At 68.0% G+C, this 107,512-nt stretch carries 91 protein-coding genes, 1 pseudogene and 1 riboswitch; of the genes and pseudogenes, 44 read left to right on the forward strand and 48 right to left on the reverse strand.

Features of this window, described 5'->3' with window-relative positions:
* Positions 1 to 89: 89 nt before the first annotated feature.
* The 3 genes from AC1RM6_RS11935 to AC1RM6_RS11945 form a co-directional block, all read right to left on the reverse strand.
* A complete protein-coding gene (locus tag AC1RM6_RS11935) occupies positions 90 to 905 on the reverse strand; it encodes a coniferyl-alcohol dehydrogenase (RefSeq protein ID WP_493101382.1) in 816 nt (271 codons plus the stop codon).
* 225 nt (positions 906 to 1,130) lie between these two features.
* Entirely contained in the window at positions 1,131 to 2,399 is a 1,269-nt protein-coding gene (locus AC1RM6_RS11940) for an acetyl-CoA C-acetyltransferase (protein WP_493101384.1), read from the reverse strand.
* A gap of 38 nt (positions 2,400 to 2,437) precedes the next feature.
* The gene (locus tag AC1RM6_RS11945; RefSeq protein ID WP_493101386.1) at positions 2,438 to 3,664 is read right to left on the reverse strand and encodes a CaiB/BaiF CoA transferase family protein; all 1,227 of its coding nucleotides are present in this window, start codon (positions 3,662 to 3,664) and stop codon (positions 2,438 to 2,440) included.
* Between the two features lie 325 nt (positions 3,665 to 3,989).
* Here AC1RM6_RS11945 and AC1RM6_RS11950 point away from each other — a divergent pair, with 325 nt between their 5' ends.
* The 3 genes from AC1RM6_RS11950 (at position 3,990) to AC1RM6_RS11960 (ending at position 6,883) form a co-directional block, all read left to right on the forward strand.
* On the forward strand, positions 3,990 to 4,724 hold the full coding sequence (locus AC1RM6_RS11950) for an SDR family oxidoreductase (RefSeq protein WP_493101388.1): 735 nt from the start codon (positions 3,990 to 3,992) through the stop codon (positions 4,722 to 4,724).
* A gap of 215 nt (positions 4,725 to 4,939) precedes the next feature.
* Positions 4,940 to 5,878 (forward strand): helix-turn-helix domain-containing protein, encoded by a 939-nt coding sequence (locus AC1RM6_RS11955; protein ID WP_493101390.1) that lies wholly within the window; start codon positions 4,940 to 4,942, stop codon positions 5,876 to 5,878.
* Between the two features lie 222 nt (positions 5,879 to 6,100).
* Complete coding sequence (locus AC1RM6_RS11960) at positions 6,101 to 6,883, forward strand: SDR family oxidoreductase (RefSeq protein WP_493101392.1); 783 nt, start codon at positions 6,101 to 6,103, stop codon at positions 6,881 to 6,883.
* A 54-nt stretch (positions 6,884 to 6,937) separates the two neighbouring features.
* Here the strand turns inward: AC1RM6_RS11960 and AC1RM6_RS11965 are convergent, their stop codons facing one another.
* A complete protein-coding gene (locus AC1RM6_RS11965) occupies positions 6,938 to 8,320 on the reverse strand; it encodes a voltage-gated chloride channel family protein (protein ID WP_493101394.1) in 1,383 nt (460 codons plus the stop codon).
* A 24-nt stretch (positions 8,321 to 8,344) separates the two neighbouring features.
* Positions 8,345 to 8,422, reverse strand: a riboswitch (Fluoride riboswitch).
* Between the two features lie 148 nt (positions 8,423 to 8,570).
* Between AC1RM6_RS11965 and AC1RM6_RS11970 the strand changes: the two genes are divergently transcribed.
* The 6 genes from AC1RM6_RS11970 to AC1RM6_RS11995 all read left to right on the forward strand — a co-directional run bounded on the left by AC1RM6_RS11970 (position 8,571) and on the right by AC1RM6_RS11995 (position 12,237).
* Entirely contained in the window at positions 8,571 to 9,056 is a 486-nt protein-coding gene (locus AC1RM6_RS11970; RefSeq protein WP_493101396.1) for a (R)-mandelonitrile lyase, read from the forward strand.
* A gap of 62 nt (positions 9,057 to 9,118) precedes the next feature.
* Complete coding sequence (locus AC1RM6_RS11975) at positions 9,119 to 10,027, forward strand: LysR family transcriptional regulator (protein WP_493101398.1); 909 nt, start codon at positions 9,119 to 9,121, stop codon at positions 10,025 to 10,027.
* A gap of 173 nt (positions 10,028 to 10,200) precedes the next feature.
* On the forward strand, positions 10,201 to 10,968 hold the full coding sequence (locus AC1RM6_RS11980) for a glucose 1-dehydrogenase (RefSeq protein ID WP_493101400.1): 768 nt from the start codon (positions 10,201 to 10,203) through the stop codon (positions 10,966 to 10,968).
* Positions 10,969 to 11,057: 89 nt separating this feature from the next.
* Positions 11,058 to 11,384, forward strand: coding sequence for a carboxymuconolactone decarboxylase family protein (locus AC1RM6_RS11985; RefSeq protein ID WP_493101402.1), 327 nt, complete (start codon positions 11,058 to 11,060; stop codon positions 11,382 to 11,384).
* A gap of 3 nt (positions 11,385 to 11,387) precedes the next feature.
* Entirely contained in the window at positions 11,388 to 11,810 is a 423-nt protein-coding gene (locus AC1RM6_RS11990; RefSeq protein WP_493101404.1) for a putative quinol monooxygenase, read from the forward strand.
* A gap of 22 nt (positions 11,811 to 11,832) precedes the next feature.
* Positions 11,833 to 12,237, forward strand: coding sequence for a (R)-mandelonitrile lyase (locus AC1RM6_RS11995; protein ID WP_493101406.1), 405 nt, complete (start codon positions 11,833 to 11,835; stop codon positions 12,235 to 12,237).
* Between the two features lie 127 nt (positions 12,238 to 12,364).
* On the opposite strand, the gene AC1RM6_RS12000 is transcribed toward AC1RM6_RS11995, so the two are convergent.
* The 4 genes from AC1RM6_RS12000 to leuC all read right to left on the reverse strand — a co-directional run bounded on the left by AC1RM6_RS12000 (position 12,365) and on the right by leuC (position 16,348).
* The gene (locus tag AC1RM6_RS12000; protein WP_493101408.1) at positions 12,365 to 13,282 is read right to left on the reverse strand and encodes a hypothetical protein; all 918 of its coding nucleotides are present in this window, start codon (positions 13,280 to 13,282) and stop codon (positions 12,365 to 12,367) included.
* Between the two features lie 122 nt (positions 13,283 to 13,404).
* Positions 13,405 to 14,298 (reverse strand): alpha/beta fold hydrolase, encoded by an 894-nt coding sequence (locus AC1RM6_RS12005; protein ID WP_493101410.1) that lies wholly within the window; start codon positions 14,296 to 14,298, stop codon positions 13,405 to 13,407.
* On the reverse strand, positions 14,295 to 14,912 hold the full coding sequence (leuD, locus tag AC1RM6_RS12010; protein ID WP_493101412.1) for a 3-isopropylmalate dehydratase small subunit: 618 nt from the start codon (positions 14,910 to 14,912) through the stop codon (positions 14,295 to 14,297). The genes AC1RM6_RS12005 and leuD overlap by 4 nt, the downstream gene beginning before the upstream one ends.
* On the reverse strand, positions 14,912 to 16,348 hold the full coding sequence (leuC, locus tag AC1RM6_RS12015; protein ID WP_493101414.1) for a 3-isopropylmalate dehydratase large subunit: 1,437 nt from the start codon (positions 16,346 to 16,348) through the stop codon (positions 14,912 to 14,914). The genes leuD and leuC overlap by 1 nt, the downstream gene beginning before the upstream one ends.
* Before the next feature lie 101 nt (positions 16,349 to 16,449).
* Between leuC and AC1RM6_RS12020 the strand changes: the two genes are divergently transcribed.
* From AC1RM6_RS12020 to AC1RM6_RS12050, 7 genes are all read left to right on the forward strand, one after another.
* Positions 16,450 to 17,373, forward strand: coding sequence for a LysR family transcriptional regulator (locus AC1RM6_RS12020; RefSeq protein WP_493101416.1), 924 nt, complete (start codon positions 16,450 to 16,452; stop codon positions 17,371 to 17,373).
* Between the two features lie 294 nt (positions 17,374 to 17,667).
* Positions 17,668 to 20,664, forward strand: coding sequence for a TonB-dependent receptor plug domain-containing protein (locus AC1RM6_RS12025; protein WP_493101573.1), 2,997 nt, complete (start codon positions 17,668 to 17,670; stop codon positions 20,662 to 20,664).
* A gap of 3 nt (positions 20,665 to 20,667) precedes the next feature.
* The gene (locus AC1RM6_RS12030) at positions 20,668 to 21,966 is read left to right on the forward strand and encodes an MFS transporter (protein ID WP_493101418.1); all 1,299 of its coding nucleotides are present in this window, start codon (positions 20,668 to 20,670) and stop codon (positions 21,964 to 21,966) included.
* Positions 21,963 to 23,165 carry a M20 aminoacylase family protein gene (locus tag AC1RM6_RS12035; protein WP_493101420.1) on the forward strand — a complete coding sequence of 401 codons (1,203 nt, stop codon included), beginning with the start codon at positions 21,963 to 21,965 and terminating at the stop codon, positions 23,163 to 23,165. Before AC1RM6_RS12030 ends, AC1RM6_RS12035 begins: the two co-directional genes overlap by 4 nt.
* Before the next feature lie 50 nt (positions 23,166 to 23,215).
* Positions 23,216 to 25,645 carry a penicillin acylase family protein gene (locus tag AC1RM6_RS12040; RefSeq protein ID WP_493101422.1) on the forward strand — a complete coding sequence of 810 codons (2,430 nt, stop codon included), beginning with the start codon at positions 23,216 to 23,218 and terminating at the stop codon, positions 25,643 to 25,645.
* Positions 25,646 to 25,725: 80 nt separating this feature from the next.
* Entirely contained in the window at positions 25,726 to 26,814 is a 1,089-nt protein-coding gene (locus tag AC1RM6_RS12045; protein ID WP_493101424.1) for a branched-chain amino acid aminotransferase, read from the forward strand.
* A 3-nt stretch (positions 26,815 to 26,817) separates the two neighbouring features.
* Positions 26,818 to 27,456 carry a YitT family protein gene (locus tag AC1RM6_RS12050; RefSeq protein ID WP_493101575.1) on the forward strand — a complete coding sequence of 213 codons (639 nt, stop codon included), beginning with the start codon at positions 26,818 to 26,820 and terminating at the stop codon, positions 27,454 to 27,456.
* A 60-nt stretch (positions 27,457 to 27,516) separates the two neighbouring features.
* Here the strand turns inward: AC1RM6_RS12050 and AC1RM6_RS12055 are convergent, their stop codons facing one another.
* Complete coding sequence (locus tag AC1RM6_RS12055; RefSeq protein ID WP_493101426.1) at positions 27,517 to 28,749, reverse strand: dipeptidase; 1,233 nt, start codon at positions 28,747 to 28,749, stop codon at positions 27,517 to 27,519.
* The gene (locus AC1RM6_RS12060) at positions 28,746 to 29,429 is read right to left on the reverse strand and encodes a helix-turn-helix domain-containing protein (protein WP_493101428.1); all 684 of its coding nucleotides are present in this window, start codon (positions 29,427 to 29,429) and stop codon (positions 28,746 to 28,748) included. Before AC1RM6_RS12060 ends, AC1RM6_RS12055 begins: the two co-directional genes overlap by 4 nt.
* A 114-nt stretch (positions 29,430 to 29,543) precedes the next feature.
* Here AC1RM6_RS12060 and AC1RM6_RS12065 point away from each other — a divergent pair, with 114 nt between their 5' ends.
* The 8 genes from AC1RM6_RS12065 (at position 29,544) to AC1RM6_RS12100 (ending at position 41,884) form a co-directional block, all read left to right on the forward strand.
* Positions 29,544 to 31,553, forward strand: a complete 2,010-nt coding sequence (locus tag AC1RM6_RS12065; RefSeq protein WP_493101430.1) for a serine hydrolase domain-containing protein — start codon at positions 29,544 to 29,546, stop codon at positions 31,551 to 31,553.
* Positions 31,553 to 32,566, forward strand: a complete 1,014-nt coding sequence (locus AC1RM6_RS12070) for a dipeptide epimerase (RefSeq protein WP_493101432.1) — start codon at positions 31,553 to 31,555, stop codon at positions 32,564 to 32,566. The genes AC1RM6_RS12065 and AC1RM6_RS12070 overlap by 1 nt, the downstream gene beginning before the upstream one ends.
* Complete coding sequence (locus AC1RM6_RS12075; protein WP_493101434.1) at positions 32,563 to 33,822, forward strand: peptide MFS transporter; 1,260 nt, start codon at positions 32,563 to 32,565, stop codon at positions 33,820 to 33,822. Before AC1RM6_RS12070 ends, AC1RM6_RS12075 begins: the two co-directional genes overlap by 4 nt.
* A 72-nt stretch (positions 33,823 to 33,894) precedes the next feature.
* Positions 33,895 to 36,147, forward strand: coding sequence for a TonB-dependent receptor (locus tag AC1RM6_RS12080; protein ID WP_493101435.1), 2,253 nt, complete (start codon positions 33,895 to 33,897; stop codon positions 36,145 to 36,147).
* Between the two features lie 4 nt (positions 36,148 to 36,151).
* Positions 36,152 to 37,207: an N-acetyltransferase DgcN family protein gene (locus AC1RM6_RS12085; protein WP_493101437.1), complete on the forward strand. Its 1,056-nt coding sequence runs from the start codon at positions 36,152 to 36,154 to the stop codon at positions 37,205 to 37,207.
* A complete protein-coding gene (locus AC1RM6_RS12090) occupies positions 37,204 to 38,304 on the forward strand; it encodes a YkvI family membrane protein (RefSeq protein WP_493101439.1) in 1,101 nt (366 codons plus the stop codon). Before AC1RM6_RS12085 ends, AC1RM6_RS12090 begins: the two co-directional genes overlap by 4 nt.
* Entirely contained in the window at positions 38,301 to 39,875 is a 1,575-nt protein-coding gene (locus AC1RM6_RS12095; RefSeq protein ID WP_493101441.1) for a serine hydrolase, read from the forward strand. The genes AC1RM6_RS12090 and AC1RM6_RS12095 overlap by 4 nt, the downstream gene beginning before the upstream one ends.
* An 11-nt stretch (positions 39,876 to 39,886) precedes the next feature.
* Complete coding sequence (locus AC1RM6_RS12100) at positions 39,887 to 41,884, forward strand: serine hydrolase domain-containing protein (protein ID WP_493101443.1); 1,998 nt, start codon at positions 39,887 to 39,889, stop codon at positions 41,882 to 41,884.
* A 189-nt stretch (positions 41,885 to 42,073) separates the two neighbouring features.
* On the opposite strand, the gene AC1RM6_RS12105 is transcribed toward AC1RM6_RS12100, so the two are convergent.
* On the reverse strand, positions 42,074 to 42,985 hold the full coding sequence (locus AC1RM6_RS12105; protein WP_493101445.1) for an EamA family transporter: 912 nt from the start codon (positions 42,983 to 42,985) through the stop codon (positions 42,074 to 42,076).
* Positions 42,986 to 43,088: 103 nt separating this feature from the next.
* Here AC1RM6_RS12105 and AC1RM6_RS12110 point away from each other — a divergent pair, with 103 nt between their 5' ends.
* Positions 43,089 to 43,571, forward strand: coding sequence for an Lrp/AsnC family transcriptional regulator (locus AC1RM6_RS12110; protein ID WP_493101447.1), 483 nt, complete (start codon positions 43,089 to 43,091; stop codon positions 43,569 to 43,571).
* A gap of 42 nt (positions 43,572 to 43,613) precedes the next feature.
* Here AC1RM6_RS12110 and AC1RM6_RS12115 read toward each other — a convergent pair whose 3' ends face one another.
* Positions 43,614 to 44,420: an alpha/beta fold hydrolase gene (locus AC1RM6_RS12115; protein ID WP_493101449.1), complete on the reverse strand. Its 807-nt coding sequence runs from the start codon at positions 44,418 to 44,420 to the stop codon at positions 43,614 to 43,616.
* Between the two features lie 88 nt (positions 44,421 to 44,508).
* Between AC1RM6_RS12115 and AC1RM6_RS12120 the strand changes: the two genes are divergently transcribed.
* Complete coding sequence (locus AC1RM6_RS12120; protein WP_493101451.1) at positions 44,509 to 45,387, forward strand: LysR family transcriptional regulator; 879 nt, start codon at positions 44,509 to 44,511, stop codon at positions 45,385 to 45,387.
* A gap of 205 nt (positions 45,388 to 45,592) precedes the next feature.
* On the opposite strand, the gene AC1RM6_RS12125 is transcribed toward AC1RM6_RS12120, so the two are convergent.
* Genes AC1RM6_RS12125 through AC1RM6_RS12175 form a run of 11 tightly spaced genes read right to left on the reverse strand, consistent with a single transcriptional unit; the run spans position 45,593 to position 58,455 of the window.
* Positions 45,593 to 46,369 (reverse strand): enoyl-CoA hydratase-related protein, encoded by a 777-nt coding sequence (locus AC1RM6_RS12125; RefSeq protein ID WP_493101452.1) that lies wholly within the window; start codon positions 46,367 to 46,369, stop codon positions 45,593 to 45,595.
* Positions 46,370 to 46,385: 16 nt separating this feature from the next.
* On the reverse strand, positions 46,386 to 47,546 hold the full coding sequence (locus AC1RM6_RS12130) for an acetyl-CoA C-acetyltransferase (protein WP_493101454.1): 1,161 nt from the start codon (positions 47,544 to 47,546) through the stop codon (positions 46,386 to 46,388).
* Positions 47,547 to 47,549: 3 nt separating this feature from the next.
* Entirely contained in the window at positions 47,550 to 48,335 is a 786-nt protein-coding gene (locus tag AC1RM6_RS12135) for an enoyl-CoA hydratase/isomerase family protein (protein ID WP_493101456.1), read from the reverse strand.
* Entirely contained in the window at positions 48,332 to 49,402 is a 1,071-nt protein-coding gene (locus tag AC1RM6_RS12140) for a phosphotransferase (RefSeq protein WP_493101458.1), read from the reverse strand. The genes AC1RM6_RS12135 and AC1RM6_RS12140 overlap by 4 nt, the downstream gene beginning before the upstream one ends.
* On the reverse strand, positions 49,399 to 50,640 hold the full coding sequence (locus AC1RM6_RS12145; RefSeq protein WP_493101460.1) for an acyl-CoA dehydrogenase family protein: 1,242 nt from the start codon (positions 50,638 to 50,640) through the stop codon (positions 49,399 to 49,401). The genes AC1RM6_RS12140 and AC1RM6_RS12145 overlap by 4 nt, the downstream gene beginning before the upstream one ends.
* On the reverse strand, positions 50,637 to 51,398 hold the full coding sequence (locus AC1RM6_RS12150) for an SDR family NAD(P)-dependent oxidoreductase (protein WP_493101462.1): 762 nt from the start codon (positions 51,396 to 51,398) through the stop codon (positions 50,637 to 50,639). The genes AC1RM6_RS12145 and AC1RM6_RS12150 overlap by 4 nt, the downstream gene beginning before the upstream one ends.
* A 33-nt stretch (positions 51,399 to 51,431) precedes the next feature.
* Complete coding sequence (locus AC1RM6_RS12155) at positions 51,432 to 52,535, reverse strand: NAD(P)-dependent alcohol dehydrogenase (RefSeq protein WP_493101463.1); 1,104 nt, start codon at positions 52,533 to 52,535, stop codon at positions 51,432 to 51,434.
* A gap of 47 nt (positions 52,536 to 52,582) precedes the next feature.
* Positions 52,583 to 54,052, reverse strand: a complete 1,470-nt coding sequence (locus tag AC1RM6_RS12160; RefSeq protein WP_493101465.1) for an aldehyde dehydrogenase family protein — start codon at positions 54,050 to 54,052, stop codon at positions 52,583 to 52,585.
* Positions 54,049 to 54,930, reverse strand: a complete 882-nt coding sequence (locus AC1RM6_RS12165; RefSeq protein ID WP_493101467.1) for a helix-turn-helix domain-containing protein — start codon at positions 54,928 to 54,930, stop codon at positions 54,049 to 54,051. Before AC1RM6_RS12165 ends, AC1RM6_RS12160 begins: the two co-directional genes overlap by 4 nt.
* Positions 54,931 to 54,943: 13 nt before the next feature.
* Positions 54,944 to 56,176 carry a cytochrome P450 gene (locus tag AC1RM6_RS12170; RefSeq protein ID WP_493101469.1) on the reverse strand — a complete coding sequence of 411 codons (1,233 nt, stop codon included), beginning with the start codon at positions 56,174 to 56,176 and terminating at the stop codon, positions 54,944 to 54,946.
* Between the two features lie 11 nt (positions 56,177 to 56,187).
* Positions 56,188 to 58,455 carry a TonB-dependent receptor gene (locus AC1RM6_RS12175; protein ID WP_493101472.1) on the reverse strand — a complete coding sequence of 756 codons (2,268 nt, stop codon included), beginning with the start codon at positions 58,453 to 58,455 and terminating at the stop codon, positions 56,188 to 56,190.
* 212 nt (positions 58,456 to 58,667) lie between these two features.
* On the opposite strand from AC1RM6_RS12175, the gene AC1RM6_RS12180 reads away from it, so the two are divergent.
* Together AC1RM6_RS12180 and AC1RM6_RS12185 are read left to right on the forward strand one after the other, a co-directional pair.
* Positions 58,668 to 60,206 carry an acyl-CoA synthetase gene (locus AC1RM6_RS12180; protein ID WP_493101474.1) on the forward strand — a complete coding sequence of 513 codons (1,539 nt, stop codon included), beginning with the start codon at positions 58,668 to 58,670 and terminating at the stop codon, positions 60,204 to 60,206.
* 122 nt (positions 60,207 to 60,328) lie between these two features.
* Positions 60,329 to 61,441, forward strand: coding sequence for an alkene reductase (locus AC1RM6_RS12185; protein WP_493101476.1), 1,113 nt, complete (start codon positions 60,329 to 60,331; stop codon positions 61,439 to 61,441).
* Between the two features lie 52 nt (positions 61,442 to 61,493).
* On the opposite strand, the gene AC1RM6_RS12190 is transcribed toward AC1RM6_RS12185, so the two are convergent.
* On the reverse strand, positions 61,494 to 62,387 hold the full coding sequence (locus AC1RM6_RS12190; protein WP_493101478.1) for a LysR family transcriptional regulator: 894 nt from the start codon (positions 62,385 to 62,387) through the stop codon (positions 61,494 to 61,496).
* 147 nt (positions 62,388 to 62,534) lie between these two features.
* On the opposite strand from AC1RM6_RS12190, the gene AC1RM6_RS12195 reads away from it, so the two are divergent.
* Entirely contained in the window at positions 62,535 to 63,653 is a 1,119-nt protein-coding gene (locus AC1RM6_RS12195) for a Gfo/Idh/MocA family protein (protein WP_493101480.1), read from the forward strand.
* A 39-nt stretch (positions 63,654 to 63,692) separates the two neighbouring features.
* Positions 63,693 to 64,091: an EF-hand domain-containing protein gene (locus tag AC1RM6_RS12200; RefSeq protein ID WP_493101482.1), complete on the forward strand. Its 399-nt coding sequence runs from the start codon at positions 63,693 to 63,695 to the stop codon at positions 64,089 to 64,091.
* A gap of 103 nt (positions 64,092 to 64,194) precedes the next feature.
* Here AC1RM6_RS12200 and AC1RM6_RS12205 read toward each other — a convergent pair whose 3' ends face one another.
* The gene (locus tag AC1RM6_RS12205) at positions 64,195 to 64,485 is read right to left on the reverse strand and encodes a helix-turn-helix domain-containing protein (RefSeq protein WP_493101484.1); all 291 of its coding nucleotides are present in this window, start codon (positions 64,483 to 64,485) and stop codon (positions 64,195 to 64,197) included.
* A 359-nt stretch (positions 64,486 to 64,844) separates the two neighbouring features.
* Between AC1RM6_RS12205 and AC1RM6_RS12210 the strand changes: the two genes are divergently transcribed.
* From AC1RM6_RS12210 to AC1RM6_RS12225, 4 genes are all read left to right on the forward strand, one after another.
* Positions 64,845 to 65,504 (forward strand): FABP family protein, encoded by a 660-nt coding sequence (locus AC1RM6_RS12210; RefSeq protein ID WP_493101486.1) that lies wholly within the window; start codon positions 64,845 to 64,847, stop codon positions 65,502 to 65,504.
* Positions 65,505 to 65,672: 168 nt separating this feature from the next.
* Positions 65,673 to 66,527, forward strand: coding sequence for an isocitrate lyase/PEP mutase family protein (locus AC1RM6_RS12215; RefSeq protein WP_493101488.1), 855 nt, complete (start codon positions 65,673 to 65,675; stop codon positions 66,525 to 66,527).
* Positions 66,528 to 66,587: 60 nt separating this feature from the next.
* Entirely contained in the window at positions 66,588 to 67,745 is a 1,158-nt protein-coding gene (locus AC1RM6_RS12220) for a deoxyguanosinetriphosphate triphosphohydrolase (protein ID WP_493101489.1), read from the forward strand.
* A gap of 314 nt (positions 67,746 to 68,059) precedes the next feature.
* Entirely contained in the window at positions 68,060 to 69,247 is a 1,188-nt protein-coding gene (locus AC1RM6_RS12225; protein ID WP_493101491.1) for an MFS transporter, read from the forward strand.
* A gap of 478 nt (positions 69,248 to 69,725) precedes the next feature.
* On the opposite strand, the gene AC1RM6_RS12230 is transcribed toward AC1RM6_RS12225, so the two are convergent.
* From AC1RM6_RS12230 to AC1RM6_RS12290, 13 genes and pseudogenes are all read right to left on the reverse strand, one after another.
* Entirely contained in the window at positions 69,726 to 70,157 is a 432-nt protein-coding gene (locus tag AC1RM6_RS12230) for a hypothetical protein (protein WP_493101493.1), read from the reverse strand.
* Positions 70,144 to 71,397, reverse strand: coding sequence for a response regulator (locus tag AC1RM6_RS12235; protein WP_493101495.1), 1,254 nt, complete (start codon positions 71,395 to 71,397; stop codon positions 70,144 to 70,146). Before AC1RM6_RS12235 ends, AC1RM6_RS12230 begins: the two co-directional genes overlap by 14 nt.
* A 14-nt stretch (positions 71,398 to 71,411) precedes the next feature.
* Complete coding sequence (locus AC1RM6_RS12240; protein ID WP_493101500.1) at positions 71,412 to 73,055, reverse strand: sensor histidine kinase; 1,644 nt, start codon at positions 73,053 to 73,055, stop codon at positions 71,412 to 71,414.
* A 197-nt stretch (positions 73,056 to 73,252) separates the two neighbouring features.
* Positions 73,253 to 73,570 (reverse strand): annotated as a pseudogene (locus AC1RM6_RS12245) (transposase); the annotation flags it as partial.
* Between the two features lie 686 nt (positions 73,571 to 74,256).
* Positions 74,257 to 76,764, reverse strand: coding sequence for a TonB-dependent receptor (locus tag AC1RM6_RS12250; protein ID WP_493101502.1), 2,508 nt, complete (start codon positions 76,762 to 76,764; stop codon positions 74,257 to 74,259).
* 292 nt (positions 76,765 to 77,056) lie between these two features.
* Positions 77,057 to 79,219: a malate synthase G gene (locus AC1RM6_RS12255; RefSeq protein ID WP_493101504.1), complete on the reverse strand. Its 2,163-nt coding sequence runs from the start codon at positions 79,217 to 79,219 to the stop codon at positions 77,057 to 77,059.
* Positions 79,220 to 79,486: 267 nt separating this feature from the next.
* Positions 79,487 to 80,821: an NtaA/DmoA family FMN-dependent monooxygenase gene (locus tag AC1RM6_RS12260; RefSeq protein ID WP_493101506.1), complete on the reverse strand. Its 1,335-nt coding sequence runs from the start codon at positions 80,819 to 80,821 to the stop codon at positions 79,487 to 79,489.
* 7 nt (positions 80,822 to 80,828) lie between these two features.
* Positions 80,829 to 81,731: a fumarylacetoacetate hydrolase family protein gene (locus tag AC1RM6_RS12265; protein WP_493101508.1), complete on the reverse strand. Its 903-nt coding sequence runs from the start codon at positions 81,729 to 81,731 to the stop codon at positions 80,829 to 80,831.
* 53 nt (positions 81,732 to 81,784) lie between these two features.
* On the reverse strand, positions 81,785 to 82,789 hold the full coding sequence (locus AC1RM6_RS12270; protein ID WP_493101510.1) for a phytanoyl-CoA dioxygenase family protein: 1,005 nt from the start codon (positions 82,787 to 82,789) through the stop codon (positions 81,785 to 81,787).
* A 58-nt stretch (positions 82,790 to 82,847) separates the two neighbouring features.
* Positions 82,848 to 84,032, reverse strand: coding sequence for an amidohydrolase family protein (locus AC1RM6_RS12275; protein ID WP_493101512.1), 1,185 nt, complete (start codon positions 84,030 to 84,032; stop codon positions 82,848 to 82,850).
* The gene (locus tag AC1RM6_RS12280) at positions 84,029 to 84,490 is read right to left on the reverse strand and encodes a Zn-ribbon domain-containing OB-fold protein (RefSeq protein WP_493101514.1); all 462 of its coding nucleotides are present in this window, start codon (positions 84,488 to 84,490) and stop codon (positions 84,029 to 84,031) included. Before AC1RM6_RS12280 ends, AC1RM6_RS12275 begins: the two co-directional genes overlap by 4 nt.
* Position 84,491: 1 nt before the next feature.
* Positions 84,492 to 85,697 (reverse strand): thiolase family protein, encoded by a 1,206-nt coding sequence (locus AC1RM6_RS12285; protein WP_493101515.1) that lies wholly within the window; start codon positions 85,695 to 85,697, stop codon positions 84,492 to 84,494.
* Between the two features lie 23 nt (positions 85,698 to 85,720).
* Entirely contained in the window at positions 85,721 to 86,935 is a 1,215-nt protein-coding gene (locus AC1RM6_RS12290) for a CaiB/BaiF CoA transferase family protein (protein WP_493101517.1), read from the reverse strand.
* 217 nt (positions 86,936 to 87,152) lie between these two features.
* On the opposite strand from AC1RM6_RS12290, the gene AC1RM6_RS12295 reads away from it, so the two are divergent.
* The 6 genes from AC1RM6_RS12295 (at position 87,153) to AC1RM6_RS12320 (ending at position 91,166) form a co-directional block, all read left to right on the forward strand.
* Positions 87,153 to 87,860 (forward strand): TetR/AcrR family transcriptional regulator, encoded by a 708-nt coding sequence (locus AC1RM6_RS12295; protein ID WP_493101519.1) that lies wholly within the window; start codon positions 87,153 to 87,155, stop codon positions 87,858 to 87,860.
* Positions 87,861 to 87,928: 68 nt separating this feature from the next.
* Complete coding sequence (locus tag AC1RM6_RS12300) at positions 87,929 to 88,519, forward strand: outer membrane protein (protein WP_493101521.1); 591 nt, start codon at positions 87,929 to 87,931, stop codon at positions 88,517 to 88,519.
* 71 nt (positions 88,520 to 88,590) lie between these two features.
* Positions 88,591 to 88,896: a GIY-YIG nuclease family protein gene (locus AC1RM6_RS12305; protein WP_493101523.1), complete on the forward strand. Its 306-nt coding sequence runs from the start codon at positions 88,591 to 88,593 to the stop codon at positions 88,894 to 88,896.
* A gap of 139 nt (positions 88,897 to 89,035) precedes the next feature.
* Positions 89,036 to 89,422 carry a YciI family protein gene (locus AC1RM6_RS12310; protein WP_493101525.1) on the forward strand — a complete coding sequence of 129 codons (387 nt, stop codon included), beginning with the start codon at positions 89,036 to 89,038 and terminating at the stop codon, positions 89,420 to 89,422.
* The gene (locus AC1RM6_RS12315) at positions 89,419 to 90,705 is read left to right on the forward strand and encodes an RNA polymerase sigma factor (RefSeq protein ID WP_493101527.1); all 1,287 of its coding nucleotides are present in this window, start codon (positions 89,419 to 89,421) and stop codon (positions 90,703 to 90,705) included. The genes AC1RM6_RS12310 and AC1RM6_RS12315 overlap by 4 nt, the downstream gene beginning before the upstream one ends.
* Complete coding sequence (locus tag AC1RM6_RS12320; RefSeq protein WP_493101529.1) at positions 90,705 to 91,166, forward strand: SRPBCC family protein; 462 nt, start codon at positions 90,705 to 90,707, stop codon at positions 91,164 to 91,166. The genes AC1RM6_RS12315 and AC1RM6_RS12320 overlap by 1 nt, the downstream gene beginning before the upstream one ends.
* Positions 91,167 to 91,322: 156 nt before the next feature.
* Here AC1RM6_RS12320 and AC1RM6_RS12325 read toward each other — a convergent pair whose 3' ends face one another.
* The 4 genes from AC1RM6_RS12325 to AC1RM6_RS12340 form a co-directional block, all read right to left on the reverse strand.
* A complete protein-coding gene (locus AC1RM6_RS12325; RefSeq protein WP_493101531.1) occupies positions 91,323 to 92,762 on the reverse strand; it encodes an efflux transporter outer membrane subunit in 1,440 nt (479 codons plus the stop codon).
* A gap of 13 nt (positions 92,763 to 92,775) precedes the next feature.
* On the reverse strand, positions 92,776 to 95,952 hold the full coding sequence (locus AC1RM6_RS12330; RefSeq protein ID WP_493101533.1) for an efflux RND transporter permease subunit: 3,177 nt from the start codon (positions 95,950 to 95,952) through the stop codon (positions 92,776 to 92,778).
* A 199-nt stretch (positions 95,953 to 96,151) separates the two neighbouring features.
* On the reverse strand, positions 96,152 to 97,423 hold the full coding sequence (locus AC1RM6_RS12335) for an efflux RND transporter periplasmic adaptor subunit (RefSeq protein ID WP_493101535.1): 1,272 nt from the start codon (positions 97,421 to 97,423) through the stop codon (positions 96,152 to 96,154).
* Between the two features lie 19 nt (positions 97,424 to 97,442).
* Complete coding sequence (locus tag AC1RM6_RS12340) at positions 97,443 to 97,778, reverse strand: hypothetical protein (RefSeq protein ID WP_493101536.1); 336 nt, start codon at positions 97,776 to 97,778, stop codon at positions 97,443 to 97,445.
* Between the two features lie 224 nt (positions 97,779 to 98,002).
* On the opposite strand from AC1RM6_RS12340, the gene AC1RM6_RS12345 reads away from it, so the two are divergent.
* Both AC1RM6_RS12345 and AC1RM6_RS12350 read left to right on the forward strand, forming a co-directional pair.
* Positions 98,003 to 98,626: a TetR/AcrR family transcriptional regulator gene (locus tag AC1RM6_RS12345; RefSeq protein ID WP_493101537.1), complete on the forward strand. Its 624-nt coding sequence runs from the start codon at positions 98,003 to 98,005 to the stop codon at positions 98,624 to 98,626.
* 218 nt (positions 98,627 to 98,844) lie between these two features.
* Positions 98,845 to 99,747 carry an AraC family transcriptional regulator gene (locus AC1RM6_RS12350; protein ID WP_493101539.1) on the forward strand — a complete coding sequence of 301 codons (903 nt, stop codon included), beginning with the start codon at positions 98,845 to 98,847 and terminating at the stop codon, positions 99,745 to 99,747.
* A 49-nt stretch (positions 99,748 to 99,796) separates the two neighbouring features.
* Here the strand turns inward: AC1RM6_RS12350 and AC1RM6_RS12355 are convergent, their stop codons facing one another.
* From AC1RM6_RS12355 to AC1RM6_RS12375, 5 genes are all read right to left on the reverse strand, one after another.
* Entirely contained in the window at positions 99,797 to 100,114 is a 318-nt protein-coding gene (locus AC1RM6_RS12355) for a type II toxin-antitoxin system RelE/ParE family toxin (RefSeq protein ID WP_493101577.1), read from the reverse strand.
* Positions 100,087 to 100,374: a ribbon-helix-helix domain-containing protein gene (locus tag AC1RM6_RS12360; protein WP_493101541.1), complete on the reverse strand. Its 288-nt coding sequence runs from the start codon at positions 100,372 to 100,374 to the stop codon at positions 100,087 to 100,089. Before AC1RM6_RS12360 ends, AC1RM6_RS12355 begins: the two co-directional genes overlap by 28 nt.
* A 102-nt stretch (positions 100,375 to 100,476) precedes the next feature.
* Positions 100,477 to 101,139 carry a UPF0149 family protein gene (locus AC1RM6_RS12365; protein ID WP_493101543.1) on the reverse strand — a complete coding sequence of 221 codons (663 nt, stop codon included), beginning with the start codon at positions 101,137 to 101,139 and terminating at the stop codon, positions 100,477 to 100,479.
* Between the two features lie 85 nt (positions 101,140 to 101,224).
* Entirely contained in the window at positions 101,225 to 101,539 is a 315-nt protein-coding gene (locus AC1RM6_RS12370; RefSeq protein ID WP_493101545.1) for a type II toxin-antitoxin system RelE/ParE family toxin, read from the reverse strand.
* A gap of 1 nt (position 101,540) precedes the next feature.
* Positions 101,541 to 101,798 (reverse strand): ribbon-helix-helix domain-containing protein, encoded by a 258-nt coding sequence (locus AC1RM6_RS12375; RefSeq protein WP_493101547.1) that lies wholly within the window; start codon positions 101,796 to 101,798, stop codon positions 101,541 to 101,543.
* Between the two features lie 180 nt (positions 101,799 to 101,978).
* Here AC1RM6_RS12375 and AC1RM6_RS12380 point away from each other — a divergent pair, with 180 nt between their 5' ends.
* Positions 101,979 to 102,878 (forward strand): HNH endonuclease, encoded by a 900-nt coding sequence (locus AC1RM6_RS12380; protein ID WP_493101549.1) that lies wholly within the window; start codon positions 101,979 to 101,981, stop codon positions 102,876 to 102,878.
* A 140-nt stretch (positions 102,879 to 103,018) separates the two neighbouring features.
* On the opposite strand, the gene AC1RM6_RS12385 is transcribed toward AC1RM6_RS12380, so the two are convergent.
* Positions 103,019 to 103,897: a TIGR03620 family F420-dependent LLM class oxidoreductase gene (locus AC1RM6_RS12385; RefSeq protein WP_493101551.1), complete on the reverse strand. Its 879-nt coding sequence runs from the start codon at positions 103,895 to 103,897 to the stop codon at positions 103,019 to 103,021.
* 179 nt (positions 103,898 to 104,076) lie between these two features.
* Between AC1RM6_RS12385 and AC1RM6_RS12390 the strand changes: the two genes are divergently transcribed.
* Positions 104,077 to 107,283, forward strand: a complete 3,207-nt coding sequence (locus AC1RM6_RS12390; protein ID WP_493101553.1) for a hypothetical protein — start codon at positions 104,077 to 104,079, stop codon at positions 107,281 to 107,283.
* Positions 107,284 to 107,512: the final 229 nt, after the last annotated feature.

Consider the following 107,512-nt stretch of genomic DNA (forward strand, 5'->3'; position numbering starts at 1 on the left):
CGGATTAAGGTTCAGGATCCTTGGTATAATTCGTAGCGCCGTGACGCGGCATGGGCGCACCGGCGCCCATGCCGCGACCTGTTACCCGATCACCCGCGCTTCATCATCCGGCTGATGTCGATCTGGCCGGTCGCGAGCCCGCCCATGAAGCCGCCGTCGACCGGCAGGACCACGCCGTTGACGATGCCGGCAAGCGCGCTGTTGACGAGGACCACCGGTCCGGCCTGCTCCTCGGGGGTGGTGTAGCGGCCGAGCGGCTCGGCGGCGGCCTGGATCACCTCCTTGCCCGATGCGGCCTCGAACTCCGCCATCATCGGCGTCTGGGTCGGGGACGGCAGGGTGCAGTTGATCCGGATGCCGCGCTTGATCAGCCGCGGTGCCATATATTGGGTCCAGACGATCACATTCTCCTTGGAGAAGGAATAGCCCTCGCGGATGACGTCGGGGTTCGCTTCGCACCATGCCAGCGCGGCGGCGAAATCGGGGGTGTCGATCAGTTCGATATTGGTCGGGATGCGGCGGCTCCAGCCGAGGCCGCCGGTGGATGCGATGCTGCAGATCGCCCCGCCCGGCGACATGCGCTCGACGACGCCGTTGGTCAGCTCGCGCAGGCCGATGAAGTTCACCTTCATCACGTCGAGCGGCGGGAACGACTGCGGCAGGCCGGCGCAGTTGAACAGCGCGTCGATGCCGCCGTCGATTCCGTCGAGACCGGCGGCGATCGACGCGGGGTCGCGCAGGTCGACATTGGTGAACGAGGCGAGCGACAGCGTCGACGGCTTATAGTCGAAGCCGTGCACCTCGGCGCCGAGATCGACCAGCAGGCGGGCGACGGCCGCCCCCATGCCGGAAAAGCAGCCCGTGACGATCACGCGCTTGCCGTTGTAACCGAGGACGTCGTTCATGCTGGACTCCGATCTTGAAGGAATATGGGGTAGGATTAGAGCATCGCGCCGAAAAATGGGCGCCGGTTTTCGGCAAAAGGCGATGCGGCGACAAATATCGCGAGCGCGTGATCCGCGTCGGATATATGTCGCGCGCTCCCGGCCGGGTTGCGATCGGGGGGAAGCCGCCCGGTCATGCGCCCGGCGCTTGCCTGCCGGTGTCGGGGATCGTCGCCGCGACAGGCGTCATGGCAGATAGTCGGACACCCGCTCGATGATGATCGCCGGGGCCATGCCGCCGGCCGCGCACATCGTGACCAGCGCATAGCGTCCCTCGGTGCGCTCGAGCTCGTCGAGCGCGGTGCCGACCAGGATTGCCCCGGTCGCGCCGATCGGGTGGCCGAGCGCGATCGCGCCGCCATTCGGATTGACCTTGGCGCGGTCGAGAGCGAGGTCGCGGATGAACTTCTCGACCACCACCGCGAACGCCTCGTTGATCTCGAAGATGTCGATGTCGGCGGTGGTGAGGCCGGCCTTGGCGAGCACCTTCTTGGCGGCCGGCACCGGACCGTTGAGCATCAGCGTCGGATCGTCGCCGACATTGACCGCGGCGACGATCCGCGCGCGCGGCTTCAGGCCATGCGCTTCGCCATAGTCCTTCGAGGCGAGCAGCAGCGCGGCGGCGCCGTCGACCACGCCCGACGCGATCCCGACATGGTGGAGCGGGGCGAATTCGAGATCGGGATATTTGCGGTGGATCAGTTCGGCATAGGTCGGGCCATCGGGCACCGACGGCATGTCGTAGAACATCGCGAAGGCGGGCTTGAGCTGGGCGAGCCCTTCGGCGGTGGTGTCGGGGCGCGGATATTCCTCATGGTCGAGGATGACATTGCCGTCGTCGTCGGTCACCGCGACCGTCGACTTCGCGAAGCGGCCCTCGGCGAGCGCGATCCCGGCGCGCCGCTGGCTTTCGACGCCGAACGCCTCGAGCTCGGCGCGGGTGATCCCTTCCATCGCCGCGATCGCATCGGCGGCGATGCCCTGGTTGGTCTGCGGGTGCTTGGCCTGGAGGCGCGGATTGCCGACCCCCATGCCGCCGCCGCCGAGCCCGGCCTCGTGCATCTTCATGCCGTAATGGTTGGCGTAGGACAGCTGTTCCGAACCGCCGGCGATCACCAGATCCTCGAACCCCGCCTTGATCTGCCCCGCGGCGAGCGCGGTCGCGGTGAGGCCGCTGCCGCAATAGCGGTTGAGGTTGACCCCGCTCGTCTTCATGTCGAACCCGGCGTCGAGCGCGCCCATCCGGCTGGTCGCGCCGCCCTGCAGGCCGAGCGTCGCCGAGGTGCCCCAGATGATGTCGTCGACATCGGCGGTGTCGAGGCCGTTGCGGTCCTTGAGCGCGCCGAGCACGCTGGCGACCAGATGCTCGGGATGCATCTGCGACAGGGCGCCCTTGCCCATCTTGCCGATGCCGCGCGGGGTGCGGACCGCGTCGATGATATAAGCTTCCGACATGCTGGTTCCTCGAACTGTCGTTGGGATGGAAGGATGGTTCAGGCGATCGCGCCGGCGGCCTTGAGCGCCTCGATCTTGTCCCATTCGATGCCGAGTTCGAGCAGGAAGGTCTCGGTATGCTCGGAGGCTTCGGGCGCGCGGGTGGTCTCGACCGGCTGATGGTTGAACTGGACCGGACCGCGGACCAGCTTGAGCGGCTTGCCGCCGTCGCCGGTCTCGACCTCGAAGATCATGTCGTTGGCGAGCGCCTGCTCGTCGCTGGCGAGATCGACCAGGCTCTGGATAGGTGCCCATTGCCCCTTCATCGTCTTGAGATGCTCGCGCCAATAAGCGAACGGCTTGCCGCCGATCGCCGCGACGATCAGCCCGCTCGCCGCCGCCCAATTCTCCATCAGCGCGCGCGGCTCGGAGAAGCGCGGGTCGTCGGCGACCTCGGGAATGCCGAGATGCGCGAAGGTGTCGCGGATATAGGGCCCGGGGGTCAGCACGCACAGGTTGATCGTGCCGCCGTCGGAGGTGCGGAAATTGCCCATGAACGGATTGCCGGGGTTGGCGCCCGAAAAGGGCATGGCGTTGCGGCTGGCGATGCCGGTCTCGATCCCCATGTCGATCGCGGTGCCCGCCGCCCACCAGGCCGAACTCAGCAGCGAGACGTCGACCTCGCTGGCCTCGCCGGTCTCGCGGCGATGGTAGAGCGCGGCGGCGATGCCGCCGGCGATGTTCATGCCGCCGATCGAATCGCCGAACGCCGGGATGCCCTGCATCAGCGGGCCGTCGAGTTCGGCGGGCGACATCGCATAGCCGACGCCGCTGCGCGACCAGAAGGCGGTGCCGTCGAAGCCGCCGACGTCGCGCTCGGGGCCCTTGTCGCCATAGGCGCTGCCGCGCGCATAGATGATGTTGGGATTGGCGGCGCGGATATGCTCGAGGTCGATGTTGAGCTTCTGCCGTGCCGCGGGCAGATAATTGGTCAGGAACACATCGGCGGTCTTCGCGATCTCGTAGATCAGCGCCTGGCCCTCGGCGGTCGAGACGTCGACCCCGACGCTGCGCTTGCCGCGATTGGGATGCTCCATCAGCGTGTTGCGCTTCGGGTCGATCTTCATTCCGCCCAGGTTGATGAAACCGCGCATCGTGTCGCCGCGCACCGGATGCTCGATCTTGATCACATCGGCGCCCCAGTCGGCGAGGATCGCGCCTGCGGCCGGAACGAATGTGTGCTGCGCGACTTCCAGGACGCGAACACCCTTCATCACCTTGGTCATGCGAATATCATCTCCTGGCCGGCCGTCGTCGCGGCCGATCGTTCCCGGGGCACGGCGCCCCTGCCGCGGGCACGGCCCGTAACGCGATCTAGATGGCGACAGCGGCGGCGCCGGGCAATCGCGCGCTCTTTCGCGGGAGTGTCGCTCTTGTTCGAACGCGCCACAAAAGCGATCGCGGACGAGATGCCGGGACGGGGCTGCCATTGACGCCCGCGCCGGGCGGGGACCATCAGGCGTCCCGGGAGAGCGTGTTTCCCATCGATCCGACGCATGCGACCGGCGGGGCCGCTGCGCCGATCGTCATATTCCAGGGGGCGGTCAGGCCATGAAGACGATCGTGATCACCGGTGCCGGGGTCGGCCTGGGGCGGGCGCTCGCGCGGCGCTTCGCATCCGAAGGCGAACAGGTCGTCCTGCTCGGACGGACCGCCGCCAAGGTCGAGGCGGTGGCGGCCGAGATCGGCGACGCGGCGATGGCGATCGGCTGCGACGTCGCCGCGCCGGACTCGGTCCGCGCCGCCTTCGCGGCGATCGCCGCGCGCCACCCGGCGATCGACGTGCTGATCAACAATGCCGCGGTCTATGAGCCCTTCCTCGTCGAGGAGGCGACCGACGAGCAGATCGCGTCGGGCCTCGGCACCAACCTTGCCGGGCCGATATATTGCGCGCGCGCGGCGGTCCCGCTGATGCGGCGCGGCGGGCATATCATCAACGTCAGCAGCGAGGGCGTCGAACTGCCGTTCCCGCACATGACGGTCTATCAGGCGGCCAAGGCCGGGCTCGAGCGCTTCTCGACCGGCCTCTATCGCGAGCTCGACCCGGCGGGGATCCGGGTGTCGTTCGTGCGGGCCGGGGCGATGATGGAGGAAGGCAAGGCCTGGAATGTCGAGCCGGCGATCGCCCGCCGGTTCATGGAGGCGTCGGTCGCCGCCGGGCTCAACCCGCGCGAACGGCCGATCAGCCAGTTCGCGTCTGTCACCCATGTCTTCCGCGCGCTGATCGACATGCCGCCCGATGTCCATGCGCTGGGCGTCTCGCTGTTCGGGCGGTCGCCCGACTAGCCCGGCGTCCTGCCCTCTCTTCTCCGTTCGTGTCGAGCGTAGTCGAGACATGTTCCACCACCGCGAGGTGTCTCGACGACGCTCGACACGAACGGGTTGGTATTTAAGCCCCCCAGGCCTTCACGCGGGTAACTTCCCGCGGTGGCGATGGATGCGCGGCATGAAAGGATGGCGCGGCCGTCGCGATCCGCATATGTTCCCGGCAGGAATGGATCATGGCCAATCCGCAACGGCGGACGGCCGGCTGGCTGGTGAATGCGATGTGGGCAGACATAACCGATAGCCTTGGCGGCGGTCACGTCCCACGGGCCGACCGGGCCGCCCATATCGCCACCCAATCGCACTTCGCCTCCTCGCATGTCTCGGCAAGCCTGATCACCCAGGACCAGCAGGGCGCGACCGCCGGCCAGTGGTATTCGGACAAGGTCTTCCTGTTCAACCTGAGCCTGACCGGCCGGCCAGCCAGCGCGCAGGGCCGGTTCGAGGCGATGGACGGCTATCGTCCGGTCGGCGAACTGTTCTTCGTGCCCGCGCGCCAGCGCTACCTCGCGCGGGGCGGCCCGGGGCGCCAGCGGACGATGTTCGTCGAGATGCAGGCCGACGAGCGGTTCGGCGAGGATCTCGACATCGGCATGGATGCGCCGATCCTGCGGACCTGCCTGAACCTGCGCTTCGATCGCCTGCGCGACCTGCTGCTGCGGATGGCGCAGGAGGTCAGCGAACCGGGTTTCGCCGCCGAACTGCTGATCGAGGGGCTCGGCGTGACCCTGCTGGCCGAGACGTTGCGCGTCCTTCGCCAGGTCGAGGCGGGCAGCGCCTCCAAGGGCGGGCTCTCGCCGTGGCGGCTTCGCGCGATCGAGGCGCGCATCCGCGATGGTGCCAATGTGCCCACGCTGGCGGAACTCGCCGAACTGTGCGGGCTCAGCCGGCGCCAGCTGATGCGGGCGTTCCGCGAGGAAACGGGGCGGACCGTGGGCAATTTCGTCCAGGAACAGATGCTCGAGCGCGCCAAGGGGCTGCTGCACGGCTCCGACATGCCGATCGCCGAGGTCGCCACCCGCGCCGGCTTCAGCTCGGGCCCGTCCTTTTCGACCGCCTTCCGCCGCGCGATCGGCGAAAGCCCGCGGGCGTTCCGCACCTCGCGCCAGCATTGACGCCGATCTTCGCGCCACGGCCATAAGTTCGCTTATGTGCCAAATGTCGCGTGGAGGTCGTACCGCCGCGGCGCGCGAGGCCACCGACGGCCATAAAAATGCGGGAGAATCCGGGCGTTCGGCCTGCCGGTCGTTCGAGGTCGGAATCCGCCCCCGGCCTTGCGTGCGGGGCCTGCGCGCGCCATCGCTGATACCATAGCAGACAGGCATCGGGAGCGGATCATGCGGATCGAAGACAATATCGCGGCGGTCGTCACCGGAGGCGCATCGGGGCTCGGCAAGGCCAGCGCGATCGCGCTCGCGGCGGCGGGCATCAAGGTCGCGATCTTCGACTGGCACGAGGAGAATGGCCGCAAGGCCGCCGACGAGATCGGCGGCGTCTTCTGCAAGGTCGACGTGACCAGCGAGGAGAGCGTCCTCGCCGGCTTCGAACAGGCGCGGGCCGCGAACGGGCAGGAGCGGATCCTCGTCCACTGCGCCCAGGTCACCCGCGGCGCCAAGACCGTGTTCCGCAACCGCGAGACCGGCCAGTTCGACCGGATGACGTCGGAGGATTTCGCGTTCACCGCGCACGGCATCCTGATCTCGAGCTACCGGGTCGCCTCGATCGCCGCGCTCGGCATGGCGAGCCTCGATCCGCTCGAGGATGGCGAGCGCGGGGTGCTGACGCTGACCTCGAGCGCCGCCGCCCAGGACGGCCAGGTCGGGCAGGTGTCCTACGGCTCGATGAAGGCGGGCGTGAACGGCATGGTGCTGCCGATGGCGCGCGACCTGATGGACCTCGGCATCCGCGTCAATGCGATCATGCCCGGCATCTTCGCGACCCCGCCGATGCTCGGCGTCCCGCCAAAGATCCTCGAATCGCTCGCCGCCTCGGTGCCGTTCCCCAAGCGGCTCGGCAAGCCCGAGGAATTCGCCTCGCTGGTGATGGAACTGGTCCGCAACAGCTATTTCAACGGCCAGACCCTGCGCATCGACGGCGCGATCCGGATGGCGCCGCGCTGAGCTGAACTGAGCGGCGCCCGATCCGGCCGCGGGCGACCCTGTCCGCGCTCGACATCAGCGTGGGCGTCCATCGGCATCGGGCCGCGTCGGCCTGGTGCGGGCGTCGCGCAATGTCGTGCCCGCCGCCGCCATCCGGTTGCCGGGCTTGGGCAGGGCGATGCGCTGCGACAGATAGATGCCGCTATGGCCCGAGCAGGCATAAGCGGTGAAGCAGGCGACCGCGATCGGCACCGCATGCTGGCCGCCGAACAGCTCGATCCCCATCAGCGTGCAGGCGAACGGGGTGTTCGCCGCCCCGGCGAAGACGGCGACGAAGCCCAGCCCGGCGAACAGGTCGACCGGCGCGCCGAGCAGGCCGGCGAGCGCGTTGCCGAGCGCTGCGCCGATGAAGAACAGCGGGGTGACCTCGCCGCCCTTGAAGCCGGCGCCGAGGGTGACGACGGTGAAGAGCATCTTGAGCGCCCAGCTGGCATGGTCGATCGGCGGGGCGAAGAAGCCGGCGATGGTCGGGTCGGCCGGATCGGGGCTCTCGACGCCGAGCCCGAGATAGGCGCGGGTGCCGCACAGCCCGACAAGGGCGATGATCGCGATCCCGCCGGTCATCGCGCGCAGCGGCGGATTGGGGACCAGCCGCCGCCAGCCGCCGCCCAGCCTGTGGCTGGCCTCGGCGAACGCGAGCGCGGCGAGGCCGAAGCCGATGCCGGCCAGTGCCGCCTGGCCGACGATCAGCGGCTCGATCGCGAGCGCGGCGGGCGGTCCCGGCAGCGGGGCGATATGATAGCCGATATGGCGGATGCCCCACGCCCGGCAGGTCCAGTCGCCGACCAGCGCCGCGGCGAGGCAGGGGAGCAGCCCCCGATATTCGATGCGGCCGATCGCCAGCACCTCGAGCGCGAAGACGGCGCCGGCGAGCGGGGTGCCGAACACCGCGCCGAAACCGGCGGCGATGCCGGCCATCAGCACGATCCGCAGCCCCGCCGCATCGAGGCGGAACAGCGTCGCGGTCGCGCTGGCGAGGCTGCCGCCCAGTTGCACCGCGGTGCCCTCGCGGCCCGCCGATCCGCCGAGCAGATGGGTGACCACCGTCCCCAGGAAGATCAGCGGCGCCATGCGCAGCGGCACGCCGCCGCCGGGTTCGTGGATCTGGTCGACGATCAGGTTGTTGCCGGCTTCGACCGATCGGCCGGTGGCCTGGTAGAGCAGCGCGATCACCGCACCGCCGACCGGCAGCAGGAACAACAGCCAGGGATGGTCGAAGCGCGCCCGGGTCGCCGCGTCGAGGCTCCACAGGAACGCCGCGCATAGGGTGCCGACCGCCGCCGCCATCGGCGTGACGATCAGCATCCAGCGGATCACCGCCGCGGCATGATCACGCCGGGTGCGGACGAAGCCTGCGATATCGAGGCGGGTGACGAGACTGCGAAGAACGGCGCGCATGATTCCTCCTTGCTGCCATGACGGCGACAGGTAGGAATCATCAGCCCCGCAAAGGGGCGGTTCGGCCCGAAGGCCCGGCGGAAATCCATCGCCGCGGCCCCGATGCCGCGAAAGCGCGGGCTTGTCAAAGATTCGCCCGATCCACCGCAGGCTGAGCATCGGATCATGGCGCGTTGAGCATCGGTCATGACGCGCCGGACGGCGGGTGCCGTTATACCGGTTCCGCCTGAGATGACCGAGGAGCCGTTGCATGACCGACCCCCGTCCGATCGTCGCGCTGGCGGCGATCGTCATGATCGCCGGTACGGCCATGGCCCAGCCGGCCGTTCCCACGCCCGACGGTGTCGTGCCGGCGCATTCGCGGCCGGCGGTGCCGGGGCCGGCGTCGAACTTCACCGGCCGGGTCAGCGTGCGTCCGATGGTCGATGCGGGGCAGATGGGCAGCGCGAGCATCGGCGAGGTCCGGTTCGAACCCGGCGCGCGCAGCAATTGGCATAGCCATCCGGCAGGGCAGGCGCTGTACGTCGTCGATGGTTGCGGCTGGACCCAGCGCGAAGGCGGGCCAGTCGTGCGCATCTGTCGGGGCGATACCGCCTTCGTGCCCGCGGGTGTCCGGCACTGGCATGGTGCGACCCGGACGACCGCGATGACCCATGTCGCGATCACCGAAAACCGGGACGGGCGCAATGTCGACTGGATGGAGCCGGTCGCCGACGCCCAATATCGCGGCGAGTGACCGCATCGGCGCATCCGCCCGGACGATTGCCATCGGCGGCCTTGCCGCGCCATACCCGCCCGATGAAACCGGGCCGGTCCGACCTTGCCGATCTTCCCTATTTCCTCGCGATCGCGAAGCATCGCAGCTTCCGTCGCGCGGGGCTGGAACTCGGCATCAGCGCATCGGCGCTCAGCCATGCGCTCAAGGGGCTCGAAACCCGGCTCGGCGTCCGCCTGCTCAACCGGACCAACCGCAGCGTCACCCTCACCGCGGCGGGCGAGGCGCTGCAGGCGACGATCGGCACGCCGTTCGACGTGATCGGCGAGGCGTTCGAGCAGCTCAACCGCTTCCGCGACGCCCCGGCCGGCCGCATCCGGCTCAACGTGCCGAGCGACGCGGCGAGCCTGTTGCTCGGGCCGGTGCTGCCGGCCTTCGTCGACCGCTATCCCGACGTCGAGATCGACATCTCGGTCAGCAACCGCATGGTCGACATCGTCGATGGCGGCTTCGACGCCGGCATCCGCTATGGCGGCACCGTACCCGAGGACATGGTCGCGCAGCGTCTGTCGGCCGACATCGCCTGGGTGGTCGCGGGATCGCCCGATTATCTCGACCGTTTCGGCGTGCCGCGGCATCCCGACGATCTGCGCGGGCATCGCGGGCTGCGCTTCCGGCTGGGCGACGAGCGCGTCTATCGCTGGGAGTTCGAGCGCGACGGCGAGGACTTGCTGGTCGACGTGCCGGGTTCGCTCACCCTCGACGACAGCCGGATCATCCTGAGCCTGCTGGTCGGTGGGGCGGGGTTGATGTACGCGCCCGAACCGTTGCTGGCGCCGCTGCTCGCCGCCGGCACCGTGCGGCGGGTGCTCGACGACTGGACCTCGCCGGGGCCGGGTTTTCACATCTATTATTCGAGCCGGCGGCAGGTGCCGGCGGGCCTGCGGCTGCTGATCGACCTGATCCGCGAGATGCGGCCGCTCGGTCTGTGAAACCGGCGGCGGCCATGCCCGTCGGTCCGCACATCGACGATGAGCATCCTGCATCGCTCCATGGAGCGACTGACGGCTAATCCCGGGAGCCCAACCGGCCTATCTACGGGCTGTTCGAGGCCGCCGACGCCCTCCGTCAGGGCAGCGCCCGTCCAGCGAAAAGGATAGCCATGATGAATCCCATGTTCGATTTCCGCGGGCAGGTCGCGCTGGTGACCGGGGCCGGCAAGGGGATGGGGCTGGCGACCGCGCGCGCCTTCGCCGCCAGCGGTGCGGCGGTCGTCCTGGCCGATATCGATGGTGCGCTCGCCGAAGCCGAGGCGGCGCGGATCGTCGCCGAAGGTGGCCGGGCGATCGGCATTGCCTGCGACGTCGCCGACGAGACGCAGGTCGCCGCGATGGTCGATCGTGCGGTCGGCGAATATGGCCGGCTCGACATGGCGTTCAACAATGCCGAGATCCAGGTGCCGCCGTCCGACGCCGCCGACGAACCGATCGCGCAGTTCGAGCGGGTGACCGCGATCAACCAGCGCGGGGTCTGGGCGTGCATGAAGCATGAGCTGCGGGTGATGCGCGACCGGGGCTCGGGCGCGATCGTCAACTGCTCGTCGCTCGGCGGGCTGGTCGGCCTGCCCGGGCGCGCCGCCTATCATGGCACCAAACATGCCGTGCTCGGGATGACCAAGAGCGCCGGTGTCGAATATGCCCCGCGCGGCATCCGCATCAACGCGGTATGTCCGGGCACGATCGACACGCCGATGGTGCGCGACATGCTCGACGGCCAGGCCGACGCGATGGCCGGGATATTGGAACAGCAGCCGATCGGACGGCTCGGCGAGGCCGATGAGGTCGCCGCCGCGGTGCTCTGGCTGTGCAGCCCCGGCGCCAGCTTCGTCGTCGGCGTCGGCCTGCCCGTGGACGGCGGCTTCACCGCCCATTGACGGCGATGGAACCGCTGAGCCGCCGCACCGCTCTCACCCTGACCATGGCCGCGGCGCTGCCCTGGCCCGTCCTTGCCGGAGAAGATCCCATGTCCACTGAACCGACCAATGCCCGCAAATCCTTCGGCGACATCGCGCCGCACCTCGCCGAGATCACCGACAAGGTGCTGTTCGGCGATGTCTGGGAAAATCCGATGCTGTCGCCGCGCGACCGCAGCCTGGTGACGATCACCAGCCTGATCTCGCTCTACCGGATCAACGAACTGCCGTTCCACCTCAAGAAGGCGCTCGAAAACGGCGTCAGCCGCGACGAGATCGTCGAGACGATCACCCAGCTCGCTTTCTATGCCGGCTGGCCGCCGGCGATGACCGCGCTGCCGATCGCGAAGAAGGTCTTCGAAGAGGCGGGAGTCTGACCGGTGAACGGGCGATCGATGCGGTTCGCGCTGGCGGCGTTCGCCGCGCTGTCGGGAGGAGGTGGGGCGATGGCCGATGATGCCGGCAAGCCGCTGGTCAGGATCGCCGAGCTCGAGATCGATCCGGCGCAGCTCGACCGCTATCGGGCGCTGCTGTCCGCGGAGATCGCCGCATCGGTGGCGCGCGAGTCCGGGGTGCTGATGCTCAATGCGGTCGCGGTGAAGGGGCAGCCGACCCAGATCCGGATCATGGAGGTCTATGCCGACCAGGCCGCTTATGAGGCGCATCTGCGGTCGCCGCATTTCCTCGCCTACAAGAACGGCACCGCCACGATGGTCCGGTCGCTGACCCTGATCGAGACCGAGCCGATCATGCTGCGCGCCAAGGCCGGCGCGTTGCCCGCGGGCCCGGCGCCGATCAGATGAAGATTTCCCAGGAGACCAGATCATGAAGCTCATTCGCGCCGGATCGCAGCCCTCGCAAAAGGGCCCCGCCGATTATTTCACCGGCACCGTCCGTATCGACCCGTTATACGCGCCGCCGGCGCCCGCGCGCGTGTCCTGCGCGGCGGTGACCTTCGAGCCCGGCGCGCGATCGGCCTGGCACACGCATCCGCTCGGCCAGACGCTGATCGTGACCGCCGGCTGCGGCTGGACGCAATGCGAGGGCGAGCCGATCGTCGAGATCCGCGCCGGCGACGTGATCTGGTGCCCGCCCGGCCACCGGCACTGGCACGGCGCCACCGCGACCACCGCGATGACCCATATCGCCGTGCAGGAAGCGCTCGACGGCGTGAACGTCGTCTGGATGGAGAAGGTCAGCGACGCCGACTATCTCGCGGGCGTGGGTTAACCCTCGATCCGTTCGTGTCGAGCGCAGTCGAGACACGTTGCGCTGGTGGCACGTGTCTCGACTGCGCTCGACACGAACGGGGGATGAGTTGCGATTTCCGGCCGTTGATGTTCGAACAGGCACGCGTTTAGCCGGGCAGCTTGTTAGCCTCTCCGCCATCGTCGACCGGCGATCGCCCCGCCAGCCACATGGCGAGATTGCGGACATAGCGCCGGATCGAGCGCTGGGCGTCGGGGTTCCGGGCGATGCCGTCGCCCGGCGCCTCGCTGACGAAGCTGGGGCAGCCGTTCGACGGATCCCAATTATAGTCGGCGAAATGGTGGAAGGTCGATTGCGCCACCGCCGGGCCGCCCTGGGCGCCGGGCTCGAAGGCGACCGCGATGTTGAAGCGCCGGCCGCTCGCCTGGCTGGTGCCGGTCGCGATCACCCGCGCCGAGCCATCGCCCGCCGGGGCGCCGACCGCGCCCTCATGGGGATGCGATGGAAGATGGTGGATCAGCCCGTCGGGGCTGTCCGGATCGTGCAGCACCGGGTGGGGCGGGCTGGCGACCGCGATCCGCTGATAGTCGCCGTTCGCCCCCGAATGATAATTGGGCCAGGAGATCGCCGTCGTCACCCGGTCGTCGGCGATGTGGCGCGTCGGGTCGGGATCGGGATGTTTGCTGTGGAAATAATGCGCGTCGCCGACCCCGCCGAGCGTGCACAGCGAACTGCCCAGGTCCATATGGTCGCGCGTCACCAGCAGCCCGCGCCCCATCCGCCGGAAGCGGCCGATCGCGGCGCAGTCTTCGGGCGCCAGCCCGTCGCCGACATCGACCGCAAACAGCCAGAGCTGGTCATAGTCGGACCGGTCGATCGTCGACAGCACCGGATCGGGGGCGCCCGGCGCGGTGCGGTCGCGCGCGGTCACCGCGCACAGCGGGGCGCCATCGGCATCGACGAGCCCCGCCAGATGGTCGCGCAGCATCGAGAAGCGCCCGATATGCCAGTCGTCCTCGACCGGCGGGATCGTGGTCTGCAGCAGGATCTTGATCGGCGAACCCATGATATTGTCCCATCGCGCATCGTTGGTCCCGGCCGGCACCGGAACAAGGCGGTCATCTTCGCGACCGGGCGGCGGTCGCGCCATCTGAACCTTGGTATGGTCGGGCGAAACCTATGGACGGGTCACAGAAAGGCGTCGAGCGCCGCGAGCAGCGCCGCGGGCGCCTCCTCCTGCGGGCTGTGGCCGCAGTCGATCGCATGGCCGCGGACGTCGTCGGCCTTGTCGCACCAGCAGGCGAGCACATCGTAAAGCGCGCCGACCGTGCCGCGGCCGCCCCACAGCGCCAGCAGCGGCGCCGCGATCCGGGCGTCGCCATCGGCGGCGTCATGGTCGAGGTCGATCCCGGCGGCGGCGCGATAATCCTCGCAGATCGCGTGACGGGTCGCCGGATCGCGGTAGCAGCGGCGATATTCGGCGAGCACCCGCTCGTCGACCGATCCGGCTACCTTGATCTGCCCGGCGATATGCTTGTCGAGGAAGAAGTCGGGATCGGCGCCGATCATCCGTTCGGGCAGGTCGAACGGCTGGATCAGGAAGAACCACCAGAAATAGCGGGTCGCGAAGTCCTTGTCGGTGCGCGCGTACATCGTCGCGGTCGGGGCGATGTCGAGCAGCGCGAGCCGGGTCACCGCGTCGGGATGGTCGAGCGCGAGCCGGTGCGCGACCCGGGCGCCGCGGTCATGGCCGATGATCGCGAACCGGTCGAAGCCGAAATGGCGCATCACCGCGACCTGGTCCGCCGCCATCGCCCGCTTAGAATAGGCTTCGTGATCGGCGCCGCCCGCCGGCTTGGCGCTGTCGCCATAGCCGCGCAGATCGGTGGCGACGACGGTGAAGCGCCGGGCCAGCACCGGCGCCACCTTGTGCCAGGTCAGATGGGTCTGGGGATGGCCGTGGAGCAGCAGCAGCGGCGGCCCGCTGCCGCCGATCGCCGCGCGGATGCGGACGCCGCCGGCGTCGACGTCGCGCCAGCGGAAGCCCGGCATCAGGTCGGGATAGCCGGCGACCGCGCTCACCCGTCGCTCTCTTCCGCCAGCCAGGGATGTTCGGCCAGATAGAGCCGCTCGAAGGCGCGGATGCGATCGGCCTGCGCCAGCGTCTCGCCGATCCGGTCGAGCCCGAGCATCATCGCCCGCCGGACCGCGGGATCGACCGCGAAGTCCACCACCCTGTCTGCCGCATTTATGCGCTGGGCCTCCAGATCGATCGTCATGATCCCCGTATCGTCGGTCAGCGACTCCGCCAGCGACGCGACGATATCGGCGTCGAGCGCGATCAGGAGCAAGCCGTTATTCGCGCAATTGTCGGCGAAGATGCCGGCGAAGCTGGTGCCGATGATCGCGGTGATGCCATATTGGAGCAGCCCCCAGACCGCATGTTCGCGCGACGATCCGCAGCCGAAATTGGGTCCGACGATCAGGAAGCGGCTGTCCGCCATGTCCGGGCGGTTGAGCAGGAAATCGGGGCGCGGCCGGCCCTGCGCGTCGAACCGCAGGTCGTGGAACAGGCCAAGAGCGAGGCCCTGCCGGTCGATCCCCTTGAGGAACGCCTTGGGCATGATCATGTCGGTGTCGACATTGGCGGCCGGCATCGACGCGACCCGGCCGGTCGATCGGATGAAGCGCTCCATCACAGCGCCTCGAGGTCGGGCAGCGACCGCACGTCGGTCAGCCGGCCGGTCACCGCGGCGGCGGCGACCATCGCCGGGCTCATCAGATGGGTGCGGCCGCCGCTGCCCTGGCGCCCTTCGAAATTGCGGTTGGTGCTCGATGCGCAGCGCTCGCCGGGCGCCAGCACATCGTCGTTCATCGCCAGGCACATCGAACAGCCCGACTGGCGCCATTCGAACCCCGCGGCGATGAAGATGCGGTCGATCCCCTCGGCCTCGGCCTCGCGCCGCACCGTGCTGCTGCCCGGCGACACCAGCGCGCGCACCCCCGGCGCCACCCGCCGCCCGCGCAGCACCCGCGCCGCGTCGCGCAGGTCGGTGATCCGGGCATTGGTGCACGATCCGATGAAGGCGCGGTCGATCGGCACCGCGTCGAGCCGCATGTGCGGCGCCAGCCCCATATAGGCGATCGCGCGGGCGACGTCGGGACGGCGATCGGGGGGCAGCGTCGCGGGGTCGGGCACATGGCCGTCGATCGCGACGGCCTGGTCGGGGCTGGTGCCCCAGCTCACCATCGGCGGAATCTCGCCGGCGCGCAGCGTCAGTTCCCTGTCGAAGCGCGCATCGGCATCGCTGAACAGACCCGCCCATGTCGCGCGCGCCTGCGCCATCGCCGCCGGCGAGGGCGTCCGCGGGCGCCCCGAAATATAGGCGATCACCTTGTCGTCGGGCGCCATCAGCGCGACCCGCGCGCCGCACTCGACCGCCATGTTGCAGATCGTCATCCGGGCCTCGACCCCCATCGCCGCGATCGCCTCGCCGGCGAATTCGAGCGCATGGCCGGCCGCGCCGTCGGCGCCGATCCGCCGGATCAGCGCCATCACCACATCCTTGGCGGTCACCCCAATGCCGAGCTGGCCGTCGACCGTCACCCGCATCGTCTTCAGCCGACGATAGACGAGCGTCTGGGTGGCGAGGAGATGCTCGATATCCGAGGTGCCGATGCCGAAGCCGACCGTCCCGAACGCGCCATAGGTGGTGGTGTGGCTGTCGCCCGCGGCGATCACCAGCCCCGGCAGCACCCAGCCGAGATCGGGCAGCACGACATGCTCGATGCCCTGGCGCGGATGGAGCACGTCATAGATCTCGATCCCGAAATCGCGGCCATTCTCGGACAGATAGGCGATCTGGCGGCGCGCCCCCGGATCGGCGCTGCCGCCGCCGCGCCCCGGCGCGGTCGAGTTGACATGGTCGACGACGCCCAGCGCCGCCTGCGGACGCCAGGCCGCGCGCCCGGCCTCGCGCAGCCCGCTGAACGCCTGCGGGCTGGTATATTCGTTGAGGACGGTGCGATCGACATAGAGCAGCAGCGTCTCGCCGGGGCCGCGCACATCGTTGAGGGATGTCACCCTGTGCCGATCGACGATCTTGTCGTACAAGGTCCGTGCGGACGTCATGCTCTTCGCTCTCCTGCTTCTCGGAGCGCGGACTTACCGTGGGGCTTGCGGGCAGGGCCAATGCCGGGTTCCTATCAAATCATGCGGAATGCGGGGGACCGATGGACACAGTCTGGCTCGAAGATTTCATCAAGCTGGCCGAGGAGGCGAATTTCTCGCGCGCGGCCGAAGCGCGCAACATGAGCCAGCCCGCGTTCAGCCGCCGGATCCGCGCGCTCGAGGAATGGGTCGGCGCGACCCTGGTCGACCGCGACACCCACCGCATCGCGCTGACCGAAGCCGGCATGGCCTTCCGGGTGGTCGCCGAGGAGATATTGCGCCGGCTGCTGCTCGGCCGCGACCAGGTGCGCGAGATCGGCGGATCGCTGGTCAGCGAACTGCGCTTCGCCTCGACCCATGCGCTGTCGACGACCTTCTTCCCGCCCTGGCTGCGCGGGCTCGAGGATGGGCGCGACATGGGCACGATCACCCTGATCGCCGACCATATGGCCGCCTGCGAGCGGCTGATGCTCGAGGGCAAGGCCGATTTCCTGCTGTGCCACCATCATCCGGCGGCGTCGCACCGGCTCGATCCCGCGGGCTTCGTCTCGCTGCCGCTCGGCGACGACCTGCTGTTGCCGGTCTCGGCGGTCGCCCCCGACGGCGCGCCGATCCACCGCCTGCCCGGCGCCGAGGGGCAGCCGGTGCCCTATCTCGAGCTCGAGGAGAAATCGGGGATGGGCCGGATCCTGCTCGCGGCGAAGGTCGCCGCCAATGGCATCGCCGCGCTCCGGCCGGTGTTCCGATCGCATATGGCGAGCGTGCTGCTGACGATGGCGCGCGACGGCCGCGGGGTGAGTTGGGCACCGCTCAGCCTCGCCGAGGAGGATCTGAAGAGCGGCCGCCTCGCCCCGGCGGGCGACGAGCAATGGAACGTCCCGATCGAGATCCGCATCTTCCGCCCCCGCGCGCGCCGCAGCCAGCGGGTCGAGGCCTTCTGGTCGATGCTGAAGGCGCGTGCGGCGGGGGAGGCTGAGGTGGTGTAGCGCCGCGGTCACCCAACTTCGTCATTCCGGGCTTGACCCGGAATCTCTTTGCCTTTGGCGAGCGGAAGAAGAAGTGAGATCCCGGATCAAGTCCGGGATGACGATGGGTTGGCGGCCATGGGAAGGCGCCCGGATCACGATGGCCTCGCCCAACGCTCCCCCCAACACCCCCACGAATATATCTATGCCGAATGGGCATTGGGATCGCATTTCGCGATTTCCTACCAATTCCCCATCCTGACGAGCGGTCCACCGAACCGGTGAGACGGCCGCAGGGCGACGGGGGTGAAGACAATGATCAAGGGGTCGACCGCGCGGATCGGACGCAAGACGGGGTTTCGGGTTTCGGCATCGCTCGTGCCGATCATCATGCTGATCGGGGCAAGCCCGGCGCTGGCGCAGGGGACGGCCGCTCCGGCCGCGGACGACAAGTCCGACGCCGACATCGTCGTGACCGGATCGCGCATCGCCCGCCCGGCCGCCGATCTGCCCACCCCGGTCGGGCTGGTCACCGCCGAGACGCTCGAAAACAACAACACCCAGTTCGACATCGGCCGCGCGCTCGCGCAGCAGCCGGCGATCGGCTTTTCGGGCAGCATGCAGCAGAACCAGCAGAGCGGCGCCGCCGGCACCCGCGGCGAGACCGCCGGCGGCCTGGCGGTCGTCGACCTGCGCAGCCTGGGATCGAACCGGACGCTGGTGCTGGTCAACGGCAAGCGCCGGGTCGCGGGCAGCACCGACAGCGCCGCGGTCGACCTCAATTCGATCAACCCCAACCTGATCGAGCGGGTCGAGATCATCACCGGCGGCGCCTCGGCGATCTATGGTTCGGACGCGGTGTCGGGCGTCGTCAACATCATCACCAAGGACAGCTATCAGGGCCTGAAGCTGTCGGCGAGCGGATCGCAGCCGATCGAAAGCTCCGAAGGCCGCACCTATGGCGGCAGCCTGCTCGCGGGCAGGAATTTCGGCGAGGACCGCGGCAACGTCACTTTGTCGGCCGACTATACCAAGATCAAAATGATCACCCCGCGCCATGCCGACATGCACAACAATATCGTCGTCAACAATCCGGCCAACACCGGCACCGCCGACGGCATTCCCGACCAGCTGATCGTCCCGAACGGCGAATCCTACCGCTTCGCCGGGTTCGGATCGGTCGGCGCGCGCGGCGACACGAGGACGCTCGGCGCGTTCGTGTTCAACGAGGACGGCACCGCGCGCGCGGCGCCCACCGCACTGTTCACCGACGGCAATCTGTTCGGCATCTACGCCAATTGCGGCGCGACCTGCTTCCGTTACGACGACACCATCTCGATCGTCCCCGACATCACCCGCTACAATCTCAGCGCCAACGCCCATTATGAGTTCAGCAGCGCGGCGCGGGCCTATCTCAACGTCGATTACAACAACACGTCGAGCTTCGGGCTCGGCCAGCCGGTCCAGCAGTCGGCGATCGCGATCAACATCGCCCAGAACGCCTATCTCGATCCGGCCTTCCGCCAGCGGCTGCTCGCCGCCGGCGCGACCACGCTGCAGCTCGATCGCTCCTTCTACGATGTCGGTCTGCGCACCAGCAAGGTCGACCGCCACAGCACCACCGCGACCGGCGGGCTGAAGGGCAAGCTCGAAAATGCGGTGTCGGACCTGAGCTACGACGTCTACGGCACCTATGGCCGCACCGAGGCGAAGTTCACCGGCTATAACCGGCTGATCACCGCCAATTACCGCGCCGCCTTCGACGCGGTCGTCGATCCGGCGACCGGCCAGGTCAAATGCCGGATGGACGTGCCCGCGCTGCAGCCGGCCGGCTATGTCCGCCCGGCGATCGTCGGTTCGGGCGGCTGCGTGCCGTTCAACCCGTTCGGATCGGCGCAGAGTTCGGAGGCCGCGCGCGCCTTCGTCCGCGCGACGACGGTCTCCAGCGCCTTCATCGAACAGATCACCTCGGGGGTCTCGATCTCGGGGGATTCGAGCAAGTTCCTGACCCTGCCCGGCGGCGGCGCGATCGGCATCGCGATCGGCGGCGAATATCGCAAGGAAAGCAACGGCCGCACCAACGATCCGCTGATCAAGGCCGGGCTGACCACCCAGGCCTCGTCGCAGGATTATCGCGGCGGCTATCATGTCTCCGAACTGTTCGGCGAACTCAGCATCCCGCTGCTCACCGATCTGCCCTTCGCCAAGCTGCTGTCGATCGACGGGGCGGTGCGCCGCGCCGATTACAGCCATGCCGGCAACGTCACCTCGTGGAAGAGCGGGGCGATGTGGGAGCCGTTCGACGGGCTGCGCCTGCGCGGCACGCTCAGCCATGCGATCCGTGCGCCGAACATCTTCGAGGCGTTCCGCCCGACCGAGGGCCAGACCACCAACATCACCGACCCCTGCGCGCAGGCCCAGCTCGCGCTCAACCCCAACCGCGCCGCCAATTGCGCGGCGCTGGGGCGGCCGGCCGGGTTTACCCCGATCAACGGCGGCCTCGGCGTGCCGTTCACCGTGTCGGGCAATCAGAATCTGAAACCCGAAGTGTCGAACAGCTGGACCGCCGGCGTCATCGTCGAGCCGCGCTTCCTGCCCGGGCTGCAGATCACCGCCGACTGGTTCAACATCCGGATCAAGGATGCGATCAGCTTCCTGAGCGGCCAGGACATCGCCAACAACTGCGTCGATCGTGCGGGCGGCCCCGACCAGGCGCTATGTTCGCTGATCACTCGCGACGCCACCACCGGCGCCAACCGCTTCGCGATCATCGGCGGCACCAGCACCTATGTGAACACCTCGAAGCTCGAGACCGCGGGTCTCGACACCCAGGTCTATTATGCGAGCACGCTCGGCGCCGGCCGGATCAGCGCCAACCTGTCGCTGACCTGGCTCCACCGCTACCGCTCCTATACCTTCCAGGCGCGGCCCGACCTCTACAAGGTCCTCGACGGCTTTCTCGGCTATCCGAAATATAAGGGCACGCTGGCGCTGAACTATGCGATCGACGGCATCAAGCTCGGCTGGCAGGGCCGCTATCAGTCGAGCCAGAGCCTGACCGACATATCTCCGGGCATCAGCCGCGAGCTGCTGTCGCCCGACAAGACCGGTTCGCGCTTCTATAACGATCTGTCGGCGTCGTACCGCTTCACCGTCAACCGGTCGCAGGAGGTGACGATGTCGCTGGGGGTGACCAACGTCCTCAACGTCCACCTGCCGACGATGACCTCGGTCCAGGCGATCTCGGCCACCGGCGGCGGCTTCGACCAGTTCGGCCCGGTGGTGCGCGCCGGCATCGATGTGAGCTTCTGATCCGTGCAACGAACCACATCCTCCGGCGCGCCCGGGACGAGCCTGCGCGCGTCGCATCTGGCCGGGCTGGTGGCGGGCAACACCCTCGAATTCTACGATTTCACCATCTTCCTGTTCTTCGCGCCGCAGATCGGCGCCAGCTTGTTCGCGCAGGGCGGCGGCCGATCGGATGGGCTGCTGATGGCGCTCGCCGCCTTCGCGGTCGGCTTTCTCGGGCGGCCGCTCGGGGCGGGGGTCATCGGCCGCTATGGCGACAAGGTCGGCCGCAAGCCGGCGATGCTGCTCAGCTTCTCGCTGATGGGCGGCGCGCTGCTCGTCATCGGGCTGACCCCGCCGGCCTCGGTGCTCGGCATCTGGAGCGCGATCATCGTCGTGTTCGCCCGGCTGGTGCAGGGCTTCGCGCTCGGCGGCGAGGTCGGGCCGACCACCGCGCTGCTGATCGAGGCGGCGCCGCCGCATCGCCGCGGCACCTACGGCGCCTGGCAGATCGCGAGCCAGGGGATCGCGGTGCTCGCCGCCGGGCTGGTCGGGCTGGCGATCTCGGCTTGCCTGCCCGCTGACGCGGTGACGTCCTGGGGCTGGCGCATCGCCGTGCTGCTCGGCGCGCTGCTGCTGCCGGTCGGCTTCTATCTGCGGCGGATCATCCCCGAGACGCTCCACAGCCCGTCCGCGCCAGGGGCGCCGGCCGCCGAGCTGCCGTTCAGGCGGGTGGTGATCGCCGGGCTGGTGCTGATCCTGTCGGGCACCGTCACCAACTATACGCTGGCCTATTTCAACACCTACACCGTCAAGACGCTCAGGCTCGACACCTCGACCGCCTTCGTCACCACCGCGATCACCGGCTGCTGCCTGTTCCTGTTCGGGCTGGTCGGCGGCTGGGCGTCGGACCGGGTCGGCCGGCGGCCGATGATCGTCTGGCCGCGCATCGCGCTGCTGCTGCTGATCTATCCGATATTCGTCCGGATCACCCTGCAGCCGACCCTGGCGAGTCTTGCGATCGGCGTGTTCGTGCTGACGACGCTCTATGCGCTGAGCACCGCGCCGGCCAATGTCGCGCTCGCCGAGGGCTTCCGCCGCGACCAGCGCAGCCTCGGCTATGCACTCACCTACACCTTCGCGGTGTCGATTTTCGGCGGCGGCGCGCAGTTCCTGATCGCCTGGATGATCAAGTGGACCGGCGATCCGCTGGTGCCCGCATGGTGGTTCATGGTAGCCACGCTGGCGGGGGTCGTGTCGGGGCTCGCCATGCCGATGGCGGCCCGGCGTCGCGCCGCCGCGCAGCTTATGGAGGCGGCGGCATGACGATCGATCTTTCGGCGATGGCGCCCGAACTGGCCGAATGGCGCCGGCATCTCCACCAGCATCCCGAACTCGGCTTCCACGAACATGGCACCGCCGATTTCATCCTCGGCAAGCTGCGCGCCTTCGGGGTCGACGAGATCGCGACCGGGATCGGCGGCACCGGCATCGTCGCGACGCTGCGCGCGGGCACGTCGGACCGCGCGATCGGCATCCGCGCCGATATCGACGCGCTGCCGATGACCGAACTGCACGTCTCGGATCATATCTCGGCCAACCCCGGAGTCATGCATGCCTGCGGCCATGACGGCCACACCGTGATGCTGCTCGGCGCCGCCCAATATCTCGCCGCGACCCGGCGCTTCGACGGCGCGGTCCACCTGATCTTCCAGCCGGCCGAAGAAGCGCTGGGCTATGCCGGCGACAATGGCGATCCCGCCGGCGGCGCCAGCGCGATGATCCGCGACGGCCTGTTCGAACGTTTCCCGATGCAGGCGATCTTCGGGGTCCATAACCGCCCGGGGCTGGCCGCGGGCAAGATCGCCGGGCGGGCAGGGGCCTTCTACGCGGCCGCCGACAAGTTCGAGATCGTCGTCACCGGCAAGGGCGGCCATGCCGCGCGCCCGCATCTCGCGGTCGATCCGGTGCTGGTCGCGTCGCATATCGTGATCGCGCTGCAGAGCGTGGTGTCGCGCGCGGTCGATCCGCTCGACAGCGCGGTGCTGTCGATCTGCAAGGTCGAGGCCGGCACCGCCTTCAACATCATCGCCGACACCGCGACCCTGTCGGGCACGGTGCGGACGCTGTCGCGCGCGACCCAGGATCTGGTCGAGGCGCAGATCGCCCGGACCGCCGCCGGCGTCGCCGCCGGTTTCGGCGCGCAGGCCGAACTGGTCTATGATCGCGGCTATCCGTCGCTCCACAATGATCCGGCGATGTTCGCGCGGGTTCGCGCGGTCGCGGTCGGGCTCGTCGGCGAGGCGGGCTTCGTCGACATGGACGAACCGACGATGGGCGGTGAGGATTTCGCCCGCTATCTCGACGCGGTCCCCGGCTGCTTCCTGCTGATCGGCAATGGCGATACGGGCCCCGGTGCGGTGATGCTGCACAATGCGCATTACAGCTTCAACGACGCTGTCGCGCCGGTCGGCGCGGCCTTGTGGGCGACGCTCGCCGAGCATTTCCTGGCGCCGGCGGCATGATCCGCGACCGGACCGGACGGCACGGCATATCCATTCGATCGGGGGGCAGCATGCGAACGACGCGTTTCTTCATCAGGGCGGGGGCCGCGACCGCTTTGCTCGCGGTCCTGGCCACCGCCGGCCAAGCCGAGAAGGTCACCCTCTATCGCGACGCGATGGGCCTGCCACACGTGTTCGGCGACAGCTCGGCGGCGGTGATGTTCGGCGCGGGCTATGCGCTCGCCCAGGACCGGCTCGCGGCGATGGAGCTGCAGCGCCGCGCCGCCACCGGCCGGCGCGCCGAACTGCTCGGCACATCGGCGGTCGACACCGACGCGACCGCGCGCGACCGCCAGCTGCCCGATGCCGAGCTGATGCGCATGTACCGCGCGATCCCGCCCGAGCATCAGGCGATGATGCAGGCCTATGTCGACGGCATCAACCGCGCGGTGGCCGAGGCGAATGCCGATCCGCAGCACAAGATCCCGCTCGAATTCATCCGCTGGGGGATCAGGCCGACGCCATGGTCGGTGATCGACTATCTCGGCTATGTCGCGTCGGTGCCGGTCGGCCGCGAGAGCTATGAGATCCAGAATCTCCAGTTCCTCAACGCGATGGTCAAGCGCTATGGCGAGACGGTCGGCCGCCGGATCTTCGACGATGTCGTGCCGCTGTCCGACCCCGATTCTCCGACGGTGATCCCGGCCGGCGAGGATCTCGCCCCGGCCCGGCCGATGCCGGTCCCGACCCATTTTTCGCTCCACGCCGGCGGCGTCGACCTGACGGGGGCGGCGGGCGTGAACACCCGCCCCGCCGAGCTGCCCAAGGAGGCGAGCCGCTGCCTGGTGATCGGCCCGAAGAAGTCGGCGAGCGGCCGGGTGCTGATGATGCAGGCGACCGCCGACGGCCCCGAGATCCACCTCCATGGCGGCGGATTCGACGAGACCGGGTTCAACTTCAACGCTTATGGCCCGCCGGCGATGGGCCGCGGCGTCCAGCATGGCTGGCTGCTGACCTCGGGGGTCGCCCAGGTCAATTCGATCTTCGCCGAACGGCTGAACCCGAAGAACCGCTATCAATATTGGTTCAAGGGCGCCTGGAAGGACATGGAACACCGCGCCGAAACCATCCTGGTCAAGGGCGCCGATCCGGTGGTGCATCAGGTCGCGCGGACCGTCCACGGCCCGATCGTCGACTGGGACGTCGCGGGCGGCGTCGCCTACGCCCACAGCTTCGGCATGCGCGGCAAGGAGATCGACAATTGGGTCGGTATCGTCGAGATGGGCCGCGCGAAGAGCATCGCCGATTTCGAGACCAGGGGCGTCGACCGGATGGGCTGGAATCTCGGGGTCTGCTATGGCGGCGAGGACGGCCAGATCGCCTTCTGGGAGGCCGGCAACCTGCCGATCCTCGCCCCCGGGGTCGATCCGCGGCTGCCGATCCCCGGCACCGGCGAATATGAATGGCGCGGTTTCCTGAAGCCCGCCGAGCATCCGCACATGCGCAACCCGAAGCAGGGCTATTTCCACGCCTGGAACAGCAAGGCGACCGGCTGGAGCGCCGAGGGCAACGACGCCCGGATCGGCGCCGCCTTCCGCACCTGGGCGGGCAACCAGCTCGCCGCGTCGAATGACGCGATCACCCTGCTCGACATGCGCGGCTTCAACCAGAAGATCTTCAACGCGATGGGCGCGCGCGACCGCACCCAGACGACGCCGGCCTTCTTCGCGCCCTATATCGGCGCGGCGATCGCCGCCAGCGACGACCCGGAAGTGAAGCAGGCCGGCGCGCTGATGCTGGCCTATGACGGCCTTTATGCCGATCATGACGGCGATGGCCGCTACGACGATGCCGGGCTGACCCTGTTCCGCCGCTGGCTGACGGTGGCGCCCGCTATCGTCTTCGGCGACAGCATCGGCGACTGGTGGAGCAAGGTCGACGAGGGCCGCTACCTCAAATATCAGACCAGCCTGCTGCTGCGCGCCTTCCAGGGCGACAAGGCCGGCGCGCCGCTGCGCTTCGACTATTTCAAGGGGCGCGACCGCAACGCCGTGCTCGCCGAGACGATCAAGGCGACCGTCAAGCAGCTGAAGCCCGACTATCCGGGCAAGGCGATGGCCGACTGGAAGATGCCGGTGTTCTGGAAATATTATGACCCGGCCGCGAAGACCGCCGACCGGCCGCCGCTGCCCGGCGGCGGCGACCCCGCGCGGCTGTCGGCGGTGCTCAAGATCGGCCCGGTGATGGCGCCGCACAATGGCGGCGAGGGCTGGGTCGGGCTGATGGAGCTCGGCCGCGATCATCCGGCGCTCTATTCGGTGATCGACGCCGGCGGGCAGAGCCAGTTCATCGATCCGCAGGGCCAGGGCAACCCGCACCTGACCGACCAGACGATGATGCACGAGACCAACGAGCTCAAGAAGACGGTGATGGCGCCCGACGAGGTGCGCGCGACCGCGGAATCCACGCAGGTGATCGACTATGCGCCCGGACGCCGTTAACGGGGGGAGACGGCCGGATATGCGCTTGCCAGGGCATGATGCGGCCGCCATCAGACGCGCTTCCTCGCAGGATTTGATCGATGACCGACAGTTTCACCTTCGCGATCGCTGACCACCCTTCGCCGCTGGACGCCGCCGCGCGCGCCGCCGCGCTCGAGGATCCCGGTTTCGGCCGGATCTTCACCGATCATATGGTGACGATCCGCTGGACCGCCGATCGCGGCTGGCATGATGCCGAGGTCGGGCCGCGCAAGCCCTTCTCGCTCGATCCGGCCTGCGCGGTGCTCCATTATGCCCAGGAGATCTTCGAGGGGCTCAAGGCCTATCGCGCGCCCGACGGCACGCCCTTGCTGTTCCGTCCGGTCGAAAATGCGCGGCGCTTCGCGCGCTCGGCCGAACGGCTGGCGATGCCCGAACTGCCCGAGGAGCTGTTCGTGAGCGCGGTCGAGGCGCTGGTCCGGGTCGACCAGGCCTGGATCCCCGACGGCGAGCGCAGCCTCTATCTGCGCCCGTTCATGTTCGCCAGCGAGGCGTTCCTCGGGGTGCGGCCGTCGGCCGAATATATATTCTGCGTGATCGCCTGCCCGGTCGGCCCCTACTTCAAGGGACGCGGCGCGCCGGTGAAGGTCTGGGTCACCGACGAGCTCGCCCGCGCTGCCGAGGGCGGCACCGGCGCCGCCAAATGCGGCGGCAACTATGCCGCCAGCCTGCTCGCGCAGGCCGAGGCGACCCGCAACGGCTGCGACCAGGTCGTCTTCCTCGACGCCGCCGGCCACCGCCGGGTCGAGGAACTCGGCGGCATGAACATCTTCTTCGTCATGGACGACGGCACGGTGATCACCCCGCCGCTGGGCGGCACCATCCTGCCCGGCATCACCCGCGCCTCGATCATCGCGCTCGCCGCCGACGCGGGGATCGCGGTCGAGGAACGTGCCTATGACTTCGACCAGTGGATCGCCGATGCGGCCAGCGGCCGCCTGCGCGAGGTGTTCGCCTGCGGCACCGCCGCGGTGATCGTCGCGATCGGCGAAGTCCGCAGCGCCGCCGGCGCCTTCGCGATCGCCGACGGCGGCGAAGGATCGCTGACCCAGAGCCTGCGCGCGCAGCTCACCGGCATCCAGCGCGGCGAGCGCGAGGATCCGCATGGCTGGCAGCACCGGGTCGTCTGACGGCTGGAACAGGATCGAACACGCTCCGCACCGCCTTCGACCCCCGCGCCGCGTCCGCATAGCGTCGCCGAGGACGGCTATGCGCTCGCGCTCGGCTGCGGCCTGATCGCGGTCGGATTGCTGCTGCTGCGCCAGGCCGGCCTGGTGACCGGCGGCATGGCGGGGATCGCGCTGCTGCTGTCCTATCTGATCCCGGTTCCGCCGACCCTGCTGTTCTTCGCGATCAACCTGCCCTTCTTCGTCGCCGGATGGCGGGCGATGGGGTCGCGGTTCGGGGTGAAGTCGCTGCTGGCGAGCGTCGCGATCATGGCGATGGGGCTGGTCCTGCCGCTGCTGATCGAGGTCGCCCGGGTGAACCCGATCTTCGCGGCGCTGTTCGGCGGATCGGCGATCGGCCTGGGCACGCTGGCGATCGCCCGCCACGGCGCGGGCGTCGGCGGGCTGGGGATGGTCGCGCTGATGCTGCAACGGTCGCGCGGCTGGAGCGCCGGGCGCACCCAGATGATCGGCGACATCGTCATTCTGCTCGCCTCGGCGCCGATATTGGGGTTCGGCCGCTTCGGCCTGTCGGTGCTGTCGGCGATCGCGATCAACGCGGTGCTGATCGTCAACCACCGCCCCGGGCGCTACATGGCGCATTGAAGCCTGAGATCCTCCCCAAAACTGCGCTTCAGGGAGGATCTGCCGGGTTCAGCCCGACCCCTATTCTCCCGCGCGCTCCTTCACCCGCTCGGCCGCGCGCATCACCCGCAGCATGTTCCCGCCCGCCAGCTTGGCGATATCGGCATCGCTCCAGCCGCGGCGCATCAGTTCGGCGAGCAGTGCCGGATAGGTCGCGACATCCTCGAGCCCGGCCGGCAGCATGTCGCCGACCCCGTCATAATCGGATCCGAGCCCGACATGATCGACCCCGGCGATGCGGGCGATATGCTCGATATGGTCGGCGACCTCGGCCAGCGCGACCTTCGGCACCGGATGCGCGGCGAGCCAGGCGGCATAGTCGCGATCGGCCTGTTTGGGATCGCCGATGTCGAGCCCGTCATAGGGCGGCGAATTGAGCCGGCTCTTCTCGGCGCGCGAATCCGCCGACCAGCGGCGATAGGCGTCGGAGATATAGGGCGAGGCATAGTTGACCATGACGACGCCGCCATTGGCGCGCAGCAGCTGCAGCACCGCGTCGGACACGTTGCGCGGGTGCGGGTCGATCGCCCGCGCGCTCGAATGCGAGAAGATCACCGGCGCCTTCGACACCGCCAGCGCGTCGCGCATCGTCGCCTCGCTGACATGGCTCAGGTCGACCAGCATGCCGAGCCGGTTGAGTTCGGCCACCACCTGCCGGCCGAAGTCGGTGAGCCCGTCATGTTTCGGATTGTCGGTCGCCGAGTCTGCCCATTCGATCGTGCGGGTGTGGGTCAGCGTCAGATAGCCGGCGCCCAGCGCGGCATAGCTGCGCAGCACCGACAGATTGCCGTCGATCTGGCCGCCGCCCTCGACCCCGATCAGGCAGGCGATCCGGCCCGAGGCTCTGGCGCGCAGCACATCGTCGGCGGTGCGCGCCATCGCGAAGGCCTGCGGATATCGGCCGCAGATCGATTTCACCAGGTCGATCTGCTCGAGCGTCTGTTCGACCTGCTCCTTGCCGGACAGCTCGGGGGAGACCCACACCGACCAGAACTGCGCGCCGACCATCCCCGTGCGCAGCCGCGCGATGTCGGTGTTGTAGCGGGCCGGACGGTGCGACAGATCGGTGAGATCGATCGTCCAGCGCGCGTCGCCCTCATTTTCGCGCAGCGCCTCGGGCCAGTCATTATGCCCGTCGATCAGCGGCGTCGTCCGCAGGATGCGCGCGACCCGGGCGGCATGGTCGGGCGCCGGGCCCTCCGCGTGCGCTGCGAACGATAAGGCCGCGCAGGCCAGCAGCGCCGCAGCCCTCATTTGCGCTTCGCCGTGCGGCGCCCGCGCACCGGCCCGTCGTCATTGGCGCCGGCCTGGCGCTGCTCTTCGTGCATCGTCAGCAGCGACTGCATCAGTTCCTCTTCGGCGCTCGACATCACCGCCAGCACCAGTGCCTCGTCGCAGCCTTCGGCGGCGAGATAGGCATGGCCCATGCTCGAATCGATATAGAGCGCCTGACCCGGCCCGAGCGTGACCGCGTCGTAGAATTCGGTCTGCACGACGATGCTGCCGCTCAGCACGTAGAGGAATTCCTCGCCGCTATGGTGGACGAGTTCGCCGAACTGCTCGGCCGATCGTGCGCGGATCTTGGTGATCACCGGCACCATCCGTTTGCGGCGCAGCTCGGTGCACAGATAATAATAGTCGTAATTGGGGGTCTCGACCCGCACCGAACTGGCGAGGTCGCCCAGGCTGCGGCGCGCGGTCACCGGCTGCGCCGGCTCGTCGCTGTCCTCGGCGAACAGCTCGGACATGCGCAGGCCGAGCCGCTGCCCGAGCGACTGGAGCTTGTCATAGGTCAATGTCAGCCGGTCATGCTCGATCTTCGACAATGTCGACACCGGAATGCCGCTCTTCGCGCTCATCTCCTTGAGCGTCCAGTTCTCGCGCGCACGCAGCCCCTTCAGCAGGGCGCCCAAAGTCGGAGGAGATGAAGACACGACGCAATTTTCCTGACCGTTGACAATTTTCTGATCAGGATCATCATGTCCTGATTAGAGCGTTCTGAGTCTAGCTATGCGCCGACTTGGGAGCAACGGAAAAAGGGGATCGCAATGCGGATGAAAATGATGATGGCGCTGCTGGCGCCCTTCGCCGCGGCGGCCGCGCTCGCGCAGGGGCCGTCGCTGAAGAATCCGCCGCTGGCGCCGCCCGTCATCGCCGCCCCGGCGGCGGCGGCCTTGCCGGCCGCGACCCCGCGCGCCGCGCATGAGCTGACCGCGGCCGACGTCGATGCCTGGCTCGACGGCTATCTCCCTTATGCGCTCCACAATGGCGACATCGCCGGCGCGGTGGTGACCGTCGTCAAGGACGGCCAGGTCATCGCTGCGAAGGGCTATGGCTATGCCGATGTCGCCAGCCGGCGCCCGGTCGATCCCGCGCGCACCCTGTTCCGGCCGGGGTCGACCTCGAAGCTCGTCACCTGGACCGCGGTGATGCAGCAGGTCGAGGCCGGCAAGATCGACCTCGACCGCGACGTCAACGCCTATCTCGATTTCCGAATTCCGCCGCGCGGCGGCCGGCCGGTGACGATGCGCCAGATCATGACCCACACCGCCGGCTTCGAGGAGGCCCAGAAGAACATCATCTTCTCCGATCCGGCGATCGCGCCGCCGCTCGAGGCCTATCTGAAACATTGGGTGCCCACCCGGATCTTCGATCCCGGCACCACCCCGGCCTATTCGAACTGGGCGACCGCGCTCGCCGGCTATATCGTCGCGCGGGTCTCGGGGATGAGCTTCGACGATTATGTCGAACGCCGCATCTTCGCGCCGCTCGACATGCGCACCGCCAGCTTCCGCCAGCCGCTCCCCAGGGCTCTCCAGCCGCTGATGGCGAGCGGCTATGAGCGCGCCTCCGAGCCGCCCAAGCCCTATGAGATCGTCGGCCCCGCACCCGCCGGGTCGCTCGCGGCGTCGGGGCTCGACATGGCGCGCTTCATGATCGCGCATCTCGACCAGGGGCGCGGCCTGCTGAAGCCCGAAACCGCGGCGATGATGCACCGCAGCCCGCTCGACCGGGTCGACCCGGCGTCGCTGATCCCACCGCTCAACCGGATGGAGCTCGGCTTCTTCGACACCGACATCAACGGACGCCATGTCATCGCCCATCTCGGCGACACCAATGTCTTCCACACCTCGCTCCACCTGTTCCTCGACGATCATGTCGGCTTCTACGTCTCGTTCAACAGCGCCGGACGCGACGGCGCCGCCCATGTCGTGCGCGGCCAGCTGTTCCAGGATTTCGCCGACCGCTATTTCCCCTCGACCGAACGCGACGGCCGCGTCGATGCGAAGACATCGGCCGAACATGCCCGGATGCTGGCGGGCCATTGGGAGGTGAGCCGCCGCTCGGTGTCGAACTTCATCAACTTTCTCAACCTCGTCGGCGAGACCGAGATCTCGGTCGACGACAAGGGCAAGCTGGTGCTGCCGGCGTTCAAGGGCGCCAATGGCGCGCCGCGCATCTGGGACGAGATCGCGCCGTTCGTGTGGCGCGACCGCGGCGGGCATGACCGGCTCGCGGCGAAGGTCGTCGACGGCAAGGTGGTGCGCTGGAGCTTCGACCTGATCTCGCCGTTCATGGTGTTCGACCGGGTGCCGGCGTGGCGTTCGGCGGCCTGGCTGCTGCCCGCGCTCTATGCGAGCCTCGCGGTGCTGCTGCTCACCATCCTCTACTGGCCGGCGGGCTGGCTGATCCGGCGCCGCTATGCCGCGCCGCTGTCGGTGTCGGGCCCGGCGCTGCTCGCCTATCGCGCGACCCGGGGGGCGGCGCTGCTGGTCTTCGTCGTGTTCGCGGGCTGGATGGCGATGATCTCGGCGCTGTCGGGCGACACCGGCGCGCTGACCGCGAAGAATGACATCTGGCTGTGGCTGCTCCAGATCGGCGGCGCGGTCGCCTTTGTCGGCCTGGTCGCGGTCGCGGGGTGGAATGCCTGGCTGACCTGGCACGACGGCCGCGGCTGGGGGCGCAAGGTCTGGAGCCTGCTCGTGCTGCTGGCGGCGATCGTCATCCTGTTCGCCGCCTGGGCCTATAGCCTGCTGGCGATGACGGTGAACTATTGATGCCCCGCCTCGCCCTGACCGTCGCCGCCGAGACGCTGCGGCTGGCGCAGCCCTTTCGTATCGCCGGCTATGTGTTCGAAACCGCCGAGATCCTGGTCGTCACCCTCGACGACGGCCGCCATCGCGGCCGCGGCGAGGGGGCAGGGGCCTATTATCTCGGCGACGATCTCGCCCATATGCAGGCCGAGGTCGAACGGGTGCGCCCGCTGATCGAGGTCGGGCCGACCCGCGAAGACTTGCGGTCGATCCTGCCGCCGGGCGGCGCGCGCAACGCGATCGACGCGGCGTTGTGGGAGCTCGAGGCGGCACGGACCGGTCGCCCGGTGTGGTCGCTCGCCGGCCTCGCGCAGGCGCCGCGGCCGATCCGCACCACCTTCACCATCGGCGCCGATGCGCCCGAGGCGATGGCGGCGACCGCGCGCGCTTATGCCCATGCCCGTTCGATCAAGGTCAAGCTGACCGGCGACGTCGCGCTCGATCTCGCCCGGGTCGCCGCGATCCGCGCCGCGCGGCCCGATGCGTGGCTCGGGGTCGACGGCAACCAGGGCTTCGGCCGCGCCGATCTCGATGCGCTGGTCGCGGGGCTGGTGCGCGAACGGGTCGAACTGCTCGAACAGCCGCTCGCGCGCGGCCGCGAGGCCGATCTCGAGGGCTATCGCTCGCCGATCCCGATCGCCGGCGACGAAAGTCTGTTGGCGCTCGCCGACCTCGCCGGCGCCAAAGGGCGGTTCGACGTCGTCAACATCAAGCTCGACAAATGCGGCGGGCTGACCGAGGGGCTGCTGATGGTCGCCGAGGCGCGCCGGCTCGGCCTCGGGGTGATGGTCGGGACGATGGTCGGCACCAGCCTGGCGACCGCGCCGGGCTTCGTGCTCGGCCAGATCGCCGATCTCGTCGACCTCGACGGGCCGACCTTCCTCGCGCAGGACCGCATCCCGTCGGTGACCTATACCGATGGCGAGCTTTATGCGGGGCCCGAAATCTGGGGCAGCGGCCTGGCGGCGGCGGCATGACCGCACCGCCGGCCTGGTTCGGGCAGCCGCGCGGGCTGACGATCCTGTTCCTCACCAATATGTGGGAGCAATTCTCCTACTACGGCATGCGCGCGCTGCTGGTCTATTATATGACCAAGCAGCTGATGATGGCGCAGGGCAGCGCGTCGATCGTCTATGGCGTCTACACCGCCTGCGCCTATTTCACCCCGATCGTCGGCGGCGTCGTCGCCGACCGCCTGCTCGGCAAGCGCCGCGCGATCATCATCGGCGGATCGGTGATGGCGGCGGGCCACTTCATGATGACGTTCGAGCCGCTCTTTTATCTCGCGCTCGCGACGATCGCGATCGGCAACGGGCTGTTCCTGCCGAGCCTGCCCAGCCAGATCGACGACCTCTACGAACCCGGCGATCCGCGCGTCGGCTGGGCGTACAACGTCTATTATGTCGGGGTGAACATCGGCGGCTTCCTCGCGCCCCTGATCTGCGGGACGCTCGGCGAGCTCTATGGCTGGCACTGGGGCTTCGGCGCCGCCGGCATCGGCATGGTCGCGGGCCTCGCCATCTATATTCGCGGCCAGCGCCTTCTGCCCGAACAGGCACGCCGCCCCGCGGTCGCGCGTCGCGCCGCGCCCCGCGCGCATTTCGGGCGCTCGACGCTGATCCTGCTCGGCGCGATCTTCGTCGCGGTGACGATCTTCCGCGGCGCCTATGAACAGGTCGGCAACACCGTCGCGCTGTGGGCCGATGCCGGGGTCGATCGCCGCGCCGGCGCCGCGACGATCCCGCTGACCTGGTTCCAGGCGCTCAATCCGCTGCTGGTGATGATCATGACGCCGCCGCTGCTGGCACGGTGGCGGCGTCGCGCGCAGGCCGGGGGCGACGACCGGCCTGCGCGCCGGATGGCGGTCGGCGCGGCGATCGTCGCCGGCGCCTATCTGCTGCTCGCCGGGCTCGCATGGACGGGCGGGGCATCGCACTGGCTGTGGCTCGGCCTGTTCTTCGTCATCCTGACATTGGGCGAGCTTCATATCCTGCCGACCGGGCTCGGCCTGTTCGCCCGGCTCGCGCCCGAGGGCCTCGGCGCGACCACCGTCGCCGCCTGGTATCTCGCGACCTTCGCCGGGAGTCTCGCCGCCGGGCTCGTCGGCACGCTGTGGAGCCATGGCAGCCACGGCCTCTTCTTCCTCGGGCTCGCGCTGCTCGCCGGAGTCGCGAGCCTGGTGCTGGCGACGATCGATCCGCTCGAGCGCAGGATTCGGCTTTCCAGAGAATGAATCGACAAATCAGGTTGACAATTTTCTGATCAGGACAATAGTTCTCATATTGGCAAATCATCGGGGGCTACCATGGACTCTCAACGACTGGCGCTTCGCCTGTCCGGCGTGATCGCACTCATCCTCGCCGCCGCACCGCTCGCCGCGCAGGCGGCCGAAACGTCCGGCCCCGTCCCGGAGACCGACGGCGCGGCGTCGGACGCGCATCCCGGCGAGATCATCGTCACCGCGCAGAAGCGCAGCCAGGTGCTGGTCGACGTGCCGCAGTCGGTGTCGGTGGTCAGCGGCGCCGCGCTCGAACGCCAGCAGGCGTTCGGCTTCCAGGATTATGTCAAGCTGATCCCCGGCCTCCAGCTCGCCCAGAGCAATCCCGGCGAGGCGCGGCTGGTGCTGCGCGGGATCAACACCGGCGGCGTCGCCGCGACGGTCGCGACCTATCTCGACGAGACCCCGTTCGGGTCGTCGAGCGGGCAGGTCAACGCCGCGATCCTCGCCGGCGAATTCGACACGTTCGACGTCGCCCGGGTCGAGGTGCTGCGCGGGCCGCAGGGCACGCTCTACGGCGCCAGTTCGCTCGGCGGCGTGCTCAAATTCGTCACCAACGCCCCGCAGCTCGACGCTTTCGAGGCGCGCGGCCGCGGCAGCATCGAAAGCGTCGAGGGCGGCAAGCTCTCCTATCTCGGATCGGCGCTGATCAATGTTCCGGTGTCGGAGAAGATCGCGCTGCGCGCCTCGGGCTTCTACCGCGACTATGCCGGGTTCATCGACTCGATCGGTACCGGCGGATCCGATCGCGCGAAGAACATCAACGATTCCAAAAGCTATGGCGGGCGCATCTCGGCGCTGCTCCAGCCGAGCGAGGCGGTGACGCTCCGTCTGACCACGGTGCTGCAGAATCTCGCCAGCGACGCGTCGAGTTCGGTCGCCAGCGACCCGCTGACGCTGCACAGCCTCTATGGCGGGCTGACCCAGTCGCAATATGTCCCCGAATATACCAATATCCGCTACCGGCTCTACAATGCGACTGGCGATGTCGACCTCGGCTTCGCGACGTTGACCTCGGCGACCAGCTACAGCAAGTCGAACCAGTCGCTGCGCGACGACCTCACCGTCCTCTACGGCTCGCAGCTCGGCCTCTACGACGACGCCACCGGCCCCGCCGCCGATATCGGCCTGGTCCAGCAGACCAATGTCGAGCGCTTCACCCAGGAGGTGCGGCTCGCCTCGCCCGAGGACGAGCGCTTCGAATGGCTGGTCGGCGGCTATTACGATCATGAAAAGGGCGCGATCATCCAGCGCCTCGACGTCTATAACCAGAACAGCCTGACGATCTTCACCGGGGTGCCGCAGCTGTTCGACGGCGCGACCACCTCGCGCTACGAGGAGTTCGCCGGCTTCGCCAACGGCACCCTCCATTTCGGCCCGCGCTTCGACCTGACCTTCGGTGGCCGCTACAGCCATAACGACCAGGATGCCGATCAGGGCGGCACCGGCCTGCTCGCGCCGCCGCAGCTCGACTCGGCGTCGAAGGAGAATGTCTTCACCTGGTCGGTCGCGCCCAAGTTCAAATTCAGCTCGACCGGCGCGGTCTATGCGCGCGTCGCCAAGGGTTTCCGACCCGGTGGCCCCAATATCGTTCCCCCCGGCGCCCCCACCGACGTCAAGACCTATCGGTCGGACTCGCTGATCAGCTATGAGGTGGGGGTCAAGGCCGAGACCGGCGACCGCAGCTTCGGCATCGACATCTCGGCCTATCATATCGACTGGAAGGACATCCAGCTGTTCGCCCAGATCAACGATTATGGCGTCAACGCCAATGGCGGCAAGGCGAAGAGCGACGGCATCGAGCTCACCGCGACGCTGCGGCCGACCGCCGGTTTCGAGGTGTCGGTCAACGGCGCCTATACCGACGCCAAGCTGCTCGAGGATACCGATCTCAACATCGTCGGCGGCCGCGATGGCGATCAGCTGCCCTATACGCCCAAGCTCAGCGCCGCGGTCAACGCCGACTATCAATGGGAGGCGGGCGACCTGAAACCCTATGTCGGCGCGTCGCTGCGCTATGTCGGCGCGCAGTCGGGTCCCTACAGCCCGGGCTTCGTCGCCACCACCGGCCGCCAGTACCGCATTCCCTCCTATGCCGTCGCCGATCTGCGCGCGGGCGCCGCCTTCGGCCGCTTCTCGGTCGAGGTCTATGCCAAGAACCTCACCGATGCCCATGGCCGCACCAGCGTCGGCAATGAGGGCAATCTGCCGTTCGGCGCGGTCGGCACCGGGGTGATCCGGCCGCGGACGATCGGGCTCACCGTCGGCGCGGGGTTCTGAGGCGATGGCGATCACCGCCCTGACGGCCGCGCGCAGCGATCCGGGCACCGTCCATATCCTGCCCGCGCCCTATCTGCTGTTCCTCGGCGACACCGTCGAGGCCGGCTATGCCAAGACCGCCTTCGGCCTGCGCGACTGGGCGGGCGATCGCTGCCTCGCCGAATATGCGCTGCCGGCCGCCACGGTGACCACCGGCCTGCCGCGGATGACCCCCGCCGAGGCCGCGGCCCGCGGCGCGCGAGTCATGGTGGTCGGGGTCGCCAATCCCGGCGGGGTGATCCCGCCGTCGTGGATGCCGGCGCTGCTCGCGGCGATCGCGGCGGGGCTCGATCTTGCCGCCGGCATGCATGCCCGGCTTTCCACCATCGCGCCGCTGCGCGAGGCGGCGGCGCGCGCCGGCACCAGGCTGATCGATCTCCGGGTCCCGCCCGACGATCTCGGGGTGGCGAGCGGGCGCAGGCGCACCGGCCGCCGGCTGCTGACGGTCGGCACCGATTGCGCGCTCGGCAAGAAATACACCGCGCTCGCCATCGCCCGCGGGCTGGCGGCGCGCGGCGTCGACGCGAGCTTCCGCGCCAGCGGCCAGACCGGGATCATGATCGCCGGGGAGGGCATCGCGATCGACGCGGTGATCGCCGACTTCGCCGCGGGCGCCGCCGAGCGGCTCAGCCCCGATGCCGCCGCCGATCATCTCGACGTGATCGAGGGCCAGGGATCGCTGTTCCATCCGTCCTATGCCGCGGTGTCGCTGGCGCTGCTCCATGGCAGCCAGCCCGATCTGTTCGTCGTCTGCCACCAGCCGGGGCGCGACACGATCCTCGGCCATCCCGACTTCGCGCTGCCGCCGATCGAGGCGGTGATCGCCTATACGGTCGGTGCGGGGCGCCTCACCAACCCGGCGATCCGTTGCGCGGGGGTCAGCCTCAACACCGGCGGTATGGACGCCGACGCGGCCGATCGGGCGATCGCCGAGACCGCCGATCGCCTCGGCCTGCCCACCGCCGATCCGCTGCGCGGCGGCGCCGCCTTCGACCGCCTGCTCGACGCCTGCTGGCCATGAGCATCGCCGCCGACCGCTTTCGACGCTTCCTGCTGCCCGGGCTGGCGTTCAAGGCGGTCGTCATCGGCGGCGGCTATGCGACCGGGCGCGAGATCGCCGAATTCTTCCTGCCCGCCGGGCCGTGGGGCGGGCTCGCGGCGATGCTGCTGGCGACGATGATCTGGGCGCTGGTCGCCGCCGCGACCTTCCTGTTCGCCTATCGCCACGGCGCCCGCGACTATCGCCATTTCTTCCAGGCGGTGCTCGGCCGCTTCTGGTGGCTGTTCGAAATCGCCTATGCCGCCTTCATCATCCTGATCCTCGCGGTGTTCGGCGCGGCGGCGGGGGCGATCGCCGCGGCGACGCTGGGGGTGCCGCCGATCGTCGGCACGCTCGCGCTGATGGCCGGGATCGTCGCCTGCGTCGCCTTCGGCAATGCCGGGGTCGAACGGGTCTTCGTCGGCGTGTCGGTGTTGCTCTATCTGACCTATGCGGTGTTCCTCGCCCTCGCGCTCGCCGGGGTCGGCGACCGGATCGCGACCGCCTTCGCGACGCTGCCGTCGGGCGCCTGGGCGATCGGCGGCATCACCTATGCCGGCTATAATGTCGTCGGCGCGGTGGTGGTGCTGCCGGTCACCCGCCATTTCCGCAGCGGCCGCGACGCCGTCGTCGCCGGGCTGATCGCCGGGCCGCTGGCGATGCTGCCGGCGCTGCTGTTCTTCGTCAGCATGACCGCCTTCCTGCCCGACATCGCCGGCGCGGTGCTGCCGTCGGACCATATGCTCGTCCGGCTCGCGCACCCCGCCTTCCACTTCGTCTTCCAGCTCATGATCTTCGCCGCGTTGCTCGAAAGCGGCACCGGCGCGGTCCACGCGATCAACGAACGTATCGCCCGCACCGGAAGGTTGACCCTCGGCCCGCTGGCCCGCGCCGGCGCCGCGCTCGCGCTGCTGGTGCCGTGCATGCTGATCGCCGACCGGATCGGGCTCGTGACCCTGATCGCCTCGGGCTATCGCGCGCTCGCCTGGGTGCTGATCCTGCTCTACGTCCTGCCGGTGCTGCTCGTCGTCGCCCTCCGACGCATGCCGCGGCCGGCGCCCCTCACGGAGACGCCATGATGAAGCTGCTCGCCGCGATGCCGTTGCTGCTGCTGCTCGCCACCCCCTGCGTCGCCGCGCCGCCGCCCGGTTTCGACGCCCGGGTCGAGGCGCTGCGCAAGGCGACCGACACCCCCGGCATCGCGATCGCGATCGTCGAGGACGGCAAGATCACCCTCGCCAAAGGCTATGGCGTGCGCACCCAGGGCGCGCCGCAGAAGGTCGATGCCGACACCATCTTCATGATCGGGTCGACCGCCAAGGCGATGACGGTCGCAGCACTCGCCACCCTCGTCGACGACGGCAAGCTCGGCTGGGACGACAAGGTCGTCGACCATCTGCCCGGCTTCCAGATGTACGATGCCTGGGTGACCCGCGAGATGACGGTCCGCGACCTGCTCGTCCACCGCAGCGGCCTCGGCCTCGGCGCCGGCGACCTCCTCTATATTCCGCGCGGCAGCTATGCGCGCGCCGAGATCGTCCGCCGGCTGCGCTACATCAAGCCGGCGACGAGCTTTCGCAGCGCCTATGCCTATGACAATGTCCTCTACATCGTCGCCGGCCAGCTGATCGAGGCGGTGAGCGGCCGGAGCTGGGAAGATTATGTGCGCGAGCATGTCTTCAAACCGGCGGGCATGGCCGACGCCGCCGACGACTTCGCGCGGATCTTCGCCAATCCCAACCGCGCCCGGCCGCACGCCCGGTTCGGTGGGGCGGTGCGCGGCACCGGGCCGCAGCGCCTGATCGACGAGCGCGACCATCTGCCGCAGGCGTCGGCCCCCGCGGGCCTCGTCGCCGCCAGCGCCAACGACATGGCGCACTGGCTGCAGGTCCAGCTCGGTGCGGGCGCGGCGCCGGGGGGCGGGCGGGTCTATAGCGAGCGCCAGGCGCGCGAGATGTGGGCGCCGGTCACCCCGATCCCGATCACAGCGCTGCCGCCGCCGGTCGACGGCACGACCCCGGCCTTCCAGGCCTATGCGCTCGGCTGGGAGGTGCGCGACTATCATGGCGCGAAGATCGTCTGGCATGCCGGCGGGCTGTACGGATCGACCTCGGTGGTCGTGCTGATCCCCGAGAAGAAGGTCGGCTTCGCGATCGAACTCAACAGCGAGGAGGCCGAGCCGCGCCACGGGCTGATGTACGAGCTGATCGACCATTATCTCGGACTTCTCAACCAGGACTGGCCGGCGCGCTTCGGCGCCTATCGCCGGACGCGGGTCGCCGCGGCGCAGGCCGCGGTCGCCGCCAAGGCCGCGGCGCCCGCCGCGATCGGCCCGTCGCTGCCGCTCGCACGCTATGCCGGCCGCTATACCGATCCCTGGTATGGCGACCTGACCGTCGCCGCCGGTACTGGCGGGCTCACCGTCGACTTCACCCCGACGCCCGGGATGACCGGCCGGCTCGACCATTATCAATATGACAGTTTCGTCGCCCGCTTCGACGATCCCGCGATCGAACCCGCTTATCTGACCTTCGCGCTCGATGCCGAGGGCAAGGTCGCGCGGATCACCGCCCGGCCGGTGTCGCCGATCGCCGACTTCAGCTTCGACTATCGCGATCTCGCCTTCGAACCCCGGGAGTCCGCCCAGTGAAAGCCCGACCCATGATCTTTGCCAGGATGGCGCGCCATGCGCTCGCCGCGCTGCTTGTCTGCACGCTCGCGACGGCGACTGCCGACGCCGAAAAGAAGCTGCCGATCCCGCCCCAGCCCAAGGCGCCCGCGACCGCGACGGCCGAGCCGCCCGCGAAACCGTCCGCGCCGGCCGGCAGGCCGGTGCTCGATGCCGCCGATGTCGGCGCATGGATGGACGGCTATTTTCCGGCGGCGCTCAAACAGGGCAAGATCGCCGGTGCCCAGGTCGTCGTCGTCAAGGACGGGCAGGTCCTGTTCGAGAAGGGCTATGGCTATGCCGACATCGCCGCCAAGGCGCCGATGGACGTCGACCGCACGATGATGCGGATCGGTTCGACCTCGAAGCTGTTCACCTGGACCGCGGTGATGCAGCTGGTCGAGGCCGGCAAGATCGATCTCGACGCCGACATCAACCGCTATCTCGACTTCCGGATCGACGCGCCGGCCGGCCACCCGGTCACGATGAACGATCTGATGACCCACCGCGGCGGGTTCGAGGAAGGGCTGAAGGACCTGCTCGCGAGCGATCCCGCAAAACTGAAGACCACCGAGCGCATCCTCAAGGAGAATAAGCGCCCGCTGCTGTTCACCCCGGGCAGCGTCCCGGCCTATTCCAACTATGGCGCCACGCTCGCCGGCTATATCGTCGGGCGGGTGTCGGGCGAGGGCTTCGACCCCTATGTCGAGCGCCACATCCTCGCGCCGCTGCAGATGCGCCGCACCACCTTCCGCCAGCCGCTGCCCCCGGCGTTCGCGGGGGCGGTCGCCAGGGGCTATCGCCAGAGCGACCAGCCGCCGAGCACATTCGAACTGGTCGGAACCGCCCCGGCCGGCAGCGTCAGCACCACCGGTGCCGACATGGCCCATTTCATGATCGCCCAGCTCCAGGACGGGCGCTTCGGCGACGTGCATATCCTGCGTCCCGAAACCGCACGGCGGATGTTCCAGCCCGAGACAAGGCCGCGCGACGGCTTCGACACGATGGCGCACGGCTTCTTCTACGCCCATCGCAACGGCCATCTGGTGACCGGCCATGGCGGCGACACCATGGTCTTCCACACCGACCTCAACCTGCTGCCCGACGACGGAGTCGGCATCTTCGTCAGCTTCAACAGCCGTGGCGAGAATGACGCGGTCTATGGCGCGCGCGAGCGGCTGTTCGACCTGTTCATGGACCGCTATTTCCCGGCGCCGCCGCCGAAGACCCCGCCGGCGATCGCCACCGCCGTTGCCGATGCGCGGGCGATCGCCGGCCATTATGAAGGGAGCCGCCGGGTCGAAACCGGCTTCATCAGCCTGTTCTACCTGCTCCAGCAGGACAAGCTGGTCGCCCATGACGACGGATCGATCACCCTGTCGTCGATCCCCGACAAGCGCTTCCGCGAGGTCGCCCCGAATCTCTGGCGCGAGATCGACGGCACCCGGCAATTGCTGGTGACCGAGGTCGGCGGGCGCCGTGCGATCGTCGACAGCAGCAATCCGATCTCGATCCTCCAGGCGACGCCGCTCGCACGCAACAGCGCGTTCAACCTGACCGTCGCGGCCTTCTCGGTGCTGGTCCTGCTTGCGACCCTGCTCGTCTGGCCGGTCGCCGGCTGGCTGCGCCGCGCCTATAAGCTGCCGGTCGACCTCACCGGACGCCCCGCGCTCGCCCGCCGCGCCACCCGGATCGCCGCCGCCGCCGACTTCGTCTATCTCGCCGGCTGGTACGCGATCGTCGCGCCGATCCTGTCGACCGAACTCGACGTCTACAATGACGGGCTCGACGGCTGGGTGCGGCTGATGCAGATCGCCGCGATCGTCCCGCTGGTCGGCGCCGGCATCGGCCTGTGGAACGCCGCCCTGAGCTTCGCGCCCGGCCGCAGCTGGGGCGCCAGGGCGCGCGCGGTCATCGTCGCGCTGGCGCTGCTCGGGATCGTCTGGGTGGCATGGATGGGCGGCCTGATCGGTTTCGACCTCAATTATTGAGGCGAGAGAACGGGAGCGCTTTTCGCTATGAGATCGTCACCCCTGGGCAGGTGCGCAGGCGTCGACGCAGCGTTCTTCTGAAGCCTTCTCCCGCTTGCGGGAGAAGGTTTGGATGAGGGTCTTCTTATTCTTCTTCTCCTTCTTTCCGCGGCAAGAAGGGCGACCTCACGTCCGTCGAGACCTGCCCCCTCACTCGGGCAGCGGCTCCGCCACCAGCGCCGGCGCCCGCGCCCCCCGTGCGGCGGTCGCCGTCGCACCCGCGGCCGCCACCACGATCAGCGCGATCGCGCAGACCTGGGTCGGGCTCAGCGCCTCGTGGAGCAGCACCAGCCCCGCCAGCGACCCGACCGCCGGTTCGCAGCTCGTCAGCGTGCCGTAGGTCTGGACCTTGAGGTGGCGCAGCGCGACCATCTCGAGCGAATAGGGCAGCGCGCTCGACAGGAAGGCGACGACCACGCCTGCGAGCAGGATGTCGGGCCGCAGCAGCGTCATGCCCGCATGGGCGACGCCGATCAGGACGATCGCGAGCGCGCCGATGCTCATGCCGAGCGCGGCCGCGCCGACGCCATGGGTCGCGCCCGCCTTCTTGCCGGCGACGATGTAGAGCGCCCAGCAGATCCCGGCACCGAGCGCCATCACCGCCCCGACCGGGTCGATGCCGTGGATGCCGCCGGCGAGCGGAAGCAGCAGCAGCAGGCCCGCACAGGCGAGTGCGATCCACAGCAGGTCGGCGCGCGCCCGCGACGATGCGATCGTCACCGCCAGCGGCCCGGTGAATTCGAGCGCGACCGCGATGCCGAGCGGGATCCGAGCGAGCGCCAGATAGAAGAGCAGGTTCATGAACCCCATCGCCAGCCCGTAGAGGATCACCGGCCGCAACGGGGTGGCGCGGCTCAGCGACCGCCACGGCCGCATCAGGATCATCAGCATCAGCGCGCCTCCGACCAGCCGCAGCGTCGTCGCCCCCTCCGGGCCGACCGCCGGGAACAGCCGCTTGGCGAACGAGGCGCCCGAGGTGAACGACGCCATCGACACGAGCAGCGCGAGCACCGGCAGGATCGGCGATCCCGCCGCCGCCATCTCGTTTCGCGCTTCGCCCATCCGCCATTCCTCCGCTCGTTGCCGCGCTTTTCTATCGAACCATGTCGCCACAGGTGGTCGATTTGGCCTAAAAGGCGATAAAATTTATCGCTCGGGGGACGCCATGCGACGATCGGTCAAGATCGACATATTCGACCGCCGTATCCTGGCGGAGCTGCAGCGCGATGCGCGGATCGCGATGCCCGCTCTGGCCGAACGCACCGGGCTGTCGGCGCCCGCCTGCTACCGGCGCGTCCGCCGGCTGCGCGAGACCGGGGTGATCGAACGCGAGGTCGCGATCGTGTCGCCGCGCACCCTCGGCTGGCCGCTGTCGATGATCGTGCTGGTCGTGCTCGACCGCGAGGATGCGCGCACCGCCGAGACGATCCGCCGCCGGCTCGAAGGCGAGGGGCAGGTGGTCGAGGCGTGGCAGATCACCGGCGAATATGATTTCGCGGTGCGGATCATCGCCCGCGACATGGAGGATTATGACGAGCTGACCCACCGCATCTTCGTCCAGGACGAAAAGGTCCGCAGCTTCAAGACGCTGGTCGTGTTCCGCCACACCAAGGCCGCGGGGGTGATCCCGTCGGCGGAGGAGGGGTAGGGGACACGCCCGCTCGCCGCCCGACCGATCGACAGCCCCCGGTCAGTGGATGCTGCTGTCGCCGCCATGCTCCGCGATCAGCCATTGCCGCAGCAGCGCGGTGGTCTCGTCGGGGGATTCGAGCGCGGGAAGATGGCCGCAGCCCTGGAAGCGGTGGAGGCGCGACCGGCGGATGCGGGCGTGCATCTCCTCGGCATGGTCGACCGGGGTGACCCGATCGCCGTCGCCGACCGCGATCAGCGTGTCGACCGCGATCGCGTCGAGCGACGGCGTCGAATCCGGCCGGTTCATGATCGCGGTCTGCTGGCGCAGGAACGCCTCGCCGCCGACCCGGCGCGCCATGTGCCGCAGTTCGTCGGCGACCGGCCCGTCGACATGCCGCGGATGGATCAAATCGGACAGGATCCGCTGGGTGATGCCGACGAAGGTCCCGCGCCGCAGCGATTCGATGCCCGCCCGCCGCGCCGCGGTCCGCGCCGGGCTGTCGATGCGCGCGCTGGTATCGATCAGCGCCAGCCGCCGCACCCGCTCGGGCGCCTGCCGCATGATCTCGAGCGCGACATAGCCGCCCATCGACAGCCCGACGAGCGAGAAGCGCGCGGGCGCCGCCGCCAGCGTCCGCCGCGCCATCGCCGGGATCGAATCGTCGAGGGTGAGGTCGGCGACCATCGGCGCCGCGAGGTCGGCGAGTCCCGCCACCTGGGTGCGCCACAGCCGGCTGTCGCACAACAGCCCGGGCAGGAAGACCACCGGCTCGAGCCCGGTTCCCGCCGCCAGCGCCTCCGCCGCGGCCAACCGCGCGCCATCGGCCTCGCCGTTCATATCCTGTGCTGCCGTCATAACGCTCATCATCGACCTCCGGCGATGGTAATGCGTCCGCCGGGTGCTATATGTCCAATACATCGCGAGGCCATTTGCGATAGCTTTTGGAGATACCGTGGAACTGCGCCACATCCGCTATTTCCTGGCCTTGGCCGAGGAGTGCAACTTCACCCGCGCCGCACGGCGCCTGGGGATCGGCCAGCCGCCGCTCAGCCAGCAGATCCGCGATCTCGAGGCCGAGGTCGGATGCGCGCTGTTCCGCCGGCTGCCGCATGGTGCCGAGCTGACCGCGGCGGGCGAGGCCTTTCTCGTCCATGTCCGCGACATGCCGCAGCAGGCGGCCAGGGCGACCGCCGCGGCGCTGCGCTCGGCGCGCGGCGAGACCGGATCGATCCGCGTCGGCTTCACCGGATCGGCGGCGTTCAACCCGCGGGTGCCGATGACGATCCGCGCCTATCGGCGCCGCTATCCCGACGTGTCGCTGTCGCTGCGCGAGGGAAATTCGAACGAGCTGGTGGCCGCCTTGATCGAGGGCACGCTCGACGCCGCCTTCCTGAGGCCCGAATCGGTCAGCGAGGAGGGGCTGCGCTTCCAGGAGATCGAACGCGAGCCGATGATCGCCGCGATCGCCTCGGGGCGGATGGCCGACGACCGGCCGGTGGCGCTGATCGAGCTGAAGGACGATCCGTTCATCGTCACCCCGCGCCCGCTCGGTCCGACCCTCTACGACGCGATCCTGGCGGCCTGCCGCCGCGCCGGCTTCGAACCGGTGATGGGGCAGTCGGCGCCGCAGATCGCCTCGGTGCTGTCGCTGGTCGCCGCCGAACTCGGGGTGGCGCTGGTGCCGGCGTCGATGCGCGACGTCGTCGTCAAGGGAGTGAGCTACCACGACCTGACCGGCGACATCCCCTTCGCGACCCTCGCGATCGCCAGCCGCCGCGACGAAAGATCCCCGACGGTGGCGGCGTTCGTCGCCGAGGCGCGCTTCGTTTGAAGCCCGGCTTCGACAGGCGCTGATCTCCTTCTTCTAAGCCTTCTCCCGCTCTTCGCGGGAGAAGGTTGGATGAGGGTCTTCTTCTTCTTTTGTGTGCTAGATCAAGAAAACAGAAGAAGACCCTCACCCAGCCTCTCCCGCGAAGAGCGGGAGAGGGGCCAGAAGAAGCAGCCGCGCGATTATAGGGCCTAAAGGCGCGGGCCCATCACCGCCCCTTCCACACCGGCGCGCGCCGCGCGGCAAACGCCGCCGGCCCCTCGACCGCATCTTCCGACGCCAGCATCGCCGTCATCGCCGGCCTGTCCCAGCCGTCGAACAGACCGTCCTCGACCGAGGTCGACAGGCTGCGCAGCACCGCGTCCTTGGTCGCGCGCACCGCCATCGGGCTGCAGGCGAGGATGTCTTGCGCCCAGCGCTTCGCCGCGGGAAGCGGGTCGCCGTCGACGACCTCGTTGACGATCCCGAGCGCGAGCGCCTCCTGCGCCGACACCCGGCGGCCGGTGAGCAATATCCCCATCGCCCGCTTGAGCCCCAGTTCGTGCGGCAGCCGCTGGATGCCGCCGCCCAGCGCCGCCAGCCCGACCCGGGGTTCGGGGAGCGCGAACACCGCATGGGCGGAGGCGACCGCGAGGTCGCAGGCGAGCACGAGTTCGAACCCGCCGCCCATCGCGCTGCCGTTGACCGCGGCGATCACCGGCTTGGTCAGGTCGAACCGCGACGCGAGGCCACCGAAGCCCGGCGGCTGCGCCATCGCCGCCGAGATCACCGGTTCGAGTTTCAGGTCATGGCCCGCGCAGAATGCCTTCGATCCCGCGCCGGTGATGATCGCGACCCATTGCGTATCGTCGGCGGCGAAATCGTCGAAGATCGCTGCCAGTTCCTGCTGCGCGGCACTGTGCAGCGCGTTGTGCGCGTTCGGCCGGTTGATCGTGACGATGGTGAGCGCGCCTTCGCGGGCGACCTCGGCAAATTCGTAGCTCATGCGGCGTGCCCCTTCGTCACAGCGCCTCGACGATGGTGACGTTGGCGATGCCGCCGCCCTCGCACATCGTCTGCAGGCCATAGCGCTGGCCGCGGGCGCGGAGCGCGTGGATGAGCGTCGCCATCAGCCTGGTCCCGCTCGCGCCGAGCGGATGGCCGAGCGCGATCGCCCCGCCATGGACGTTGAGCCGGTCGGGATCGGCGCCGATCGCCTGCAGCCAGGCGAGCGGGACGGGGGCGAACGCCTCGTTGACCTCGTAGAGGTCGATGTCGCCGATCGTCATGCCGGCGCGCGCGAGCGCCTTGCGCGTCGCCGGGATCGGCTCCTCGAGCATGATCACCGGGTCGCCCGCGCTCACCGTCATCGCGACGATGCGGGCGATCGGGGTCAGGCCATAATGTTTGAGCGCGCGCTCCGACACGACCAGCGCACCCGACGCGCCGTCGCAGATCTGGCTGGCATTGGCGGCCGAGATGACCCCGCCCTCGGTCAGCAGCCTGACCGAGGCGATGCCGTCGAGCGTCGCTGCGGCCCGGATCCCCTCGTCGGTCCGGCGCAGGACCCCGTCGACCGCGAGCGGGACGATCTCGCGGTCGAACGCGCCCGCTGCGGTCGCGGCCGCCGCCCGGCGATGGCTTTCGAGCGCGAAGCGGTCGAGCGCCTCGCGGTCGAAGCCATATTTGCGGGCGATCGCCTCGGCGCCCGCGAACTGGCTGAACTCCTCGACGCCGTAGCGCGCCTTGATCCGGTCGCTGAGCGGGCCGGTGCCGATGCCATGCTCGGCATGGAACGACATGTTGGTGAACATCGGCACCCGGGTCATGCTCTCGGCGCCCGCGGCGATGACGACGTCCTGCGTGCCCGACATCACCGCCTGCGCCGCGAACTGCACCGCCTGCTGCGAACTGCCGCACTGGCGGTCGATCGTCACCGCGGGCACGCTTTCGGGAAGCCCCGAGGCCAGCACCGCGTTGCGCGCGAAGGCGAAGGCCTGCTCGCCCGCCTGGGTGACGCAGCCGAGGATCACATCCTCGATCGCGGCGGGGTCGATCCCCGAATTCGCGACGAGCGCGTCGAGGATCTCGGCGGCCATGTCGGCGGGATGCCAGCCGGCGAACTGCCCCTTGCGCTTGCCGCCGGGGGTGCGCAGCGCCTCGACGATATAGGCCTCGGCCATCGATCAGACTCCTTGGAAATCGGGTGTGCGTTTGGCGCGATAGGCGGCGATGCCCTCGCGGCATTCGGCGGACGCGCCCGCCGCGACGATCGCGCGCGCCTCGCGTTCGAGCTGGGTCTCGAACCCGCTCGCGAAGCTCTCCTGCAGCAGCGCGCGCGCCGCCCCCAGCGCGGCGACCGGGGCCGCGGCCAGCCGCGCCGCGGTCGCGCGGCCCTCGGCGATCAGGTCGCCATCGTCGACCGATCGCGTCACCATGCCGATCGCCTCGGCCTCCTCGGCGCCGATCCGCCGGTTGGTCAGGATGATCTCCTGCGCCCGGCGCAGCCCGACGAGGCGCGGCAGCGTCCAGCTCATCCCCCCGTCGGGGGTCAGTCCCAGCGAACCATAAGCCGCGGTGAAATGCGCCGATCGCGCCGCCAGCACGACGTCGCCGGATATGGCGAGGCTCAGGCCCGCCCCCGCCGCCGGGCCGTTGACCAGCACGAGCAGTGGCTTGGCCATGCGCGCGAACCGCGCCAGCGCCATGTGGAGCGTCCCGGCCAGCTCGCTCAGATAGGCCGGCACCTGGTCGCCGGCCGCGGCGAAAAGCCCGACATCGCCGCCCGCGCAGAACAGCCGTCCGGCGCCGGTCAGCACCACGCAGCGTATCGCATCGTCGGTCTGGCAGCGGATCGCCGCCGCCGCCAGCGCCCGGACCATCGGCAGGTCGACGGCATTGCCGGCCTCCGGACGGTTTAGCGTCAGCCAGGCGATCCCGCCGGCGAGCTCGACGATCAGCGGCGCGCTCACAGGCACGCTTCCATGCTGTCGCGGGCGAGGCCGATGATCTTGGGCAGGCTCGCCGCCCGTTCGCGGGCATGCGCCGACGCCGCGGTGCCGCGCACGACCCGGCCCTTGATGCCGTGGAAGATCGCCGCGAGCCGGAAGAAATTGAACGCGACGTAGAAGGCATAGTCCGCTTCGGAGACCAGCGGGCGACCGGTCCGCCGGCAATAAGCGGCGAGATAATCGGCCTCCGACGGGATGCCGAGCGCCGCCAGGTCGGCGCCGCCGAGCCCGGCGACGATGTCGGGCGGCATCCGGAACATCATCGCATGATAGGCGAAATCGGCGAGCGGATGGCCGAGCGTCGACAGCTCCCAGTCGAGCACCGCCAGCACCCGCGCTTCGGTCGGGTGGAAGATCATGTTGTCGCAACGGAAATCGCCATGGACGATCCGGGTCTCGTCGCCGGGCGGGATATGCGCCGGCAGCCACGCGACCAGCCGGTCCATGTCCGGGTCGCGTCCCGCGTCGCCATCATCGAGATATTGCTTCGACCAGCGCGCGATCTGGCGCTCGAAATAATTGCCCGGCCGGCCATAGTCGCCAAGGCCGATGGCGACCGGATCGACCTCGTGCAGCGCCGCGATCGTCCGGTTCATCGCGTCGAAATAGGCCGCGCGATCGCGCGTCTCGACATCGGGGAAGGTCGCGTCCCAGAAGATCCGTCCCTCGACCATCTCCATGACGAAGAACCAGCTGCCGATCACATCGTCGTCGGTGCACAGGCCATGGACATGCGCGACCGGAAAGCCGGTCGGCCCGAGCGCGGCGAGCACCCGCGCCTCGCGCTCGACCGCATGCGCGCCCTTGAGCAATGGCCCCGGCGGCTTGCGGCGCAACACATAGGCGCGCGACGGCGTTACCAGTTTGTAGGTCGGGTTGGACTGCCCGCCCTTGAACTGCTCGACCGTGAGCGGTCCCCGGAAGCCTTCGACATGCTCCTCCATCCAGCGGGCGAGCCGCGCCTCGTCGAAACGGTGCGCCTCGCGGACGGCGGTGGTGCCGGCATTGGCCGCGGCATCGACGCTCATGGCCGGCGCTCCGTCCAGCCGCGCTTGATCGTCTTGGCGAGGCTCCATTTGTGGACCTCGGTCGGGCCGTCATAGATGCGGAAGGCGCGGATCTCGCGGAACACCTGTTCGACGATCGTGTCGCTGGTGACCCCGCTGCCGCCCATCACCTGGACGCAGCGATCGGCGACCCGCATCAGCCCCTCCGAGACCGCGACCTTGGTCATCGAGCTTTCGGTGCCGCCGGCGCCGCCCGCATCGAGCACCCCGGCGCACCAGTCGATCATCAGTTCGGCCTGGCGCAGGTCGATCATATTCTCGGCGAGCATGAAGCCGACGCCCTCATGATCGATCAGCGTCTTGCCGAACGCCTGCCGCCGGCAGGCATAGTCGGTCGCGATCTCGTTGGCGCGGATGCAGGCGCCGAGCCAGCGCATGCAGTGCGACAGCCGTGCGGGCGCGAGCCGGACCTGGGCATAGCGGAAGCCCTCGCCCGGCTGGCCGAGCATCTGGTCGGCGGGGATGCGCAGATCCTCAATGCCGACCACCGCATGGCCGCCGGGCATCGAGCTGTCGATCGTGTTGGGGACATGCTCGATCCGGATCGCCGGATCGGGCAGGTCGACGAGGAACATGCACGCGCCTCCGGTGCCGTCGCCCCCGGTTCCGTCAGTGGCCTCGGATTTCGCCATGACGATGCCGATCCGGGCGCCGTCGGCGCCGGTGATGAACGCCTTGCGCCCGTTGACCACCCAGTGATTGCCGTCGAGCCGGCAGGTCGTCCGCATCATCGACGGATCGGATCCGGCGCCGCCCTCGGCCGCGGGCTCGGTCATGAAGAAGGCCGATCGCGTGCGCCCCTCGACCAGCGGGCGCAGGAAGCGCGCCTTGATCTCGGGACTGCCCACCTTGCCGAGCAGATACATATTGCCTTCGTCGGGGGCGGCGGTGTTGAGCGCCAGCGGCCCGAGCGGCGACAGCCCCGACGCGCGCAGCACGATCGCGGTCTCGCGCTGCGACAGATGCCGGCCGTCGTCGAGGATGTGCGGGGTCAGCACCCCGGCGGCGCGCGCCTTCGCCTTCAGCTCGGCGACCAGTTCCTCGGTCGGGCAGTCATGATGGTCGCGGCGCGGATCCTGCTCATAGGGGACGACGACGTCGCGGACGAACGCCTCGACCTTCGCCGCGATCGCAGCGGTGCGCTCGGCGCCGACGCCGGGGGCAGGGCCGGGAGTAGGGGCAGGGGTGGCGGCGCTCATTTCGGCGCCATCCGGATCGCGCCGTCGAGGCGGATCGTCTCGCCGTTGAGCATCGGGTTGGTGACGATGCTTTCGACCAGCTGGGCATATTCGTCGGGCTGGCCGAGGCGGCTCGGAAACGGCACCTGCCGCCCGAGCGAGACCTGCGCCTCCTGCGGCAGCGTCGCCAGCAGCGGCGTCCAGAAGATGCCGGGGGCGATCGTCATCACGCGGATGCCGTAGCGGGCGAATTCGCGCGCGACCGGCAGGGTCAGGCCGACGATGCCGCCCTTCGACGCGGCATAGGCGGCCTGGCCGATCTGGCCGTCATAGGCGGCGACCGACGCGGTGTTGACGATGACGCCGCGTTCCTCGCCGATCGGATCGGCATCGTGGAGGCGGGCCGCGAATTTCGACAGCATGTTGAAGCTGCCGATCAGGTTGATCGTGACGATCTTCGTGAAGTCGGCGAGCGGGATCGCCGTGCCGTCGCGCCCGATCACCTTGGCGGGCGGCCCGATCCCCGCGCAGTTCACCAGGATGCGCGCCGTGCCGTGCAGCGCCTCGGCCGCGCCGATCGCATGCTCGACCGCGCCCTCGTCGGTGACGTCGACCGCGGCGAAGTGGCCGCCGATGTCGGCGGCGGTCGCCCGGCCCAGATCGGCGTTGAGATCGAAGATCGTCACCCGCGCGCCGACCCGCGCCAGCCGCCGCGCGGTGCCGGCCCCCAGGCCGGACGCGCCGCCGGTCACGATCGCTGCCACGCCGTCAATGTTCATCTGATCGTCCTCTCATATCGGTCATGGGGCGCCTCATGGGATCAGCACCGCCTTGATGCAGTCGCCGCGCAGCTGGGCGGCGATCGCGTCGTTGATGCGGTCGAGCGGAAAGCGCTGGACCAGGGTGTCGAACGGAAAGCGCCCGTTGCGGTGGAGCTCGACCAGCTCGGGGATGACGCTGTCGAGATCGCTGTCGCCTTCGACGATGCCGTGGATGCGGTGGCCGAAGGTGATCAGCGAGGCCAGGTTGATGGCGACGCTGCTCTCGGGCCGCGGCGGTACCCCGACCAGGCCGAGCAGGCCGTGGCTGGCGAGCGACCCCAGCGCGGTTTCGACCACCGCCTCGCGGCCGCTGGTCTCGAACGCATAGTCGACCCCGTCGGGCAGGATCGCGCGGATCGCCGCGCCGACATCGCCGTCGCCGGGGTCGACGACATGGGTCGCGCCGAGGGTAAGGCCGGTTGCGCGCCGGCTCGCGAACGGCTCGACGAGGATGATCGTCGTACAGCCCTGGATCACCGCGCCCATCACCGCCGCCAGCCCGACCGGGCCGCCGCCGAAGATCGCGATCGTCGATCCGGCCGGGCAGGCCAGCGAGCGCATCACCCCGCCGGCGCCGGTCTGGAAACCGCAGCCCAGCGGCCCGAGGATGTCGAGCGGGATATCGTCGCGGTCGATCCGGACGAGGTTGCGCTCGCGGGTGAGCGCGTGCGCGGCGAACGACGACTGGCCGAAGAAATTCGCCGAGACCTGCGCGCCGTCGATCGCGATGCCGGTGGTGCCGTCGCCGCGCGCGCCGGCATAGTTGAGCACCGGGAATTCGCGGCAATAGGAGGGGAGGTCGCCCGCGCAGCGCGGGCAATGGCCGCAGCTCGAAAAGCCGATCACGACACGGTCGCCGACCGCGACCTTGGTCACCCCGTCGCCCACCGCCTCGACGATCCCGGCGCCCTCATGGCCGAGGATCGCGGGGAGCGGGATCGGGATGAACTGGTCCCGCGCGATCAGATCGGTGTGGCACAGGCCGACCCCGGCGATCCTGACGCGGACCTCGCCGGGCCCGGGCGCGGCGATGTCGACCGTCTCGATCGTGAAATCCTCATGCGGCGCGCGCGCGACCGCGGCGATCGTCTTCATCGTCATGTCTCCCTGGGTTGCGATGGCCTGTCCGATCCGGCGCCCCGTCACGCCAGCGCCATCACCACCGATTTGGGTTCGAGATAGGCCTCGAGCACCTCGCTGCCATTTTCGCGGCCGATGCCCGACATCTTCATCCCGCCGAACGGGAAGGCGGGGTCGGCGAGCAGGATGCAGTTGACGAACACCGTCCCCGCCTCGATCGCCGCGGACGCCCGGTGCGCCAGCGCAAGGTCGCGGGTGAAGAGATGGGCGGCAAGCCCATAGACGCTGTCGTTGGCGCGCGCGATCGCCTCGTCGATATCGTCGAAGGCCGACGCCGCCAGCACCGGGCCGAACACCTCCTCGCGCGCGACCTCGGCATCGGCGGGCACGTCGCGCAGCACCGTCGGCGGATAATAATATCCGCGTTCGGGACGCGGCGCCGGCGAGGTCAGCGCCTGGATACCGGCCGCCTTCGCCCGGTCGACGAAGCCCGAAACCCGTTCATATTGGCGCGCGCTGATTAGCGGCCCGAGCTGGCTGGTCCGGTCGGCGCTGGGGCCGAGCTTCTGGGCGGCGGCCACCGCGGCGATGCCGTCGAGCACCTGCTCGTAGATCGAGCGGTGCACATAGAGGCGGGTGCCGGCATAGCAGACCTGCCCCGAATTGAAGAAGCAGCCCATCGCCGCCTGCGGGATCGCGCTCGCCAGGTCGGCGTCGGCGCAGATGATCGACGGCGATTTGCCGCCGAGTTCGAGGGTGATCCGCTTGAGGTCGGGGATCGACGCCTTGAGGATCGCCTGGCCGGTCGCGGTCGATCCGGTGAAGGCGACCTTGGCGACGCGTGGATGGGCGGCGAGCGCGGCGCCGGTCGCGCCGTCGCCGGTGACGACCTGGAGCACGCCTGCGGGCAGGCCGGCCTGCCGCGCGAGTTCAACCAGCCGCAGCGCGCTCAGCGGGGTTTCGGGGGCGGGCTTGAGGACGACGGTGCAGCCCGCCGCGAGCGCTGGCGCGATCTTCCACATCGCCAGCACCAGCGGGAAATTCCACGGCGTGATCGCGGCGACGACGCCGATCGGTTCGCGGCGCGAGTAGACATGATAGTCGCCCGGCGTCGCCGTCAGCGTTCCCGCGCGGCCGGCGAGCTTCGACGGCCAGCCGGCATAGGCGCGCAGCCAGTTGACCACCGCCGGGATGTCGACCGCCTCGACGATCGCGACCGGCTTGCCGGTGTCGAGCGCCTCGAGCGCGGCGAGGCGCGGCAGGTCGGCCTCGATCGCGTCGGCGAAGCGGTGGAGCAGCCGCTCGCGCGCCAGCGGATGCAGGTCGCGCCAGCCCGGCGCCCTGAAGGCGTGCCACGCGGCCTCGACGATCTGGTCGACGTCGCCCGCCGAGGCGACCGGCACGTCGCCGAACGCCTCGGCGGTGCAGGGATCGATGTCGGGCGCGGTCGCGGTCGCGCGCAGCCGGTCGCCGCCGGCGCTCAGCGCGAGATCGGGGAGCACCAGATCGTCGAACCCGTGAAGCTGTGTCACTGCATCGTCTCCCGTCCGCGTCTGCGGAAATCGCTCGGGGTTTCGCCGGCGAACTGCCGGAAGGCGCGGGTGAAATGACTCTGGCTGGTGAAGCCGAGCGCCTCGGCGATCGTCGCCATCGACGCCTCGGACTGTTCGAGCATGTGCTGGGCGCGGTTGAGCCGCGCCTTCATCACATATTGGTGCGGCGAGACCCCGGTGGCCTTCTTGAAGATCCGGCAGAAATGGGTCGGGGTGACCCCGGTCTGTGCCGCCAGTTCCTCGATGCTGTGTTCGGCCTCGGGGCGCTCGAGGATCGCGTTCATGATGTGGTGGATGCGATAGGAGGAAAAGGCCGAGGTCGGGATCTCGGCGGTGCCGGCGTTGACCGGGCCGCGCAGCATATGCGCCTTGAGCGCGTCGACGAGCGCGCCGACATAGACGTCGCGCTCGCCGCTGCGCGGCGCATAGAGCTCGCCGAGGATCTGGCGGGTCAGCGCGACGCCGAGCGGGTCGGAAAAGGCGAAGCGCATCCGCTTGAACTGGTCGAGCGCCGGCGCGCGCTGCAGGTCGGCCGAGGCCACGCTCAACGTGACGACGTCGAGTTCGCCGTCGACCAGCCAGCCGGTCGGCTGGTTCGACGGGACGATCGTCGCGCAGCCGGGCAGCGAGGTCGCCTCGCTCCAGCCGTCGCGGTCCCAGGTCCGCACGCTCGGCTTGCCGGCGATGTGGACGACGAACATCGGGTCGGGCAGCGCCGGCAGCGTGTAGGTGCCGACGAACTGGCGCCAGCGGCACAGCCGCCACCGGCCATGGTCGCCGCCCAGCGCGACGTCGGGCGCGCGGCCGAGCGCGTCGGCAATGATGTCTTCGTCGTTCCAGTCGATCTTTTCGGCCATGGCGCGCTCTCCTTCAGGCCGGAACCAGATTTATATCGAGGTTCTTCAGCCCATTGATGAAGTTCGACCGGAAGCGCCGCGGCGCCCGCTCGACTTCGAAGCGCCGAACATGACGAGCGAGCAGGCGGAACGCCACCCTGAGCTGCATTTCAGCCAGCCGTGATCCGACGCAGACATGCTGGCCGGCGCCGAAACCGACATGCTGGACCGCCCGGCGGCGGACGTCGAACCGATCGGGATCGGCGAACACCGCTTCGTCGCGATTGCCCGAAATATACCACATCACGACCTTGTCGCCCCTGGCGATCGCCCGGCCGCCGATCTCGACATCGGCCATCGCGGTGCGGCGCATGTGCAGCACCGGGCTGGCATAACGAACGAATTCGGCGGCGGCGCTCTTGAGCAGATCGGGATCGGCGCGCACCGCGTCCCACTGATCGGGATATTCCGAAAAGGCGACCAGCGTGTGGCTGAGCGAGTTGCGGGTGGTCTCGTTGCCGCCGACCAGCACCAGGATGAGATTGCCGACGAAATCGTTGAACGGCACCGGCACGCCGTCGATCTCGGCATTGGCGAGCAGGCTGGCGATGTCGGGGCCGGGTTCGGCGCGGCGGGCGTCGAACAGCGCCTGCGAGAAGGCGAAGAATTCGGCCATGGTCTCGGCCATCGACGCCGCCGACTGGCGGAATTCGGGGTCGTCCTCGCCGACGAACGCATTGGTCCAGTGATAGAGCTTGAGCCACATGTCCGACGGCAGCCCCAGCAGTTCGGCGAGGGTGAGCAGCGGCAGCGGCGCCGACAGCAGCGGGACGATGTCGACGACCTCGCCGAGCGGCACCTTGTCGAGCAGCGCGACGATCCGCTCCTCGACCCGCTGCTCGATGTCGCCGAGCCGCCCCGGCGCCAGCGCCGGCATCACCAGCTTGCGATAGCGGGTGTGGATCGGCGGATCGCGCGAGATGAACGGGATGCCGACCGCGCTGTCGCCGGCGCCGGTCAGGCCGACCTCGTTCTCGTTGAAGATCCGGTGGCCGCCATTGTCATAGGCCGACGAGAACAGGTCGGCGCGCCGCGAGACCTCGACGATGTCGGCATGGCGGGTGAGCGCCCAGAAACCGGCGCCGTCGGCCTCGGGATTCCAGTAGACCGGATCCTCGCGACGGAGCCGGGCGAAGACGTCGTGGGGGGCTCGATCCTGATAGAGATCGGGATCCTTGAGGTCGGGGCCGCTGAATAGGGTCGACATCCGGCAATTCCTCAGAAGGCGATGCGGACCGATCCGCCATAGGTGCGCGGGTCGGTGGGGACGAGGAAGTTGTACGGAAAGCCTGCGCCGCGCAGGTCGAGCCCGTAGCCCAGCGTCTTGCGGTTGGTGAGGTTGTTGACCCAGGCGCGCACGGTGAGGTTGTCGCGGGTCCAGGCCAGCGTCGCGTTGACCTTGGCGTAGCTGCCCTGCGCCAGTTCGGCATTGAGCTGGCCGGTGCCGGCGGCATTGGCGGCGTTGAACGGCGAGAACCACTGGCGGGCGAAATAGCTGACCGTCGGCGACAGCGTCAGCTCGCCCTCGGCGATCCGGAACATCGTCCAGTCGAACCCGCCCTGCGCGGTCCAGCGCGGCGCGAACGGCAGATCCTTGCCGCTCAGGTCGGTGCCTTGGAGCGTCAGTTCCTTGTAGGTCGCATGGAGATAGCCGAGCGAGCCGTTCAGCGTCAGCCCGGGGACGACCCGCAGCGACGCCTCGGCCTCCGCGCCATAGACTTCGGACTTCGGCGCGTTGACCAGGAACGACACCGGCCCCGGCCGGGTGTCCTGCACCTGCTGGTTCTTGTAATCATAATAGAAGCCCGCCGCCGACAGCGTCAGCCGGTTGTCGAGGAACCGGCCCTTGACCCCGGCCTCATAGGCGTTGACCTGCTCGGGCTTGATATAGGTGATGCCGACCGACGAGGTGTAGCCGCCGCCGTTGAACGCGCCCGACCGATAGCCGCGGCTGTAGCTGACATAGGCGAGCACCCCGTCGTCGAACGTGTAGCTCAGCGCCGCGCGGCCGGTCAGCGCATTGTTGCGGCCGCGCAGCGCGAAGCGGGCGGCGGGGTTGTAGGCGCAGGTGCCCGGCACGCCGTTGCACGGCACCGTCGTCGCCAGCGGCGTCTGCGTGCCGCCGACATTGCCGGCGAACAGATAGGCATAGCCGTCATCGTAGCGCGCCCGATCCCAGGTGTAGCGCAGCCCGACCGTCGCGACGAGCTTGCTGCTGAGATCGTAATCGGCCTGCGCGAACGCGGCAGAGGAGCGGCGGACCTGCTTGTAATGCTGGAAGAAGCCGCCATTGACCCCGGGCGCCAGCGCGCTGCCGATGTTGAACAGATTGCCGGTGATCGTCCGGTCCCAGCCGTAGAACAGCCCGCCGACCGCCTTGAGCCGGTCGCTGTCGTAATTGAGGCGGGCTTCCTCGCTGAACTGCCGGAACGCCGAGCGCCAGTTGATGTCGAGCACGTCGAGCGGCGAACCGTCGGCGGCCTGGGTGAGGTTCTGCTTGCCGCCGCCATAGTTGGTGATCGACGTCAGCTTGAACGCGTCCGACAGTTCGTAGGCGATATTGGCGGTGCCGCCATAGGCCGAGGTCTTGTTGAAGCCGATTCGGTTCTCGTTGACCTGGTAGAAGCCGATCCCCTGGCGGAACGGCAGCAGGCCATAGACCGGCGCCTGGGTGCCGCGGTCGCGGCCGCCATAGATCTGGAGCTTGACGTCGAGCGGCCCGCCGCCCGGCCGGATCCGCAGCGAGGCGCGGCCCTGGAGCCGGTCGACCGAGTTGGGATCGCGCCCGCCGGCCGCGACATTGTCGAACTTGCCGTCGCCCTTCTCGTAATTGCCGGCGACCCGCAGGCCGACCTGGTCCTCGACGACGGTCGTCTCGATCGCGCCCTGCGCGGTCCAGGTGTCGAAATTGCCGTAACCGCCCTGCGCATAGCCGTTGGTGCCCGATAGCTTGGGCTGTTTGGTGATGAAGTTGATTGCGCCGCCGGTGGTGTTGCGGCCGAACAAGGTGCCCTGCGGCCCGCGCAGCACCTCGACGCGATCGAGGTCGTAGAGCCCCATGCCGTGCGAGGTGCGGTTGGCGAGGTAGACGTCGTCCATATAGACGCCGATCGGCGAGGCCTGGTTCGAATTATACTCGTTGGCGACGCTGATCCCGCGCAGCGAGAAGTTCGGCTGGGTGTTGCCATAGGCGCTGTTGACCTGGAGGTTCGGCACCGCGGTGGCGAGCTGGGCCGAATTGACGATGCCCTTGGTGGTCAGCCCCTGTCCGGACACCGCCGAGATCGCCAGCGGTACCTTCAGCAGCGACTGCTCGCGCCGCTGGGCGGTCACGACGATGTCGGCGGCGTCGACCGTGTCGGTGGTGGGGGCGGCGGCCGGCACGGCCTGCGCTTCCGCCACGGCGGTCTGCGCGAGCGCCGGCGACGAGACCGACACCAGCAGCGCCAAAGCGGCCCGGTGCGGATTTGCGGACTTGTTCTTCATAACCTCTCCCATTGTCGATGCTCCGTCGCTTGCGGAGCTCTCACGCTCATCTTGTGGATCATCGTCTAGCGGGAAGCGCGGGGCGTGGCTTTGCACAGGCTTAGCGCGAGATTTGACAAAAATTGCGCACCGCTTGCGCCCGGATCGCTTTTGCGGATTCCCCGTCTCTCGCGTGCCGAACACGCACAGAAACACAACAGAGAGGATTCGCCATGCATCCGTCGGTGCACGCCGCCGCGACCCCCGCCAAGCCCGCCATCGTCATGGCGGCGACGGGCGCGTCGATCGACTATGCGACGCTCGAAACCCTGTCGAACCAGTCCGCGCACGCCCTGCGCAGCCTCGGGCTGAGCCGCGGCGACGTCGTCGCGACCCTGTTCGACAATGGCCCCGAGGTTTTCGTCTTCGGCGGCGCGGCGCAGCGCGCCGGGCTGTATCTCACGTCGATCTCGAACAAGCTCAGCGCCGCCGACATCGCCTATGTCGTCGAGGATTGCGGCGCCCGGCTGGTGGTCGTCAGCGACAAATATCTGGGGCTGGCCGAACAGGCGCTGGCGCACCGCCCCGAGCTCGCGATCTTCGGCTGGTCGGCGGAAACGCCCGGCGCGCGCGGCTGGCAGGCGCTGGCGCAGACCCGGCCGACCGCGCCGATCGCCGACCAGAGCCCGGGGACCGACATGCTCTATTCGTCGGGCACGACCGGACGCCCCAAGGGGGTGAAATTCCCGCTGCCCGAGGGGCCGATCGACCACCCGACGCCGTTGATGGCGATGGGCCGCGACCTGTACGGCATGGACGGCGACAGCGTCTATCTTTCGACGTCGCCGCTCTATCATGCGGCGCCGCTGCGCTGGGCGATGACGGTCCACCGGCTCGGCGGCACGGTGGTGGTGATGGAGCGCTTCGACGCCGAACAGGCGCTGGCGTTCATCGCGCGCCATCGCATCACCCACGCCACCTTCGTCCCCACCCATTTCGTGCGCATGCTCAAGCTGCCGGCGGCGGTGCGCGAACGCTACGACCTGTCGTCGCTGCGCGCGGTCGTCCACGCGGCGGCGCCGTGCCCGGTGCCGGTCAAGCAGGCGATGATCGACTGGTGGGGGCCGATCCTCCACGAATATTATTCGGGCACCGAGACCTGCGGGATCACCGCGCTTTCGGCATCCGAATGGCTGGCCAGGCCAGGTTCGGTCGGCCGCGCCGTCCTCGGTCGGCTCAAGATCACCGACGACGACGGCGCCGAGCTGCCGGTCGGCGCGGAGGGCAATGTCTGCTTCGCCGACGGCCCCGCCTTCCACTATCACAACGACCCCGAAAAGACCGCGCAGGCCTATGACCGCAACGGCTGGGCGACGCTCGGCGACATCGGCCGGGTCGACGCCGACGGCTATCTGTTCCTGACCGACCGCAAGAGCTTCATGATCATCTCCGGCGGGGTGAACATCTATCCCCAGGAGATCGAGAACTGCCTCGTCACCCATCCCGGGGTCGCCGACGCCGCGGTGATCGGGGTGCCGGACGAGGAGATGGGGGAGCGGGTGCTCGCGATCGTCCAGCCCGTGCCCGGGACCGCTGCGGGGCCGGCGCTCGCCGACGAACTGTCCGCCTATGTCCGCGGCGCGCTCGGCGGGGTCAAGACGCCGCGCGCGATCATCTTCAGGGACGAGCTGCCGCGCGAGCCGACCGGCAAGCTGATGAAGCGCCGGCTCGTTGACGAGTTTCGCGCGACGGCGCCGACCGCCGGCGCATAGCGGACGATCCTGTCCGCAATGACCGGACCGGCGCCCCGATTATCGCGCACCCCCGCGCCGCCTATCTGGGCCTCCATCAGCGGCACCTGCCGCACCCTTTCGATTTCGTGATGGAGACTGTCATGTCCAAGCTTTTCTCTTCGGTCCAGGTCGGTGCCGTGCCGCTCAAGCATCGGGTGGTGATGGCGCCGCTCACCCGCTCGCGCGCGGACCAGCCGGGCGGCGTCCCCGGCGACCTGATGGTCGAATATTATCGGCAGCGCGCCTCCGACGGCGGGCTGATCATCAGCGAGGGCACGCCCGTGTCGCCGTCGGCGCGCGGCTGGTTCGGCGCCCCCGGCATCTATGCGGACGCGCAGGTCGCCGGCTGGAAGCGGGTCACCGCCGCGGTCCACGCCAAAGGCGGTCGCATCTTCGCCCAGCTCTGGCACACCGGCCGCTCGTCGAACATCCTGGTGACCGAAGGATCGGATCCGGTGTCGGCCTCGGTCGACCCGAGCTACTGGGAAAATCCCGCGAACCTGACCTCGACCCCCGAGGGCTGGCTGCAGCCTTCGCCGCACCGCGCGCTCGAAACCGGCGAGATCGCCGGCATCGTCGAGGATTTCCGCAAGGCGGCGATCAACGCGAAGGCGGCGGGGTTTGACGGGGTCGAGCTGCACGGCGCCAATGGCTATCTGATCGACCAGTTCCTCCAGGATGGCAGCAACAAGCGGACCGACATTTATGGCGGATCGATCGAGAACCGCGCGCGGCTGCTGCTCGACGCGGTCGAGGCGGTGGCGTCGATATTCGGCGGCGACCGGGTCGGGGTGCGGGTCGGCCCGAACGGCCAGTGGAACGGCATGTCCGACAGCGATCCGCAGGCGCTGTTCGGCTATGTCGCCGCCCAGCTCAACCGCTACGGCCTCGCCTATCTCCACATCATCGAGCCGCGGGTGAAGGGCAATGTCGTGATCGCCGAAGGCCAGGCACCGGTCGCCGCCGAGCATCTGCGCGCGATCTTCACCGGCCCGATCATCGCCGCCGGCGGTTTCGAACCCGCGAGCGCCGAGGCGATCGTCGCGGCGGGCAGCGCCGACCTGGTGGCGTTCGGCCGCCACTTCGTCGCCAACCCCGACCTGCCCCGGCGGATCGAAGCGGGCATCCCGCTCGCGCCCCACGACCGCGACAGCTTCTACACCTTCGACGCGCGCGGCTACACCGACTATCCGGCCGCCGAGCTGGCCGCCTGAGCGCTGCGATTGAGGTCCTCCCCAGCTTTGCTGGGGAGGACCGAGGTTTCCCTCACCGTTCGCCGGCGAACAGGTGCTCCGCCATATAGTCGACCAGCGCCTTGACCTTGGGCGCGCGCTGGCGGCCCGAGGGCCACAGGATCTGGAAGACCCCGACCTGGCGGGTGAAGCGGTCGAGGCTGGTCGCGAGCAGGCCCTGGTCGATCTTGCGGCGGACGGTGAACAGCGGGGTGTAGATGAGCCCGAGGCCGCGCTCGGCGAGGTCGATCAGCGGCTCCATCGTGTTGGCGGTCGCGGTCACCGGCAGATCTATGTCGAGCTCGACCCCGTCGCGGCTGAGCGGCCAGCGTTCGAGCTTGCCCGACATCGTCCAGCGATGGTGGATGCAGGCATGGTCGCGCAGGTCCTCGGGCTGCTGCGGATGGCCGCGGCGCGCGAAATAGGACGGCGCCCCGACGATCACATAGGAGAAAGTGCCGAGCGTCCGCATCATCAGCTGCGAGTCCGTCGCGGCGCCGGTGCGCAGCACCGCGTCGAAGCCTTCCTCGATCACGTCGACCAGCCGGTCGGAGAAATCGAGGTCGAGCTCGATCTCGGGATAGGCCTCGGCGAAGCCGCCGATCGCCGGCATCAGCAGCATCCCGATCAGCGGCATGCTGATCCGCAGCCGCCCGCGCGGGGCGCCGGCGCTTTCGGCGAGTTCGATCTCGGCGGCCTCGAGTTCGCCGAGGATTCGCTGGCAGCGGGCGAGGAACTGCTCGCCCTCGGGGGTCAGCGCGACGCTGCGGGTGCTGCGGTGGAACAGCCGCACCCCGAGGCGGTCCTCGAGCCGGGCGATCGCCTTGCCGACCGCCGACGAGGAGATGCCGAGCTGGCGGCCGGCGACGGTGAAATTGCGCGCCTCGGCCGCCTCGACGAAGGTGTTGAGCGCCGTCAGTCTGTCCATGCGATCGTCCGCCTCGTGGTTGCCCGGGCGATGCTAGCGCAGATTGCGGATGGCGGCGTCCGCAATGTTCGGACGACCGGCCCGATTATCCGCCCCGCCGGCCCGGCCCACATCCCCGATCGGAACAACCGGCAAGGACGGACGATCATGGGCATCATAAGCGTAGGCATCATCGGCGCGGGCAACTGGGCCAATCATGGGCATTTGCGGGTGCTCGACCTGCTGCCCGACTATCGGGTGGTCGCGGTCCAGGCGCGGCGCCGCGACGCCGCCGAGGCGGCGGCCGCGCGCTTCGGCATCGCGACGGTGGTCGACACCGAGGCCGAACTGGTCGCGCTGCCCGAGGTCGACCTGGTGCTGGTGCTCAACACCGCGCCCCAGCATGCCGACACCGTCCGTGCGGCGATCGCCGCGGGCAAGCATGTCTATTGCGAATGGCCCCTGACCGTCGACAGCGCGACCGCCGAGGATCTCGCCGCGCGCGCCAAGGCCGCGGGCGTGCGCCATGTCGTCGGGCTCCAGCGCCGGCTCGCCCCGCACAATCTCTATCTGCGCGACCTGATCGCCGACGGCTATGTCGGCAAGCTGCGCTCGGTGCGGATGCATGTCAGCATGAACTATTTCCAGGCGCTGCGCAGCCCGGCGCTGCGCTGGACCGCGGACCCGGCCCATTTCTCGAGCGTGATCGCGATCTATGCCGGCCATTTCCTCGACATGATCTTCGCCGCGATCGGCCGGCCGACCGAGCTGTCGGCGCTGCTGGTCAACCAGTTTCCCGAGGTCATGATCGCCGGCACCGGCGAGGTGATCCCAACGAGCAATCCCGACCAGCTGGTGCTCTCGGCGCGGCTGGCGGGCGATGCGGTGCTGTCGGTCCATATCGAGGGCGGCAAGCGCAACGGGTCGGGGGTGCAGATCGACATCAGCGGCGATGCCGGCGATCTGCGGATCACCAACAGCTCGGCGTTCGGCGATGTCGGCGACGATTATCGGATCGAGGGCGCGCATGGCGACGACCTGCCACTGGCCCCGCTCGCCATCCCCGCCGCCTATGATGGGCTGCCGCCGTCCGGGCTGCCGTCGGCGGTGCTCGAACTCGCGCACCTCTACGCCGCCTTCGCCCGCGACGTCGCGGGGGACGGGCATGAGGCGCCCGATTTCGACGATGCGGTGTGGCTCCACCATCTGTTCGACCGGATCGAACGCTCGTCGCACGAGGGCGTGCGTGTTGCAGCGCCGAAATATCCTGCAACATCGGCCGGTTAGAGGCGGGGTGCGAAATTCGGCATATTTGGAGAGTTTGCGATGGCGAAGTTGATGTTCGGGGCGGCGGCGCTGGCCGCGGCGATACTGGCCGGCGCGCCGGCGATGGCGCAGCGCGGGCCGCAGGGCCCGCTGACCCGCGACGCCTATCTGGCGATGCAGAAGGAGCGGTTCGCGGCGATGGACGCCAACCATGACGGCGTCGTCACCAAGGAGGAACTGACCGCGCAGATCGCCCAGCGGATGGGCGAGACCCCGCCGGCCGACCGGGTCGACGCGATGTTCAAGCTGATCGACAGCGACGGCGACGGCAAGGCGACCGCCGCCGAGGCCGATGCCGCCGAGGCGGCGCGCTTCACCGCGCTCGACACCGACCATGACGGCACGCTGACCCCCGAGGAGCGCCGCGCCGGCATGGGCGGAATGGGCCGCCGCCCGTAATGGCGATCCGGGCCGGCATCGGCGGTGCTGGCCTTATCCCGTCCACCGCTTGGTCGCCCATCCTTTGCGCCGATGTGGAGCCACCGAGAATGGTCCCGAACGGTCAGGCCGCGCGCAGCACGTCGCGCGCGGCGTCGGGCAAACAGGCAATGACCGAGAGATAAGCGCTGGCGGTGGCGTCGGGCTGGCGGCGGCCCTGTTCCCACCCCTTCAGGGTGGCGAGGGGGATGTGGTAGGCGCTGGAAAACGCCTGCTGCGACAGGCCCAGTCCTTCGCGGATCGCACGCACGTCGGGCACCGCGATGCTGTGGGTGCGCGCCACCGTGCCCTTGCCCTGGGCATGTGCTGCGGCCTCTTCCATGGCCGCGATCAGGTCCTTGCCAAAGTCCGACATCACCATGCTCCTCATGCTTGATCCACCGTCGCCTTGATCATGGCCGCGAAGGCGGTCACCGCCTTCTTCTCGTCCGCGCTCAGGCCCGCTGCCTGCATCTTGGCGTAAGCCAGCACCAGGTAGAGCCAGTCTTCACCATCAGTATGGGCGTCAATGACGTATAAAGCGAGAGGCGCGCACCGCTCATCCGCCGGGGCATCGAGAGCTTGGTATCATCGGGTTTCGCAGAACAGCCTCGGTAATTCGGATCGTGAAAAGCGGTAGCAGCGAGACCGATCGCAAGGCCCGGCCCTCGCCGCTGGCCTTATGCCGACGATCTCTTATGGTCGCACGTCCCGCGCGCCGAGGTGGAGCCACCGATGAACCCCTTTCCCGACGATATCTTCACCGAGCCGAGCGACGTCGATCCCGACACGCTCGCCAATCTCGGCCCGCTGACGCGGCTGGCCGGGCGGTGGGAGGCGCATAAGGGCGTCGATCTCAACCCCAAGGCGGGCGGGCCCGAGCGGCGCGAGTTCATCGAGCGGATCGCGTTCGACGCGATCGATCCGCAGGCGAACGGGCCGCAGCTGCTCTATGGGCTGCGCTACCATGTCCATATCACCACGCGGGAAGAGGACATAACCTTCCACGACCAGGTCGGTTACTGGCTGTGGGAGCCGGCGACGGGCATGATCCTGCAGACGCTGGCGATCCCGCGCGGGCAGGTGGCGCTGGCGTCGGGGCAGGGCAAGCCCGGCGACGACCGGCTGTCGGTGACCGCGACGCGCGGCGACACCGCTTACGGCATCTGCTCGACAGCCTTCCTCGAATATGGCTTTCGTACAGATAGTTATCGGATGGACATCGTCTTCGACGGCGACGATGCGTGGACCTACGACATCCGGACGATGCTGACGGTGCACGGCCAGGACGCGCCGTTCGAGCATCATGACCAGAACCGGTTGAAGCGGGTCGGCGCGGCGAAACCCAACCCGCTCAAGCAGATATTGGACCGGCGGGCGAAGGCGGCGCGCTGAGCGGTCGCCGCCCTTCCGCTCGGAACCCCGGCGCGCCGTCGGCGGCGATCGCCACGTTCTTGTCGCTGCCCGCAATCGGGCATGGCGCGGGGGCGATGACAATCGCGCGAGGCTGGACTTCGCCGCGGCGATACCGCCATGATCCGCGCCAAAGCGAGGGAGAGACTGATGTCCGAGATGGCCGGCAAGCTGCGTGCACTGATCGACAAGGGCGAGCATTTCGTCGCGGCGGAGGCCTATAGCGCGCTCACCGGGCGGATCGTCGAGCGGGTCGGGTTCAAGGCGGCCTATCTGGGCGGCCATGCCTGCAGCGCCTTCCATTATGCGGTGCCCGACAATGGCGTCTTCTCGCAGGTCGAGCAGATCGAGCAGGCCGGGCGGATCGCCGCCGCGATGGACATCCCGCTGATCGCCGACGCCGACACGCTCGGCGAGACCGTCGCCGACGCCTTTCATTTCACCCGCCGCTATGTCCGCGCCGGGATCGCCGGCATCCATGTCGAGGACGAGCTCAATCCGAAACATTCGAGCTTCGCCCAGGGGCTGTGTTCGATCGCCGACATGCAGGCGCGGCTCGACGCCTGCGTCCGCGCGCGCGGCGAGTCGGGCTTCGTGGTGATCGCGCGCTGCGACGAGATGTATGCGCAGGAACGCGGCGGCGGCGGGTCGGCCTCGGTCGAGGGGGCGATCGCGCGCGGCAAGGCCTATGCCGAGGCGGGTGCCGACGCGCTGGTGTTCCCGCTCGCCTCGCCCGAGGCGACCGCGGCGATCGTCGCGGCGGTGCCGATCCCGGTCTGCACGCTCGGCTACGACCTGCCCGACACCGGCTTCACGCTGAGCACCGGTTGGGGCTGGATGGGCGCCGCCCAGCTCCACCTCGCCCGCGCCAAGGAACTGATGGAAACCGGCACGGTGAAGATGGATTTCGTGCTCGAGGGCAAGGACCAGCTGATCGAGCAGGATCTCTATGACGGGCTGATCCGCGAGTGGGCGGAGAAGACCGGGCGACCCACCCGGGGATAAAGGCGAAAAAGGCGGGCGAAACGCTCGACTTATTGCCGCCGCTCGGCCATCAGTCGCGCCATGCTCGCACCTTTTGCCTCCCATGCCGACCAGAGCCGCGGGCGGCTCCATGGCGGCGCCCCGCGCGAGACGCGGGGGCCGCGCGACGAGTTCCAGCGCGACCGCGACCGGATCATCCATTCGATCAGCTTTCGCCGGCTGCGCCACAAGACCCAGGTGTTCGTCGCGCCCGACGGCGACCATTATCGGGTGCGGCTGACCCACAGCATCGAGGTCGCCCAGATCGGCCGGACGATCGCGCGCGCGCTCGCCCTCAACGAGGATCTGACCGAGGCGCTGTGCCTGGGCCACGACATCGGCCATCCGCCGTTCGGCCATGCCGGCGAGGAGGCGCTGGAGCGCGCGACCGCGCATGTCGGCGGCTTCGACCACAACGCCCAGACGCTGCGCAACCTGACCCGGATCGACTCGCCCTATCCGCAGCATGAGGGGCTGAACCTCACCTGGGAGACGCTCGAGGGGCTCGCCAAGCATAATGGGCCTGTGAAGAAGCGGACCTGGGCGATGGCCGAGCTCGACGCCGCCTGGCCGCTCGAACTCGACAGCTGGCCGAGCCTCGAGGCGCAGATCGCAGCGCTCGCCGACGACATCGCCTATGACAATCACGACATCGACGACGGGGTGCGCGCGGGGCTGCTGAGCCTCGACCAGGTGCTCGCCGATCCGCTGGTCGCGGCGAGCTGGGACAATGTGAAGCGTAACTTCCCCGACACCCCCGACAAGAGGCTGGTCGGCGAGCTGGTGCGCGAGCAGATCGGGCGGATGGTCAACGACCTGCTCGCCGAGAGCCGCGCCCGCATCGCCGAGGCCGCGCCGCGATCGGTCGACGACGTCCGCGCCGCCGGCCGCGCGCTGATCGGCTTCTCGGAGGAGATGGCGGCGCGCGAGAAGGCGCTGACCCGCTTCATGTACGCCAATCTCTACCACCACCCCGAGCAGCTCGCGATCGCCGACAGGGCGGGGCAGGTGGTCGAGGCGCTGGCGGCGACCTATATCGCCGACCCGTCGAAGCTGCCCGATCACTGGCGCGAGACATTGCCCGCCGAGGATCCGGCGCGGACCCGGCACATCGCCGACTTCATCGCCGGGATGACCGACCGCTACGCGCTGTCGCGCTACCGCGAGCTGATCGGCCCGCCGCCGATCGAGGGATTCTAGGGACCGGCCATTTGCGCCAGGTCGTAGGCTTGGCGCTCCCTCCCAAAGCCGTCATGCTGAACTTGTTTCAGCATCCACTCCTCCTCTCGGGAACGACCCCTTGTCGCACGGTGGATGCTGAAACAAGTTCAGCATGACGGCTTTGGAGAAAGGCCGACCGCCATGCACGCTCGCGAACCGCGCGCGATGATCGCGACACCCTCGATCGCGGATTTCACCCTCGGGCAACCAATCTAACGATTGTTAGATATCTCCATGACTGATAGCCTCTCCCCATGAGCCGTCATTCGACAAGACGGCCTGGGAGGATTGCCATGGCCGCATCGGACATATCGTTGGAAAAGGCGGCTGCGCTCGACCTGGGCGCGAAGGTCGTGATCCTGTGCGGCGGGCTGATCGCCTCGCTGGCGCTGATGGCGATCGCATCGGTGCTGCCGCAGATCGACCATGCGCTGGCGGTCACCGCGGGCGACCATATGCTGGTCAAGCAACTCGTCGGCGCGGTCGCGCTGGCGATGGTCGTCGGCGCCTCGACGGTCGGCTTCCTGATCGACCGGTTGGGGATCAGGCGGGTGCTGATCGGCGCCGCGATCGTCTATGCGCTGGCCGGAACCGCTGGCCTCTATCTCGGCGATCTGCGGTCGCTGCTGGTGTCGCGGCTGTTCGTCGGGCTGAGCGCCGCGGCGATCCAGGTGGCGTGCATCACCCTGATCAACACCAGGCTCGAAGGCGTCGCGCGCGCCAAGTGGATGGGCCTGCACATATCGATCGCGATGATCACCGCGATCTTCGCGCATCCGGTCGCCGGCGCGCTCGGCGAGCTGAGCTGGCGCCTGCCGTTCGCGCTCTATGCGCTGGGCCTGATCCTGATCCCCGCCGCGATCGTGCAGCGCGACATCGTGCCGGGCGCGCGCAACGCCACCGCGGCGGCTCCAGAGAAGGGCGGGCTGCTGCGCTGGTTTCCGTTCCGCTATATCCTGCTGGCCTTCGCGATCGGATCGCTGGCGCTGATGCCGAGCGTACAGGTGCCGTTCCTGCTGCGCGAAAAGGGCCTGATCCGCCCGTCGACGATCGCGCTGGTGCTGACCGCGGACTCGCTTGCCGGCGCGCTGATGGCGATGCTCTATGGCCGCGCGCGCGCTTATATTTCGGCGCATGCCGCCTTCGCGATCGCCTTTGCCGCGGCGGCGATCGGCCTGCTGGTCGCTGCGCTCGCCGGCAGTGTCGCGGTCGTGGTGGCGGGCCTGCTGATCTATGGGCTGGGGATCGGCTGGTTCGTCCCGAACCTGATGACCGCGCTGTCGGCCCGGGTCACCCCGGCACATCAGGGCCGCGCCGCCGGCATCGTCAAGGCGGCGCATTTCCTGTCGGCGCCGGTGGCGGTCGCGCTGGTCGAGCCGCTGGCGCGCAGCCATGGCCCGGCCGGGACCTTGCTGGCGGCATCGGGGCTGGCGTTTGTTTGTCTGGTTTTGACCGGCGCGCGCTATTTCCAGCGTCGCTGAAGGTTAGATCGTGAGCCCACAAATCGTGAATGTTCGAGATGTGGGGCAGCTCCCGATCGTGCGCTCATAAAGCGGTCATTCCGTCTGCGCCCGTATTCATTGTGGCCAAAGCTTGCCGCGCATGCCCTGAAGGGGCGTTCGTTCATCTGAAAGCGGCTGGATCAGAATGGCCGGCATGGGGACTTTGCTGCCGTTCGCACGCGACATGTCGGACGGCAGCTCCTGCCGGGAACGGACGTCCGGCGTTTGTCCGACCGGCGTCGCAGAACGACGCGAGCTGGGCCGGTTGCTGACTGGCAGTTTTCAGTCGTGCGAATGCGAATAGCCGCCGTTCGTGCATCTCCGATCGACCGGCAGCTAGCGGCCCAGTTCCAATCGCCCAGCCGCGCCTGAACCAACGACCGGCTTCGGAGAAGGCTCGAGCGGTCGTGGACGACGCCGTGGCAGAAGCTCTTGGCGCACGATCTCTCGAAGGTAGTCAACGCTGTGCTTCTTTCGGCATGCTGACGGCTTGTGAGAGGGCACGCTTGAGCTGTTGCCAAACCGGGACAGCCTCAATCGTCGTGTCGTCGACGATTGGGTTTTCCCCGTTGCTCCCCAACGCTCCTATCATACTCATCTTCCGGATTTTCTGCTGCATATCGGCGGCTGTAGAAGGGAAAGTGAAGCCGAAAACCAGGCCATGAAGCCAATTGGCGCCGGTTGAGACGGCGACGAGCGAACAGATTCCCGCGATTAGAATGCCATAGACGATTAGGCCGAAGAACACTGCCCAGATGTGATTGTTGTCGAAATAGGACTTCCAGTAACTCTGATACCCCCTGGAAAGCTCGTAGCCGACAAACCCGAGAAGCGATGCCGCGAAGACGCCATCAACGAAGACCGCTCGCAGCGCGTCATGGAACGTCATGTTTGCGCACCTTCACATCGCCGGTGACGCCGTTCAACTCGATAGAGATCTGGCCTTCGGTTAGGGCATTCCTTCCAATGAGGCCACATCGGTTGACGCAAAGCCGCCCTTTTAGACGCATCTCCCCAGCCGCGCAGTCCGGTGGGCATGTTCGGGTCCAGGGAGAGTTCCACCAATCCCGCACCGCTATGACGCGGAGAACCACGCCCACGGGCCTCGAGGTATTCGACGCCGTATCCTCTTCCAACAAGAGCGGGATCCGCTCGCGCGAGCCGAAGAAGGGCTGCTTTGTCTCCGTGCGCTGCATGTTGCTGCGTCGACGGTTGGGTTTCAATAAGCCGTATTCGGTGAGCATCTCATAATCGAGCAGGGTCGCGGACGAACCCGTGTCGAAGTGCACACGGCGTCGATCCACGGTCGCGGCTTCGAGCGCGTCTTCATCGGCGTTTCCCGAGACGTCTTCGAGAACCAGGGTCAGCGTGGGATAATCGCTCAGCTCGTTTGACGAGCACGAACCCGCCCAGGCCAAGCTTTCCGCACCGTAATTCCGTTCAAACTCGAAGTATGCATAGCGGAGGCCGTTCGTGATCTCACGAAATTCGCGTTCGTTGGGGATCTCGTCGACGTCGGAACGCGTGGCGACGGGCTTGGCCTTCGATCCGGACATGAGAACCCAGACGGCACCTTCGTCGAACGCGGCGTTAATGGCGTCGGCAGCTTCCTTGCGGACGCGGACGCTGAGTTGATCCTGCTGGTACTCGGGCAGTTCGTCGTACCTAGCACGGCTGAGGCGAAAGGGATCGATCTGGACCGCTTCCATCTTCCAATCGTAATAGTCAGCAGGCCGATACTTAGGTTCTCTCTTCGCCCATTTCTTGATCTGAGAGGCGAGGGTGTCGGCCACAGCAGCGACGTCTCCCGCAAAATCCTTTTCAAGAATTCCGGCTGGCTTATCGATAGCATCAAGCCGCTTGCGCCAATACTCCTGCTGGAGATACGCCGAAAGGAAGACGAGCGAGGACTCTGGCTGGCGGGTTTGGGCGATCTCGGCGAAGTCCACGCCGTCGCTATCCTCAGCCAGCTTTATGTCGAGAAGGAGGACATCGAAGCGCTCGTCGAGCTTCGACGTCGCCTCGGCGGTCGACCGCGCAAGAGTTATGATGAGACCTCTCTCTTGGAGAGCTTCCAGGATGAAGTTGTATTTGTCGATGTTGTCATCGAGCCAAAGAACCTTCGTCATTGTACCCCCCAACCTCAGTCCGCCGAAGGCAGATCTATGCGTATGTGAGCCCCTGTAGCCCGCTCGATGGCGCGGATAGCACCGTTGTGAGATTCCACGATCAGTTTCGAGATGCTGAGGCCGAGCCCGGTCCCCCTCGAGCCCTTTGAGGTGTAATAATAATCAAACACCCTTTCCAGATCGTCCTTTCGGATTCCAGGTCCGTTGTCGACGATGTCGATCCGTACGTAAGAAGCGTGTTTGTAGATGCCGATATCTAGGTTAGGAGTCCAGTCCTCTGCATCGATCACATTCCGCTGCTCGGCCAGAAAATACAAAGCATTCGAAATTATATTAGAGAACACCTGCTCCAATGACGCCCTGTCGCCGACGATTTGAAATACATCCTCGTCGCCAAATCGCAACTTGCAGCCGATGTCCTTTCGGCGTCTTCCGTGGACACTGAGTGCCGCCGCGATTGAGTTCACGACATTGATCTTCTTTTTGTCGAACGAGCGCCCCGTGCTCATCCGGGAAATGGTCTGAACGGTGCTGATGCACTCGTTCACCTGCTCGGCTATCCCCTTGAGATCGGCATGTGTCGCGTCTCCAACGAACTGTTTTGAGACCTTCTGCAGGCCAAAGCTGACGTTGCCGAGAAGCGCATTAAGGTCGTGAATGAGAAGGTTTGCCGACAGTCCTGTGGACACCATGGGCGCTAGCCTGACGAACTGTTCTTCGATCGTGGTTTTGGGCACGATGTGGAAGCGATCGCGGAATCGTGTTCGGCATTCGAACTGGGCGAGTTGGATCCTGTCCTTGAACTCCGACACGGTTATGAGATCGGCAACGTAGGCTGCCGCAATCAGCCCAATGAGGCCCTCGGTGGCGAAAATCGGCACGATAACGGTCTGGGTCCTTGAGGTCCGGCCGAGCTGCTGAAGGAAGCTCTGGGGAAAGCCCATATTTCCGCGGGGCCCAAGTTCGAGGCCGAATGGGGCTGCCTCCAGGCGCGAGATGACCTGATCCGCCAGAACGAAGTCGGAGGGAAGTCCGCTTCGTGGAGATATGCCTTGGAAGAGGTTCGCGTTCAGCGTTTTCTTCCAGGTCTTGAGATTGCTCGTCAGCATAAGCCGGTTGAGCGATCTTGCCATGCCAGCAGTCGATCGATCGTCCTTGTCGTGATGTTCGGCGTATTCGTGGAACACGTCATGCGCGTTCGCTGTCATGTATGTGGCGATATGGCGAAGCGTATCGCGCTTATCCGCAAGAGAAACGCGGTCCTTCGTAAGGAGGGCCACGTATTGAAACCTGACGAATACCCCGGAAAGAGCGCGCAACAATAGAAGATGGCAATTAGAATTTGTTGGCTTTGACGCGATTGCGATCTTGGTTTGCGAGATCTCCAAGCCGATCGCGCGATCCCAGTCCGTCGGCTGGGTGCCGTAGTATGCTTCTTGTATTCGCGAGCGCACCTGGGCAACTGAAAGCCGGTTGCTTCCGAGCGCCACCGTGTTTTCGGGATCGGAGGCCATAGAGAACGCCAGGGACGGTTGATCGTCAACGTCGACCAGTCGAACCATTGCCATGATCCTGTTTGAGCTGAGGGCCGAAGCGAGCTGAAGCAGACTGCGCTCGGCGATCCGTCGATCTCCCTTGAAGACCGATATGTCGTTCATGCGAGTGAGGCGCCCTGAGGGCATGTGCGATCTGACGAAAGGCGGATATTGACCCGCTCAAGGGTCTGGAGTTCGGCCGACCGGCCGCTTTGAGGACCGCAAATTATCATGTGCCTCACAAACCTTCCCCTAAGCTGCGATCATCCTACTAGAGGGAGACTATCCCACCCGGCCGAACATGTAACTAGGCCTTAGACTCATAACGTGTTGCACCAGATGCGAGCGCAGACGAATTTGACGGCAGCGAGATAATTGGCGGCGTTCTTGTCGTATCGAGTAGCGATGCCGCGAAAATGCTTGATGCGGCTGAAGAAACGCTCGACGAGATTGCGTTGTCGGTAGAGCCAGGGCGAGAAGGCAAAGCGCTGTTTTCGGTTGACCTTGTTAGGAATGTTGGCCCAGATGTTCCTTTCCGCTGCCTTGGCGCGGATCGCATTGCTGTCGTAGCCTTTGTCCCCGAGCAGCGTGGCATTGTCAGGAGTTGCTTCAATCAGCGCTTCGGCTTCGCAGGTGTCCTGCTCGTCGGGCCGAGCAATTCCGGCATGGTCGGTCTACTGACGCTCGCCGCCGTAAGCGTCGCGGAATCCACAACCTATCTGTTGCTGACCAAGCCGAATTTCGACCGGTTCGCCCTGATCAACGCCGTCTGGCTGATGGCGAAGCGAATCAACAAGCTGGCGAGCGGTATCGAAAAACGGACGATCGGGGCTGCGCGCAAGCGAGAGGCGCGGTTGGCTGAGAAGGCCTCGGCGGGGGAGTCCGGTCAGGCCGTCGGAAGACGGCCTGACCGCTTGGCAGCAGCGGGCGACGTTGCGAGCGCATCCCTCAGTGAGCTGTCGGCAAGCTGACTGTTACCTCAATTTCGGTCGTCTTGGTTGCCTCGTCGAGCGGCATGAGCGAATGGCAGGTTTCGGGATAGCTCTGAACGAGACGGAACGACCGATGTTGGCAGGCGGTAGCTGCCACACCGCTTTGCGCTGAGCGAATGACTGGTTCTGGCGGAAGCTGCCGTTCTAAGCCCGATCGCCGAACGACGCATTCTGGTCGAACCCGGCCGATTGGTTCGACGCTCCGCAAACGGACAATCGCTTCACGAGCCGACAGCCGAGATCGGACACCATCCCGACGGTCAAAAACAGGCCCGCCGAAGCGAGCCCATCCTGTCCGCCAGCGATGATGGTCGTCGCATCGCCGGCGCCGCTCAGCTCCCAAAGCGATACTTCAGCCGCATGCCGATCATCCGCGGCTCGCCCACCGCGCCGGCTTCGAGCCCGAAGCTCGGATAGCCGCCGAAGGTCGCGTTGTAATATTTCTTCCTGGTGAGGTTGGTCACGAACAGCGCGAGGTCGACCGGCAGCTTGGCGACCGAGCTCCAGTTGAGGTTGAGGTTGACGAGGTTGAGCGCCGGCAGCTTGCCATAATCATAGGGGATCGTGCCCGCCAGGAAGGCCGGGGTGTCCTGGTAGCTGGCATATTGGCTGTCGATATGGGTGTAGGTCATCCCGACCGAGAGCCGGCCGACATGGTCGGGCAGCGGCAGCGTGTAGGTGCCGGTGATCGTCAGCTTGTTCTTGGGCGAATAGGTCAGCGGATAGCCGACCCGCGCGCCGCTGAGCGTGATCGCCGAGAAGACGATGTCGGGCGGCGGCACGGTCAGCGATTTCACCTCGGTGTCGAGATAGGCATAGGCGGCATCGAGGGTGAAGCCGTGGAACGGCGTGACCGAGGCGTCGATCTCGACGCCCTTGATCGTCGACTTGCCGGCGTTGACGATGAGCTGGGCCGGGGTGGTGCCCGGGGTGCGCAGCGTGCCGGCGGCGGTGAGCTGCTGGTCGCTGAAATCATTGTAGAAGCCGGCGATGTTGAGCGTGCCGCGGATCGGGCCGCGCCAGCTCGTCTTGATGCCGACTTCATAGTCGTCGATCTTCTCGGGCCGGAACGCCTCCTGGCCATAGCCTTCGGCCTTGAGCTGGCCCTGGCGGTAGCCGCGGGCATATTTGGCGTAGAGCAGCACGTCGTCGACCGGCTTGTAATCGAGATCGATCAGCCAGGTCGGCGCCTGCGAATGGCCGGTCAGATGGGTCTGGCACTGCGCAAGGGTGAGGGTGCCGGGGTTGGTGGCGGTGTTGCGCGCGCCGAAGCGGAAGCCGTCGACGCAATAGCCGACCGGCGGGTTGGCGGTCGGCGGCACCGGCGCATAGTTGATCTGCCGGCTGGTGAGCTGATAGCGATCCCAGGTGTAGCGGATGCCGCCGGTGGCACTGAGCTTGTCGGTCAGCTTGTAGGTCGCCTGCGCATAGAGCGCATAATCCTGCAGCCGATATTGGTTGGTCCGCGCGGTCAGCGTCGTGGTCGCGAGCGGCGCGCCGGCGGCCGGGGTGAACGGGCCGCAGCCGAGGAACGGATCGTCGGTCGCGCACGATCCGGTGTTGGTCGAAACGACGCCCGCATAGCCGAGCGGCGTGTTGCGTTCCATATAGGCGCCGGCCTGCCAGGTCAGGCGGCTGTCGAGGGCGTTGCCCTGGAGCTGCAGCTCCTCGGTCAGCGTGGCGCCGGAGGCAGTGTTGAGGCCCGGAAACGGATTGGAGAACACCCGCACCGCATTGCGGCCGGCGTTGGGACCGGTGACGATCCGCAGATTTTCGCCATAGACGGTGCCGCGGGTCGCCTCCCGGAATTCGGAATAAGCGAAGATGTTCTTGACGGTCAGGGTGTCGGCCGCGGTCCATGACGTGGTGTTGACGATCTGCCATTGCTCGACATTCTGGTAGGGCGACAACAGGCCGGCCTCGCCGGTGTAGAAGCCGCGGCCGGCGGCGCGATCGACCTGGGCGCATTGCAGCGCGACGAGCGCCGAGGTCGCCGCCTGGGTGCGGTTGCAGGCGAAGACGCGCGGCAGCGATCCGTTGGTGTCCGACTTGCTGTAGGTGCCGACGGTGTAGTTTTCGAGGTTCGGGGTGATGTCGGCGATGATGCTGAGGCGGCCGGCCCAATAGTCGATATCGTTGAAATGGCCCGGGCCGATCCCCGACACATTGCGGATATAGCCCTCGCGGGTCTGGCGATCGAGGCCCGCGCGGATCCGCAGCGTATCGCTGACGGGCACGTTGAGCACCGTCTGGAGGCGGCGCAGATCATGGTTGCCGAGCGAACCCTCGACATAGCCTTCGAGCCGGCTCGTCGGGCGTTGCGGCACGATCAGGACCGCGCCGCCGCTGGTGTTGCGGCCGAACAGCGTGCCCTGCGGCCCTTTCAGCACCTGGAGATTCTGGAGATCGAAGAAGGCGCCCGGGCCCGCGCCGTTGCCGGCGGCAGTGCTCGACACGACGCGCGGCGCCGGGGCGTCGGCGAAATAGACCCCGACCGACGGCGCCGCGCCGGTGTCCTGGTTGAAACCGCGGATCGCGAACGAGGTCTTCTCCGCGCCGAACCGGCTGTTGGTCGACAGCGACGGCGTATAGATGGCGATGTCGCCGGCGGAGACGATGTTGCGGTTGGTAAGCTGCTGCTGGCTGAACGCGGTGATCGAGATCGGCACGTCCTGGAGCCGCTCCTCGACGCGTCGCGCGGTCACGACGATATCCGCCGCGTCATTCTCGACGACCGGGTTCGGCGCTGTGCTCTGCGTGGCGGACTGCGCATGCGCGGAATATGGCGCCACGCTCAATGCCAGCAGCGCGGTACCGCAGAAGAATCTGCCGATGTTCATATAACCTCCCCTTGTGTTTTTTGGTGATGGTTCTTGCCGCGCCCCGGGGGCGCGGGATGGTTGACGCTGTCATTCCGACCCGGGGCCTGCCGCCCGGTCCTTCCTCTCCAAAATTGCCGCCTGTCGCGCGCGACCGAATGGCCTTCGGTTCGTCTTTGCGGGGCTGAGATTGCGTGGCCGTAGCGGGCGAGTCAATAACAAACAAATGTTTGGAAAGTTCGAAGCGCCGATTTTTCCGCTGTCATGCCCCGACCCGAAGCGCAGCGGTGCGGCGGGATCGCCGCCTAGCGCTTCACCCGCGATCCTCCCGGCGCTTGGCCAGGCTCCGAAATCTGTGCAGTAGCGGTTCGGCGTACCCATTTGGTTGGGTGGTCGCTTCGAGCACCAGCGCCCGCGCCGCGGCGAAGGCGAGGCTGTGCGGGTCGGCGAGCGGTCGATAGGAAGGATCGGCTGCATTCTGCCGATCGACCTTGCGCGCCATGTTCAGCAGGGCGCGCTCGACCTCCGCCAGCGAGGCGACGCCGTGCAGCAGCCAGTTGGCGATATGCTGCGACGATATGCGGAGCGTCGCGCGATCCTCCATCAGCCCGACGTCGTGGATGTCGGGAACCTTCGAACAGCCGACCCCCTGGTCGATCCAGCGGACGACATAGCCCAACAATCCCTGGGCGTTGTTGTCGAGCTCGTCGGCGATCTCCTGCGGCGTCGAGTCTTGGCCGTGCGCCAACGGCAAGGTGAGCAGTTCGGCCAGCGGCGCCACCGGTTCGCTCGTGCGCTCGGCCTGGCGGGCGACGATGTCGACGTCGTGATAATGGGTGGCGTGGAGCGTGGCCGCGGTCGGGCTGGGCACCCATGCGGTGCTGGCGCCCGCGCGGGGGTGGGCGATTTTCTGGTCGAGCATGTCGGCCATGCGATCGGGCGCGGCCCACATGCCCTTGCCGATCTGCGCCCTGCCGGCGAGGCCGCAGGCGAGGCCGATCTGGACATTGCGATCCTCATAGGCGGCGAGCCAGCGCGCATTCTTCATCTCACTTTTGCGGATCATCGGCCCGGCCCGCATCGACGTGTGGATCTCGTCCCCCGTGCGATCGAGAAATCCGGTGTTGATGAAGACGATCCGATCTTTCACGGCGTGGATGCAGGCGGTGAGGTTGGCGGAGGTCCGCCGCTCCTCGTCCATGATCCCGATCTTGATGCTGTGGCGCGCCAGGCCGAGCAGATCCTCGACCGCATCGAACAGCCGGTTGCTGAAGGCGACCTCGTCGGGGCCGTGCATCTTGGGTTTGACGATATAGATCGAACCGGTGCGGCTGTTGCCGGCGCGGTTGGCCCCGCGCAGATCGTGCAGCGCGATCAGGCTGGTGACGATCGCATCGAGAACGCCCTCGGGCGCCTGATCCCCGTTCGGCAGCAGGATCGCCGGCGTCGTCATCAGATGGCCGACATTGCGCACGAACATGAGACTCCGTCCCGGCAGCTCGAGCGGGCGGCCGTCGGTCGCGACATAAGGACGGTTTTCGGCCAGGCGGCGGGTCAGCGTGCGGCCGTCCTTGTCGAAGGTGGCGCTGAGATCGCCCTTCATCAGCCCGAGCCAGTTGGCATAAGCGGCGACCTTGTCGTCGGCGTCCACCGCGGCGATCGAATCCTCCAGATCGGCGATCGTCGTCAGCGCCGATTCGAGCAGGATGTCGGCGAGGCCGGCAGGATCGTTCCGCCCGACCGGATGCGCGCGGTCGATCACCAGCTCGATGTGCAGGCCGTGGTGGCGCAACAGATAGCCGTCACCGCGCCGCCCGACGAGCTGGGCCGGGTCGGCGAGTTGGGGCGCGTCGCCCCTCCAGGCCGACCAGGGGCCATGGGCGAGCGGCACCGCGCGGTCGAGGAACGCCTTGGCCCATCGGATCACGTCGCGGCCGCGCGCGGGATCATAGTCCGGTCCGGCGGGACGGCCGGCGATGGCGTCGGTCCCGTACAGCGCGTCGTAGAGGCTGCCCCAGCGCGCATTGGCGGCGTTGAGGAGGAAGCGGGCGTTGAGCATCGGCACGACGAGCTGCGGCCCCGCGAGCGTCGCGATCTCGGGATCGACATTGCGCGTCGCTATGGCGAACCGTTCGGGTTCGTCAACGAGATAGGAGATCGTGCGGAGAAAGGCGTGATAGGCGGTGCTGTCGACCGGCTGACCGGCGCGGGCGACATGCCAGGCGTCGATTTTCGCCTGGAGATCGGCGCGCACCGCCAGCAGCGCGGCGTTGTCCGGTGCGAAGCGGGCGAAGATTTCGGCCACGCCCGGCCAGAAGCGGTCGGCGACGATGCCGGTGCCCGGCAGAACCTGCCGCTCGATGAAGTCGGCGAGCACCCGGGCGACCTTCAAGCCGGCGCGATCGCGATGATCATGGGTTGCCGCCGCAGGATCGGGCGCGGATATGTCGACATTCTCCAAAACGGTCGTCCTCATTTCGACAGAGCAAGATGCACGCATCTTCCTTGAACTACTCTTCTGAAGCCTTCTCCCGCCTGCGGGAGAAGGTTTGGATGAGGGTCTTCTTCTGCTTTTTCTTCCCCGCCGCGCAGGAGGCAGAAGAAGAAGACCCTCACCCGGCCTCTCCCGCGAAGAGCGGGAGAGGGGCAGAAGAAGCGCCGTCACGGCTAAGTTCGCGCCCATCGGATCACGTCCGGGATGACGAGATGAAGAAGGCCCGCGCCATCGACATGTGCGAATCGCCTAGCATGTCGACAGAGGAAGCGGCGCCGCGGGGATGCCGAGATTCTCGCGCAGGGTGCGGCCTTCATATTCGGTCCGGAACAGCCCGCGCCGGCGCAGTTCGGGCACCACCTTGTCGATCACCGCGTCGAGCGAGATCGTGTTGACCGCCGGCATGAAGTTGAAGCCGTCGCAGGCGCCGTCTTCGAACCAGTGCTGGAGCTGGTCGGCGACGTCGGTGACGGTGCCGATGATCGACGAATGCGCGTTCGACGCCGACGAGCGGATCAGCACCTGGCGCAAGGTCAGCCCTTCCTTCTTCGCGGCTTCGACATGATGGCGTCCGCGGCTGATCACCGATTCCGGCGGCACGTCGGGGAAGGGCGCGTCGAGATCATGGCCGCTCAGATCATAGGATTTCAGCGCGAGCTGCAGCGACGCCATCGCGGCGCGCAGATCGATCAGCCCCTCGAGTTCGGCCCATTTGTCCTGGGCCTCCTGCCGGCTTTCGCCGACGACGATCAGCGCGCCGGGCATGACCTTGACATGGTCGGGGTCGCGTCCCCAGGCGGCGGCGCGGGCGCGGATATCGTCGCGAAATTCCTTCGCCTGCGCGAAGGTCGATTGCGCGGTGAAGACGGCCTCGGCGACGCGCGACGCCATCGTCCGCCCCTCGGGGGACTGGCCGGCCTGGATCAGCAGCGGCCGCTGCTGCGGCGAGGCGACGCCCTTCAGCGGCCCACGCACGCGGTAATATTGGCCGACATGGTCGATCATCCGGATCCTGTCGATGTCCTTGTAGACCCCGCCCTGCTTGTCGCGCGGATAGGCGCCGGGTTCGAGCGCGGCCCACAGCTTCAACACCACATCGACGAATTCCTCGCCGCGGGCATAGCGTTGCTCCTGGGGCACGAAGCTCTGATCGGCATATTGGGCGGCATCGTCGGGCGAGATGCCGGTGACGATGTTCCACCCGACCCGTCCGCCGCTGATCACGTCGAGCGACAATATCTCGCGCGCCACGTCATAGGGCGGGCGATAGGATGTCGCGATCGTGCCGGCGAGGCCGAGATGGGTGGTGTGCTGCGAGATCGCCGCGAGCAGGGTCATCGGCTCGAGATTGTCGCCGGCGCTGAGATAGCGGAAGACGTCGGGGTTGGCGGCATTGCTCGGCGATGCGGTGTCGGCGACGAAGATCATGTCGAACTTGGCCGCCTCGAGCTTGCGCGCGAGCTCGACCCAGCGCGCGATGCTCGGCGCGAAATCGGTATCGGCGTCGGGGTGCCGCCACCCGGCCTGATGGTAGCTGCCGCCGCAAAAGCCGCCGAGCTTCATCTGTCGCTTGGTGCTGCTCATTTCGCCTTCATCCTTCAGATCGCGTGATGATCGACCCGGCATCGCGCGGGTAGCTGGGTTGCGCCCCCGGTGCGCCGGCGTGGACCGCGACGGTCATCGCGCCGATCGCGTCGAAGCGGGCGACCATGACGTCGCCCGGGGTCACCGGCCCGACGCTGGCGGGCGGGGTGCCCGAAAAGATCACGTCGCCCGGATGCAGGGTCATGATCGACGACACATGCTCGATCAGTTCGCGGACGCCGAGCACGAAGCTGGCGACGTTGTCCTGCGTGCGCAGCGCGCCGTTGACGTGAAGGTCGAAGCCGAGGTCGGTCGGGTCGGGGATCTCGTCGGCGGTGACCAGCCAGGGGCCGATCACGCCATAGCTGTCGAACGACTTGCCGAAGCTCGGAAATTCCTTGCCCTGCATCGTCATGTCGAGGCCGATCGCATAGCCGGCGACATGGTCGAGCGCCGCGTCGGCCGAAATCAGGGTGCCCTGCCGGCCGATGACGATCGCCAGTTCGATCTCGTGGAAGGTGACGCGGTCGGGCCAGCGCAGCGTCACCCCGTCCGACGGGCCGGCGGCGGCGCTCGTCATCTTGAACAGCAGGCCGAGGTCGCGCGGATGGCCGCCCTTTTCGAGGACGATCCGGTGGTTGCCGGCGCCGCACAGGAACTTGCCCGGATTGGCGACCGGCGACTTCAGCCCGACCCGGTCGATCGGCACCGGATCGGCGCTGCGGGCGAGGTCGGCCATGATCGGCCGCAGCGCGTCGAGATGGGTGAAGAACAGGTCGCCGGGCGGGTAGGGCCAGCGCTGCACCGGCAGATGATCGGCCGCCGCGCTGACGTCGTAGACCATGTCGCCCTCGACCAAGCCGAGTTTGATCGGGCCGCCGGCCGAGTCTTCATATCGACAGATTTTCATGGGGATCGGCCTTTTTCGGCAAGAGGAGTCCAGGCGTCATCGCCGTGCCATCGTCAGCTCACCCAGTTGGCGGGCAGCGTCTCGTACCAGGCGGCGGGCAGGTCGACATATTGGCGGGAGACCGACCGGATCAGTTGGGCATGGCCGTCGGCGTCGGGCATGACGATGATGTCGGCGCCGGCAAACAGGATGCGGTCGCGATCCGGGCCGGTGACAGGATGGCCCTTCGGCCCGCGGACGATGGTGCGGTCGTCGATGACGAAGGCGACCGGTTCGCCGGACGACGTCGTCAGCGTGACCTGGGTCTCATCCGCGGCGGCCACCTGCCCGACGACCGGCGCCGCCGAAGCGGGCAGGAAGCGTATGTCCATCGACAGCCGCAAGCGGTCCGAGCGGTTGGGCAAGCCGGCATGCGCGGTCATGCTGTGGAACATCAGCAGATCGCCCGCCTTGTAATCGGGGCGGCGCCACGCGCTGTCGGGGATCGCGCCTTCGGGAATGCCGACCCGCCGGTTCGGATCCTTGAAGACATCGGGGGGATAGAGGCTGGCCTTGTGCGACCCCGGCGCCACCGCGAGCCCGCCGACCATGTCGTCGATGTCCATCAGCGGGATCCAGCAGGTGATGAAGTCGATCCCGTAATTGTAGATGCCGTCCTGGTGGCGCGCGGCGAAGGGCTGCGGGTCGGTGCCGGCGGCCGCCGGCGGCGCGGTGCGGTGGACGACGATCGGCAGCCAGATCGGCGCCTCGCCCAGAAAGATGCGGACCAGCCGGTCGAGCGACGGGTCGGCGACCAGCGTCCGCCAGACATCGTCGCCGATCGGCCGGGCAAGGCCGCCGTCGAGCCGGTCATGGCCGTTCCAGACCGGATCGGCCGCGTCGCGATCGACGACGCCCAGTTCCTTGAGCCGCGCGAGATATTCGTCGCGGACCGCGGCGACCGCCGACGGGCCGACCGCGTTGCGGAAGAACAGGACGCCGTCGTCGCGCCACCGCGCGCGCAATAGGTCGGGGTCGGCGAGCAGGGGGCTCGAGTCCGGAAGTTCGTCGATGCTCATTGTCATTCTACCCTCGTTGGGCGTGTCCGATGGCTGCCCGGTCGCGCCGGGCGCGGCGTCAGATCCCGAAAAACTGCTCGGCGCAGCCGGCGATGATCCAGTCGCGCTCGGCGGTCGGCACGCCCTGGAAATTGTCGGCGATCACCTGATGGCTGTGCGGGAAGGTCGTCTCGGCATGCGGATAATCGGACGACCACATGATGTTGCGGCCGCCCGGCTTGTGGCGCAGCTCGACGCCGATCCGGTCCGAAATGAACGACGCATAGACATTCTGGTCGAAATAATGGCTCGGCGGATGCTTGATCGCGCATTCGGTCCAGTGGCGCTGCATCTCCCAGGTGCGGTCCATATATTCGCAGGCCCAGGGGATCCAGCCGACGCCGCTTTCGATCAGGCCGATGCGCAGCTTCGGGAAGCGATCGAACACCCCGCCATAGAGCATGATGCTCACCACCTCGAGCATCGCGGTCTTGCCCATCGGGATGTCGGGGAGGAAGTTGGTCTTGTCCTTGTAGCGCGAGATGCGCGCGCCGAGATGGAAGGTGATCGCCAGGTCGAGATCCTGCGCGGTCGCCCAGATCGGATCGAATTCGGGGTCGCGATACTGGCGATCGCCGCCGGCATCGCCGGTCATCGCCTGCCAGATCGAGCTCATCCGGTCGAAGTTGCGGATCGACTGGGGGAAGGCCGGGATGTTCACCGCGACGTCGCCGCGCGCCTTGGCCTCGTGCATCATCCGCACCGTCGTCGGGACGTCGACCGTCGGCAGGAACGCCGCCGAGAAGAGCCGTTTGCGATCATGGCTGCAAAAGTCCGACTGCCAGCGGTTGAACGCGTCGAAGCTGTCGAAGAACAGGTCGAGATTGCCGGTCTGCAGCGGGCCGCCGCCGAACAGCACCGCCTTGTCCATGCCGTCGCGGTCCATGTCCTCGAGGCGCTTTTCGGCCTGCCAGCCGCCGAGCCGCATCTCGGAGAATTTGCCGACATTCTTATATTGGTCGGTCTTGCGGCCGGCCTGGCTCTGCATCAGGTGGACCTGTTTTCGCTGCCCTTCGAAGACGATATAGTCGACGTCGCCGACGGTCTCGACGGTCGGCGCCTGGTCGCGAAATTGCGGCGACAGATAGTCCTTCCACATTGTCGGCGGCGGGGTGACGTGGACGTCGGCGTCCACGACATAATCGGCGACGCGCGGCGCCGCCTCGATCGCGCGATTGGCATCGACCTTGTCCATCACGGTCATGATATCGGCTCCTTGGGGTGGGGTTCGGATAAGGGGGCGGTGGCATCGAGGTCGGCCTCGAACACCGGCAGCCTGAAGGCGCCGGCCCCGTCCTCGCAGTCGAGAAAGGCGACCCGCACCGGCAGCCCGATGCGCAGGTCGGCCGATGTCATGCCGCTGGGATTGCTGAGGAACAGCGGACCCTCGGCGAGCTCGACGAGGATCGTCTCCCACGGGATCGGCAACAGGCCCTGAAAATAATCGCGCTCGAAGCTGCACCAGCTGAAGATCGTCCCCTGGCCGGACAGCGTCTCCCAGATGAAGTCTTCGTTGCCGCAGGTCGCGCAGGCGGCGGCGATTGGCCACATCAGGGTCGCGCAGGCGGTGCAGCGCGGCAGTCGCAGCAGCGCGCGGTTACAGCCCTCCCAGAAGATGTCGTGGCCGGGGCCGAGCGTGCGATCGGGACGTCGTTCGGCCATGTCAGCTGCCCCGCGTCAGGATCAGGGGGTGGGCCTGGTCGGTCTGCGCCACCGAGACCATCGAGGCGCGAAGGCCCGCGACCTGCCGGTCGCCGGCCTCGTGGCGCAGCTGGCGCACCGCCTCGGTGACGAGGTTCCAGCCGTGCATATAGCTGCCCGACATCATGCCGCCGCCGACATTGACCGGCAGGCGGCCGCCGACCGCCAGTTCGCCGTCGCCGAACGCGCGCAGCCCGGCGCCGGGTTCGACGAAGCCATAGCCCTCGATCTGGTTGACGAGATGGATCGAGGCGGGGTCATAGCCCTCGAAATGGCCGATCGCCGACAGGTCGAGCTCGGCCATGGCGAGCGCCTGCGCGCCGGCGTCGCGCAACGGCTGCGCCAGCCGCTCGCGCACCAGGCTGTGGAAGGTGCCGCCGGTCGCCTTGGCCTCGCCCCAGCCGGCGATATCGACCGGCGTCCGGGCGCCGCCGCGCGCCTTGTCGGCGCGGCTGACGATCAGGCAGACCGCGCCGTCATTGACCAGGCACATGTCGAACAGGTGCAGCGGCCGGACGATATGGCGCGACGCGCGATAATCCTCGACCGACATCGGCGTCGTCATGATCGCGTGCGGACTGGCGATCGCGTTGCGGCGCAGCTGGATCGCCACCGCGCCGAGATCGGCCTCGTCATAGCCGTAGAGGTCGAGATAGCGCCGCGCGACCAGCGCCCAGTGCGCCGCCTGGCTGCTCCACCCCCAGGGATGATGATAATAATAGGAGGCCGGCGTCCCCGCGCCGGCCTGGTCGCCCGCATAGGTGGCGCCGCCATATTGGCGGCCGATGCTGCGCGAGGCGGCGGCATAGACCATCGCCACCGTCTCGGCCTTGCCTTCGGCGATCGCGGCGCAGACGATCGGCAGCGGGCCGGCCATCAGCCCCGATGCGGTCACCCGATAATGCGGGTCGATGCCGAGTTCGGCGCACAGCGCGTCGGGCGACGGGCCGCCATAGATCAGCGAGACCGAGATGCCGTCGATGTCGCGCCGCGCGAGTCCGCCATCGGCCAGCGCACGCTCGAACGCGGTCGCGGCGAGGCTCTCGGGGGTCGCGGGTTCGAAGCCGGGCGCCTTGTCGCGCGCGGCGCGGTAGAGCGCCGGGTGATCGGTTTCGCCGATCCCGACGATCGCCGCCGTGCGGGCGAGCGTCGCGTCCGCCCCAGGCATCGCAGCGGAGCGCGATCGCGCCATCAGCGGACCACGGCGCTCTGCCGGAGCCCGGCGATCTCGTCGGTCGAAAAGCCGGCGTCGGCGAGCAATGGGCCGGTATGTTCGCCGAGCAGCGGCGCCCGCACCGGCGACGCCGGCGCGTAGCGGCCGTCGAAGCCGACCGGGCCCGCGGCGAGCTTCACCCGGGTGCCGTCCTGGACCGCGACCTCGAACAGCAGCCCATTGGCCTCGACCTGCGGATCGACCGCGACGTCGTGGATCGTGCGCACCAGCTCCCATGGCGCGTCCCATGCGTCGAAGACGGGCTGCCATTCGCTCCAGTCGCGCGCGCCGATCGTCGCCTGGATCTCGGCGATCAGCGCGGCGCCCTCGTCGGCGCGGCCGCGATCGGTGACGAAGCGCGCATCCTGCAACAGGTCGGTGCGGCCGATATGGTGGCAGAGCGCCGGCCAGTAGCGGTCGGGATCGAGGAACATCAGCTGGATGAAGCGATCGTCGGCGGTGCGGTAGGGATAGCGCAGCGGCGCGCGCAGCGGATTGCCGACATGGGCGTGCTGGTCGGGGGTCTGGGTCTGGCTGACGACGACATCGGCCGAGAGCGCCCAGACCGCGGTCGACAGCAGCGACACGTCGACGATCGCGGCCTCGCCGGTCATCGCCCGCTTGAACAGCGCGCCGGCGATCCCGTAAGCGACCGAGATGCCGCTGATATGGTCGCCGAGCGCGGGACGTGGCTTGAGCGGTTCGATCATGCCCACCGGCCGCAGCGCATGGGCGAAGCCGCCGCGCGCCCAGAAGGCGGTCGCGTCATAGCCGGCCTTGTCGGTCTCGCTGCCCCTGAAGCCATAGCCGTTGCCGCGGACATAGATGAGCCTGGGGTTGCGCGCCTGAAGATCCTCGGGGGTCAGCCGCAGGCCGCGGATCGCCTTGGGGCGCAGGCTGGTCAGGAAGACGTCGGCGGTGTCGACCAGGCGGAGCAGCACCTCGCGGCCCGCCTCGGTCTTCAGATCGATCGCGATCGACTTCTTGCCGCGGTTATTCTGTTCGAGCGAGAGATTGGCCGAGCCGGTCTCGCGGCCGTCGCCGATTTTCAGCGCGCGATAGGGATCGCCGCTGTCGACCGTCTCGACATGGATGACCTCGGCGCCATGATCGGCGAGCAGCGCGCCCGCGGCGGGCACGAACACATATTGCGCCAGTTCGATGATTCGAACCCCGGAAAATACCTCTTTCATCCTGCTCCTGCCCCTTTTCGAGGATGTCGACGTCTGTCGTTCGACTTATCTAACAAGCGTTAGATTTTTATGGCAAGCGGTTTCTCGGGCGGTGCCGATTTCGGCGACACAATCGGTTGGCGCAGGCGGCCTGCGGCGATAGAAGTCGGGCGATGACCAGGCCCCACAACCTTCGTTCGACCGGCAGCCGCGACCCGTCACGCCGCAGGGCCGGCCGATGACCGCCAAGCCCAAGCGCGGACCCCAGCCGGCCGCGCCGACCGAAAAGGGCAGCGACCGGCGGCAGCGCATCCTCCACGCCGCGCGGCGGCGCTTCGCCGCGTCGGGTTTCGAGTCGACGACGGTGCGCCAGATCGCCGACGATGTCGGGCTGCTCGCGGGCAGCCTCTATTATCATTTCGCCAACAAGGAGGAGATGCTCCACGAGACGGTGCGCGACGTGGTCTATCGGCTCCGCGATGGCGCCGAGGAGATCCAGCAGCGCGATGCCGATCCCGAGACCAAGCTGGTGGCGCTGATCTTCTTCGACGTCGAGGAACGGACGACCGACCAGGAGGTCCATGCCATCCTGCATCAGGAGCGCGGCTATTTCCGCCGCAATCCCGATCTCGATTATATCGTGACCGCACGCCGCCGCCATTATCTGGTCTGGCGCGCGCTGCTCGAGCAGGGCATCGCCGACGGCTCTTTCAGCGCCGACATCAATGTCTTCCTGACGCTGTCGACGATCATCCGGATGCTCAACACCGCCGCCGACTGGTTTCTGCACGACGACCGGGCGACGATCGACGCCGCGGGAATCATCTCGCGCGACGAGCTCAGCGCCTTCTACGTCAACTTCGTGCTGCGCGCGGTGCGGACGCCGGCGCGGATCGAAGCGCCGGTCCCGTGGCCGGAAAGCTATAAGGGGCCGGCGCGCGGCTGAGGGGTTTGGGACGGGTCAAGGTTCGGCGCCCGCGAGTCCGTCCTTCCTCAAGACAAGAGGAGGACGATATGGTCGAGAAGATCCTGCTGTTCGCGATCGTTATTGCCGCACCGGTGGCGGCCGTCGAGGCTGCGCCCTTTTCCGGGCCATTTATCGGAATCCAGATCGGCGCGGCCGGCCGATCGACGTCAGCCGATATCGCCGGCGTGTCGCTGGACAAGGACAAGACCGACTTCGCCTATGGGGCTTTCGCGGGCTTCGACGTGGCGATCGACAGGGTGGTGCTCGGCATGCAGGCCGAGATCGCAGGCGGCGCTGGCCGGATCATCGCGAATGACGGCAAGGGCACCAGCAACGGCGTCGATCCGCGCTGGGGCTATGCGGTTTCGGCGCGGGCCGGCATCCTCGCGACGCCGAAGACGCTGGTCTATGGCCGGGCCGGCTATGCGGCGGAGCGCAGCGAGGAGGTCTATGGCGGTCCGACGATCCTGGTGTTCGCGCCGGTGAAGCCGCAATGGCATGGCGGCCTGCAACTCGGCGGCGGCGCCGAATATGCCGCGACCGACCATATTTCGGTGCGCGCCGAATATCGGCACGACGACTATTCGCGCCGGTACGCGGCGGACCAGTTGCTGGTTGGGATGGGGTTGCGGTTTTGAGGTAACTGGACGTCGCTTATACTTGCCGTCATGCTGAACTTGATTCAGCATCCAGACACGCAACGGTGCTCATGGAACGCCAACCCTGCGTCTATATCCTCGCCAGCGGTCGCTACGGCACGATCTACACCGGGGTGACCAGCGACCTGATCGGGCGAATCTACCAGCACAGGGAAGGCGTCGTCGAAGGCTTCACCAAAAGATATGGCGTGCACCGCCTCGTCCATTTCGAGATGTTCGAGGACATGCCGACGGCGATCGCCCGCGAGAAACAGATCAAGGCATGGCGGCGGGACTGGAAGGCCAGCCTGATCGAGGAAACCAATCCATTCTGGGAAGACCTGGCGATCAGCCTGGGATTCGATCCGAAACCGTAGCGCGTCTGGATGCTGAATCAAGTTCAGCATGACGGAGGAGGGCGCGTGGCACTTTTCGCGTCCCGTCGCTTTTGCGATGTAGGATGCGCCGTCCCCGCCACGTCCTCGGGGCAGCGCCATGCCCCAAGGGAGACCGAACATGCTCTACGCGATCCTCTGCTACGACAATGAGGAGGTCGTCGGTGCCTGGAGCGAGGCCAAGGAGACCGAGGTGATGGCGCGGCTGGGGGCGGTGCAGGCGGGGCTGGCGGCGCAGGGGCGGCTGGGGCCGGTGGCGCGGCTGATGCCGACGAGTGCGGCGACGACGGTGCGCAAGGGCACCGACGCGATGGTCCTCGACGGGCCGTTCGCCGAGACCAAGGAGCAGCTGCTCGGTTTCTATGTCGTCGACTGCGACAGCCTCGACGCGGCGATCGCGGTCGCGCAGGATCTGGGGCGGGCGAGCGGATCGGCGGGGGCGCATGAGGTGCGGCCGCTGATGGTCTTCAACCCCGGGTCCGCCGCGGGCGAGACGCCGGCGACATGACCGATCTCGCCTGGATCGACGCGGCGATCGCCTCGGCGCGGCCCCGGGCGATGGCGGCGCTGCTGCGCTATTTCCGCGATCTCGACACCGCCGAGGAGGCCTATCAGGAGGCCAGCCTGCGCGCGCTGACCCGCTGGCCCGAGCAGGGGCCGCCGCGCGATCCCGCGGCCTGGCTGATCCTGGTCGGGCGCAACAGCGGGATCGACGCGATCCGCCGCACGGCCCGCAACGATCCGCTGTCCGACGAGGCGGGGCTGTCCGATCTCGACGACCAGGAAGCGGCGATGGCCGACCGGCTCGACGGCGGCCAATATCGCGACGACATATTGCGGCTGCTGTTCGTCTGCTGCCATCCCGACCTGCCCGCGACCGCGGTGATCGCGCTGGCGCTCAGGATCGTGTCGGGGCTGAGCGTCGCGCAGATCGCGCGCGCCTTCCTGGTCGGCGACAAGGCGATGGAGCAGCGCATCACCCGCGCCAAGGCGCGGATCGCCGACGCGCAGGTGCCGTTCGAGACGCCCGGGCCGGTCGAGCGCGCCGAGCGGCTGGGGACGGTGATGGCGATGGTCTATCTGGTGTTCAACGAGGGCTATTCGGCGACCGGCGAGGGCGCCGATGCGCGCGGCGCGCTGGCGGTCGAGGCGATCCGGCTGGGCCGGCTGCTGCTACGGATATTCCCGGCCGAGCCCGAGCTGCTGGGGCTGGTCGCGGTGATGCTGCTCCAGCACAGCCGGCGCGAGGCGCGGCTCGACGCGGCCGGCGCGGCGGTGCTGCTCGACGCGCAGGAGCGTAGCCGCTGGGACGGCAAGGCGATCGCCGAGGGGCTGGCGCTGCTCGACAAGGCGATGCGCCACCGCCGGCCGGGGCCCTATCAGGTGCAGGCCGCGATCGCCGCGCTCCATGCCCGGGCGAAGGTGGCGGCGGAAACCGACTGGGCGGGAATCGCCCGGCTCTATGCGACGCTCGAGGTCATGCAGCCGTCGCCGGTGATCACCCTCAACCGCGCGGTCGCGCATGGCAAGGTGGCGGGACCCGAAGCGGCGCTGGCGCTGATCGAGCCGCTCGGCGACCGGCTCGACGGCTATTTCTATTATCATGGCGCGCGCGGCGCCTTCCTCGATCAGCTGGGCCGCGCCGCCGATGCGCGCGAGGCCTTCACCCGGGCGATCGGGCTGGCGGGATCGGTCGCCGAGGCCGATTATATCCGCCGGCAGATCGACCGGCTGTCGGATCATGGCGACGCTGTGCGTCCTTGCGATGTGGAAGATAGAGGAGACCGATAATGACCGACGACAGCCGCGACCTGGTGCTGACCCGCCTGATCGACGCCCCGCGCGCGACACTCTATCGCGCCTGGACCGAGGCCGATCTGTTGAAGCAGTGGTTCGCGCCGCTGCCCTGGACGACGCCTTCTGCCGAACTCGACGTGCGGCCGGGCGGGGCGAATATCATCACGATGCGATCGCCCGAGGGGCAGGACATGCCCAATAGCGGCGTCTATCTCGAGGTGGTGCCGAACGAGCGGTTGGTGTTCACCGACGCCTATACCAGGGCGTGGGAGCCGGCGGCGAAGCCGTTCATGACGGTGATCCTGACCTTTGCCGATGAGGACGGCAAGACCCGCTACACCGCGACCGCGCGCCACTGGACCGTCGAGGACAAGCAGCAGCATGAGGCGATGGGGTTTCATGTCGGGTGGGGGATGTGCGCGGATCAGCTCGAGGCGCTGGTGAAGGGACTCTAAATATAGCCCCTACCCTTTAGGGGAGGGGTTGGGGTGGGGTGCGAAAACCAGAGGCTCGATGCCTCTGGTTTTCGCTTATGCGGAACCGTAGGAAGGCTCGCTGCGCTCGCCACCCACCCCAACCCCTCCCTTGAAAGGGAGGGGCTAAGAAGAAGTTTACCGCGCCGCGACCTCGACGCCCTTGGTCTGCCAGCCGCCGCCGAGCGCGCGGAACAGGTCGACCTGCGCCGTCGTCACCTGGGCGTCGGACAGAGCGAGGTCGGCCTCGGCATTGGCCAGGGTCCGCTCGGCGTCGAGGACGGTCAGGAAGTCGGCGCGGCCTTCGCGGAGCTGGGCGGTGGTGATGGTCGAGGCGGTGCGGGCCTCGGTCACCGCCGCGCGCAGCGCCTCGCGGCGTTCGATCGCGTGCTGGTACACCGACAGCGCGGTCTCGGTTTCCTGGAGCGCGGTCAGGACGGTGCCGTCGAAGGTCGCGAGCGCGGCCTTGGCGGTGGCGTCGGCCTGGGCGATGCGGGCGCGGCCGGCCTCCTGGTTGGGGAAGTTCCAGCTGAGCAGCGGGCCGAGCAGCCAGCGCAGCGGCCCCCCGCCGAACATGTCGCCGAGCGAGGGGCCGGTCGAGCCGACCGAGCCGCCCAGGGTGATCTTCGGATAGAGATCGGCGGTGGCGACGCCGATGCGCGCGGTCTCGGCGGCGAGCCGCCGTTCGGCCTGGCGCACATCGGGCCTGCGGGAGAGAAGCGCGCGACCGTCGCCGACCGGGATAGGGCGGTCCAGTCTGAGCGTGGTCGCGCGCTGGCCGACCTCTGGGGGAAGGTCGGCCGGAGTCCGCCCGGTCAGGGTCGCCAGGCGGAAGAGCGCCGCGTCGCGCTGGGCGCGAAGCGGGGAGAGGGTGGCGCGCTGCTGTTCGCGCAGCGCGGTCGAACGGGCGACGTCGAGCCGCGAGGTGCGGCCGACCTCGAACCGCTTGGCGGTGAGGCTGACGGTCTGGTCGAGCAGGTCGACGGTGTGCTGCGCCACCGTCAGCCGTTCGGCCGCCGACGAGGCGTCGGCATAGGCCCGCGCGGTCTCGGCGGCGACCGCGACCCGGGCGACGTCGAGCGAGGCTGCGGCGGCGTCGGCATCGGCGCGCGACGCCTCGATCGAGCGGCTAACCCGGCCGAACAGATCGACCTCATAGGAGATCGAGAGACCCGCGTCGTAGCTCCAGTCCTCGCGCTTGGCGCCGGCCGGCCGCTGGCCCTCGGGCAGGCGGCCATAGGTGGCGCCGGCGCCGATCTGGGTCTGCGGCAGCCGGTCCGAACGGCTCTCGCGCAGCACCGCGCGCGCCTTGGCGAGATTGGCCTGGGCGACCGCGAGGTCCTTATTGGCGGCCAGCGCGTCGGCGACGAGCCGGTCGAGGACCGGATCCTGGTAGAGCTGCCACCAGCTGTCGTTGGGGGCTTCAGCGGTGACCGGCGCGCTGGCGGTGCCGATGAAGGCCTGGGCGGCGGAGCTCGCGGTCTGCGGGCGGGCATAGTCGGGGCCGACCCCGCCCGCGCAGGCCGCGAGGGTCAGGAGGCTGGCGAAGCCGAGGATCGAGTTGCGAAAGGCTTTCATGGCATATCGTCCCTTATTCTGCAGGGAGAAGGGCGGGGTCGGCGGCGCCGCCGCGACGCCGGGCGGCGAAGCGGTCGGACAGCGCGCGGCAGGCGACGTAGAAGGTCGGCGTGAACACCAGCCCGAAGAAGGTGACCCCGAGCATGCCCGAGAACACCGCGGTGCCGAGCGCCTGGCGGAGTTCCGAGCCCGGGCCCGACGCGATCACCAGCGGCACGACGCCGAGGATGAAGGCGAACGAGGTCATCAGGATCGGCCGCAGCCGGCTCTGGGCCGCACGGATCGCGGCCTCGACCGGGCTCAGCCCTTCCTCTTCGGCCTGCTTGGCGAATTCGACGATCAGGATCGCGTTCTTCGCGGCGAGGCCGATCAGCACGACGAGGCCGATCTGGGTGAGGATGTTGTTGTCCATGCCGCGCAGGTTCACGCCGGTCATCGCCGCGAGCAGCGTCATCGGCACGATCAGGATGATCGCCAGCGGCAGCATCAGGCTTTCGAACTGCGCCGCGAGCACCAGGAACACGAACAGCACCGCCGCACCGAAGACGATCATCGCGGCATTGCCGGCCAGCTTCTGCTGATAGGCGATGTCGGTCCATTCGCCGGCGAAGCCCGCGGGGAGCTGATCGACCAGCTTGTCGACCGCGGCGAGCGCCTGGCCGGTCGAGTGGCCGGGTGCGGTCTCGCCCTCGACCTCGACCGCGGGGTAGAGGTTGTAGCGGGTGACGCGATAGGGGCCGGTCTTGTTCTGGAAGGTCGCGACCGCGCCGATCGGCACCATCTGGCCCGAGTTCGAGCGGGTCTTGAGCTGGGCGACGTCGGCGGCGTTGTCGCGGAACTCATGGTCGGCCTGCGCGGTCACCCGGAAGGTGCGCCCCAGCAGGTTGAAGTCGTTGACATAGGCCGAACCCAGATAGACCTGGAGCGCTTCGAACACGCGGCTCGGCGGGACCCCGATCATGTCGGACTTGGCGCGATCGATATCGGCGAAGATCCGCGGGGTCTTGTTGTCGAACAGCGTATAGACGCGGGTGAGGTTGGGATCCTTGTTGGCCTGGCCGATCAGCCCCCAGCTGGTCTGGTTGAGCTGGTCGAAGCCCTTGCCGGCGCGATCCTGGACCATCAGCTTGAAGCCGCCACCCGAACCGATGCCGCGGATCAGCGGCGGCGGCAGCACGAACACCTGCGCCTGGTCGTATTTCGCGGCGATCTTGCGCATCTCGCCCATGATCGAGGCCTCGGTATAGCCATGCTTGGCGCGTTCCTCGAACGGCTGGAACACGACATAGGCGGCCGCGGCATTGGGGGCCGAGGTCTGTGACGGCCCGTGGAAGCCCGCGAGCATCACCGCGCCCTCGACGCCGGGGATCTTGAGCATCTCGGTCGAGATCTTGCGCAGGGTGGCGTCGGTCTGCTGGAGCGAGGTGCCCGGCGGGGTGAAGGTCGCCGCCAGCGCATAGCCCTGATCCTGCGCCGGCACGAAGCCGACCGGGGTCGCCCCGAACACCAGCACGGTGAGCGCGATCAGGCCGGCATAGCCGAACAGCATGATCTTGGGCCGTGCGAGCGTCTTGCGGGTGGTGTTGGCGTAGAAGGTACTGAGCTTGTCGAAACCGGCGTTGAAGCGCTTGCCGCCGATATAGGCCATGCGCTTCCAGCGGCCTTCGGGCTCTTCCTCGGCCTTCGGACGCAGCAGCAGGGCGGCGAGCGCGGGCGAGAGGGTGAGCGAGAGGATCAGCGAGATGATCGTCGCCGACGAGATCGTCACCGCGAACTGGCGGTAGAATTCGCCGGTGAGGCCGGTGAGGAACATCGTCGGGATGAACACCGCGCACAGCACCAGCACGATCGCGACGAGCGCGGTCGACACCTCGTCCATCGACCGGTGCGCGGCCTGGCGCGGGGTCATGCCATGTTCGAGATTGCGTTCGACATTCTCGACCACGACGATCGCGTCGTCGACGACGATGCCGATCGCGAGCACCAGCCCGAACAGCGACAGGTTGTTGAGCGAATAGCCGAAGCCCGCCAGCACCGCGAAGGTGCCGATCAGCGACACGGGAATCGCGATCACCGGGATGATCGCTGCGCGCCAGCTCTGGAGGAAGACGAGGATCACGATCACCACCAGCACCACCGCCTCGAGCAGGGTGTGCTGGACGGCGTTGACCGACTCGCTGATGAACTGGGTCGGGTTGTAGATGACCTTGTATTCGAGCCCCTTCGGGAACTTCTTCGACATCGCGTCGAGTTCCTTGAGGACCGCGTCGGCGGCGCCGAGCGCGTTCGAGCCCGGGCGCTGGAAGATCGCGATGCCGAGCGACTCCTTGCCGCTCAGATAGGTGTTGATGCTGTAATCCTCGGCGCCGAGATCGACGCGGGCGACGTCCGACAGCCGGGTCAGATGACCCTCGGCATCGCTCTTGATGACGATATTGGCGAACTGGTCGGGGCTGACGAGGCGGCCCTGGGTTTCGACGTTATATTCGAAGGCGCCGGTGCCGACGGTCTCGTCGGGCTTGCCGATCCCGCCCGAGGCGACCTGGACGTTCTGCGCGCGCAGCGCCTCGACGATCTCGCCGGCGGTCATGTTGCGTGCGGCCGCGCGGCCCGGATCGATCCAGACGCGCATCGCATAGTTGCGCGCGCCGAACATGCGGACCTCGCCGACGCCGTCGATGCGGGCGAGACGGTCCTGCATCTGGGTGAGCGCGTAGTTCGAGATATAAGCGCGGTCGAGCGAGCTGTCGGGGGAGATCAGATTGGCGACGAGCAGGAAGTCGGGCGACGTCTTGCGGGTCACCACGCCCTGGCGGCGGACCTCCTCGGGCAGCCGCGGTTCGGCGAGCGCGACCCGGTTCTGGACCAGCACCTGGGCCTGGTCGAGATCGGTGCCGAGCTTGAAGGTGACGGTGATGACGGTCTTGCCGTCGCCGGTCGACTGGCTCGACATGTAGAGCATGTTGTCGACGCCGTTGATCTCCTGCTCGAGCGGCGAGGCGACGGTGTCGGCGACGGTTTCGGACGAGGCGCCCGGATAGGTGGCGCTGACGGTGACCGTCGGCGGCACGACATCGGGATATTGCGAGATCGGCAGGCCGAAAAAGGCGAGCGCGCCGACGATCGTGATGATCACCGCGATCACGCCGGCGAAGATCGGCCGTTCGATGAAGATGTGACTCAGACGCATGGGACTTTCCCTGTTTGCATCGACGAGGGACGCGAACGGCCGCCGCACCCCGGACCCTGGGCGGGTCGAAGCGGGGACGTCGGCCGCCGTGCGATCGGCGGGTGTTTGGTCTTCAGAGGGTGATGCGGCGGCCGGCTATCTGCCCCCACCAGCCTGGGGGCAGATAGTCTTCAGCGCGTCCGCGCCATCCCCAACATAATCAGTGCGCGCCGGCGATCGTCGCCTGCGAGCTGGCGGGCGGGGTCGCGGCGGCGACGGCGGTGGCCGGCGTCCCCTCGATCCTGCCCTTGGTGGTGAGCACCTTGCCGCCGGGCTGGGCATATTGGACGCCCGAGATGATAACCCGGTCCTTGCGGTCGAGGCCCGAGCGGATCACCCGCAGGCCGTCGACCAGCGGCCCGACCTCGACCGGCTTGGCCGAGACGGTGTCGTCCTTGGGATCGACCACCAGCACGGTCTTGCGCGCCTGGTCGGTCTGCACCGCGGCATCGGGGACGAGCATCGCGTCATGCGGTGCGCCGGCGCCCATCCGCATATTGCCGAACATGCCGGGGGTCAGGAAATAAGCCGGGTTGGCGATCACCGCGCGGCCGCGGATCGTGCCCGAACCATTGCCCAGCGCATTGTCGGTGAAGTCGACCTTGCCCTTCCACTTATAGGCGGTCTCGTCCTGCAGGCGGACTTCGACGGTGCCGCCCTTGGCCTGCTTCTCGCGAAGCTGCTTGAGGTAGAGCGCCTCCGATCCGTCGAACGCGAAATAGATCGGATCGAGCGCGTTGACCGTGGTCAGGATCGTCGCCGACGAGGCGCCCTCGCCCGAGACGAGATTGCCGATGTCGACGCGGCGATCGGAGACCCGGCCGGTGACCGGCGAGCGGACCTGGGTGAATTCGACGTCGAGCGCGCGGACCCGGACCTGCGCCCGGGCGGCGGCGACCGATGCCGCGGCCGACTGGACGGTCGCGCGCAGATTGTCGATCTCCTCCTGGCTCACCGCCTGGTCGGCGATCAGCCGGTTGGCGCGGGCGAGTTCGGTCTTGGCCAGCGCCAGCGCGGTGGCGGCGCTGTTTTCACGCGCCTTCGCCTCGGCGAGCGCCGCGGTGAAGGGGCGGGGATCGATCGTGAACAGCAACTGGCCCTTGCGGACGATGTCGCCATCCTTGAAGTGGATCGCATCGAGCGCACCCGACACGCGCGGCCGGATCTCGACTGCCTGGCTCGCCTCGAACCGGCCGACATAATCGTCCCATTCGGCGATATGGCGGACGATCGGCTGACTGACGGTGACGGTCGGGATCTGCGGGGCGTCGGCCTGCGCCTTGCCGCCGATGAAATTATAGGCGCCGAAGGCGAGCAGGCCCGCGACCGGCAGCGCCATCCACGCCGCCTTGCGGCGGCGCGCCTGCCAGGACGGCTGTTCGACGCCCTGATCCTGGGGCTCGCCGTCGGATTCGATGTTGCTCTGATACATGTAACTCACCCTGATAAGCTTAAGCGGCGCGCTGGCGCGTCGACAGATAGTCCAGCAATCCATAGGCTTGGCCCGCGGAGTAGCCCGCCTCGACCAGCGACTGGAGGTCGGCATCGGCGACCTCGTCGCCATGATGGCTGACCTTCGAGGCGAAACGGCGCAGCGTTTCGAGCCGGCGATCGGCGAGCGGCCCGCCGAAACGGAAGCCGAACGCGCCGCCGAGGAAGCGCCCGAGGCGGCCCTGCGGCGCGATCTCGCGCGTCGCGTCGATCCGCTTGGCGAGATCGATCACGCGCAGCTCGACGCCCGAGAAACGGGCGACGTCCGATGCGGTCGCGCCGATGCTCAAGTCCATCGGCGTGGCCGTGGCGCCGATCGTCAAGTCGATCGGCGATGCAACCTGTGTGGCGGTGCCCTGTGCGTGCCACGGTTCAAATGAGAGATAAGCCATCTTGGCCTCCCGAATGTTCGCTTTCCCTGTACGACTCGATCAGAAATGTGACTGACCGGTACGTCTCTTGTCCTCCCCGTACCGATCTGTTACATATCCTGTCAAGTTTGAAGGACGGGATTGTCTGAGTGGTCGCGAAACAAAAGATTGTGCCGGGTGAAGAAGGAAGCTGCTCCATCAAGAAAACCGCGGCAATGCGCGTTTTCGAGACGGCGCGGGACCTGTTCTATCACCGGGGAATCAGGGCGGTCGGCGTCGACGAGATCGTGTGCCAGGCCGGTGTTACAAAGCCGAGTCTGTACCGCGCCTTCGCGTCGAAGGACGATCTGGTCGCCGCCTGCCTGACCGAGAGCGGGCGCGAGGGACTGTTCGATCTCGACGCCGCGATCGCCTCCTGCGAGTGCCCGCTCGACCAGCTGCGCGCGGTGGTGCGGCTCTACACCGACAAGATCGCCAGTCCCGATTTCCGCGGCTGCCCGATGAGCAATACCGCGGTGGAGATTCCGGAGCCGGGCCATCCGGGCCGCGCCGTCCTTGAGGGGTGCAAGGCCGAGGTCCGCAGCCGGCTGGTCGAGGTGACCCGCCGCATGGACATCTGCGACCCCGAGGTGCTGGCCGACGGCATCACCCTGCTGATCGAGGGCGCGATGGCCAGCCATCATATCTTCGGCAGCCAGGGGCCGGCCGCGGCGATGGCCGCGAGCGCCGATGCGCTGATCGACGCGCATGTGAAGGCCCGCATCAGGGCCTGAGACGCCTCCCACAAGCCGGGCGTCGGCGATCGGCGTGACAAGCTCGCGCATCCTGTTTCTCCGGGTGATGGGGTGGAGCGGCTGGGGAGCCGCGGTGGATGTTATATGCCGCAGCGCGGCATATATGCGGTAGCCCATCTGTCCGGGATGATTGCACGATCCTCCAAAACCGGGCGCCTATGCTTGTCGCGCGACCGGGCCCATGGGAAAACCAGATCATGACGACTCACGCCGAACTCTGCGCGCTGATCGCGCGCCACACCCCGCAGGAAGGCTTTTTCCACACCGCGTTGCCGCGCCTCGGCATTTCCCGATCCTCGGCGCCGACCGAGCCCTTGCCGGGCCTGTGCGAGCCGGCGCTGTGCGTCGTTGCGCAGGGCAGCAAGCAGGCGATGGTCGGTGGGCAGCGTTATATCTATGACGCCAACACCTATCTGGTGGTCTCGGTCGACCTGCCCTGCGTGGGCAATGTGATCGAGGCGACCGCCGATCGCCCCTATCTGGGGATGAAGATCGAGCTCAACCTGCCGGTGCTGTCCGAACTGATGCTGGAGCGCGATGTCGATCCGCGCATCGGCGCGAACACGCCACCGGGCCTGGTGCTGAGCCGGGCGACTCCGGGGCTGCTCGATGCCTGTGTGCGGCTGCTGCGGCTGCTCGACGAGCCCGAGGATGCGGCGGTTCTGGCGCCGCTCGCCGAACGCGAGATCCTCTATCGGCTGCTGACCGGGGAACAGGGGGCGATGGTGCGCCATATCGCCGCGAGCGAAAGCCGGTTGAAACAGATCAGCCGCGCCATCGCGTGGATCAAGGCGAATTTCAGCAATCCGCTCAGCATCGACGAACTGGCAGCCCATGCGGGGATGAGCCATTCGTCGTTCCACCAGCATTTCAAGGCGGTGACCCGGATGAGCCCGCTGCAATATCGCACCCAGATGCGCCTCGCCGAGGCGCGCCGGCTGATGGTCGCCGAGGCGATCGACGCCGCCGAGGCGGGGTTCCGGGTCGGCTATGAGAGCCCCTCGCAGTTCAGCCGCGACTATAGCCGGGTGTTCGGCGCGCCCCCGCTCAGGGATGCGACGCGGTTGCGGGCGGAGCCGGGCTACGCGCTGGTCGCCTGAGATGGCACGCGGTCGCGTGTCGCGCACTTCGTCCATCGATCAGCGGGATTCACGAGAAACCCCCGCGTTCGGCGACGGCCGCGTTGTCGCGAGCTCCGTGGAGAACCCTCACGATCACGATTTCTTCGATGTTGACGCGATAATAGGCGACATAGGAGCCATGAAAAATGGCTCGCAGGCCTTGCCCGAGTTGCTCGCGCGTGGGACCGGACAGCGGAAAATCCAGCAATCGCTGGAACGTCCGTTGAATCGCGCCCACCAAATCCGAGGCGATTTCCTCGGATGCTTCGATAGCCAGATAGGTCCAGATTTCGGCGAGGTCGGCTTCCGCCGTATCGGTCAGGCGGAGGGAGCGCGAGCCGCTAATATCCTTTTCCCCCTCTCGATGATGTCATTGACATTGAAATCGCGGACGCGCCCGGCTTCGAGATCGGCCATGCCTTTGGCGATGTCGGATCTGAGCGTCGCCAACTCCTGAACCTGGACATTGCGACGCGCTTTCCACTCGCGAATCGCTTCCCGGATCACTTCGCTGGTCGAGGCATAGTCTCCCTCTGCCACGGCGTCCTTAAGCAGTGTTGCCATGTCGGAGGGCATGGTGATGGTCATACGTTCAATCTTCGACATGGCACGCTCTCTGCATCATAAATCATATTTGATCACATATAGTCGCGATTGTCACGCGCGGTTGATGATGCGGGCGTGATGCTGCCGATCGTAACAGCTGGGTCAATTCGCCCCGCAGCAGCGTTTATGCTTCTTGCCCGACCCGCAGGGGCAGGGATCGTTGCGGCCGACCTTGGCGGGGCCGGCGGCCGGCGGTGACGGCTCGTCGACATGCCGCGCGCGCCAGGCGTGGAGCGCGATGATCTGCGGGGGAATGATCCGATGGGCATTGCCGCTCAACTCGTTGATCTGCATGCTGTCGAACGTGGTGTCGTCGGCCGCGACCGCCACCAGCGTCAGCAGATGTGCCAGGGCGATCATGGCGTCCTCGTCCTCGCTTTCGGCGATCGCCGACCAGCTGTCCGGTCGCAGCTCCATCGCCTGCTCGAAGCCCTCGATCCATATCTCCCAGAGGATATCGCCATTGCGGTCGACGTCGAAGATCGGCTGGGGCTTGCCGCGGCGCAGGTCGCGGACGATCTCGGCGTGACGCGCGACCACCATGTCGGCGATCAGCTGGGCGTCGATCGGGTCTTCGAAGGGCGCGGGCTCCCCATAGCCGCCGCCCCAGACCGGCGGGAGCCATTCGTCGGGCGTCATCGGTTCCGGGCAGATCGCGACGCCGGTGAGATAGCCGTCGAGCTCGGACACCAGCATCGAATCCTCGAATGGAAGATCGGCGAGAATCTCGTCGAGGCGGCGGAAGCGGGAGGGGATATTGCGCATGAAAGGGGAGGTCCGTCTTGGGTGATGGGGCCGGGGCCGATGCAAGCTTATCCAACCCTTGCCTGCTTAACACCGATTGGCAGGATCATGGCGCGCTGTCTTCGCGAAAGCGGTCCACCAGATGCATCCGTTCGTGGAGGATCGTCACGATACCGACCGCGCCGTCCGCAAGTTGGCGCCAATAGACATGGTGCTGCTCGTAGCGGCAATAGAAGCCCTCGACGGCGAATTCGGCGGGGATGGCGCGCCAGAGCTGATCGCGGCGCGCGATCCGGTCGAAGCAGGCGAACAGGCCGCGTATATAGGCCTCGGCCTGCTCCTGTCCCCAAGCCTGCCGCGTGTAGTCGAATATCTCGTCGATCCGCTGACCGGCGATTGCCGAAACCCTGAATCCCGACATGTCAGCCCTGGCGATTGCGGGCGATCACCGTTTCGGCATCGAGCGCGGTGAAGCTCGCTTCGGGGGCGGCGAAGGCCCGATCGAGCTCAGCCTTCAACCGAGCATGATGTTCGGCCTCGATGCGTTCCTTGTCGCGCCGGATCAGATCGCGGACATATTCGCTGACATTCTCATACGCGCCCCGATCGCCGATATTGGCGGCGACGAACTCGCTCAGCGTTCCGCTGATGCGGACGTTCAGGGTCATCGGTTTGTTCATGGCAATCACCTTTGTCCCAATATAGTCGAATATTGTGGACGGCGATAGATGGAAGGCGAAGGTGGCAATGGGATCGCGCGGAAACGCGGGACGACTAGGCGCGAACTGTCCTTCACCCTTTCCGGTCGCATTCCCGCCAGATAATCGGCAACATCATAGGGAACCGATCGGGGAGCGGCGATGGCGTTTGGCGTATTCATCCATCGAAGCGATTCGATCTACGACGACAGTCCCGCCGAGCGTTACCAGTTTCCGGCGCCCTATCTGGGGCGGGCGCAGGCCTGTGTCGGCGACTGGATCATCTATTATGAGCCGGTCAAGATCAGGAACTCGCGCGGCTATTTCGCGGTCGCGCGGGTCCAGCGGGTCATTGCGGATCCGGGGATCGCCGGCATGTATATCGCGATCATCGAACCCGGCAGCTATATCGACTTCGCCGATCCCGTCGCCTTTCGCGGGCCGGACGGGCTGATCGAGCATGGCCTGTACAATGATGCGGGCGGCATATCGGGGCGGGCGCAGGCAGCGGTGCGGCCGATCTCGATCGGCGATTTCAACCGGATCATCGATGCCGGGCTCGGTGCCGAGGATGCGCCGCTGCCGCGGACCGGTTTCGCCGACGATCCGAACATGCTCCATGAAGCGCCGACGCCGTTCGACCATGTCCAGGAGCGCGAGCGCGTCACCCGCTACACCTCGCGGATCGTCCGCGACCGGGTGTTCCGCAAGGTCGTGCTGCGCGCATATGGCGAGCGCTGCGCGATCACCGGTCTGCGGCTGATCAATGGCGGCGGGCGCGCCGAGGCCGAGGCCGCGCATATTCGCCCGGTCGAGGCCGATGGACCCGACATCATCAATAACGGCATCGCGCTGTCGGGCACGGTCCACTGGATGTTCGATCGCGGACTGGTCGGCCTGGCGGACGATCTCGAGGTGTTGGTGTCGCGCCAGGCCAACGATGCCGAAGGGATCAGGGCGATGATCAATCCGACCGGGCGGGCCTTCATGCCTCTGCGGGCGTCGGACCGGCCACATCCTGCGTTCCTGCAATGGCACCGGGACCACTGTTTCAAATATTAGGTCCGGCGCTGACCACCCCAACGACAGTCTGCATTTGTCTCGGGCGGTCCGAGGAGAGGTTGCGTTCTGCCTTGGGCGACTCCGGGCGATGCCCGTCCTCGGGCGGGGCGGAGCCCCGACGCGGGGGCCGGAGCGGCCGCCTACAGCAACCCCACCGCCAGTTCGCGCCACCCGGCGCGCGCCGCGGCGACGTCGACCCCGGCGCCGGTGATCAGCTGGAGGCAGACATGGTCGGCGCCCGCGGCGAAATGGGCGTTCACGCGTTCGGCGATCTTCTCGATCGGGCCCCACGCGAATAGCGCGTCGACCAGCCGGTCGCTGCCGCCGTCGGCGAGGTCGGCCTCGGTGAAGCCGAGCCGGTACCAGCTGTTCTGGTAATTGGGATAGCCGAGATAGCCGGCGAGCGCCTGGCGGGCGAGGGTGCGGGCCACGGTGGGATCGGTGGCGAGGACGACGCCCTGTTCGGGGGCGAGCAGCCGGTCGGGGCCGATCGCGGCGCGCGACGTGGCAGTGTGTTCGGGGGTGACCAGATAGGGGTGGGTGCCGACGGTGCGGTCGCGCGACAGCTCGAGCATCTTCGGGGCGAGTGCGGCGAGGCAGCGGGCCTCGGGCGGCACGCCGCCGGCGTCGAGCCCGTCGAGATAGGCGCGCATCGCGCTCAGCGGCTTGGCATAGGCTTCGCCGACGATGTGCGAATGGCTGACGCCGAGGCCGATCAACACCCGCGCCTGCCGGTCGGCGGGGAGCGCCTGCCACCAGCGGGCGACGTCGGCGGGCTCGTGCTTCCAGATGTTGAGGATGCCGGTGGCGATCGTCGCACGCTGGGTGGCGCCCAGCAGCCTGTCGACATCGGCGAGCAGGTCGCCGCCGATCCCGCCTGGGATCCACAGCGCGCCGAAACCGAGCTGGTCGAGTTCGGCGGCGGCGTCGGCGGCCTCGCCGCGGTCGCCGAAGCGCAGTTCCATCGACCAGATGCCGATGCGGCCGAGGCGGCCGGAGGAGAGCGCGGGTGCCGTCATGATCGTCTCCGGAAAAATCTGTTCTGCCGGGGCGAGGGTCGGGCAAAATCGCGGGGCGATCAACCATCCCGACCTTCGCCGGGGCGATGAAGCGGGCGCGCAACCCCCAAATGGAGGATGAAGCCACAGGTCGCGCTCTGCTAGCCCCAGCGCAGGTCGTACGGTGGGATTTGCGAACAATGACAAGGACAAAGGCGCTGGCACGGGCAGGCGCGGCGCTCTGTGCAATCGGATGTGGGCTCGGGGCGGGCCTGCCCGCGCCGGCGGCGGTGTGGAACCCCAATTTCAGCAACACCAAGCCCAATGAACTGCGCCGGTCCGAGAAGATGGACGAGCGCGACATGGTCGGGATCATCACGATGGCGAGCGCCTATCCCGACGGCTGGATGAGCTTCGTCGTGCGACCCGAGGGGACGAAAGTGCCGTTCCGGCTGGTCGCCTATGATGCCATGAACAAGGAGGTCGCGCGGGTGACCTCGGCCGATGGCGGCGCCGCTTCGATCACCGTGCCGGTTTCTCCCGGGATGATGACGATGTTCCGCATGGTGCCGATCGGCAGCCGCTTCGATCCGCCCGCCAATGTCGGTGCATTATACCGCGGGGAGCCGGCGTCCGCCGCCAACCAGATCAGGCTGCCGGTCTACAGCTTCGCGCCAATCGCGGTGCAGGATGCCAAGGGCGCGACCGCCGAGCAACTCGCCGCGCTGCAGATGTCGGCGGGGGTGACCGCGAGCGCCGCGCCGCTCGCGCCGGCCCCCGCGCGCCGGACGTTCATGGGGGGATTGATCAGCGTTGCGGACAACCGGGCGCCGGCGGAGAGGGCGTCGGGGACGATGGCGCCGGCCGCGGCCCAGCCGTCGCCGGTGCGCACCGCGGGTGCCGCGGTCGCGGCCCCCGCCAGCGGCCCCGCCGCCGCGCCGGCCGCCGCGGCTCCGGTCAAGAGCTGGGGTGCGCTCGCGCAGATGGCGGGGACGGTGTGGACCAACGAGATCCAGGTGCTCAGTTTCGAATGGGCGACCCCGAACGAGACGATGCTGATCACCCGCAAGGGGCTCTACGGCGAGATCCAGACGATCGTCGCGGGATCGGCCGACGGCAAGGGGCTGCGCTATGTCAGCCGCGACATCTACACCGGCGACCAATATGAGGGGCAGGTCGCGCCGTCGGGCGGCAGGGTGACGCTGCGCGCCGATGCGGCGGGGCGGATGAGCTGCAAGCTGCCCAAGCCGGGCCAGCCGCTCGCCTGCGAGGTGCAGAGCCCGGTCGGCAAGAACTGGGCCGCCTCGACGATGAGCTATGCGGCGTCGAACCCGGCCGGGGCGCAGGCGGTGCTGGCGGCCTTGCCGGGGGTGTTCCCGGGGCGGGCCGACGGCAAATATGACAAGCAGCTCGGCCCCTTCGTCTATATGGGCAATGCGCGCTGGTATGACGCCAAGACCGGGCAGCAGGCCTATGTGTCGGGCGGGCGCGGGGCGTCGGGCCTGTCGCTGCAGGTGGCGGCGCCGGGGATCGTCAAGAGCTTCCTGTTCAACCAGGGCGCCGACGGCCGGCTGGTCGCGACCCTCGACAATTCGACCGAGAAGAATCCCGAAGGCAAGCAGGCGAGCGTGCTCGAGGTGCTCGGCGGCGGGGTCGTGCGGATCTGCTACCAGCATTATGGCAGCTATTGCGATGTCTGGCGGCTGTCGTCCGACGGCCGCAAGATCATGCAGGAGACCGGCGGCGCGCGCTATGTGTTCGAGCATGTGCCGCTGCCGCAGCGCGACTCGGCCAAGGAGGGGCTGCTCGCGACCCTCGACGAACGGCTGTTCCGCAACGCTTCCGGCCAGACGCTCGAATATAAGAATTACGCGGCGGTGGGCGCGCCCCGCTACATGTCGATCATGCGCTATCGCAACAGCGGCTATCTGGCGAGCAGCTGCTCGACCGACAAGCCCGGCAGCCTCCACTGCACCTTCATGTCGCAGCGTATTGAGGACCGTAACCGCGAATATGACTTCAAGCTGACCGAGGCCGCCGACAGTTTCGGCTATGACGGCACGGTCTATACGATCGCCGCCAATGGCGATCTGGTCGCGACCTCGGGGGGCGGCAACAAGGAGATCTTCAAGCCGTCCTCGGCGGGCGAGCTCGCCTATATCCGCCAGGCCTATGACGATTCCGAAAGCGTGCGCGGATCCTATGTCAGCCGACAGATGGCCCAGGAGAGCCGCGACGCCGTCTGGCGCGGCATCGCCCAGGGCATCGCCGACATGCCGAACACGATGCGGCAATGGCAGCGCGACAATGCCTTCCTGGCGCCGACCGACTGGTCGCAGCGCATCCCGGCGGGCGGCGCGGTCCAGCGCGCTGCCGATGGCCGCACGATCGGGGTCTCGACCGGCGGCGCCGCCGGCCAGGTCGGCGGCTATGCGCAGAGCATGGGATCGACGATCTTCATGTCGGGGGCACCCGAGAGCCCCGAATATCGCATGAAGCGCGAGGAGATCGAGCGCTACGAGATCCGCAAGCGGCTCTATGGTGACAAGGATGCCGATTATGGGCCGAGCATCATCGAGAAGGCTACTGCCGAGCGGACCGCCTATCTGCGCGAGGAGAATGCGAAGCGCGAGATCGAGGAGGCCGAAGAGAAGGTGAGGGCTGCCGAGCAGGAAGCGCGCCAGAAAGAGGCCGATGCCGGCAGCGCGCGCGACTCCAAGGCCGCCGAGGAGGCCCGCAAGGCGGCCGAGGAAGCACGCGAAACCGCGCGCAAGGCGCAGGAGGAGGCCACCCGCGCCAAGGCGAAGGCCGATGCCGACGCCCGCGTCGAGGCCGACCGCAAACGCCAGGAGGACGAGGCGCTCGCCGAGAAGAAGCGGATCGAGAAGGCCAGGGCCGACGAGGCGAAACGCAAGGAGGACGAGGACAAGCACGCCCGTGCGCAGATGGCGGCGGCGACGGTCTCGGGGGACATGTATTATGGTCCGTTCGGCCCGCGCCGCGAACCGCAGAGCGGCCCCGGCCAGGGCAGCCTGTCGAAGCGGGTGCTCGGCATCGCCGGCTGCTACGCCGAGGGCGTTCAGGTCCGCTATAATCTGTCGGGGCTGATGGGCGAAGCGGTGGTCAACGGCAGCTGGTCCTGGAGTTCGAACGACAAATGTTCGCTGCCGTCGAACACGGTGGTGTGGCTGAAGCTGCAGAGCGGCAATGCGATGGGCTATGTCCGGCTCGACCCGGCGGTGCCTGCGGCCAATGCCGGTTATGGCTATACCAGCGCGTCGAGCCCGCCGTGGAGCGAGCTGATCTGCTCGTTCCGGGGGAGCGGGCCGACGACCTGCCTCGACGAGAAGCGCGCGCGCGAGATGTGGGGGTCGGCAGTGGTCACGGGGTTCGAGATAGCGTGGTAGGCGGGGCGTCTCCACCATCGTCGCCCCGGCCTTGTGCCGGGGTCCATGGCTGGTGCGTCGGGCGTTATGGCTGGAGGAAAGCGGGCCGGTAGCGCTGGCGTTCGATCTTCAGGGGCGGCCTGCGTGGCGATAGCCATGGACCCCGGCACAAGGTGTTTAGACCGGGTACAAGGTAGACGGCGTTCGGGGACATGGTGAACGGGTCATGCCACCGGCTGGGTCAGGTCGA

It is taken from the genome of Rhizorhabdus sp. GW822-FHT03C02, assembly GCF_058801765.1.

Bases quoted from the DNA above. Each gene is read 5' to 3' on its own strand.
- AC1RM6_RS11935 (WP_493101382.1), bottom strand. From the start codon at position 905: ATGAACGACGTCCTCGGTTACAACGGCAAGCGCGTGATCGTCACGGGC.
- AC1RM6_RS11940 (WP_493101384.1), bottom strand. From the start codon at position 2,399: ATGTCGGAAGCTTATATCATCGACGCGGTCCGCACCCCGCGCGGCATC.
- AC1RM6_RS11945 (WP_493101386.1), bottom strand. From the start codon at position 3,664: ATGACCAAGGTGATGAAGGGTGTTCGCGTCCTGGAAGTCGCGCAGCAC.
- AC1RM6_RS11950 (WP_493101388.1), top strand. From the start codon at position 3,990: ATGAAGACGATCGTGATCACCGGTGCCGGGGTCGGCCTGGGGCGGGCG.
- AC1RM6_RS11955 (WP_493101390.1), top strand. From the start codon at position 4,940: ATGGCCAATCCGCAACGGCGGACGGCCGGCTGGCTGGTGAATGCGATG.
- AC1RM6_RS11960 (WP_493101392.1), top strand. From the start codon at position 6,101: ATGCGGATCGAAGACAATATCGCGGCGGTCGTCACCGGAGGCGCATCG.
- AC1RM6_RS11965 (WP_493101394.1), bottom strand. From the start codon at position 8,320: ATGCGCGCCGTTCTTCGCAGTCTCGTCACCCGCCTCGATATCGCAGGC.
- AC1RM6_RS11970 (WP_493101396.1), top strand. From the start codon at position 8,571: ATGACCGACCCCCGTCCGATCGTCGCGCTGGCGGCGATCGTCATGATC.
- AC1RM6_RS11975 (WP_493101398.1), top strand. From the start codon at position 9,119: ATGAAACCGGGCCGGTCCGACCTTGCCGATCTTCCCTATTTCCTCGCG.
- AC1RM6_RS11980 (WP_493101400.1), top strand. From the start codon at position 10,201: ATGAATCCCATGTTCGATTTCCGCGGGCAGGTCGCGCTGGTGACCGGG.
- AC1RM6_RS11985 (WP_493101402.1), top strand. From the start codon at position 11,058: ATGTCCACTGAACCGACCAATGCCCGCAAATCCTTCGGCGACATCGCG.
- AC1RM6_RS11995 (WP_493101406.1), top strand. From the start codon at position 11,833: ATGAAGCTCATTCGCGCCGGATCGCAGCCCTCGCAAAAGGGCCCCGCC.
- AC1RM6_RS12000 (WP_493101408.1), bottom strand. From the start codon at position 13,282: ATGGGTTCGCCGATCAAGATCCTGCTGCAGACCACGATCCCGCCGGTC.
- leuD (WP_493101412.1), bottom strand. From the start codon at position 14,912: ATGGAGCGCTTCATCCGATCGACCGGCCGGGTCGCGTCGATGCCGGCC.
- leuC (WP_493101414.1), bottom strand. From the start codon at position 16,348: ATGACGTCCGCACGGACCTTGTACGACAAGATCGTCGATCGGCACAGG.
- AC1RM6_RS12020 (WP_493101416.1), top strand. From the start codon at position 16,450: ATGGACACAGTCTGGCTCGAAGATTTCATCAAGCTGGCCGAGGAGGCG.
- AC1RM6_RS12025 (WP_493101573.1), top strand. From the start codon at position 17,668: ATGATCAAGGGGTCGACCGCGCGGATCGGACGCAAGACGGGGTTTCGG.
- AC1RM6_RS12035 (WP_493101420.1), top strand. From the start codon at position 21,963: ATGACGATCGATCTTTCGGCGATGGCGCCCGAACTGGCCGAATGGCGC.
- AC1RM6_RS12040 (WP_493101422.1), top strand. From the start codon at position 23,216: ATGCGAACGACGCGTTTCTTCATCAGGGCGGGGGCCGCGACCGCTTTG.
- AC1RM6_RS12045 (WP_493101424.1), top strand. From the start codon at position 25,726: ATGACCGACAGTTTCACCTTCGCGATCGCTGACCACCCTTCGCCGCTG.
- AC1RM6_RS12055 (WP_493101426.1), bottom strand. From the start codon at position 28,749: ATGAGGGCTGCGGCGCTGCTGGCCTGCGCGGCCTTATCGTTCGCAGCG.
- AC1RM6_RS12065 (WP_493101430.1), top strand. From the start codon at position 29,544: ATGCGGATGAAAATGATGATGGCGCTGCTGGCGCCCTTCGCCGCGGCG.
- AC1RM6_RS12070 (WP_493101432.1), top strand. From the start codon at position 31,553: ATGCCCCGCCTCGCCCTGACCGTCGCCGCCGAGACGCTGCGGCTGGCG.
- AC1RM6_RS12075 (WP_493101434.1), top strand. From the start codon at position 32,563: ATGACCGCACCGCCGGCCTGGTTCGGGCAGCCGCGCGGGCTGACGATC.
- AC1RM6_RS12080 (WP_493101435.1), top strand. From the start codon at position 33,895: ATGGACTCTCAACGACTGGCGCTTCGCCTGTCCGGCGTGATCGCACTC.
- AC1RM6_RS12085 (WP_493101437.1), top strand. From the start codon at position 36,152: ATGGCGATCACCGCCCTGACGGCCGCGCGCAGCGATCCGGGCACCGTC.
- AC1RM6_RS12090 (WP_493101439.1), top strand. From the start codon at position 37,204: ATGAGCATCGCCGCCGACCGCTTTCGACGCTTCCTGCTGCCCGGGCTG.
- AC1RM6_RS12095 (WP_493101441.1), top strand. From the start codon at position 38,301: ATGATGAAGCTGCTCGCCGCGATGCCGTTGCTGCTGCTGCTCGCCACC.
- AC1RM6_RS12100 (WP_493101443.1), top strand. From the start codon at position 39,887: ATGATCTTTGCCAGGATGGCGCGCCATGCGCTCGCCGCGCTGCTTGTC.
- AC1RM6_RS12105 (WP_493101445.1), bottom strand. From the start codon at position 42,985: ATGGGCGAAGCGCGAAACGAGATGGCGGCGGCGGGATCGCCGATCCTG.
- AC1RM6_RS12110 (WP_493101447.1), top strand. From the start codon at position 43,089: ATGCGACGATCGGTCAAGATCGACATATTCGACCGCCGTATCCTGGCG.
- AC1RM6_RS12115 (WP_493101449.1), bottom strand. From the start codon at position 44,420: ATGAGCGTTATGACGGCAGCACAGGATATGAACGGCGAGGCCGATGGC.
- AC1RM6_RS12125 (WP_493101452.1), bottom strand. From the start codon at position 46,369: ATGAGCTACGAATTTGCCGAGGTCGCCCGCGAAGGCGCGCTCACCATC.
- AC1RM6_RS12130 (WP_493101454.1), bottom strand. From the start codon at position 47,546: ATGGCCGAGGCCTATATCGTCGAGGCGCTGCGCACCCCCGGCGGCAAG.
- AC1RM6_RS12140 (WP_493101458.1), bottom strand. From the start codon at position 49,402: ATGAGCGTCGATGCCGCGGCCAATGCCGGCACCACCGCCGTCCGCGAG.
- AC1RM6_RS12145 (WP_493101460.1), bottom strand. From the start codon at position 50,640: ATGAGCGCCGCCACCCCTGCCCCTACTCCCGGCCCTGCCCCCGGCGTC.
- AC1RM6_RS12150 (WP_493101462.1), bottom strand. From the start codon at position 51,398: ATGAACATTGACGGCGTGGCAGCGATCGTGACCGGCGGCGCGTCCGGC.
- AC1RM6_RS12155 (WP_493101463.1), bottom strand. From the start codon at position 52,535: ATGAAGACGATCGCCGCGGTCGCGCGCGCGCCGCATGAGGATTTCACG.
- AC1RM6_RS12165 (WP_493101467.1), bottom strand. From the start codon at position 54,930: ATGGCCGAAAAGATCGACTGGAACGACGAAGACATCATTGCCGACGCG.
- AC1RM6_RS12170 (WP_493101469.1), bottom strand. From the start codon at position 56,176: ATGTCGACCCTATTCAGCGGCCCCGACCTCAAGGATCCCGATCTCTAT.
- AC1RM6_RS12175 (WP_493101472.1), bottom strand. From the start codon at position 58,455: ATGAAGAACAAGTCCGCAAATCCGCACCGGGCCGCTTTGGCGCTGCTG.
- AC1RM6_RS12180 (WP_493101474.1), top strand. From the start codon at position 58,668: ATGCATCCGTCGGTGCACGCCGCCGCGACCCCCGCCAAGCCCGCCATC.
- AC1RM6_RS12185 (WP_493101476.1), top strand. From the start codon at position 60,329: ATGTCCAAGCTTTTCTCTTCGGTCCAGGTCGGTGCCGTGCCGCTCAAG.
- AC1RM6_RS12190 (WP_493101478.1), bottom strand. From the start codon at position 62,387: ATGGACAGACTGACGGCGCTCAACACCTTCGTCGAGGCGGCCGAGGCG.
- AC1RM6_RS12195 (WP_493101480.1), top strand. From the start codon at position 62,535: ATGGGCATCATAAGCGTAGGCATCATCGGCGCGGGCAACTGGGCCAAT.
- AC1RM6_RS12200 (WP_493101482.1), top strand. From the start codon at position 63,693: ATGGCGAAGTTGATGTTCGGGGCGGCGGCGCTGGCCGCGGCGATACTG.
- AC1RM6_RS12205 (WP_493101484.1), bottom strand. From the start codon at position 64,485: ATGTCGGACTTTGGCAAGGACCTGATCGCGGCCATGGAAGAGGCCGCA.
- AC1RM6_RS12210 (WP_493101486.1), top strand. From the start codon at position 64,845: ATGAACCCCTTTCCCGACGATATCTTCACCGAGCCGAGCGACGTCGAT.
- AC1RM6_RS12215 (WP_493101488.1), top strand. From the start codon at position 65,673: ATGTCCGAGATGGCCGGCAAGCTGCGTGCACTGATCGACAAGGGCGAG.
- AC1RM6_RS12220 (WP_493101489.1), top strand. From the start codon at position 66,588: ATGCTCGCACCTTTTGCCTCCCATGCCGACCAGAGCCGCGGGCGGCTC.
- AC1RM6_RS12225 (WP_493101491.1), top strand. From the start codon at position 68,060: ATGGCCGCATCGGACATATCGTTGGAAAAGGCGGCTGCGCTCGACCTG.
- AC1RM6_RS12230 (WP_493101493.1), bottom strand. From the start codon at position 70,157: ATGACGTTCCATGACGCGCTGCGAGCGGTCTTCGTTGATGGCGTCTTC.
- AC1RM6_RS12235 (WP_493101495.1), bottom strand. From the start codon at position 71,397: ATGACGAAGGTTCTTTGGCTCGATGACAACATCGACAAATACAACTTC.
- AC1RM6_RS12240 (WP_493101500.1), bottom strand. From the start codon at position 73,055: ATGAACGACATATCGGTCTTCAAGGGAGATCGACGGATCGCCGAGCGC.
- AC1RM6_RS12250 (WP_493101502.1), bottom strand. From the start codon at position 76,764: ATGAACATCGGCAGATTCTTCTGCGGTACCGCGCTGCTGGCATTGAGC.
- AC1RM6_RS12255 (WP_493101504.1), bottom strand. From the start codon at position 79,219: ATGAGGACGACCGTTTTGGAGAATGTCGACATATCCGCGCCCGATCCT.
- AC1RM6_RS12260 (WP_493101506.1), bottom strand. From the start codon at position 80,821: ATGAGCAGCACCAAGCGACAGATGAAGCTCGGCGGCTTTTGCGGCGGC.
- AC1RM6_RS12265 (WP_493101508.1), bottom strand. From the start codon at position 81,731: ATGAAAATCTGTCGATATGAAGACTCGGCCGGCGGCCCGATCAAACTC.
- AC1RM6_RS12270 (WP_493101510.1), bottom strand. From the start codon at position 82,789: ATGAGCATCGACGAACTTCCGGACTCGAGCCCCCTGCTCGCCGACCCC.
- AC1RM6_RS12275 (WP_493101512.1), bottom strand. From the start codon at position 84,032: ATGACCGTGATGGACAAGGTCGATGCCAATCGCGCGATCGAGGCGGCG.
- AC1RM6_RS12280 (WP_493101514.1), bottom strand. From the start codon at position 84,490: ATGGCCGAACGACGTCCCGATCGCACGCTCGGCCCCGGCCACGACATC.
- AC1RM6_RS12285 (WP_493101515.1), bottom strand. From the start codon at position 85,697: ATGCCTGGGGCGGACGCGACGCTCGCCCGCACGGCGGCGATCGTCGGG.
- AC1RM6_RS12290 (WP_493101517.1), bottom strand. From the start codon at position 86,935: ATGAAAGAGGTATTTTCCGGGGTTCGAATCATCGAACTGGCGCAATAT.
- AC1RM6_RS12295 (WP_493101519.1), top strand. From the start codon at position 87,153: ATGACCGCCAAGCCCAAGCGCGGACCCCAGCCGGCCGCGCCGACCGAA.
- AC1RM6_RS12300 (WP_493101521.1), top strand. From the start codon at position 87,929: ATGGTCGAGAAGATCCTGCTGTTCGCGATCGTTATTGCCGCACCGGTG.
- AC1RM6_RS12305 (WP_493101523.1), top strand. From the start codon at position 88,591: ATGGAACGCCAACCCTGCGTCTATATCCTCGCCAGCGGTCGCTACGGC.
- AC1RM6_RS12310 (WP_493101525.1), top strand. From the start codon at position 89,036: ATGCTCTACGCGATCCTCTGCTACGACAATGAGGAGGTCGTCGGTGCC.
- AC1RM6_RS12315 (WP_493101527.1), top strand. From the start codon at position 89,419: ATGACCGATCTCGCCTGGATCGACGCGGCGATCGCCTCGGCGCGGCCC.
- AC1RM6_RS12320 (WP_493101529.1), top strand. From the start codon at position 90,705: ATGACCGACGACAGCCGCGACCTGGTGCTGACCCGCCTGATCGACGCC.
- AC1RM6_RS12325 (WP_493101531.1), bottom strand. From the start codon at position 92,762: ATGAAAGCCTTTCGCAACTCGATCCTCGGCTTCGCCAGCCTCCTGACC.
- AC1RM6_RS12330 (WP_493101533.1), bottom strand. From the start codon at position 95,952: ATGCGTCTGAGTCACATCTTCATCGAACGGCCGATCTTCGCCGGCGTG.
- AC1RM6_RS12335 (WP_493101535.1), bottom strand. From the start codon at position 97,423: ATGTATCAGAGCAACATCGAATCCGACGGCGAGCCCCAGGATCAGGGC.
- AC1RM6_RS12340 (WP_493101536.1), bottom strand. From the start codon at position 97,778: ATGGACTTGAGCATCGGCGCGACCGCATCGGACGTCGCCCGTTTCTCG.
- AC1RM6_RS12350 (WP_493101539.1), top strand. From the start codon at position 98,845: ATGACGACTCACGCCGAACTCTGCGCGCTGATCGCGCGCCACACCCCG.
- AC1RM6_RS12360 (WP_493101541.1), bottom strand. From the start codon at position 100,374: ATGTCGAAGATTGAACGTATGACCATCACCATGCCCTCCGACATGGCA.
- AC1RM6_RS12365 (WP_493101543.1), bottom strand. From the start codon at position 101,139: ATGCGCAATATCCCCTCCCGCTTCCGCCGCCTCGACGAGATTCTCGCC.
- AC1RM6_RS12370 (WP_493101545.1), bottom strand. From the start codon at position 101,539: ATGTCGGGATTCAGGGTTTCGGCAATCGCCGGTCAGCGGATCGACGAG.
- AC1RM6_RS12375 (WP_493101547.1), bottom strand. From the start codon at position 101,798: ATGAACAAACCGATGACCCTGAACGTCCGCATCAGCGGAACGCTGAGC.
- AC1RM6_RS12380 (WP_493101549.1), top strand. From the start codon at position 101,979: ATGGCGTTTGGCGTATTCATCCATCGAAGCGATTCGATCTACGACGAC.
- AC1RM6_RS12385 (WP_493101551.1), bottom strand. From the start codon at position 103,897: ATGACGGCACCCGCGCTCTCCTCCGGCCGCCTCGGCCGCATCGGCATC.
- AC1RM6_RS12390 (WP_493101553.1), top strand. From the start codon at position 104,077: ATGACAAGGACAAAGGCGCTGGCACGGGCAGGCGCGGCGCTCTGTGCA.